Source organism: Mucilaginibacter sp. Mucisp86 (genome assembly GCF_047324315.1).
Taxonomy (GTDB): Bacteria; Bacteroidota; Bacteroidia; order Sphingobacteriales; family Sphingobacteriaceae; genus Mucilaginibacter.
On record NZ_CP168503.1, the window covers coordinates 2303512 to 2418854 of the forward strand.

93 protein-coding genes and 1 tRNA gene (1 of these 94 running past the window's edge) are annotated in these 115343 nt (G+C 44.0%); 48 read left to right on the top strand and 46 right to left on the bottom strand.

The annotated features are described in order from the left end of the window. The 3 genes from ACEN9X_RS09675 to dnaK all read right to left on the bottom strand — a co-directional run. Positions 1 to 62 carry the beginning of a DUF7009 family protein gene (locus tag ACEN9X_RS09675; RefSeq protein ID WP_413670176.1) on the bottom strand. Its footprint begins 289 nt before the window's first position, so 62 of the gene's 351 nt are visible here — the first part of the coding sequence; its start codon is at positions 60 to 62; its stop codon lies off the left edge, out of view. Continuing rightward, entirely contained in the window at positions 52 to 927 is an 876-nt protein-coding gene (gene fdhD / locus ACEN9X_RS09680) for a formate dehydrogenase accessory sulfurtransferase FdhD (protein ID WP_413670177.1), read from the bottom strand. The genes ACEN9X_RS09675 and fdhD overlap by 11 nt, the downstream gene beginning before the upstream one ends. Before the next feature lie 274 nt (positions 928 to 1201). After that, positions 1202 to 3091 (bottom strand): molecular chaperone DnaK, encoded by a 1890-nt coding sequence (dnaK, locus tag ACEN9X_RS09685; protein ID WP_413670178.1) that lies wholly within the window; start codon positions 3089 to 3091, stop codon positions 1202 to 1204. A 616-nt stretch (positions 3092 to 3707) separates the two neighbouring features. On the opposite strand from dnaK, the gene ACEN9X_RS09690 reads away from it, so the two are divergent. The 8 genes from ACEN9X_RS09690 to ACEN9X_RS09725 all read left to right on the top strand — a co-directional run bounded on the left by ACEN9X_RS09690 (position 3708) and on the right by ACEN9X_RS09725 (position 9937). Then, positions 3708 to 4634, top strand: coding sequence for a DnaJ C-terminal domain-containing protein (locus tag ACEN9X_RS09690; RefSeq protein WP_413670179.1), 927 nt, complete (start codon positions 3708 to 3710; stop codon positions 4632 to 4634). A gap of 2 nt (positions 4635 to 4636) precedes the next feature. After that, a complete protein-coding gene (locus tag ACEN9X_RS09695; RefSeq protein WP_413670180.1) occupies positions 4637 to 4924 on the top strand; it encodes a chaperone modulator CbpM in 288 nt (95 codons plus the stop codon). Positions 4925 to 5129: 205 nt separating this feature from the next. Then, complete coding sequence (locus tag ACEN9X_RS09700) at positions 5130 to 5978, top strand: helix-turn-helix domain-containing protein (protein WP_413670181.1); 849 nt, start codon at positions 5130 to 5132, stop codon at positions 5976 to 5978. Between the two features lie 452 nt (positions 5979 to 6430). Further along, a complete protein-coding gene (locus tag ACEN9X_RS09705; RefSeq protein ID WP_413670182.1) occupies positions 6431 to 7504 on the top strand; it encodes a ring-cleaving dioxygenase in 1074 nt (357 codons plus the stop codon). 51 nt (positions 7505 to 7555) lie between these two features. Further along, entirely contained in the window at positions 7556 to 7957 is a 402-nt protein-coding gene (gene mscL / locus ACEN9X_RS09710) for a large-conductance mechanosensitive channel protein MscL (RefSeq protein WP_413670183.1), read from the top strand. A 276-nt stretch (positions 7958 to 8233) separates the two neighbouring features. After that, complete coding sequence (locus tag ACEN9X_RS09715; protein ID WP_413670184.1) at positions 8234 to 8431, top strand: histone H1; 198 nt, start codon at positions 8234 to 8236, stop codon at positions 8429 to 8431. A gap of 98 nt (positions 8432 to 8529) precedes the next feature. Further along, on the top strand, positions 8530 to 9138 hold the full coding sequence (locus ACEN9X_RS09720; protein WP_413670185.1) for a hypothetical protein: 609 nt from the start codon (positions 8530 to 8532) through the stop codon (positions 9136 to 9138). A 262-nt stretch (positions 9139 to 9400) separates the two neighbouring features. Continuing rightward, positions 9401 to 9937 carry a lantibiotic dehydratase gene (locus ACEN9X_RS09725; protein ID WP_413670186.1) on the top strand — a complete coding sequence of 179 codons (537 nt, stop codon included), beginning with the start codon at positions 9401 to 9403 and terminating at the stop codon, positions 9935 to 9937. Between the two features lie 200 nt (positions 9938 to 10137). Here ACEN9X_RS09725 and ACEN9X_RS09730 read toward each other — a convergent pair whose 3' ends face one another. Beyond that, entirely contained in the window at positions 10138 to 10686 is a 549-nt protein-coding gene (locus tag ACEN9X_RS09730; RefSeq protein WP_413670187.1) for a DUF1565 domain-containing protein, read from the bottom strand. Between the two features lie 215 nt (positions 10687 to 10901). Beyond that, entirely contained in the window at positions 10902 to 11546 is a 645-nt protein-coding gene (locus ACEN9X_RS09735) for a CPBP family intramembrane glutamic endopeptidase (RefSeq protein WP_413670188.1), read from the bottom strand. A gap of 192 nt (positions 11547 to 11738) precedes the next feature. Between ACEN9X_RS09735 and ACEN9X_RS09740 the strand changes: the two genes are divergently transcribed. Next, positions 11739 to 12707, top strand: a complete 969-nt coding sequence (locus ACEN9X_RS09740; protein WP_413670189.1) for an ABC transporter permease — start codon at positions 11739 to 11741, stop codon at positions 12705 to 12707. A gap of 124 nt (positions 12708 to 12831) precedes the next feature. On the opposite strand, the gene ACEN9X_RS09745 is transcribed toward ACEN9X_RS09740, so the two are convergent. Together ACEN9X_RS09745 and ACEN9X_RS09750 are read right to left on the bottom strand one after the other, a co-directional pair. After that, on the bottom strand, positions 12832 to 12960 hold the full coding sequence (locus ACEN9X_RS09745; protein ID WP_413670190.1) for a hypothetical protein: 129 nt from the start codon (positions 12958 to 12960) through the stop codon (positions 12832 to 12834). 675 nt (positions 12961 to 13635) lie between these two features. After that, positions 13636 to 13709 (bottom strand) — tRNA-Ala (locus ACEN9X_RS09750). A 269-nt stretch (positions 13710 to 13978) separates the two neighbouring features. Here ACEN9X_RS09750 and ACEN9X_RS09755 point away from each other — a divergent pair. The 8 genes from ACEN9X_RS09755 (at position 13979) to ACEN9X_RS09790 (ending at position 20605) form a co-directional block, all read left to right on the top strand. Then, positions 13979 to 15154, top strand: coding sequence for a PQQ-dependent sugar dehydrogenase (locus ACEN9X_RS09755; protein ID WP_413670191.1), 1176 nt, complete (start codon positions 13979 to 13981; stop codon positions 15152 to 15154). Positions 15155 to 15956: 802 nt separating this feature from the next. Continuing rightward, positions 15957 to 17168, top strand: a complete 1212-nt coding sequence (locus tag ACEN9X_RS09760; RefSeq protein WP_413670192.1) for an MFS transporter — start codon at positions 15957 to 15959, stop codon at positions 17166 to 17168. A gap of 200 nt (positions 17169 to 17368) precedes the next feature. Further along, a complete protein-coding gene (locus ACEN9X_RS09765) occupies positions 17369 to 17545 on the top strand; it encodes a hypothetical protein (RefSeq protein ID WP_413670193.1) in 177 nt (58 codons plus the stop codon). Between the two features lie 43 nt (positions 17546 to 17588). After that, on the top strand, positions 17589 to 17717 hold the full coding sequence (locus tag ACEN9X_RS09770) for a hypothetical protein (protein ID WP_413670194.1): 129 nt from the start codon (positions 17589 to 17591) through the stop codon (positions 17715 to 17717). Positions 17718 to 17759: 42 nt separating this feature from the next. Then, on the top strand, positions 17760 to 17924 hold the full coding sequence (locus ACEN9X_RS09775; RefSeq protein ID WP_158604167.1) for a hypothetical protein: 165 nt from the start codon (positions 17760 to 17762) through the stop codon (positions 17922 to 17924). Between the two features lie 238 nt (positions 17925 to 18162). Continuing rightward, positions 18163 to 19587: an inorganic phosphate transporter gene (locus ACEN9X_RS09780; RefSeq protein ID WP_413670195.1), complete on the top strand. Its 1425-nt coding sequence runs from the start codon at positions 18163 to 18165 to the stop codon at positions 19585 to 19587. A 9-nt stretch (positions 19588 to 19596) separates the two neighbouring features. Then, complete coding sequence (locus tag ACEN9X_RS09785; RefSeq protein ID WP_091209655.1) at positions 19597 to 20418, top strand: universal stress protein; 822 nt, start codon at positions 19597 to 19599, stop codon at positions 20416 to 20418. 19 nt (positions 20419 to 20437) lie between these two features. Then, entirely contained in the window at positions 20438 to 20605 is a 168-nt protein-coding gene (locus ACEN9X_RS09790; RefSeq protein ID WP_413670196.1) for a hypothetical protein, read from the top strand. Positions 20606 to 20699: 94 nt separating this feature from the next. On the opposite strand, the gene ACEN9X_RS09795 is transcribed toward ACEN9X_RS09790, so the two are convergent. Further along, complete coding sequence (locus ACEN9X_RS09795; RefSeq protein WP_413670197.1) at positions 20700 to 21584, bottom strand: UbiA family prenyltransferase; 885 nt, start codon at positions 21582 to 21584, stop codon at positions 20700 to 20702. Between the two features lie 134 nt (positions 21585 to 21718). Between ACEN9X_RS09795 and ACEN9X_RS09800 the strand changes: the two genes are divergently transcribed. The 8 genes from ACEN9X_RS09800 to ACEN9X_RS09835 all read left to right on the top strand — a co-directional run bounded on the left by ACEN9X_RS09800 (position 21719) and on the right by ACEN9X_RS09835 (position 28904). Further along, positions 21719 to 22246, top strand: a complete 528-nt coding sequence (locus tag ACEN9X_RS09800) for a YceI family protein (RefSeq protein WP_413670198.1) — start codon at positions 21719 to 21721, stop codon at positions 22244 to 22246. Between the two features lie 19 nt (positions 22247 to 22265). Next, positions 22266 to 23375: a type III polyketide synthase gene (locus ACEN9X_RS09805; protein ID WP_413670199.1), complete on the top strand. Its 1110-nt coding sequence runs from the start codon at positions 22266 to 22268 to the stop codon at positions 23373 to 23375. Between the two features lie 6 nt (positions 23376 to 23381). Beyond that, positions 23382 to 24506 carry an NAD(P)/FAD-dependent oxidoreductase gene (locus ACEN9X_RS09810; protein ID WP_413670200.1) on the top strand — a complete coding sequence of 375 codons (1125 nt, stop codon included), beginning with the start codon at positions 23382 to 23384 and terminating at the stop codon, positions 24504 to 24506. A 119-nt stretch (positions 24507 to 24625) separates the two neighbouring features. After that, positions 24626 to 25324, top strand: coding sequence for a methyltransferase domain-containing protein (locus tag ACEN9X_RS09815; protein ID WP_413670201.1), 699 nt, complete (start codon positions 24626 to 24628; stop codon positions 25322 to 25324). Positions 25325 to 25333: 9 nt separating this feature from the next. After that, positions 25334 to 26398 (top strand): sensor histidine kinase, encoded by a 1065-nt coding sequence (locus ACEN9X_RS09820; protein ID WP_091209668.1) that lies wholly within the window; start codon positions 25334 to 25336, stop codon positions 26396 to 26398. A 48-nt stretch (positions 26399 to 26446) separates the two neighbouring features. Next, a complete protein-coding gene (locus ACEN9X_RS09825; protein ID WP_091209670.1) occupies positions 26447 to 27097 on the top strand; it encodes a DUF47 domain-containing protein in 651 nt (216 codons plus the stop codon). Positions 27098 to 27119: 22 nt separating this feature from the next. Then, on the top strand, positions 27120 to 28130 hold the full coding sequence (locus ACEN9X_RS09830; RefSeq protein WP_121232671.1) for an inorganic phosphate transporter: 1011 nt from the start codon (positions 27120 to 27122) through the stop codon (positions 28128 to 28130). A 36-nt stretch (positions 28131 to 28166) separates the two neighbouring features. Beyond that, positions 28167 to 28904: a DUF4197 domain-containing protein gene (locus ACEN9X_RS09835; protein WP_413670202.1), complete on the top strand. Its 738-nt coding sequence runs from the start codon at positions 28167 to 28169 to the stop codon at positions 28902 to 28904. A 72-nt stretch (positions 28905 to 28976) separates the two neighbouring features. On the opposite strand, the gene ACEN9X_RS09840 is transcribed toward ACEN9X_RS09835, so the two are convergent. The 3 genes from ACEN9X_RS09840 to ACEN9X_RS09850 all read right to left on the bottom strand — a co-directional run bounded on the left by ACEN9X_RS09840 (position 28977) and on the right by ACEN9X_RS09850 (position 32726). After that, positions 28977 to 30353: a carboxypeptidase-like regulatory domain-containing protein gene (locus tag ACEN9X_RS09840; protein WP_413670203.1), complete on the bottom strand. Its 1377-nt coding sequence runs from the start codon at positions 30351 to 30353 to the stop codon at positions 28977 to 28979. A 16-nt stretch (positions 30354 to 30369) separates the two neighbouring features. Then, a complete protein-coding gene (locus ACEN9X_RS09845; protein ID WP_413670204.1) occupies positions 30370 to 30939 on the bottom strand; it encodes an RNA polymerase sigma factor in 570 nt (189 codons plus the stop codon). A gap of 227 nt (positions 30940 to 31166) precedes the next feature. Beyond that, positions 31167 to 32726 carry a M28 family metallopeptidase gene (locus ACEN9X_RS09850; protein ID WP_413670205.1) on the bottom strand — a complete coding sequence of 520 codons (1560 nt, stop codon included), beginning with the start codon at positions 32724 to 32726 and terminating at the stop codon, positions 31167 to 31169. Positions 32727 to 33432: 706 nt separating this feature from the next. On the opposite strand from ACEN9X_RS09850, the gene ACEN9X_RS09855 reads away from it, so the two are divergent. Then, on the top strand, positions 33433 to 34830 hold the full coding sequence (locus tag ACEN9X_RS09855; RefSeq protein WP_413670206.1) for a hypothetical protein: 1398 nt from the start codon (positions 33433 to 33435) through the stop codon (positions 34828 to 34830). A gap of 61 nt (positions 34831 to 34891) precedes the next feature. Then, on the top strand, positions 34892 to 35452 hold the full coding sequence (locus tag ACEN9X_RS09860; RefSeq protein WP_413670207.1) for a hypothetical protein: 561 nt from the start codon (positions 34892 to 34894) through the stop codon (positions 35450 to 35452). Between the two features lie 222 nt (positions 35453 to 35674). Here ACEN9X_RS09860 and infB read toward each other — a convergent pair whose 3' ends face one another. The 4 genes from infB to ACEN9X_RS09880 form a co-directional block, all read right to left on the bottom strand. Further along, positions 35675 to 38812, bottom strand: coding sequence for a translation initiation factor IF-2 (infB, locus tag ACEN9X_RS09865; protein WP_413670208.1), 3138 nt, complete (start codon positions 38810 to 38812; stop codon positions 35675 to 35677). A gap of 62 nt (positions 38813 to 38874) precedes the next feature. Further along, the gene (nusA, locus tag ACEN9X_RS09870; protein ID WP_090532515.1) at positions 38875 to 40110 is read right to left on the bottom strand and encodes a transcription termination factor NusA; all 1236 of its coding nucleotides are present in this window, start codon (positions 40108 to 40110) and stop codon (positions 38875 to 38877) included. Positions 40111 to 40113: 3 nt separating this feature from the next. Next, entirely contained in the window at positions 40114 to 40578 is a 465-nt protein-coding gene (gene rimP, locus ACEN9X_RS09875) for a ribosome assembly cofactor RimP (protein WP_413670209.1), read from the bottom strand. Positions 40579 to 40704: 126 nt separating this feature from the next. Further along, entirely contained in the window at positions 40705 to 41130 is a 426-nt protein-coding gene (locus tag ACEN9X_RS09880; protein WP_413670210.1) for a hypothetical protein, read from the bottom strand. A gap of 66 nt (positions 41131 to 41196) precedes the next feature. Between ACEN9X_RS09880 and ACEN9X_RS09885 the strand changes: the two genes are divergently transcribed. Together ACEN9X_RS09885 and ACEN9X_RS09890 are read left to right on the top strand one after the other, a co-directional pair. Beyond that, positions 41197 to 41802, top strand: a complete 606-nt coding sequence (locus ACEN9X_RS09885; RefSeq protein WP_413670211.1) for a murein L,D-transpeptidase catalytic domain-containing protein — start codon at positions 41197 to 41199, stop codon at positions 41800 to 41802. Positions 41803 to 41881: 79 nt separating this feature from the next. Continuing rightward, a complete protein-coding gene (locus ACEN9X_RS09890) occupies positions 41882 to 42787 on the top strand; it encodes a prohibitin family protein (RefSeq protein WP_121232572.1) in 906 nt (301 codons plus the stop codon). A gap of 13 nt (positions 42788 to 42800) precedes the next feature. On the opposite strand, the gene ACEN9X_RS09895 is transcribed toward ACEN9X_RS09890, so the two are convergent. From ACEN9X_RS09895 to ACEN9X_RS09925, 7 genes are all read right to left on the bottom strand, one after another. Beyond that, the gene (locus ACEN9X_RS09895) at positions 42801 to 43358 is read right to left on the bottom strand and encodes a hypothetical protein (RefSeq protein ID WP_413670212.1); all 558 of its coding nucleotides are present in this window, start codon (positions 43356 to 43358) and stop codon (positions 42801 to 42803) included. A gap of 176 nt (positions 43359 to 43534) precedes the next feature. Continuing rightward, positions 43535 to 45811, bottom strand: coding sequence for a GH92 family glycosyl hydrolase (locus tag ACEN9X_RS09900; RefSeq protein WP_413670213.1), 2277 nt, complete (start codon positions 45809 to 45811; stop codon positions 43535 to 43537). A 338-nt stretch (positions 45812 to 46149) separates the two neighbouring features. After that, positions 46150 to 48336: a hypothetical protein gene (locus ACEN9X_RS09905; RefSeq protein ID WP_413670214.1), complete on the bottom strand. Its 2187-nt coding sequence runs from the start codon at positions 48334 to 48336 to the stop codon at positions 46150 to 46152. A 75-nt stretch (positions 48337 to 48411) separates the two neighbouring features. Further along, positions 48412 to 49161 carry a DUF3823 domain-containing protein gene (locus ACEN9X_RS09910; protein WP_413670215.1) on the bottom strand — a complete coding sequence of 250 codons (750 nt, stop codon included), beginning with the start codon at positions 49159 to 49161 and terminating at the stop codon, positions 48412 to 48414. A 13-nt stretch (positions 49162 to 49174) separates the two neighbouring features. Next, on the bottom strand, positions 49175 to 51085 hold the full coding sequence (locus ACEN9X_RS09915; protein ID WP_413670216.1) for a RagB/SusD family nutrient uptake outer membrane protein: 1911 nt from the start codon (positions 51083 to 51085) through the stop codon (positions 49175 to 49177). Positions 51086 to 51098: 13 nt separating this feature from the next. Then, entirely contained in the window at positions 51099 to 54272 is a 3174-nt protein-coding gene (locus ACEN9X_RS09920) for a SusC/RagA family TonB-linked outer membrane protein (protein ID WP_413670217.1), read from the bottom strand. A 609-nt stretch (positions 54273 to 54881) separates the two neighbouring features. Continuing rightward, the gene (locus ACEN9X_RS09925; protein ID WP_413671128.1) at positions 54882 to 56069 is read right to left on the bottom strand and encodes a class I SAM-dependent rRNA methyltransferase; all 1188 of its coding nucleotides are present in this window, start codon (positions 56067 to 56069) and stop codon (positions 54882 to 54884) included. Between the two features lie 165 nt (positions 56070 to 56234). On the opposite strand from ACEN9X_RS09925, the gene ACEN9X_RS09930 reads away from it, so the two are divergent. Continuing rightward, positions 56235 to 57089 carry a DUF2911 domain-containing protein gene (locus tag ACEN9X_RS09930; protein ID WP_413670218.1) on the top strand — a complete coding sequence of 285 codons (855 nt, stop codon included), beginning with the start codon at positions 56235 to 56237 and terminating at the stop codon, positions 57087 to 57089. A gap of 87 nt (positions 57090 to 57176) precedes the next feature. Here ACEN9X_RS09930 and ACEN9X_RS09935 read toward each other — a convergent pair whose 3' ends face one another. The 5 genes from ACEN9X_RS09935 to ACEN9X_RS09955 all read right to left on the bottom strand — a co-directional run bounded on the left by ACEN9X_RS09935 (position 57177) and on the right by ACEN9X_RS09955 (position 64370). After that, on the bottom strand, positions 57177 to 58883 hold the full coding sequence (locus tag ACEN9X_RS09935) for a sodium:solute symporter (RefSeq protein WP_413670219.1): 1707 nt from the start codon (positions 58881 to 58883) through the stop codon (positions 57177 to 57179). A 108-nt stretch (positions 58884 to 58991) separates the two neighbouring features. Next, entirely contained in the window at positions 58992 to 59183 is a 192-nt protein-coding gene (locus ACEN9X_RS09940) for a hypothetical protein (protein ID WP_413670220.1), read from the bottom strand. 576 nt (positions 59184 to 59759) lie between these two features. Beyond that, positions 59760 to 61814 (bottom strand): M13 family metallopeptidase, encoded by a 2055-nt coding sequence (locus ACEN9X_RS09945; protein WP_413670221.1) that lies wholly within the window; start codon positions 61812 to 61814, stop codon positions 59760 to 59762. A gap of 173 nt (positions 61815 to 61987) precedes the next feature. Continuing rightward, positions 61988 to 64042, bottom strand: coding sequence for a M13 family metallopeptidase (locus tag ACEN9X_RS09950; protein ID WP_413670222.1), 2055 nt, complete (start codon positions 64040 to 64042; stop codon positions 61988 to 61990). Positions 64043 to 64127: 85 nt separating this feature from the next. Next, positions 64128 to 64370 (bottom strand): helix-turn-helix domain-containing protein, encoded by a 243-nt coding sequence (locus ACEN9X_RS09955; protein WP_413670223.1) that lies wholly within the window; start codon positions 64368 to 64370, stop codon positions 64128 to 64130. A gap of 406 nt (positions 64371 to 64776) precedes the next feature. Between ACEN9X_RS09955 and ACEN9X_RS09960 the strand changes: the two genes are divergently transcribed. Continuing rightward, positions 64777 to 65916, top strand: a complete 1140-nt coding sequence (locus tag ACEN9X_RS09960) for an acyl-CoA dehydrogenase (RefSeq protein WP_413670224.1) — start codon at positions 64777 to 64779, stop codon at positions 65914 to 65916. A 58-nt stretch (positions 65917 to 65974) separates the two neighbouring features. After that, the gene (locus ACEN9X_RS09965; protein ID WP_413670225.1) at positions 65975 to 67216 is read left to right on the top strand and encodes a peroxiredoxin family protein; all 1242 of its coding nucleotides are present in this window, start codon (positions 65975 to 65977) and stop codon (positions 67214 to 67216) included. 117 nt (positions 67217 to 67333) lie between these two features. Here ACEN9X_RS09965 and ACEN9X_RS09970 read toward each other — a convergent pair whose 3' ends face one another. The 5 genes from ACEN9X_RS09970 to ACEN9X_RS09990 form a co-directional block, all read right to left on the bottom strand. Next, entirely contained in the window at positions 67334 to 68050 is a 717-nt protein-coding gene (locus tag ACEN9X_RS09970) for an ABC transporter ATP-binding protein (protein WP_413670226.1), read from the bottom strand. Between the two features lie 3 nt (positions 68051 to 68053). Continuing rightward, the gene (locus tag ACEN9X_RS09975; protein WP_413670227.1) at positions 68054 to 69529 is read right to left on the bottom strand and encodes a DUF5687 family protein; all 1476 of its coding nucleotides are present in this window, start codon (positions 69527 to 69529) and stop codon (positions 68054 to 68056) included. A gap of 67 nt (positions 69530 to 69596) precedes the next feature. Continuing rightward, positions 69597 to 70847: a replication-associated recombination protein A gene (locus ACEN9X_RS09980; protein WP_413670228.1), complete on the bottom strand. Its 1251-nt coding sequence runs from the start codon at positions 70845 to 70847 to the stop codon at positions 69597 to 69599. Positions 70848 to 71646: 799 nt separating this feature from the next. After that, positions 71647 to 72633, bottom strand: coding sequence for a DUF6515 family protein (locus ACEN9X_RS09985; RefSeq protein WP_413670229.1), 987 nt, complete (start codon positions 72631 to 72633; stop codon positions 71647 to 71649). Between the two features lie 148 nt (positions 72634 to 72781). Then, on the bottom strand, positions 72782 to 73357 hold the full coding sequence (locus ACEN9X_RS09990; protein WP_413670230.1) for a thiamine diphosphokinase: 576 nt from the start codon (positions 73355 to 73357) through the stop codon (positions 72782 to 72784). A gap of 369 nt (positions 73358 to 73726) precedes the next feature. On the opposite strand from ACEN9X_RS09990, the gene ACEN9X_RS09995 reads away from it, so the two are divergent. Beyond that, positions 73727 to 74140: a hypothetical protein gene (locus tag ACEN9X_RS09995; protein ID WP_413670231.1), complete on the top strand. Its 414-nt coding sequence runs from the start codon at positions 73727 to 73729 to the stop codon at positions 74138 to 74140. Between the two features lie 9 nt (positions 74141 to 74149). Here ACEN9X_RS09995 and ACEN9X_RS10000 read toward each other — a convergent pair whose 3' ends face one another. Next, positions 74150 to 74776 carry a thiamine phosphate synthase gene (locus ACEN9X_RS10000; RefSeq protein ID WP_413670232.1) on the bottom strand — a complete coding sequence of 209 codons (627 nt, stop codon included), beginning with the start codon at positions 74774 to 74776 and terminating at the stop codon, positions 74150 to 74152. A 106-nt stretch (positions 74777 to 74882) separates the two neighbouring features. Then, on the bottom strand, positions 74883 to 76562 hold the full coding sequence (pafA, locus tag ACEN9X_RS10005; RefSeq protein WP_413670233.1) for an alkaline phosphatase PafA: 1680 nt from the start codon (positions 76560 to 76562) through the stop codon (positions 74883 to 74885). A 168-nt stretch (positions 76563 to 76730) separates the two neighbouring features. On the opposite strand from pafA, the gene ACEN9X_RS10010 reads away from it, so the two are divergent. Next, positions 76731 to 78266, top strand: coding sequence for a carboxylesterase/lipase family protein (locus tag ACEN9X_RS10010; protein ID WP_413670234.1), 1536 nt, complete (start codon positions 76731 to 76733; stop codon positions 78264 to 78266). 296 nt (positions 78267 to 78562) lie between these two features. Further along, positions 78563 to 79636, top strand: a complete 1074-nt coding sequence (locus ACEN9X_RS10015; protein ID WP_413670235.1) for a serine hydrolase domain-containing protein — start codon at positions 78563 to 78565, stop codon at positions 79634 to 79636. 3 nt (positions 79637 to 79639) lie between these two features. On the opposite strand, the gene ACEN9X_RS10020 is transcribed toward ACEN9X_RS10015, so the two are convergent. From ACEN9X_RS10020 to cphA, 7 genes are all read right to left on the bottom strand, one after another. Then, positions 79640 to 81109, bottom strand: a complete 1470-nt coding sequence (locus tag ACEN9X_RS10020) for an ArnT family glycosyltransferase (protein ID WP_413670236.1) — start codon at positions 81107 to 81109, stop codon at positions 79640 to 79642. 169 nt (positions 81110 to 81278) lie between these two features. Continuing rightward, positions 81279 to 82556, bottom strand: a complete 1278-nt coding sequence (locus tag ACEN9X_RS10025) for a hypothetical protein (RefSeq protein WP_413670237.1) — start codon at positions 82554 to 82556, stop codon at positions 81279 to 81281. A gap of 108 nt (positions 82557 to 82664) precedes the next feature. Further along, positions 82665 to 83276 (bottom strand): peptide chain release factor H, encoded by a 612-nt coding sequence (prfH, locus tag ACEN9X_RS10030; protein ID WP_413670238.1) that lies wholly within the window; start codon positions 83274 to 83276, stop codon positions 82665 to 82667. Next, positions 83276 to 84676 (bottom strand): RtcB family protein, encoded by a 1401-nt coding sequence (locus ACEN9X_RS10035; protein ID WP_413670239.1) that lies wholly within the window; start codon positions 84674 to 84676, stop codon positions 83276 to 83278. The genes prfH and ACEN9X_RS10035 overlap by 1 nt, the downstream gene beginning before the upstream one ends. Positions 84677 to 84689: 13 nt before the next feature. After that, positions 84690 to 85415 (bottom strand): hypothetical protein, encoded by a 726-nt coding sequence (locus ACEN9X_RS10040; RefSeq protein ID WP_413670240.1) that lies wholly within the window; start codon positions 85413 to 85415, stop codon positions 84690 to 84692. A gap of 469 nt (positions 85416 to 85884) precedes the next feature. Further along, positions 85885 to 87510 carry an NADP-dependent glyceraldehyde-3-phosphate dehydrogenase gene (locus ACEN9X_RS10045; RefSeq protein ID WP_413670241.1) on the bottom strand — a complete coding sequence of 542 codons (1626 nt, stop codon included), beginning with the start codon at positions 87508 to 87510 and terminating at the stop codon, positions 85885 to 85887. A gap of 138 nt (positions 87511 to 87648) precedes the next feature. Continuing rightward, positions 87649 to 90276: a cyanophycin synthetase gene (gene cphA / locus ACEN9X_RS10050; RefSeq protein WP_413670242.1), complete on the bottom strand. Its 2628-nt coding sequence runs from the start codon at positions 90274 to 90276 to the stop codon at positions 87649 to 87651. Positions 90277 to 90448: 172 nt separating this feature from the next. Between cphA and ACEN9X_RS10055 the strand changes: the two genes are divergently transcribed. The 6 genes from ACEN9X_RS10055 to ACEN9X_RS10080 all read left to right on the top strand — a co-directional run bounded on the left by ACEN9X_RS10055 (position 90449) and on the right by ACEN9X_RS10080 (position 99589). Beyond that, positions 90449 to 91369: a cyanophycinase gene (locus ACEN9X_RS10055; RefSeq protein ID WP_413670243.1), complete on the top strand. Its 921-nt coding sequence runs from the start codon at positions 90449 to 90451 to the stop codon at positions 91367 to 91369. A gap of 71 nt (positions 91370 to 91440) precedes the next feature. Beyond that, entirely contained in the window at positions 91441 to 92283 is an 843-nt protein-coding gene (locus tag ACEN9X_RS10060; protein ID WP_413670244.1) for an isoaspartyl peptidase/L-asparaginase, read from the top strand. A gap of 181 nt (positions 92284 to 92464) precedes the next feature. Next, positions 92465 to 93094 (top strand): hypothetical protein, encoded by a 630-nt coding sequence (locus ACEN9X_RS10065; RefSeq protein WP_413670245.1) that lies wholly within the window; start codon positions 92465 to 92467, stop codon positions 93092 to 93094. 189 nt (positions 93095 to 93283) lie between these two features. After that, the gene (locus ACEN9X_RS10070; RefSeq protein WP_413670246.1) at positions 93284 to 95428 is read left to right on the top strand and encodes a carboxy terminal-processing peptidase; all 2145 of its coding nucleotides are present in this window, start codon (positions 93284 to 93286) and stop codon (positions 95426 to 95428) included. 729 nt (positions 95429 to 96157) lie between these two features. Next, a complete protein-coding gene (locus ACEN9X_RS10075; protein WP_413670247.1) occupies positions 96158 to 97087 on the top strand; it encodes an NAD(P)-dependent oxidoreductase in 930 nt (309 codons plus the stop codon). A 231-nt stretch (positions 97088 to 97318) separates the two neighbouring features. Next, a complete protein-coding gene (locus tag ACEN9X_RS10080) occupies positions 97319 to 99589 on the top strand; it encodes a Tex family protein (RefSeq protein WP_413670248.1) in 2271 nt (756 codons plus the stop codon). Positions 99590 to 99730: 141 nt separating this feature from the next. Here the strand turns inward: ACEN9X_RS10080 and prfA are convergent, their stop codons facing one another. After that, positions 99731 to 100804, bottom strand: coding sequence for a peptide chain release factor 1 (gene prfA, locus ACEN9X_RS10085; RefSeq protein ID WP_413670249.1), 1074 nt, complete (start codon positions 100802 to 100804; stop codon positions 99731 to 99733). Positions 100805 to 100816: 12 nt separating this feature from the next. Here prfA and ACEN9X_RS10090 point away from each other — a divergent pair, with 12 nt between their 5' ends. Then, positions 100817 to 101008 carry a hypothetical protein gene (locus ACEN9X_RS10090; protein WP_413670250.1) on the top strand — a complete coding sequence of 64 codons (192 nt, stop codon included), beginning with the start codon at positions 100817 to 100819 and terminating at the stop codon, positions 101006 to 101008. Between the two features lie 90 nt (positions 101009 to 101098). Here the strand turns inward: ACEN9X_RS10090 and ACEN9X_RS10095 are convergent, their stop codons facing one another. Continuing rightward, positions 101099 to 101845, bottom strand: coding sequence for a UDP-2,3-diacylglucosamine diphosphatase (locus ACEN9X_RS10095; RefSeq protein ID WP_413670251.1), 747 nt, complete (start codon positions 101843 to 101845; stop codon positions 101099 to 101101). Positions 101846 to 101961: 116 nt separating this feature from the next. Here ACEN9X_RS10095 and ACEN9X_RS10100 point away from each other — a divergent pair, with 116 nt between their 5' ends. Both ACEN9X_RS10100 and ACEN9X_RS10105 read left to right on the top strand, forming a co-directional pair. Then, on the top strand, positions 101962 to 102204 hold the full coding sequence (locus ACEN9X_RS10100; protein ID WP_413670252.1) for a hypothetical protein: 243 nt from the start codon (positions 101962 to 101964) through the stop codon (positions 102202 to 102204). Between the two features lie 11 nt (positions 102205 to 102215). Continuing rightward, positions 102216 to 102563 carry a hypothetical protein gene (locus ACEN9X_RS10105; RefSeq protein ID WP_413670253.1) on the top strand — a complete coding sequence of 116 codons (348 nt, stop codon included), beginning with the start codon at positions 102216 to 102218 and terminating at the stop codon, positions 102561 to 102563. An 89-nt stretch (positions 102564 to 102652) separates the two neighbouring features. Here ACEN9X_RS10105 and ACEN9X_RS10110 read toward each other — a convergent pair whose 3' ends face one another. After that, positions 102653 to 103408, bottom strand: coding sequence for an outer membrane beta-barrel protein (locus ACEN9X_RS10110; protein WP_413670254.1), 756 nt, complete (start codon positions 103406 to 103408; stop codon positions 102653 to 102655). A gap of 341 nt (positions 103409 to 103749) precedes the next feature. On the opposite strand from ACEN9X_RS10110, the gene ACEN9X_RS10115 reads away from it, so the two are divergent. The 4 genes from ACEN9X_RS10115 to ACEN9X_RS10130 all read left to right on the top strand — a co-directional run bounded on the left by ACEN9X_RS10115 (position 103750) and on the right by ACEN9X_RS10130 (position 108510). Continuing rightward, positions 103750 to 105870 (top strand): prolyl oligopeptidase family serine peptidase, encoded by a 2121-nt coding sequence (locus tag ACEN9X_RS10115; RefSeq protein WP_413670255.1) that lies wholly within the window; start codon positions 103750 to 103752, stop codon positions 105868 to 105870. A gap of 91 nt (positions 105871 to 105961) precedes the next feature. After that, positions 105962 to 107146: a P1 family peptidase gene (locus ACEN9X_RS10120; protein ID WP_413670256.1), complete on the top strand. Its 1185-nt coding sequence runs from the start codon at positions 105962 to 105964 to the stop codon at positions 107144 to 107146. A 13-nt stretch (positions 107147 to 107159) separates the two neighbouring features. Beyond that, the gene (locus ACEN9X_RS10125) at positions 107160 to 107933 is read left to right on the top strand and encodes a GDSL-type esterase/lipase family protein (RefSeq protein ID WP_413670257.1); all 774 of its coding nucleotides are present in this window, start codon (positions 107160 to 107162) and stop codon (positions 107931 to 107933) included. A 385-nt stretch (positions 107934 to 108318) separates the two neighbouring features. After that, complete coding sequence (locus tag ACEN9X_RS10130) at positions 108319 to 108510, top strand: hypothetical protein (protein ID WP_413670258.1); 192 nt, start codon at positions 108319 to 108321, stop codon at positions 108508 to 108510. A 6-nt stretch (positions 108511 to 108516) separates the two neighbouring features. Here ACEN9X_RS10130 and ACEN9X_RS10135 read toward each other — a convergent pair whose 3' ends face one another. Both ACEN9X_RS10135 and trpC read right to left on the bottom strand, forming a co-directional pair. Beyond that, positions 108517 to 113883, bottom strand: coding sequence for a PKD-like domain-containing protein (locus tag ACEN9X_RS10135; RefSeq protein ID WP_413670259.1), 5367 nt, complete (start codon positions 113881 to 113883; stop codon positions 108517 to 108519). Between the two features lie 354 nt (positions 113884 to 114237). Then, complete coding sequence (gene trpC / locus ACEN9X_RS10140; RefSeq protein WP_413670260.1) at positions 114238 to 115020, bottom strand: indole-3-glycerol phosphate synthase TrpC; 783 nt, start codon at positions 115018 to 115020, stop codon at positions 114238 to 114240. Positions 115021 to 115343 lie beyond the last annotated feature (323 nt).

Consider the following 115343-nt stretch of genomic DNA (forward strand, 5'->3'; position numbering starts at 1 on the left):
CGGGTTACGTCCGATTGTGTCAGCCGGTAGCGGAGTGAGTTGCCTTTTATTCTAATTTTCATAAGATGTCGGTATTAAGATCCGTTCGCTTGAGCTATAAATATTGAACCTGTCTTCTCTTAAAAAGCCTAAAAGCGTCATATCGAATTCCGTGGCCAGTTCGACCGCAAGGGACGATGGAGCACCAATGGCGGCCACAATGGAGATCCCGGCCATTGCTGCCTTTTGGATCAATTCAAAACTCTCCCTGCCGCTTAGCAATAAAATATGCTGGTCCAAAGGCAGCATGTCGCAAGCCAGCGCATTGCCGATCAATTTATCGAGCGCGTTGTGCCGCCCGACATCTTCCCGCAGCAAGAGCAGTTCGCCGGCCAGTGAAAACAAACCGGAGGCATGAATGCCGCCAGTAGCAGCGAACCCGCTCTGTGCAGCTTTTAATTTCCGGGGTAACTCGTAGAGTACCGGTGTAGGCAGTCTCAGTTCAGGTTTGGCCCAGCCACTGAACGGGCTAACCGTCCTTATCGATTGGATAGACCCTTTTCCGCAGACACCGCAGCTGGACGTGGTATAAAAATTCCTTTCCGATTGCATCAGCTGAGGGCTGAAGGCCTCCGTCAGTTCTACGTGAACAATGTTCTCTTTTTGGGAGGAACAGGCCATATCAACATGATAAACATTAGCTACATCGTGATAAGAGGAAATGATGCCTTCCGTAAACAGGAACCCCAGTGCCAATTCCAGATCGTTGCCGGGAGTACGCATGGTTACCGAGATATTTTTTTGCATTCTATCTGCTCCTGGTCCATAGCCTATCCCTATTTCGAGCGGTTCCTCTATCGAAAGGGTATCCAGCGAGGGTGACCCGATAAAGCCATTCACTTTCCGGATAGGCTTGTGTTTTGTTCCAACTAATGGCAGATCGGTCATAATTAATTTTGATTATTAGAATGATAATAAAATAAATCAATCGGCAATTGCTTATCCTAATCAGGCGAAAATGATAATTAATATAAAAATAGTCGTTTTAGTTCAAATGCACGCCTTTATTGATCTGGACATTAATTTAAAAATTATAAGTATTCTTCCGGTTATATCTGTTATATGACGAGGCGCTCTTACGCCCCGTCATATATAAATCAATAAAAAGATGTACAAACCGGTATCAAATGCAGACCTGTGACGATCCGTATGTTCCCTTCGATCAATTGACCTCTTCGAACTGTACATCCGTTGCGTCGTCATCCCCGCCGGCCGGTTGTCCGCCTGTTTCCGGGCCAGCGCCTGTATTATCAGCGGTTTTGTACATCTCTTCGCTGGCGGCGCTCCAGGCCGCGTTCAGATCTGCCACAGCGCGGTCGATGCCGGCGATATCCTGTTGCTCATGCGCCTGTCTTAAAGCGGACAATGCGCCATTAATCGCCTCCTTATTGGTGCCGGAGATTTTATCACCGAACTCTTTCAATTGTTTCTCGGTCTGGAATACGAGACTGTCGGCATGATTAAGTTTTTCTATCTTCTCCTTGGCCGCTTTATCAGCCGCCTCATTTGCTTTGGCGCTTTCCCGCATTTTTTCAACCTCCTCCTTGCTCAGTCCGCTGCCTGCCTCAATACGTATTTTTTGTTCTTTATTCGTGCCTTTGTCTTTAGCGCTGACATTTAATATACCATTCGCATCAATATCAAAGGTCACCTCGACCTGAGGTACGCCCCTTGGTGCCGGGGGTATCCCGTCCAGGTTAAAGATACCCAGGCTTTTATTGTCTTTTGCCAGGGCGCGGTCCCCCTGTAAAACATGCACCTGAACACCCGGCTGGTTATCACTCGCGGTGGAGAATATTTCTGATTTCTTTGCCGGAATGGTCGTGTTTGCCGGGATAAGCGCAGTCATCACGCCGCCCATGGTTTCGATCCCCAAGGAAAGCGGGGTAACGTCGAGTAAAACAACATCCTTCACATCCCCGGTCAGGACAGCGCCCTGAATAGCCGCTCCCAGAGCAACAACTTCATCCGGGTTAACACTCTTATTGGGCTTCCTGCCAAAGAACTTTTCAACGATCTCCTGTACTTTCGGGATTCGCGTACTGCCTCCGACAAGGATCACCTCCTCTATATCCGCAGGTTTCAATTTGGCATCTTTCAGGGCTGCCTCACAGGGTTTCAAACAACGGGTAAAAAGTTTATCAGACAGTTTCTCGAACGTCGCACGGGTTAGTTTTTTAACCAGGTGCTTCGGAACCCCGTCAACAGAGGTGACATAGGGCAGGTTGATCTCCGTTTCCGTGGCCGATGACAGTTCCACTTTTGCTTTTTCAGCGGCTTCCTTTAAGCGTTGTAAAGCCATCGGGTCTTTACGCAGGTCTATGTTCTCTTCCTTTTTAAATTCATCAGCCAGCCAGTCCATGATCACTTTATCAAAATCGTCACCACCTAAATGGGTATCGCCATTCGTGGATTTTACTTCGAAAACGCCATCGCCTAACTCCAGAACCGAAATATCGAAGGTTCCGCCTCCAAGGTCAAATACGGCAACCCTATGGCTCCGGTCTCCTTTATCAAGCCCATAAGCCAACGCTGCTGCGGTCGGCTCATTGACGATACGCCGAACGGTTAAACCGGCAATTTCCCCGGCCTCCTTTGTCGCCTGGCGCTGTGCATCATTAAAATAGGCCGGTACGGTGATTACCGCTTCTGTTACTTCCTGCCCAAGATAATCTTCCGCGTTCTTTTTCATTTTCTGCAGGATAATAGCAGAGATTTCCTGCGGCGTATATAAGCGGCCGTCAATATCGACGCGTATCGTATCATTATCACCACGCACAACCTTATAGCTGCAGTGCTTGATCTCTTCGGTCACTTCATCAAAACGCCGCCCCATAAAGCGTTTGATGGACATGATCGTGTTCTGCGGATTGGTGATCGCCTGCCTTTTGGCGGGATCACCCACCTTACGTTCCCCATTCTTTAAAAATGCGACAACGGAAGGGGTCGTGCGGCGTCCTTCGTCATTGGCGATCACCACCGGTTCGCTGCCTTCCATTACTGCTACGCAACTATTGGTGGTTCCCAGGTCAATTCCAATAATTTTTCCCATAATATTTAAGTGATTAGTTGAACAATTAATTAAAATTCTTTTACTGCTTTGATTTTTAGGCAATTACCGTGCAAACGGAATGAAATGTACAAATTGCAGACCCAATGACCCCGGTGTTGTTTGACGAACCTTTCTAAGCCTTTTTAATTAGCCCTGAAATGCCCGCCGGCAAACGGTGAAACCCATACAGGTAATTCACCCAACTCGGATATTGCAATAATAATTAATAAAAAAAAGCCGCCTTTTGATAATGGTGTCGAAAAGAGTGAATTTGATATCGCAAATCATTCATTAGGCGACGGGCCCGGTTACTTTACATTCGTCATTTGCTACCTTCGGCATGCCGTTGGGCAAGCAAAAGCACATTTGGAACAGCTGAGCGCTATGGTTGTCAGATGATATCCATTATTAATGCAAAAGCATCGTTGATTATATGTCAGGCTTAAAGAAAAATACAGGTCAGGTTAACACTATTGCTGTTAAATCAGGCTATTAAGTCTACTTTTCCATTAGATGATCGTTTGCTGAAATTGCGGGAGAAAGACAGGTGTCAAAGGATAAGGCATTGCCAACTATAAATAAACCACACTAATAAATAAGGCTATTTTTTTGAAGCATGGAATATGTCGATTACTATAAGATCTTAGGACTGGATAAAACGGCGTCAGCTGACGATATCAAAAAGGCCTATCGAAAGCAGGCACGCAAGCACCATCCGGATCTGAATCCGAATGATCCGGAAGCCGTGAAGCTCTTCCAGCAGATCAATGAGGCGAATGAGGTCCTGGGTGATCCTGAAAAAAGGAAGAAATATGACCAGTACGGGGCTGACTGGAAACATGGGGAGCAATTTGAAGAAGCACGCCGCCAGCAACAGTCGCAGGGGCGTTCCAGGGGAAATCCTTTCGGGCAGGGACAGGGTAGTGAGTATTATTCTTTCGACGGCGATGATCATGATTATTCCGATTTTTTTGCCTCCATGTTCGGTAACCGTGGCGGCGGGGGCGGAGGTCGCCAGACCCGCTTTAAGGGGCAGGACTACCGCGCATCGGTTCAGCTGAACTTGTCAGATATTTTCAAAACCCATAAACAAACCTTTACTATTAACGACAAGAATATCCGTGTGACCGTCCCTGCGGGCATTGAGGATGGACAGGAAATAAAGATCGCCGGTTACGGCGCACCGGGTCAGCATGGCGGTCCGAACGGCGACCTGTATATCACTTTCAGCATTCACAACAATACCGGGTTTACCCGGAAAGGCAATGATCTGTATGCCGACCAGCCGCTGGATCTTTTTACGGCAGTATTAGGCGGCGAGGAAATGATCGATACCGTGAGTGGAAAAGTCAAACTAAAAGTGGCACCAGAAACCCAAAATGGCACCAAGGTCCGTTTGAAAGGTAAGGGTGTTCCCGTTTATAAAAAGGAAGGTGTTTATGGTGACCTTTATGTTACGTATCAGGTACAAGTCCCTAAAAACCTTTCTGAAAAGGAAAAAGAATTGTTTCATAAACTGGCCGAGGAGCGTCAAAAGAAGTAATTATGGCTACGCATAAAAAAATATCAGTTGACCAATTTTGTGTTTATTATCAGGTTGAGACAACATTTGTGTATTCGTTGAGAGAGCACGGTTTAATAGAGCTGATGCGTTCAGATCAGGGTGATATGATCGGCTTTGAGCAGCTTGCCGATCTTGAAAAATATATCCGTCTCCATTACGAGCTGGAGATCAATATGGAGGGTCTGGAGGCGATAACGCACTTGTTGAAAAGGGTTCAGCAGCTGCAGTACGAGCTGCGACGGCTGCAACAGGGCAATGCCCAGCAGTAAGCGAAAGGTATAGGAATATTTGTAATTTGCCGGTTTGTTATTCCTGTTCCGGGCAGTCAGGCCGTCATGAATGGTATGCGGAGCGACAGCGGCAGGTTTTAAAATAATTATTGTTTAATTTAGCTACAGTTCTAATTCAAAACTGGTGTTCGGGCAACCATGATGCCGTATGGTATCCGTTACCCCTGGTGATTATCTTATTTTAATGAGGAAAAAAATCAAAAGCTATCTTCCGGCGATCAAAGATGCGGGGTTTGAAAGGAAAGATTATGTTATTTACCACGAATTTGAAAGCGGGACAAACGTTGAATTCCCCAAAGATGATTCATTCGTATTGCTTTTGTTTGAGAGTGGCAGCGGTATTCACCGTATTGACAATACGGATCACGAGATAAAACCCAGGCAGGTCCAAATGGTTTCGCCCGGGCAGGTTCATCATTGGGAGTTCGGCCCGGAAATTAAAGGAAAAGAGCTCATTATCAACAGGGCGCTAACGGAAACTTTTTCCTCAAAACTGCAATTTTCCTTTACTCAATTTATTCAGCATGCCGTATTAAACCTTGATCCAAAAACATTCAAGCAATTAAACAACGAGTTCTTATCCATTAAGACAGAATTAGGCTCAACTTCCGTATTTACGGAGCTGATCAATGCCAGATGCAGGTTAATTACGCTGATGATCACCTTATGGGCAAAAGATAAATTTGGGGATGTGGTCACTTACCAGTCCAATCCTTTATCTTTTAAGTTCCACTCTTTGGTGGAACACCATTACAGGACACAGAAATCCGTTTCCTTTTATGCCAATCACCTTTGTATTACGCCCAATTATCTGGGAATTATCTGCAGAAAGCAATTCCACATGTCGGCACTGGAAATGATCCAGGAGAGAGTTTTGCTGGAGGCGAAAAGATTATTACACAGTTCGGCAATGTCTATCAAAGAGATTGCATTTCATCTGGGGTTCAAAAACCTGGTCTATTTCTCCTATTTCTTTAAAACTAAAACGACGCTGACACCAAGTGAATACCGGGCGCTGATGCAAAATTGCTAAGCCTGAATCCTGTTGTACTGCCATTTTTTCATTTCTCCGAGCCTAAGGTTTAGCATTTCACGGCATTGTGCTCAACCGGGGCTTGTCCATCTTTCCGGGGTTTATATTATTGATTAAATCAATTATGGTTTTACGACGGACGGTGCAGTAAACTTTGTAATCGTTCATCAGTAAGAATGATTTATGGCAGAGTTTTCACCATTTTCGATAGTTTTTGACTGAATCTGCTCATTGATATTAGCTAATATTGTGTTGCACTGTATATCTATTGGAGCTTTTGCCGGAACACTATTGGATCTATTGCGGTTTGCTAACAAATTTCAACGAAGAACTATTTTTTTATTGCTGATTACTATCATCTTGTTATCTACTGCTTCAACGGATATATACGGCCTTCCTATTGTCTCCAGGGTGGGTAAAGTTCAATTCGGACTTTCTCACCGGGGCAATGGATGTCATTTTTCCTCCTCATTTTCCAACATTGTTTTGGCGTTTGCTGCCACAACACCACCCTGCCCTGCACGGTTAAAGAATCGCTGAAAGAAATGATCCAGGGACTGCATCATATAACAACCGTCGCGGGAAGTGCGCAAGGCAACCTGGACTTTTATACCGGGGTATTGGGCCTGGACCTGGTTAAACGGACCGTTCATTTTAATAACCCCAATGTTTATCATCTTTATTATGGTAATCAAACAGGTTCGCCCGGTTCATTGCTGAGTTTCTTCCTGCTGCCGGCAGTACTTCGCGGGCGGCGCGGCGCGCGGCAGGTCAATGAAGTAGGTCTTGCTGTTCCACAGGATAGTCTGGGCAACTGGTTAGACCGCCTGGAAACCTATCGGATATCCCATCACCCGGTAGCGGAAAAGTTTGGCGAACCTTATCTTACGCTATATGATCCGGATGGGTTAAAACTGGAACTGACCGCTGTCAGCACTTCGGCTGTGCCGGATAACGAAACCCGGCCTGAAATCAATGGCCTGCACCAGGTTACCATTGCAACGAACCACCTTCAGGCGACAGCAGATACGTTGACGGATATCTTAGGCTACCAGCTGCTTGGACAAGAGGGCGACCGTTACCGGTTTATTACGCCCGGTTCGTCTGGCGCCAATATCATCGACCTCCTGGATGCACAGGACGAAGCAGCCGGCCAAAAAGGGCGCGGCGTAGTTCATCACATTGTCTTTCAGGTGGGGAACAACGAAGCACTATTGGCTTACCACCAGACAATCTCAGCTTTGGGATGGGAGGTCGGCGCAAAATTTGACCGTCCTTATTTCAATTCGTTCTATTTCCGGGAACCTGGTGGTATGTTGTTTGGCATCGCTACGGATCAGCCCGGCTTTACGGTCGATGAACCACTGGAAAGGTTAGGTAAGAAATTGCTGCTGCCGCCGGAGTTTGAGGACCGGCGGTTTGCTATACAGCAGCATTTGCCACAGTTAAATGTTCATCGCGGTGGCAGCTCATGGTTTTTCAGCAAGGATTTTCCCGCTGACTGCCTAAAGCAAGATAACTGGTAGTTTAATAATAACAATAATTAACAGATACATTAAACACTAACAAACAAAAAAATGGCTATTGTTAAAGAATTCAAGGAATTTGCCATGCGTGGCAACGTTGTCGATCTGGCGGTCGGTGTCATTATCGGCGCGGCTTTTGGTAAGATCGTGACCTCATTGGTCAATGATATCCTGATGCCGCCCATTGGTTACTTTACCGGCGGCATCGATTTCAAGGACCTGAAATATGTGCTCAAACCGGCAGCGGGAAAGACACCGGAAACGGCCATCAATTACGGCATGTTCATCAATAATGTCATCGATTTTTTAATTGTTGCCTTCTGTATTTTTATTATTGTTAAAGGCATCATGGCGCTTAAGAAGAAAGAAGTGGCTGCTCCTGCCCCGGCGCCGGTTCCAAGCAAAGAAGAAACTTTGCTTACCGAGATCAGGGATATATTGTCAAAGAGATAAGACGCTGTGGCCAACAGCAGTGTGTTCAGCAAAGTGAAGCAAGATGGATCGGGCGGGAAAAGAAACTGATTTTGGGCTGGTAGACCACGCAGCTTTATCAAGCTGATTTTCAGAAGTGTATTAAGTAATTATCGATATTGTTGTCACGGATTTCAATACACTTAGCTTAAACGCCTGCACCGATTATTAGCTACTATTGTATAGTCACTGACAATGCCGGCGTTAACAAGCCTCGACCATTGCATAATTTAATATGATCCGCTAATTTTTAATAACATGAAAAATTTTAATGATTATAATACGGAAAAGATGAAAGAGCTTAAGGAACAGATGGCCATCGCTGAAGCTGAAGCAGACCAATATTTTAGCGGGAATGATGCCGCGGGCATACGGTTGAGCAAGGCGCTGGAACAAATGGAAACCACTGCGCAGCTACTGCGTAATGAAATAAGCAACAAAAAGAACGCCCGGTAATGCACTTGCTTTTTTCACCTGCTTTGTTATTTTTATGAAATAAAGAGGAGGCAATTTATTGTTTCAGGGGAGATGGACATTTCAAAAGGGATAGCATCATGAGCATTATACGGCAAACCAGCGGCATCATCCGCAACACATTTATCAACGGGATCATTTTTTTAATTCCGCTTGTTGCGCTTAGCTGGGTTTTCAGCGGGGCAATAAGCGGAATTTTGACGTTTGTCGGTAATGCGCAAAATAATCCATGGGTAAAAGCGCATGGGGGCTTGCTCCTGTTGCTTCCGGTCGTCCTCCTCGTCCTGATCGCCTTTGTTTTTGCATTAGGTATCCTTGTTCATATTACCTTATTAAGCCGCGCAAAAAACTGGCTTGAACATCAGGTACTGGATATGATGCCTGGCTACGATTTCCTCAAATCAATGATGGAGGAAAAACTGCATGTTAAGCAAAATGACGGTGTGCCTGTCCTGGTCCAATGGCAGGACTCGCAGCAATTGGGCATCCTGGTCGATGAAAAGGGAGGCCGGAATGTTGTTTTTTTTCCCAACAGCAGCATACTTGGGGGTGGGGCGATCCATATTGTAGACACAACGCAAGTCACCCGGACAACCTTATCGCTTACTGACCTGGATAATGTTCTGATCCGGTCCGGGGGTGGGTTATTGGGGCAACTTGATATTAAAGATGCGGGGAATGCGGTTTGATGAATGATCCGGTAAAACCACCCGCTGCATACTGCCGGAAATACCGGGAGAGGTTCCGCTACGAACTACCCGCTGGCTGGTTGTTGCAGAAGATCTTCTTTTTTCTACCCGTCAGGCGTTATTTCTGCGTGAGCTGCCTCAAGACCCGGTACCGGATAGTCAGGTAGCGCTTATTAAATGCGGGCTCCTTGCTTTTTGAAAGATTCGCTGCCCCGTACATTATCTACGTCGGACTGATGCCGAAGAAGAATTTGACCGTTCCATGTCTTACCATCTTTCTAAATTTCTGCTCCTCCGGCTGCCGGTCTTTTCCACTGCATTTTACCGGCAGGGCATCAGATCGGTCCTGTCAAACCCGCTTTTTCAGGCCGGGCTTTTTTTGGCAAGCCCGACCTTTTACAACCGGCTGCGCGGGGTTAAATTCAACACAGAAAAACTAAGCGATAAGGAGCTGAACACCTTAAAAAAGTATGTCAACCGCAGTTGCTTCAGGCCGACTCCTTTTGGGCTGTTCTCCTCTTTCTCTTTATGTGACCGGGAAGAAAACGGGCAGATAATAATGGCCGAAGAGGATCCGTTCGGCGCCTATATCGCACCTGACCAGTTATTTTCGCAACAAGCTGGCGAATATCTGCTGCGTGTTTCAAAGAACCGGTTACGATTCGAAGGAAACGCCACCATTTACCGGGTTCACAAAGATTACCGTTTTATCAGGAACATGGATGCGGCGGGACGAAGGACTTATCATCTTCAGTCGACCGACTATTCGCTGATCCTAAAAAACCTGCTTCATTTTTGACCGGAAATAACCGAATTGCTGAACAGGTAATTTTTATGGATGCCTTTATCCCCTACCCAGAAATAATTGCCATTGGCAACGATGTTATCGTGAAAGGTAAAAGGCAGGTCTGCATCAGCTCCATATCCCAGCCATATGGCTGCTTCGTAAGCGCCGTAAATAATAGAGTGCGTAATGAAAAAATCCTTTACATTGAGGAATTATAAGACGGCATTCTTGCAGTTGTAAAATATACAGTGATCAATATGGATACCTTCGCCCTGGGCAAAGATGCCTCCTTGGATGGGCGCCGAATTTTTTTCTCCGATAAAATAGCACTGTGAGATTTCCAGATCTTTTAAAGCATTATTCCTTCGCTCAATAGCATAAAAGTATACCGATACCGGGTTGGGGTTCCCTAAGAACTTTAATCCTTTCAGCGCCACATGATTTCGTTCCACCTGAAAGGCGACGCTTGCATGCGAAAGCTTCCCAAACCTGTTGGAATCTACTATTACCTGGATGACTGGCATTTTAGTAGGTGTCCAATCCGGATCATCCGGCATCACCAACGCCCCGATGGTGAATTTACCTGAAACAGCCTGCGTATTGGATTCAATTTTCAATGACTGCGTGACTACGTATAAACCGGGAGCAAGCTTAATATCAATGTTGCTATTTCCGGTAAAATCTTTTGCGAGGCTTACCGCTTTATTCAGGCTCGCCAGCGGCTCAGTTGATGTGCCTTTTGCCTGGTCATTTCCTTTCAAAGGGTCTACGTAAAGGGATTGTGCCTTCGCGGAACAGACTAAAAAAAGGAATAGTATCGCGAAGAAATAGTTGTACACTATTTTTTTTGCAATGGGTCTGAAATAAGCTACATACATTGGATGACTTTTTTAGGGAAATATCGGGTTAATTTTTGTGCATTTTTTTCTTGAATGTATTTGAATATACTTGAATACCTGCAATCCGCGTGTTAGTCTTATACTTTTTCGGCTTTTAATGATGTTCTTAAAGGATAAAGGTAAAAGGCTGTTATTGCCAGCCCCATGACGACCAGGTAGCAAATTAAAATGATTTGTTCGTTACTTTCTTCAAATCCCTTACTGACTGAAACCTGCCAAATCCCCGGTATGTTTTTAAGTCCGAAACACCATTGCCCAAAATTCCAGGCGGCATGAAGTCCAATAGGCAGCGCTATGCCTTTGGTGCGCAAGGCTGCCAGGCCAAATAGTACGGAGCCTGCACCGGAACCAAAAAAGGCCTGCTGCCAGGTAAAGCCTCCAGCCGAGTGTTCCAGCGCAAAAATGAAGGCAATAATGATCTGCGCTTTCCAGGGGCCGATCTTATAGGACAGGCTGCGAAGGGCATAACCGCGAAATGCAATTTCTTCCCTTGTCGCCAATACCAAATAGAGCAGGAAAGATAAAGCGACCGCGTAAAATGACGGGGTTGCACGTATCAAACTGATATGCCCAAAAATCAGTACTAAAGCCAAATGCAGCCCGGCAATAAGCAGACCGATTAAAAAGCCGGTAACCAGTTTGCCTAAAGTTGCCTTTCCCGGAATCAAGCCAAGTTGCCTGAGAGATACAACCCTGGCAGCAGGAGCCGGAACTCCAGGCATGGGAAGCCATTACCCGGATTCGCATCCACGAAAATGAACTGGAATTTACCAGCAGCCGCGATGTAACTGCCACTCTTGTTCGCTTTCTGGTTGGAAAAGGCTAAGATGTGATCGGTGTCAATCAAAAAAATTATGGACTCGACGATATTTACCAGAAATATTTTGAATCAAATAGTACTAAAAATACAAGCTATGAAAAGTCAATCTCTTGATCCGGGGCCTTTTGGTGTTATGATTCATAAGGAAATAGCGGATCATATACGCAGCTGGCGCTTCAGCATATTGATTGCGCTTATTGTGCTTACTTTTATCGCCGCGATGTACGTATCGCTGGCGAATATCAAATCAGCAATAGGAAATACAAAAGATCCTGATCACCTTTTTTTATACCTGAAATTGTTAACGACAACGGACAATTCCATCCCGCCATTTCATGTGTTCCTGAGTTTTCTGGCACCGTTGCTGGGCATCAGTTTAGGGTTTGACGCGGTTAATTCCGAGCAGAACAGCGGTACCTTAACCCGCCTGATGGCGCAGCCCATCTACCGGGATAATTTGCTGCTGGCCAAATTTGTGAGCGCATTGGTTATTGTTAGCGGTTTATTTTTTGCATTGGCTTTGCTGATGATAGGAGGAGGGTTAGTACTGACTGGCGTGCGTATGGAGCCGCAGGAATTGCTTCGCATACTGGGGTTTATTGTGATCACTATTGCTTATGTGGCTTTCTGGTTGAGCTTATCTATCATGCTTTCCATCTTATTTAAGCAAGCCGCAACTTCCGCGCTTACGGCAATCGGCGTTTGGTTATTCTTCACGATATTTTACCAGATCGTTATTAACCTTATTGTCAAGTCCTTTTTACCTGATCCGGCTTATCTTACCCAAGCCGAGATCATTAGTTATAACGATCTTATCTTGAATCTGCAACGTATCGCTCCGAACCAGCTTTACTCAGATGCAGTTACCACTTTACTGATGCCTTCCGTTCGCAGCCTTGGTCCGGTAACCATGGAGCAAATGGCGGGCGCTATACCGGCTCCGCTGCCGTTTAAGGAAAGTGTCATGATCGTATGGCCGCAAGTAAGCGGTTTAATGGCATCAACGGTAGGCTGTTTTGCATTTGCTTATTACTTTTTTATGCGGCGTGAGATACGCAGCTGATGAGAGATCAAATGGTGTAAGAAGTATGGGCAAGTAAACCCTGTTTGATTTGACCCTGACTAGCCTGTTTGGAATGAGTATTTTGAATCCAGTGTTGGCTTTCGCCGAACAGTCCTGTCTGTTTTTATTGATACTTAGCAGGAACGGAACAGGTAACGCCACGGAACGGGCCGCACATAAAGAAAAAAATGATCGCCAGCCGCAGCCTGATGAGCGATTTAAGCAAAGGCCGGTCAGTGTTTGATTTTTGCAATACCTGCGCGAACTCAATACCGAGGTCAGTAACGGTGCCTGTCAGGTGGGTAGCGGACTAAAGAACCGAAAACCATGGAAACCAATGCGTTTTGAAGGCCCATCGCAAAAAGCAGGCTGCCTGCAAACATTTTCTTAGCCAACAGACTGCCATGATAACGGTAACCAGGCAAGGCCAGCAGTAGCAAAACAATTATAAATAAACCGACAATGCTTTTTCAAAATTAATTCTTTAAGTTTGACTTATTAGAAAATGTTCTTTCCAAAAATCGCTAAAATAGAATCAGTGTTATAGGGTAACATTGAGGGTAACAAAGGCGATAATAGATTTTATAATTACTTCACAATAAGGAATATAGTAGCGCATGGGTAAGCCAAAACCGGTCCCGTCCATTCCGCTAAAGCCTTACTGAAAAGTAAGGCTTTTTTGCGTTCAAAGCTTTTTTTAGCCCCCTCCCGGATCAAGCAGAAATTTTATGAGGAATAAAATAAATTTGCTTTGTAAAGAGAGGCAATCAACGGACCTGCCCGGAAAACTGAGGACAATTAGAAAAGGGCGCAAAAAATTGTTTTGCAGATACAAAACAAATACCCATCAACAGCCTATAACGCAAGCTTTAAAACGAGGGAATAACGCATAAAAAAAGCACTTACAAAGTGCAAGCGCTTTTTTAAGTGGAGAATATCGGAGTCGAACCGATGACCTCTTGCATGCCATGCAAGCGCTCTAGCCAGCTGAGCTAATCCCCCATTGGTGGGCTGCAAATATAGTATAAGTTGTACACATCTAAAATATAATTTATTTTTTTTAATCGCCTATATTTAACACATGCTTAATCATTTGTTTTTACAGAAAAAATTCGCTCAACAAGCCAGTAAACAACAATGCTTATTATTTCCCATGTAACAAAAGGCAGACATAAAAACTGCCGTCTATCTTATTTTGCTGCCTATATTTGATTCCATACTTGTACAGTTAACAGTTAATCATCATGCCAATAAACAATAAATCTATTTTAATGGTCGCCTTATGCATCGGCATTTTCACGGGACAGGTTAAAGCACAATCGCTGCCTCCTGTTGAAACCCAACAGCCCAATAGCGATTACAAATCTGCTTTTAAAGGACAAACGCGTATAAGCGGCACGCAAACAAAAACCAGGTTAAACGTTACTGTGATTAATCACCAATTAAAATCACCGTGGGCATTGCGTTGCCTGCCGGATGGTCGTTTTCTGATCACTGAAAAAGGCGGTGCCATGAAGATATTAAAAGCCGATGGCAATTTGGATAAAGATATTACTGGCCTGCCTGCAGTTGCCGTTGGTGGCCAGGGCGGTTTGCTGGATGTTAATTTCGATTCGTCGTTTACTAAAAATCGCACCTTGTTCTGGACTTATTCTGAGCAGGCTGATGGCGGTTTCCAGCTTGCAGTAGCCAAGGGGAAATTATCTGCCGATGATAGCAAGCTTGAAAACGTACAGGTAATTTATCGTGCTAAGCCAGCATATAACGGACATTTACAGTTTGGGTCGCGTGTGGTGTTTGACAAACAAGACAACCTATTTGTAAGTACAGGTGAACATGGCGCCGAAGATATCCGCATGAAAGCACAGGACCTTGGGGCCGCAGTAGGCAAGGTTATTCATATTACCCGCGATGGCAAACCTGTTCCCGGCGGACCATTTGCCGGCAAAAGTGGCGTACTCCCCGAAATTTACGCTTATGGCTTACGCAACCCCGAAGGCATGACCACCAATCCCGTAACCGGTGAGTTATGGGAAGCCGAATTTGGTCCGCGGGGTGGCGATGAGATCAATATCATCCGTGCGGGTAAAAATTATGGCTGGCCGGTAGTTACCTATGGTATTGAATATAGTGGCCAGAAAGTTGGTGATGGCATCCAGCAAAAAGATGGCGTTACCCAGCCGGTTTATTATTGGGATCCGAGCATTTCGCCATGCGGCATTACTTTTTATACAGGCAACCTGATCTCCGAATGGAAAAACAATTTGTTTGTTGGCGCGCTCGGCGGCTCACACATCGCCCGCCTGGTGATCAAAAACAATAAAGTAATAGCCGAAGAGCGCTTGCTTAAAGATAAAAACGAACGCTGGCGCTCGCTTGTTACCGGAAAAGATGGTGCTTTATATGGCGTTACAGACAATGGCAACTTGTACCGCATAGGCAAATGATTTTTGTGGTCTGTTGTTTTTAACTGAAATAGCAGACCACCATCTTCTCTTCAACAATTGCCCACACACTAAAATCCATAGAATATCATCTTGTTTTGAAAAGCACGCTTAACTGCAAACAACAACTTAACCAAGTAAAATAAAGTTCCTGTTTTTTACCGGATACTTCAGACTCCGAAGGTAAACGAAAAGCTTGTAAAAAAGTAAAGCCCCTGTTGGGCAGGGGCCTTTACTAACCAATTATAAACCTAAATTATGAGAAGACTACTTTATGTGTGTGTGCTATCTTTAACACGGTGTAAAAGTAACACTAAGTTTTGATATTCGAAAAATATTTTTTGTAATTTTTTTGTAAGTTTTATTAATTACTTCGCTTTCCGATATCTTATTGTCAAAAATAAGAATAAATCATTAAAAATCTACTAATTTTTTCAAAATCATTTATTAATATCAACAACGTCTGTTTTTATAAACAAAAATTTACTGTTTTTTATTTTAAAGTTTACAAAAACTTAATTTTATATAATTTTTAAGTTAAAACCAAGGCTTAAAGAGACAATAAAGTCAAAAAACAAGATCAAAATCAATTTATTTCACATTTTTCGGCTTATTTTAAATTAAAAACAGCAAAACCAAGCCAATTTCATCGACCAAAACCATTCTTTTTAATATTTAAAGAACAAAGTTTTGCTAAATCAATTTATGTCCTAAACGCAATCGCGTTATAAAAATTACTTTACGAAAGCTTTTTTTTAAAGATGCTTTAACACTTTTGCAACAAATTTATGCTGCCTTTTAAAATATGACGTCTGCACATACCCAAAAACAACATCCGCACCTTACACCATTAACCTTATGGATCATGACCATAGCTACAGGTTTGGTGGTAGCTAACATATATTATAACCAACCATTGCTGGCCGATATGGCACACACATTTGGAGTAAGCGACAAAAAAGCGCAACAAATATCGCTTTTTACGCAAATAGGCTATGCTACAGGCTTATTATTTATAGTGCCGCTTGCCGATATGCTTAAGCGTAAGCGACTTATTTTAATAGATTTTGTGCTCATGATCATATCTTTAGTTGCCAGCGCAATGGCCCCTTCAGTTACTATACTCATGATAGCGGGCTTTTTGGTGGGCGTATCATCGATAATACCCCAATTACTGATTCCCATGGCAGCGCACCTGGCCAAACCGCATGAGCGCGGCAAAAAAATTGGCTTTGTGATGAGCGGTTTATTAATAGGAATTTTGCTGTCACGCACATTAAGTGGTTTTATAGGCGAACATTTTGGCTGGCGAAGCATGTATTATATAGCTGCCGGGCTAATGTTGCTCATCTGGCTTATGATATTTTTGTTTTTGCCCGAAATTGAGCCCGATTATAAAGGCAACTACGGAAAATTGATGAAATCGCTGATCCACCTTGTAAAAACTCAGCCTAAATTGAGACTTGCGGCTTTCAGAGGGGCTTTATGCTTTGCCGGCTTCAGCGCGTTTTGGACAACGCTGGTATTCCTGTTAAAACAGCCACAATTTAATGAAGGCAGTGCAGCAGCCGGTATGTTTGGCCTGGTTGGCGCTTTTGGTGCTGTGGCTGTTGGTTTTATGGGCAGGTTGAGTGATAAAATGGATGCGTATAAATTATCTATTTATACGCTTTTGCTTATACTGATTTCCTTTATTGTATTCTATTTTTCAAGCCACAGTATAATCGGGCTTATCGTCGGGATCATTCTGCTGGATATGGGTGTCCAGGCTACACATATATCTAACCAGTCTATCATCTTCGCGTTGATCCCCGAAGCCCGTAACCGCATCAATACAGTATACATGGTGTCTTATTTTATAGGCGGGGCTCTGGGCACATTCTTCGCCAGCGTGGTTTGGAAAACTTACGAATGGAATGGGGTATGCGCCATTGGTGCGGCCTTGTCCGTAATAGTAATTGCGGTGCATCTGCTATACTACAAAAAAGCGTCCGCTACTGCTACTGATGTTCGGTAACGCATACCTGTTTATTGTCTTCGAATAGCTGAACTAATCAAATCAGGTAAAAAAAAGCAAAAAGTTTTTATAAAAATCAGCACTGAATGTCAACCATTTACATCTAAATGTAAAATAAATCTGAGGCTGCAACGACTTTTTTTGCCCTGATTTGAAAGTTTGGCATTGATTTGGAGAAGTACTAATCAAACGCAGCTGTTATGGAAGCAAAAAACAAAGCGGTTAAGCCTGAAGAAGAGAAAGAATGGGAAAACCCGGTAGAACCGACCAAAACTTCAGACCCGCGCGATGAGGAACAAATGCTGAGGCAATATAAAGAAGCTAAACGCCGCCACGATAACCTCAGCGAGAACGAAGACGACAAAAAGAAAGACTAAAACGAAGACATTAAAATATTAACAACATTCAAAAACCTACAACATGAAAACGCAAAAACAAACATCAACTACTAAACTGATAGCAAGCTTTGATAATACGCTTAAAAACATCATCATGAGCGATCTGAAAGCCATTAAAACAAAAGCCCCATACTTAACACCGGCTGCTTAAACTAATCACATAAAACTACATCACCTACAACTCCATCTACCTATGAAAGCATACAAACCAACACCAGCAATAACTAAACTACTTGCCCGCTTTGACGCCGAATTACTGGAGCTGTTACGCGAGGATTTGAAAAACTACAGAGCTAAAACCCAATTCATGAGCAACAACAAGCAGGTAGCAGCACAGCAAACGCTGTCTGCCGCTTGATCAACATATATCTATATCTACCTATCGAGTACTAACATCACCTATGAAAACGTGGAGCCCTGCAAAAACAGGGCTCTATTTTTTTATAATAACCCGGACAAATTTAATTACATGTTAAGTTTACATAATATTAAATAACAATATGTTAACATCTTAGTCACTTAAAGGAAATGCCTGAAACGGTTATTTGAAGTAAAGCAGCGGGCGGAACATATTCGCCCGTCATTAACAAAGTTTTATGCATTTTTCAATCCCCGCGGTTATTCTCCCCTTCCTTGGCCAGGTGGATCTGAGTGGTTCCCTGCTCATCGTTTTTCTTCTTTGTATACTGGCAGTAATTGGTTTTGAATTTGTAAATGGCTTTCATGATACAGCCAATGCGGTAGCTACAGTTATTTATACTAAAGCCCTGCGGCCGGTTTATGCTATTCCATGGTCGGGTTTTTTTAATTTTTTAGGTGTTTGCCTTGGCGGGGTTACCGTAGCTATGGGCATTTTAAAGTTGGTACCTTTAGATACGCTGATGACTTTGCCCGTGAGTGTTGGAGCCTGTCTGGTACTTGCTGTGCTATTGGCATCTATCGTATGGAACCTGGGCACCTGGTACCTGGGTATCCCCTGCTCAAGCTCACATACCATGATAGGCGCGATGATAGGCGGTGGACTTGCGTTTACCTTCTACTATAATGGCCCCGGCGTAAACTGGAGTAAGGCAGGTGAAATTGGCTCATCGCTGATACTTTCGCCAATAATTGGTTTCGGCGCAGCGGCATTGCTGATGCTTTTTTTAAAACATGTTACCAAATCACATGCCTTGTTTCATATCCCCAGCGGGGAAAACGACCGGCCTCCGATACACATCCGCCTTTTATTGGTTACCACTTGTACACTGGTAAGTTTTTTTCATGGCAGCAATGACGGGCAAAAAGGTGTAGGTTTATTTATGCTGATATTGATAGCATTTTTGCCCGCGCGTTTTGCGGTGAACCATGCTGTTCCTAATGGCAAAGTTTTATCGGCATTGAACCAAACAGAGCAGGTTATTAATCACGAACTTGCAAACAACACCGAAAAAAAACCTGTTTTAACTGAGCTGGCTGTAGCTATTAATCAAACCAAAGCTTCGCTGGCCGAAAAAAATGAAAAAGAAGTAGCAAAAACTTACCGTTACCGTAAACAGGTTGAAGGGATTATTAAAGATATAAGGGCTGTAATTAAAGATCCCCGTGTAAATCTTGAGACCAAAGACAAGGAAGTGCTTAGTACCGCAGCTAATGAGCTTGAGCATGTGACGGATTTTGCGCCGGTATGGGTTATTGCTATTATATCACTTTCGCTTGGTGTGGGTACCATGGTTGGTTGGAAAAGAATTGTAGTCACTATTGGAGAAAAAATAGGCAATGAGCACTTGAACTATGCACAGGGTGCTACGTCGGAAATAGTGGCAGCATCAACCATTGGTTTGAGTACCGGCTTCGGCCTTCCGGTTAGTACTACACATGTATTATCAAGCGGGATAGCCGGGGCAATGGTCGCATCCGGAGGGAAAGGAAATTTAAATAACGGCACGCTTAAAAATATCGCTTTAGCCTGGATACTTACCTTACCGGTTGCGATAATTTTAGCTTTTTTATTATTCATGCTTTTTCATTTGTTTATATAATAGGGTAAAATGAAACAAATACTGGTAGCCACCGACTTTTCAAAATGCGCTGCAAACGCCATGGCTTATGCCATGGAACTGGCAACTATATTAGGCCGCGAAGTTTGTGCCATACACGCTATACACCCAACCGAAGGGATCAATAATAGTACTTACAACGCCATTTTCATTGAAGATTACTACAATAACAAGCGCGAGGCGTTAAAAGAATGGGTAAGCACTTATACTAATGATGACAAGTATAAAAATGTTAAGGTTACCACGCTTTGCGATGTAGGCTTTTTAAAAGCAGTAATAACCCGCTATGTTGATAAGCACGAGGTTGAGTTACTGGTGATGGGTATTATGGGCGCTACCGGCATTAGCGGTATTGTTGGTAGCAATGCCAGCATGGTGGTAACCAAAATAAAGATCCCGACACTGATCATACCGCTGGAAAGTAAGTTCGAAAACGTGCCGATGATCACCCTTGCCACCGATTTTGAAACCCGGCTTTCGGCAGTTGATGTGAATGCACTCAACGAAATGATCAAGGCCTTTGGTTCGGCCAAAATGCAGGTGCTTTATGTAGCCGAAAAAACCGATGCAGAACAGGTGCAGATTTGGGAAGCCCGTTTACGCGACCTGATTAAACATACCGATCTGGAATTTAATTATATCCAGGGCAGCAGCGCATTAAACGGCATCATGAACTTTATCCAATCGCACGAAACAGATATGCTTTGCCTTGTGAAACATCATCACAATATCGTGTACCGTTTGTTTACCCGTAGTACAGTGAACCAGGTGATGAACAAATCGGTAAAAGCAATATTGATCTTACACGAGTAATCACTAAATACCAACCATTATGGACCAGGTAAATTATCCCATAGTAATCATCGTAGTTATTGCGGTTATTATATTATTGATATGGATTATCAGGCGCAACCGGAAAGATGAAAAGCAACTGGAAAAAGATATTATCCAATCCGAACTAAAACCGGAACAAAACGACGATAAAGAAATAAAACCCTGAATTTACTCAGCAGACAATAAGTACTATCAACTCGCTGAAATATTGCGGGTATTGCAGCATCACGATTTCGTTCGTATAGGGGACTGCATTTATCTTAACTGAATACCGCCAGCACCCCAAAATAGATCAGCATACAACCCGAGCTTATAAAATTCATGCGCATGGCATTTTTAAAGTTGGCATTGGCTGTTGACTGCCCCACTTTATAAAACCAATAATTAAAAAAGAAAAATATAGGCGCTGCACATACCAAAAAGAAATAAAAGTTTAGCATCATGCCCGCCAGGTGCCAGTACCAGTAGGAAAGTGCTATCCCCGAAGCAAACAATACACTTGAAAATATAAAGGAGCCTTTGTAGCCTAAAATAATGCTGAGTGTTTTATCTCCGCGCCTGCTATCTTCTTCATGCTGATATACCTGGGTTAATGGATATGAAGCACCGATAAGGCACGAACTGATAGCGCCCGGAATAATTAGGCCCAAATCCCAATGGCCAAACAGGCTTGTGCCGGTAAGGGCTGTATAGGTGGTGTAATAAATGAAACATCCCTGGAAAATAAACACCGTTAAAAAGCTGATGATGGGATATTTTTTTAAGCGGGTAGCAGGATGGCTGTACAGCTTTGACATAATGCCATAAATAAGCACCGCAACAGCAAATTCCCAGCTAATGATAAAGCCGAGTAAAAACGCTATCACCTCCAGCAAAATAGAAAAATAGTACAGACTGATATCTACTTCCGGAGGTTTAGCTAACAGCGCAATACTGCCTTCGTCCTTATCAAAATAACTATTGTATCCGTTACTGGCCGGGAAAGCAAGAAAATGCCAGATGAAAAACACAAGTACCGCTGTTGAAGTTTTCACACCATCGGCCTGGCTAAAGGCAAACAGGTATACCGGCAGCAAAAAAACAGAAAACACAAACCGCAAATGCGCCAATGCCGACCGGGTAGGAATAAGTTGCTTAAATTTCATTGCTTGTTTTTAATACTACATTAATTACTGCCAAAGGCACCGCCAGGTTGCCCGGTTATCGTTATAAACATACAACCTTAAGTACAAAATTCCTTCAGTATAAATTATTATGTTTGAAACAACGTTAATGTAACATGAACAAGAGAATTTTTATAACTGCACTTTTAATTTTAGCAGCCATTGCGGGCTTCGCGCAAACAGTAACCAAATCAGATGTTAGCTTTAAGATCAAAAATCTGGGCTTTAATGTAGGCGGCACCTTTGGCGGTTTGCAGGCCGATATTAAGTTTAAACCCAATGATTTGGCAGGTAGCTCTATTGAAGCATCGGTTGCTTCAAATACCGTAAACAGCGATAATGAAAGCCGCGATAACCACCTTAAAAGTGAGGATTATTTTGATGTAGCCAAATATCCGAAGATCACCATGAAGTCAGTTTCATTTAAACGTAAAAGCGGGAGCAACTATACCGGCAATTTTAACGTAACTATTAGAGATAAAACAAAGTTGATCGAAATACCTTTTACCTACGTAGAAACAGGTAACACGGCGCAGCTGAAAGGAAGCTTCATGATATTGCGGACAGATTTTGGCATAGGCGGCAAAAACCTGATTCTTTCAAATGAAGCCAACGTTTCGGTTGAGGCAGAGATCAGCAAGTAAAACGGCTTAACTATTTTTAATGGAGAGTTGCATCAGTGCTATCGGGATAGCAAATCCCGTCAATCGTATTGCCCAGCAGGATATTTACCATTTCATGGCTAACGCCTTTGGCCTGGATGCAACTAATGCAGCGAGGTTAAAGGGAATTTATGACCATTCGGGAATTGACTACCGTTATTCGGTGATCCCCGATTTTGGTTACCGTGACCCTGCCGATTTTACCTTCTTTGAGCAATCTGGTGGGCTTGAACCTTTTCCTGATACCCAAAAACGTTTAAAACTTTACGAAAAAGAGGCCATCGCCATCGCCGTAAACGCTGCAAAAAACTGCCTTCAAAATTTCGAAAGTGATATTACCGGTAACATAACCCACCTCGTAACTATAAGCTGCACGGGCATGCACGCACCGGGTATTGATATTGAGCTGGTGGACAGGCTGCAACTAAACCGCGATACCGAACGCACCTGCATTAATTTCATGGGCTGTTATGGTGCTATAAACGGGCTCAAAGCTGCCGACTATATCTGCCGTGCGGATGCCAGTGCCAAAGTGCTTGTGGTAAGCGTGGAACTTTGCACTTTGCATTTCCAAAAAGTAAATACACTGGATAACTGGGTTGCCAACTCGTTGTTTTCGGATGGAGCAGCAGCTGTACTGGTCGAAAATGCTGCTAATCGTTTAGGCAGCGGCAATTACCTTTCGCTCAAAAATTTCTATTCAGAATTTGTTGCTGAAGCCCGCAATGAGATGGGTTGGTATGTGGGCAATACCGGTTTTGAAATGAAGCTTACCTCCAAAGTATCCAAACAAATCAAAAAACATATCAAAGCACTTACCGAACGTTTTTTGCAAAAGGCCAAAACCCATATGGATGCTATTACTGCTTATGCCGTTCATCCCGGCGGGCGTACCATTTTAGAGGCGGTTGAAGACGCTTTGGAACTACCCGAAGAAAGCAATGCCTTTGCCTACCAGGTTTTGCAGGAGTATGGCAACATGTCGTCTGCCACTATTTTGTTTGTGCTGGATAAAATGCTGAAGGCAGGCAATTTGGTTGATCAAAAGATCCTGAGCTTTGCTTTCGGTCCGGGATTAACGGTTGAGGGAATGATACTTGAAATGCATTAAGCCGTTATGAACGATGTAATTGTAATTGGCGGAGGCCTGGCCGGATTGTTTAACGCCATTTTGCTAAACCGCGCCGGGTTGAAGGTTACAGTCATCGAAAAAAAGACCTATCCCATGCACCGCGTTTGCGGCGAATATATTTCTAACGAGGTAATCCCTTTTTTATCTTCATTGGATATCGATCTTGATGAGCTCAACGTTGCCCGCATTAACCGGCTCGAGGTAACAGCAGCATCCGGAACTAAACTTTCGCAAAAGCTTGATCTGGGAGGTTTTGGCCTGAGCAGATTTACCTTTGATAATTTTCTTTATCAGAAAGCCCTTGCCGAAGGGGTAAATGTTTTAGTCGGCACCCGGGTAGAGGATATCCGTTTTACTGATAATCAGTTTGAAGTACTAACTCCCGGCGAAACATTGACCGCTCCGCTTGCTATTGGCTCATTCGGCAAACGCTCCAATCTCGATCAGAAACTTAAGCGGCCATTTTTTTATAAACGAAGCCCTTACCTGGCGGTAAAATTTCATTTGCAAATGGATTTCCCGGAGGACCTGATCCAGCTTAACAACTATAAAGACGGCTATTGCGGCGTAAGCAAAACCGATGGCGACAGGTATTGCATGTGCTATATGGCTCACCGCGATGATCTGCGCAAATATGGTTCACTGCAAGCTTTAGAAGAAAACGTGATCCGCAGAAATCCATACCTGGATGAGATTTTTCGTAGCGCCAAATTTTTACTGGATAAGCCTGAAGTGATCAACGAAATCTCCTTTGAGAAAAAAGCCCCGGTTGATAACCATATCTTCATGAGCGGCGACACTGCCGGGATGATAGCTCCTCTTTGTGGCAACGGAATGACTATGGCTATCCATTCGGCCAAAATTCTTTCAGAAAAAATTATCTCTCATTACAACCCGGGCAGCTTTAATCCTGATAAGCGCGCCGACCTCGAGCAAGACTATACCCAAAGCTGGAACAAACAGTTTGCTCAAAGGCTTTGGATTGGCCGGCAATTACAGCGTTTATTTGGCAACGATAATATGACGGCCTTTACTTTAAATACGCTAAGCCATCTGCCTTCGGTAGCCCAATACCTGATAAGTAAAACTCACGGCCAACCATTTGCGTAGCTTAAGCGTATTGTATTATAGCGTCTGTTAATAAATTTCACCCAAAGTTGATAAATGGCTTTAACAATCAATTCGCCAGCTTTCGGCTTTGTGCATTCTGCTTTTAGCTTCGATATTATATGCCCGATTTAAGTTACCGTACCGATACCCTGGAGATCATGGATGATTTTGATCTTCCATCTGCCGATATAAATCCGGTGCTTGAAGGACTGGGGAAGATGAACGCGTTGTTTGGTGGCCATAAAAGCATCATCAAACTATTAAATCAACTCCCGGTAAGCAACGGCTATACCGTAAGCGATTGGGGTTGCGGCGGAGGCGATACTTTGATTGCCATTGCCCAATGGGCTAAAAGCAGGCAAATTGATCTTAACTTAAATGGAGTGGATGCCGCTCCGGCAGCAGTTAAGTACGCCCGGCAACAAGCCACAAATTATGCCGATATAAGCTTTACGCAGGCAGACGTTATTGACCAGGCACACCTTATCAAACCAGCCGATATCATCATCTGCAGCTTATTCACCCATCATTTTGATGATGAGCGTTGGGTAGCACTTATTCAAAATATGCACGCATCGGCACAAAAAGGAATTATCATTACCGACCTGCACCGGCACTGGCTTTTATACCATGCCATAGTGTTAATAACCCATGTTTTTACCCGCAATGATATGGCCCGTAACGATGGCCCCCTTTCGGTTAAGCGAGGCTTTAAAAGGCACGAATTGTTAGTTTTATTAAAAAAAGCACAAATTGATAACTTTAAATTAACATGGCGCTGGCCATTCAGATGGGAGTTAATCATCTATAAATCGTAGCTTTACGCTATGAATTTGCGTGTATTGGTTTTAACAACCTCGCTTGGCGTGGCTATTACGCTATCAGCCGTTAACTTTTATTTTCAGCATAAATGGTACGATGTAATGGTTACCTTCACGGTAGCCCTTGGTGTAAGTTACTTCGTTTTTTACTACCTCATCGAAAAGTACATTTACTCCCGTATCAAGTTAATTTATAAACTCATTCACAACCTGAAATTAGGCCGCGACCTTAGGGATGCCCTTGGCGAGCACGTAAGCGCTAATCCCATTGCCGATGTGGAGCAGGAGGTAAAAGAATGGGCCAAACAAAAAAAAACCGAAATAGACGAGCTTCGCAAACAGGAAAAATTCCGCCGCGATTTCTTATCCAATATTTCGCACGAGTTTAAAACCCCGCTTTTTGCTATACAGGGTTACATAGAGGCCTTGCAGGATGATGATTTTGACGACAAGGAAATGGCCCGCCAGTTTCTGGAAAAAGCTTCAAAAAATGTCGACCGCCTGAGTTACCTGATCAAAGATCTTGATGAAATTTCCAAACTTGAATCGGGCGAGATGCCTATCAATTACACCAAATTCAAAATCAACGACCTCGTAAAAGAGGTTTTTGAATCACTGGAGATCAAAGGCAAGCAATACCACATTAAACTTATATTTAAACAAAAATACGATGAACCTATTGTAGTAAATGCCGACAGGGAAAAGATCAGACAGGTGCTGGTAAACCTGATAGATAACTCGTTTAAATACGGCAAAGAAGAAGGCAGTACTTCGGTAAGCCTTTTTGTGCTGCATGATCAGGTTTTGGTTGAAGTTACGGACGATGGCATCGGTATTGAGGAGAAATTTCTGCCACGCTTATTTGAACGCTTTTTCCGTACAGACAGCAGCCGTTCAAGGCAGATTGGAGGCTCGGGTTTGGGGCTTGCTATTGTTAAGCATATTATTGAGGCTCATCAGCAAACTATTAATGTGCGCAGTACTGAAGGACTTGGGTCAACTTTCGGTTTTACGCTTGCAAGAGCTAAACAAACCATTCCATTCCCGAATTTACCTACACTAAAAAGTTAACATTAATTTAACATACTAACCGTACCTTTACAGCAATTTTAAATCATTATGTCGCTTAACAGTATATTTCAGTATTTTGTACCAAAGGATAAAAAAATATTTTTCCCGCTGTTTGAACAAGCCGCAGCCAACGTTGTAGCCATGGCAACAATATTGGTTGAAGCAGTTAACTCCAACAACGCCCAAACCCGTGAGGATTTATACAAGCAGATTGACAAACTGGAAAACAAAGGCGACGAATATACTCACCAGATTTACCTGGAACTTGGTAAAAACTTTATCACTCCGTTCGATAGGGAAGACATCCACGCCCTGGCCACAGCTATTGATGACGTAGCCGACTATATTCAGGGCGCTGCCAACCGCATGAGCCTGTACAGGATAGATGATTTAAATGAGCACATCCGTAAACTATCAGACCTGATATTACAAGCCAGCATCGATCTGGAAAAAGCCGTAAAGGAGCTGAAAGACCTTAGAAACGTACGTAATATAGCCGATTCATGCATCAGGATAAACAGTGTTGAAAACCAGGCCGACTATGTTTTTGACCGCGCTGTAGCTGATTTGTTCCTTTATGAAAAAGATGCCATCCGCCTTATCAAATACAAAGAAATATTAGCTGCCCTTGAAACCGCCACAGATATGTGCGAAGATGCAGCTAACGTTATGGAGTCAATCTTAGTTAAAAACGCTTAAGTAAAATCTTATCCCCAGCTAAATGGTTACTTCCCTACTTGTAGTTATTGTTGTACTCGCCCTGTTGTTTGACTACACCAATGGCTTTCATGATGCCGCAAACTCCATAGCTACCATCGTATCTACCAAAGTATTAACACCGTTTCAGGCTGTGTTAATGGCTGCGGTATTTAACTTTGCCGCTTACTTTTTTATTAAAGACCATAAAGTAGCCAATACTGTATCAAAAATTGTATTGGAGCACTATGTTACCCTGCACGTGATTTTGGCCGGTTTAGTAGCCGCCATTACCTGGAACCTGTTCACATGGTGGTTCGGGATCCCGTCCAGCTCATCACATACCCTCATAGGTGGTTTTGCCGGTGCGGGTATGACCAATGCGCTTTATATGGGCGCCAATGCCCTGCAAGCTGTCGAAATGCAATATGTACTTAAGATCATTGCGTATATCGTATTAGCACCTTTTATCGGTTTGATCATTGCATATATCGTAACCATATTAATATTACACCTGTGTAAAGCTGCAAGACCAGCCACTGCCGAGCGTTGGTTTAAGCGTATGCAGTTAGTATCATCTGCAGCACTGAGTTTTGCCCACGGTGGTAACGATGCACAGAAAGTAATGGGGATTCTATATGTAAGCCTTATCGCTTCAAAGGTGATCAAGCCGGGTTCAGTAATGCCTGAGTGGATTCCGCTGGCTTGCTACTCGGCTATTGCAGCAGGTACGATGTCTGGTGGTTGGAAAATTGTTAAAACCATGGGCTCAAAAATAACCAAGGTAACCCCGCTTGAAGGTGTAAGTGCCGAAACAGCCGGAGCCATCACCCTGTTTATTACCGAGCGCTTCGGGATCCCGGTTTCAACAACACATACCATTACCGGTTCAATTATTGGTGTAGGTTTAACTAAGCGTGTATCGGCAGTACGTTGGGGTGTTACCATTAACCTGGTTTGGGCCTGGATCATCACCATACCTATTTCGGCCCTGATAGCCGCCGGTGTATTTGCATTGTTACATTTCTTTGCATAAACAAACAGGCAGTAATTTTGTTAGCTTTACTTAAATATGAAAACAAGACTACTTATTATTCCCGCTTTAATAGCTTTCATTACATTAAGCAGCTGTGATACATTGAACCAGGTAGCTAACGCCACCGTTCAAAACCAGGGAACACCATCATCACTTGAAATTGGCAACGGTTTAAAGCAAGCCCTTGAAATAGGAACAGGAAAAAGCTCTGATCAACTATCGGCAGTTAACGGTTTTTTTGGCAATGCGGCCATCAAAATCCTTTTCCCGCCCGAAGCTCAAAAAGCTGAAAAAACTTTACGCAGCCTTGGCTTAAACAGCCTTTGCGATAATGTGATCCTTTCGCTTAACCGTGCGGCCGAAGATGCTGCAAAGCAGGCAAAACCTATTTTTGTTGATGCTATAAAGCAAATGACCCTGCAAGACGTTACCAACATTTTATTTGGTAATCAGGATGCAGCGACACAATATTTTAAACGTACAACTACTGCAAAATTAAGCCTGCAATTCAAACCCGTTATCCAGGGAAGCCTAAACAAGGTAAATGCTACCAAGTATTATACCGACGCTGCGCAGGCTTACAATAAGGTTCCGTTTGTATCAAAGCTTAACCCCGATATCAGCGATTATGTAACTCAAAAAGCCATCGACGGTTTATTTGTAGAGATAGCGAAAGAAGAGCTTAACATCCGTCAAAACCTTGGCGCACGTACAACACCATTATTGCAAAAAGTATTTGCTTTTGCTGATAAGAAGAAAACTACCGGACAATAAAACCAGAAATCAAGACATAAAAAATGGCAGTGTTAATTTAACTAACACTGCCATTTTTATTTATAGCGATTTTTATTTCTGCTTTTGGAACTTAACCTTTACAGTAACAACTTCGGGTTTGTTGTTGGAACTGCCAACCCATGAAGGGCCATTTTTAATCAATTCAATAGCCTTTTGATCAGCTGTTTCATTCAGCCCTTTTTTGATATTGAACTCGTCGGTTATACCACTCGGAAATACGGTAAATGTTACGGTAACTGTACCCGTTGTATTATCAGGCAATACGGCATTGGTTTGCAGGTATTTTTTCAGACTGCCCCAGCCCAACTGCGGGTGTGCCGCCGTGACGCTTACCTCACCATTGTCATCATCTCTTTTAGATGTAGTTACTACCACTTCACTCAGCGCCCTTGAATCAGGCTTAAGCGCTACTTTAACACTATCACCCCGTGTGGCATTAACCTGCCTTGGTTCATAGCCTATATAAACCACATCAAGCGTGGCTTTATCAGCCGGCGAGCTGAGCGCAAATTTGCCGTTTACATCAGTTACCGTGCTGCGATTAGTGCCTTTTATCCTGATAGCTGCACCAATTAAAGGAGAACCATCATCCCTTGAAATAATGGTACCGGCGATATACAAAGATTCAGCCGCGGCTTTACTGCTAAGCCCGGGTGCTGGTGAAGATGTAACACCATCAACCTTTCCCGGTAATTTATATTGCATCGGAGCTTTTGCTTTTGCCACGGTTGTATTAGCCCTTAGCAATATTGACTCCGAACCCGTAGTATCTTTTTTGGTGGGCGATGCTGTATAGCCAAACACAATCCGTTCACTTAGCCCCACTGCCGGAGCTTCTTTTAATATATCTTTATCTTTAGCAGCAGGTTCCGCAGGGGCTATCTGCATAGTGTTGCCGACAGACGGAACAACATTGTTTGATGCTGTCTTATTATCGGCAGCCGAGATATCCTGCTGATAAAGCGCGTTAGCCGAAGGCTTTCCCTTTCTTGTTTTTTTATTTACAGCGATTAAAGGCGCTTGTACTGTTCCAACGGGATTTGCATTAGCTTTTTTAACGGTATCCCCGGTTTTTATTGTATCTGTAGCAGCTATTAACGGCGGAGTAGAATTTCTGTTTTCTGTGATGTTATTGCTTTGCAATTCGGTTTTGGCCGATCTGTTAAGATAAAGCCCTCCCAAGCTTAATGCAATTAAAACCGAAGCAGCAATGGGCCAAACGGTCCATGGAATAACCCGGTCTTTCTTTTCTTCGGTACGCTGTTGCAGCCTGGCTGTCAAATCAGCAAGGTTTAACTGTTGACTTGTCCCCATGTTTTCATATCCTTCCAATGCATCCATCAAAAAAGGGTCGTTTAGTGCCTCCATCTCCAGTTTGTGCATAGCACGGGCATCAAGCTCTCCGCTGAGATACTTCTGTATTTGCAATATATTTGCCTTGTTACTATGCACTGTTCCGTTCGAGGCAAATTTTCAAATTCCTTTTACCGTTCTGGATATAACTCTTCACCTCATTTAAAGTATACCCGGTTATATCGGCAATTTCTTTATAACACTTCTCTTTTAAATAAAACAGGTCGATGCTCTGCTTTTGTCCGCTTGTAAGCCCCGCTATACAGCTTTCTAAAGCTTTCAATGCCTCTTCCCTGTTATTATCATCAGGATGCAAAAACGGGGTAAATTCCATAACCTCATCTAAATTAACCAACTCCATCTTTTTACCGCTCCGCAACTGCATCAAACAATAATTGCGCCCAAGTACATAAACCCAATTCCTGAACTGGTTAATTTCATGCTTTTTAACCTTATCAACCAGTTCCTCAAAAATGCCCATTACCGCATCTTTAGCCAGTTCCTCATCTTTCAGATATTTAAGGCAAACGCCATAAACAAGGGGCATATACCGTTCATATAAGTTGCCCAAAACAGTTAGGTTACCGCTTGCGCGATAATCACTAAGTAGTTCCTCGTCTGTTGATTTCCCTGGTTTTTGGGGCTTTATAAATAGGTTCATTAAACATACAAAATTAATTTATTAAAACGGTTTATGGAAATTAACTGACTGCAGATAGCTCTATTTAAGCGAAATAGACTGATAACAAAGTATTTTTCACATAGATTATGCCAAAATAACGCGATCAAACTATACAACGAACAGGAATAAACATCGGAAAAAAGGGCTAAAAAATAAAAGAGCGATACCATAAAGCATCGCTCTTTTACAAATACAGTTACCGGTGATTATCTTACCGGTTGTGGCTTTGGCAGTTCTTTGCGCGGGATCATTTCGGCACGTTGTGAAGTATGATAAACGAACGAAGCTACAATCGTCGCGGCTTGTTTTAGGTCGTCCTCTATAAGGCGATCGTAAGTATCCTGGTTACTATGGTGGGTACGCGTGCCATAGTCTATTGCATCCTGGATAAACTGAAAGCCAGGAATACCCACAGCATCAAACGACAGATGGTCGGTACCGCCTGTGTTACGGATGGTAAGTGTAGTAGCGCCAAGATCTTTAAATGGCTCAAGCCATGCTTTGAAAATAGGGGCTGCCGCCGAATCACCCTGTAAATAAACCCCACGGATTTTGCCTGTACCATTATCTAAGTTGTAATAAGCCGAAAGCTTGGCCTGTTCAGGTTTCAACTCCATGGTCTTGGGATCACCAAAGTGGTTGGCAACATAACCGCGCGAACCAAATAAGCCCTGTTCTTCCGAACTCCATAAAGCAATGCGGATAGTACGTTTGGGCTTGAAGTTGATGGCTTTTAAAATACGCATGGCTTCCAGCATTACCGCGCTCCCTGCCGCGTTATCGGTAGCGCCGGTAGCGGCGTGCCATGAGTCAAGATGACCACCAATCATTACTACCTGGTCTTTCAGTTTTTTATCTGTACCAGGGATTTCGGCAACTACGTCATAACCCTGCAGGTCATCTGTAATAAATTGTGTTTTAATATCAGCTTCCAACTGTACCGGCTGACCACCTTTAATCAGGCGTACAATACGCTGATAATCTTCGCTGCTGGTCTCCAGTTCGGGAGCTACTGCTTTGGCAGTATCAGCATATGATGCACCGTTGGTGGTAAACACCGTACCGTCGGTACCACGGGCCTGGCTTAAAACTAAGCCTGCTTTTTCATCAACCAGGAACTGGCTAAGTGCTGCCCTGAAAGCACGCAATTTGCGAAAAGTGGCCATCTGGGCGGCATCTGCAGCATTCCGGCGCGGGCCCTCTGGGGTAGCCTTTGCATTGGCCATTTCGGCAAGCTCTTCATCCGTATATCGGGCAGCATCAACTTTCCAGGTACGCTCTGTCGGGGCTTTGGTATCAAATATCACAATTTTGCCGGCCAGTTTGCCTTTGTACTGCTCAAGCTCGGCCGCCGAATCAGCTTTGAGCAGCATTACCTCCCCTTTGATTAGACCGTTTGTACCCGGCGTCCAGGCTTTGGGGATGGCGATAATAGCATGATAGTAGGGAACGGTGATGGCAGCATAGTTTTTTTGAACTTCCCAGCCTTTGCCAAATTTACCCCAGGCTTCCAGTTTTGCATTGGCCATTCCCCAGGTTTTGAGCTGATTAACCGCCCAATTCTGAGCGCGTTTTAAGCCGGGGGAATTTGCAAGTCTCGGCCCCGAAACATCAGTAAGGTAAAAGGCCGTTTCCATTACTTTTGAATGGTTAAGTCCTTCTTCCCTTATTTTTTGAACCATTGCTGCATCAACAGGTTCCTGTGCAAATGCGGGTACTGCAATACCCGCCGTGATTAAATACGAAAAGAGTAGTTTTAATTTCATATACAATAAATTATAAGATCAGTTAAAACAAACCTATTTATTATAAATTAAAATTGAGAATATATTGTGTTAACAAAGTTGTTACACGAGGTTGAATTACTAAGGCCTCCAGCGGGAGTTACATAGCATATGGTAATGCCGGATATTGTCTTTGCAATTGTACACCCCGGTCAATGTTATTCGCCTGTTGATGTTCAACTTTTAAAGTGTGAACACTTGATATTTTTTCTTAAAAATTTGACATTGATAATCAAGCTGTTACAATTTGCCAAAATCTCAAACAAACCACCATGAACAACTTGTTACTGATAATCAATTGGTTGCAAAATTTTAATTTAAAAAGTTGAACACACTGTTCTTAAAAGTTGAACACTGACAAAATATTGACAGTAACTTGTTGATGTTACGTCATTGTTAAACTTAGATCAGTTCGTGCGTTTAGTCGCTGTAAATGCAAACACTTTTCACGCATACAAGACTGGAATACAAACAACTAATCATAAAAAAACAGTTTGACGTTATCAACGCCTGATCTCACTACAGATCACAAATTGAATACTGTGACAAACTACAACCACGAGGCATGTCCATTGTGAAGAACGTGGCCTTTTTTGGTTAACCGAAAGTCCGGATTTGTTGCATAAAATAATCTGACTTTAATCTAAAGTTAAAAGACAGTAAGGATTTTTGAGGAAACAGAAACCTTATGAAAAAAATCCTATCAATACTCCTGGTGGTACTCATCATGGCAGCATCTTGTAAGAAAGATAACAAATCGGGAAGTGCAAAAAACACTGCACTGACAGACCCCGAACTTATTGCGAAATCAAAAGCATGGTACGAAGCGACTGCTTCGACAAACTCCTTGACAAATACCCTAGCCACTCAAAGTATTTCCCCAACGACTGCTAACGGCGCCCCTGGTAATCCAGACTGGTCTAATGCTTTGGTAAAGAGGAACAAAAACGGTATTGATCTCGTGAGTGTACCATTCACGACCGGCTCAGGAACGTCGCTTCACTTAAATGCGATCCATGGCAGGCGACAAATGCTGTTGTATGGAGTTAATGGCGCGGTCAAAGAAGGATATTGGATAGAACGTGACAGTGACTACAATGCAGACAAAAAATCATTTACGGGCAACGTACTTACGTATGACCTCAATAATAAATTCATTTCGGGCGAAAAATACGTTTCCGGCGTGCTGACGTCAATCATACAATTAGATCCGCAAAACGGCGAATCTACAAATGCTTTATTAGTATCAGGAAAAAGGATAGCTCAAAATACAACACAGTCACCTTCAACGACCGGTAGCCCCAACCGATTTTACAAAACCATGGGAGGCGGAATGATCTGCATTGATTGGTATGTACGAGGCTGTGTGCCTGCAACGAACACTTGTAGTGAATGGCGTTGGGACGGCCAGACCTGTACCGAAATCCCTTCGCCTGGTGCCGGCCCTGGAACACTACCTTCGAGCGGAGGTTCAGGTGGAACAGGTGGTGGCGGCGGAGGTGGTGGTGGTGGTCACACGACCCCTCCTGGCACTGGCGGCGGTGGCGGTGCGATTAGCGCTGATCCATACACAGAGGGCGGAAGCGTTGGATATGCCCCAGAGACTTATAACGAAACGATACCCGATGTCGCGCCCGTACCTTCTGACTTTTACACGTGTCCTACTAACTTTGCTTTTGTATCCGTCACGACACATGATTTATGGCAGGAATCTGTAGTAACGGATGTTTATTGTCATATAGTATATGACGCAGAGCTTCCTGAATTGAGCAGGGCGATAACAGTTGAAATTCCCGAACTTCACTTTGGTTTGCCCTATATTAATGTCGAAGGAATGCTCGTCTATTCAGCCGCTGATGCAGCAAACATCTCTGCTGATGCACTTAACGAAGGGGAGTATGAAATGCGCCGCGCTTTTTATGCCAATCGTAATTTAACCAAAGAAAAATTGTCTCAAATATGGGTCAACCAAGCGAAACAGGCAATGCTGGAATTATCCAAAGGAAGAGGACGAGTAGGCAAAACCGGCTCACTTAACGCAATCAAAGCGACCCCTGCTCGGATCCCGTATAAGCCTTGTGTGTAATTGTGTTAAAAAAACATTAGTCAAACTAACGCAGATCTCAATTTTAGTTACCTTTAGTTTGATGAAAGTTAAAGCACAAGATTTACGAGAATATTTTAATGACCCGGAAAACAATAATCTCACCTCTTACCTTAATCATTGTAAGAAAATGGGGTACACGGTGTATCAAAAGGAGGGGCTGGTTATATATGGTTTTGGCTTTATTGACGAAGGTGTCCCCGCGGATGTGTATTTTTTGCCGGGTAAACCGAAAGAGGGACAGCCATTCTCCGAATTTATTAATGAGGTGCTTTCCAATAGTGAAAGCACCCTTTATGACATGATTTTTGCACCATTGCGGATGAGAAACCCCAATCTGGGTACTGTTATACAATCCATGAAGTACGACAATGTCAGCTTTGGCCCCCAGTATAAATATAAATCGGCACGCATAAGTTTTTGCAAAATCACCTTTAACTTGTTCTACGGCAATACGACCCGAGCATATCCCGCTAAGCCTGACATATCTGAATTGCCGATTGTATACAATGGACAAATTTTTCCTGTTAGGTTTCGACAACTGCCGGATGAGTGGGGAAGGCCGGTATACTTTGAAGAGCAACAATTTCCTGATAAGCATTAGCGCTCGAATCAATATTTGTGCGTTAATTTAATTGGCCGTATGATAAACCAAACCATCGCTAGTATTAAAAAGATCAAGTTAGAACAGGCTAAGCTGAAAGCTTAACCCATTTTAGGACGAAGCTAAGCTGTCGCTAAACTTCAACCCGCTAACTTCTCTCCCCAACAAAAAAGGGCTTATCTGTAACAGATAAGCCCTTTGATATTTTAAAGCCGGTATGGATTACAGCTTGCGTTTAACTTCTACGTTTTCGTAAGCTTCAACAATATCGCCTACTTCAATGTTGTTAAAGTTGTTGATGTTCAAACCGCACTCGTAACCTGCGCTTACTTCTTTCACGTCGTCTTTAAAGCGTTTCAGTGAAGCCAGTTCGCCGGTGTAGATCACCACGCCATCGCGGATGATGCGGATTTTGCTGTTACGGTTAATTTTACCATCCAGCACCATACAACCTGCAATAGTACCCACTTTGCTGATCTTGAAGGTTTCGCGGATCTCAACGTTAGCCACAATCTTCTCTTCAAAGGTTGGTGCAAGCATACCTTCCATCGCCGCTTTGATCTCGTTGATCGCGTCGTAGATGATCGAGTACAGCCTGATATCTATCTGCTCAGCTTCGGCCAGTTTACGGGCACCACCTGAAGGGCGCACCTGGAAACCGATGATGATCGCATCAGATGCCGATGCCAGCAATACGTCTGATTCGGAGATCTGACCTACTGCTTTCGATATAATGTTCACCTGGATCTGCTCGGTTGACAGTTTCAGTAATGAATCTGACAAGGCCTCGATAGAACCATCCACGTCGCCTTTAACGATGATGTTAAGCTCCTTGAAGTTACCAACTGCCAAACGACGGCCGATCTCATCAAGGGTGATATGTTTCTGTGTACGTAAACCCTGCTCACGCTGTAATTGCAAGCGTTTGTTGGCAATTTCACGTGCTTCAACTTCGCTTTCAAGCGCGTTGAACTTATCACCCGCTGTTGGCGCGCCCTGCATACCCAATACCTGTACCGGTGTTGATGGTCCCGCTGAGTCAACACGCTGACCACGCTCATTGGTTAACGCTTTTACACGACCGCTATAGCAACCTGCCAATATCGGATCGCCCACTTTTAAGCGACCTGCCTGTACCAGGATGGTGGTAACAATACCACGGCCTTTATCTAAAGCAGCCTCAATAACAGTACCTACGGCACGTTTTTTAGGATTAGCTTTCAGTTCGAGCAATTCGGCTTCAAGCAATACTTTTTCCAATAACAGGTCAACATTTAAGCCAGTTTTGGCCGAAATTTCCTGCGACTGGTATTTACCGCCCCACTCTTCAACCAAAATATTCATAGCCGAAAGTTGCTCCCTTACCTTATCAGCATTGGCACCCGGTTTATCAATTTTGTTGAAAGCGAAGATGATTGGTGCGCCTGCAGCCTGCGCGTGGTTTATGGCCTCGCGGGTTTGCGGCATCACGCTGTCATCGGCAGCTATCACTATAATTACAATATCTGTAACCTGTGCCCCCCTTGCACGCATCGCGGTAAACGCTTCGTGACCCGGTGTATCCAGGAAGGTGATCTTACCTTTATTATCAGGTAATGTTACTTCGTAAGCACCAATGTGCTGGGTTATACCACCCGCTTCACCACCAATCACGTTGGTTTTACGTATAAAGTCGAGCAATGAAGTTTTACCGTGGTCAACGTGGCCCATGATGGTTACGATTGGTGCTCGTGGTACCAGATCGGCCGGATCATCAGGCTGGTCAAGGTTGGCTTCCTCATCCTGCGGTTTCACAAATTCAACCTGGTAGCCAAACTCATCGGCCACAATTGAAAGTGTTTCGGCATCAAGCCTTTGGTTGATGGAAACGAACATGCCAAGGCTCATACATGTTGAAATGATCTGGGTTACAGATACATCCATCATGCTTGCCAGCTCGTTTGCTGTTACGAACTCGGTAACCTTCAATACTTTTGACTGAAGTTCCTGTTCCATTGCCAGTTCTTCGGCACTTGCAGCAACGTCATCACGTTTTTGACGACGGAATTTAGCACGCTGTGCAAACTTGCCCGACTTACCTGCGCCGCTTAAGCGTGCAAGTGTAGCCTTGATCTGGTCTTGTATATCCTTTTCTGAAGGTTCTTCCTTCGGTGTGGTATGCTGTGGAGGATTGTTACGATTGTTCCTGAAATCAGGACGATTACCGCCACCTCCGTGGTGACCTCCGCCCCCCTGGTTAGGGCCGCTGTTTCCTGGTGCACCGTGTGTACGGTTCCTGAAATCAGGGCGATTAGGGTTAATGGTGCCACCACCACTAGGCTGCTGGCCTTGCGGATGGTTACCACCACCGCCTTGCTGCTGACCATGCGGATGGTTACCGCCGCCACCTTGCTGCGGGTTGCCCTGGTTATCTTTACGCTTACGTTTGCGTTTATGATCGGCCGCGTTATTATTTGAATTTGATGATGAAGCCACCGGGTTACGCTTTGGCGCATTAACCGGCAACTGGATCTTACCAATAATGTTTGGCCCTGTTAAACGCTCGGCTTTAGCACGGATCACATCCGGTTCCTGGCTTTCATCAGCCGCTGGTGCTGCCGGTGTTTCAGGAGCTGCCGGAGGTGTTGCAACCGGTGCTTTTTCAGCAACAGGAGCTACAGGTGCTTTCGGCTCTTCTACCTTAGGTGCCTCTACAACCGGCGGAGCAACAGGTGCTGCAGGTTTCGGCGCTTCAGCCTTCGGAGGTTCCGGAGCAACAGGTGTTACCGGTTTTGGCGCTTCAACTTTTGGCTCGGCAGGTGCCGGGGCCGGTGTTGGCGCAGGGGCCTGTGCAACAGGCTCTGGCTGCTTAACAACTTCCACTGGTTTTTCCACAGGCTTCTCTGCCTGAGGTTGTGGCTTAGCATTCAGGTTATTAAGGTCAATTTTTCCAACTACCTTAACCCCAGGTAATACGTCATTGCGCTCATCAGAACGTGCAGGGGCTTGTGCTGCCGGAGCAGGCTCGGCCGGTTTGGGTTTCTCAACCTGCGGCTGTGCAAAATGCCCTGTATTCTTGATCAGTATCTCTTCGTTCTCAAAATCGCGCGAACGGCGGTTCTCAACCGGCTTTTCAGGAAACTGTGCAGCAGGCTCTTCTTTCCTTATCTTTCCGATACTGATCTGCTTAGCTTCCTCCTTAATACTTTTGTCAACAGCAAACTCCTTTAACAGGGCATTGTACATGTCGTTATCCAGCTTGGCCATAGGATGCTTGTCAACCTTGTATCCTTTGGTAGCTAAAAAATCGACAAGGGTACCCATGCCAATGTTCAGTTCTTTTACTGCTTTAATTAATTTTATGGATTTGTCTTCTGACATTTAATATTACTTTCTCTGCTTATTTAAGTGCAAAAATACGATTTTAATTTTGCTTATTACGCTTATTCAAACTCCGCATTCAATATTGATAACACTTCTTTTACTGTTTCTTCCTCTAAATCGGTACGTTTTACCAATTCTCCAACGGTTAAGGCCAGTACTGATTTTGCTGTATCTAAACCAATACGTTTAAATTCATCAATGATCCAGCCTTCAATCTCGTCAGAAAATTCTTCAATATCCACATCCTCGTCATGCTCATCAGCCTCACGGTAAACATCAATTTCGTAGCCTGTTAATTTTCCTGCCAGCTTAATATTGTGCCCGCCACGACCGATAGCTAATGATACCTGGTCGGGTTTCAAATACACGGCAGCTGTTTTTTTCTCATCATCTAACTTAATAGAGGTGATTTTTGCAGGCGATAATGCACGCTGGATATATAACTGAACGTTGTTGGTAAAGTTAATAACGTCGATATTTTCATTTTTTAACTCACGTACAATACCGTGGATACGTGAACCCTTCATACCTACGCAGGCACCTACCGGATCGATACGATCGTCGTATGATTCAACCGCAACTTTAGCGCGTTCGCCTGGTTCACGTACAATTTTCTTGATGGTAATTAAGCCATCAAAAATCTCAGGAACCTCAAGTTCAAACAAACGCTGTAAAAACTCAGGCGCTGTACGCGAAATGATGATCTTAGGGTTGCTGTTCAGCATATCTACCTTTGATACAACAGCTTTAACACTGTCGCCTTTCTTAAAGTAGTCGGCCGGAATCTGCTCTGTTTTTGGCAGCAACAGCTCATTGCCTTCGTCATCAAGTACCAAAGTTTCTTTTTTCCAAACCTGGTAAACCTCGCCTGTAACAATTTCACCTACGCGGTCTTTATATTTTTTGAAGATCTCGTCTTTCTCTAATTCCAGGATCTTTGAAACCAGCGTTTGGCGGGCGGCTAAGATAGCACGGCGACCAAAGCTTTCTAAAGTGATCTGTTCAATATAGTCATCACCAACCTCAAGGTCGGCGTCATACAAATGAGCTTCGGCAAGTTCAATTTCCAGGTCGTCGTCTTCGCTAAAGCCATCTTCCATAACTTTACGGGTACGCCAGATCTCTAAGTCACCGTTGTCGGTGTTCACAATTACGTCGCAATTTTCGTCCGTACCATACTTTTTCCTGATCATGCTTCTGAAAACGTCTTCCAGTACGCTCATCATGGTAGGGCGGTCAATGTTCTTGAAATCTTTAAATTCCTGAAAAGAATCAATTAAATTAATATTGCTCATTTTTTACTTAAATGATATTAAAACCTTTGTTTCTGTTATTTGATCAATCGGGATAACGCTTTCAATAACCTGCGCCTTTTTCCCTTTTTCTTTTACTTTTTCTTCGATGGTGATAGCATCTTCGGTAAGGCCCGTCAATGTACCTTCGCGCTTGGCGCCATCTTTCATTTTAATGCCCAGGTTACGCCCAACATTTTTGGCATATTGCCTCGGCGACGACAGCGGAAAATCAATACCCGGCGATGAAACCTCCAGGTTGTAAGCGGTTTCGATCACGTTTTCCTCTTCCAGATGGAAGCCTACATGTCTGCTTACCTGCACACATTCATCAATACCGATACCATTATCGCCATCAAGCAGTATAATAAGCTTCCCGTTCGAGTGCATTTTGATATCCACTATAAACAGGTTTGGCTTATCCGCTATTTTCTCTTCTACCAGTTCTTTTACCCTTTTTTCAATATTCATTACCCACCGGTGTTTTTGACAGAATAATTTTGATTGATAAAATAAAAGAGGGGACTAATTGCCCCCTCTTTTATTAACGGTTGCAAATATAATCAAAAATATTAAATTTTCAAGCATCCGGATAGTTTATTGCTTAAAAATCAAATCTGTATAGTGTAGCGTTCCGGGTTTGCTATGGCTTTTTATCAAATTGGTAAGCGTACCACCTGCACCAAAATCATAATAACGAAAAAAATAGGTTTGCTGTGTGCTGAAAGCCGTATCAGGTGTAAAAATAACTACATTATCTTTAGCTACATAGCGTCCCGGCTGTACAGGCTGCAGGTTTTTCAAAGTGGTATCGGCAGGCATACGGTAAACAGCCATGAGGGATTGCCATGCCGTTGCCGATGAGTCGCGGCTGATTTCATTAATAATAGCCGGATCAAAGCCTGTTATCTGCAATGCTTTTCCGTTATTAACAGGACTAATAGTTACTACTGCTTTGGTTGATGTTTCGGTACAACCGAAAAAAAATAATAGCAGAAGCAATAGAGGAAAAAGTTTTTTCATTTGGCAAGATAGGTTTATTGTAATAAAAAGCGGATATTTCTGTTCACAATACAAAACCTGTCACAATTGAAACTGAGACCTTTATTCCTGATCATATCGATATTTTTTTGCTGTTTTAAAGTTAATGCCGGGGCACCCCGGATAGACCTTAACCGCGTTAAAGCCAAGGCCCAACAAAGCCTTACATTTTGCCGGCAACGGGGGTACAACACCCGGTATTGCATTTTAATTGACATGTCGTTGCCTTCGGGGATTAGGCGTTTTATGGTATGGGATTTTAAGAAGAACGATACACTGATGAGTGGACTGGTAAGCCATGGCTGTGGCCGTAACCCATGGAATGGCGTATGGTCAAAAGATAAACCATCATTTAGTAATATGGATGGCAGTCATTGTACCGCCCTGGGCAAATACGAAATAGATGGCCGGGCCTGGAGCGCCTGGGGAATTCATGTAAAATATTACTTAAACGGATTGGAGGGCAGCAATAATAATGCACTGGCAAGGCAAATTGTTTTCCACTCCTGGGAACGGGTTGCCGAAAATGAAGTTTTCCCCAATGGCACGCCCGAAGGCTGGGGTTGCCCTGCTATCTCCAATAACACCATGAAGGCCGTGGATGCTTTGTTGAAGAAGCAGAAGAAACATGTATTATTATGGATCTATCAATAAGCATCGCCTGCTTAATCTCCCTAAAAAACATTCTTTCATAACAAGCTTGCAACATTCAAAAAAAGCTTAACTTCATTGCATGTTTATAGCAGTATTAGGAGTTATTGTACTCATTGTGGGTATAGTGCTCAAACGTTCGCCCGAACCGGCCGGCCGCTTTAATGGCGTAGTAACCGCTGTGGGTATTGCCATGGTGGTACTTGGCTTGCTCCTCAACATATTTAAAGTTATTGAACCGGGCAAAGTAGGGGTTCAAACCCTGTTTGGCAAGGTACAGGACCAGGTACTTGAAAGCGGTTTACATATCATAAACCCGGTTGTGGAGATCACTACCTTTGATGTTCAAACCCAAACCTATACCATGAGCGCGGTTAACAACGAAGGCCAAAAGGAAGGTGATGATGCTATCCGCGTGCTTTCATCAGATGGATTGGAGGTTACCATCGATCTTTCCGTACTATACAAAGTAAAGCCCGACAAAGCCCCTTACATTATGCAGAACATTGGCGAAAACTATGTAGATAAGATCGTTCGCCCGGTTTCGCGCACCGCAATTAGGGATAATGCTGTTGCCTATGCTGCTGTCGACCTGTATTCAACCAAGCGGCAGGAGTTCCAGGATAAAATAAACCGTTATATTACAGCCAGCTTTGAAAAACGCGGGCTGGAACTGCAGCAGATCCTGGTGCGCAACATCACCCTGCCGGCCTCAGTACGGGCCAGTATCGAATCAAAGATCAATGCCGAGCAGGACGCCCAGAAAATGGAGTTCGTATTGCAAAAGGAACGCCAGGAAGCTGAACGTAAACGAGTGGAAGCACAAGGTATTGCCGATTACCAGCGAATCCTTTCAACCGGGTTATCAGACAAGCAACTGCAATATGAGGCTATAAAAGCACAAAAAGAAATAGCGCTTTCGCCCAATGCCAAGGTTATAATTATTGGCGGCAAAGGAGGCAACCCTATCATGATAAATGACAAATAGAGCGTAATTAGTATTAATCCGCTTTGTATGCTTTCAAAACTGTCCTTTCCTTACCTTCTGCGGGCCAAAGGGTAATTTTGTAATGATCGGTGCCTTCGTCCTCATCGGGGTTCACGTTCTTTACAGCATACGAATAAATGCGTACCCGATATCTTGCCGGGGTAACGATGGCTTTCAGGATAATTTTGGTATCCGGAAAATTCAGGATCTCCATAATGCCGGAGCTTAGTTTTACACTACCCTCAACAACGTGGTCGTATTTGCTGAAATCATTTTCAGCATCGGCAGTGTTAAGCACATTAAGTTCGGCCCGTACGTGACCATAACTGGCAATCTTAATACCAATGATATCTTCAGTAGTACCTAAGCGCGCATTTTGGGCATCGCTGTTCCAAAAGGTAGTATCGCCGGTGGTACCGGTAAATGCCGAATCGCACAGGTAAAATTGATTATGGGTAGTAAAAAAATCAAGATTGTATTTACCCGAGGGGCGCATGGAGAAAGCAAAGACCGCAGGCAATACCAAAAGAAATACAAGTAAGACTGAGCGTTGTTTTTTTTGCCTTTTCATTGATAAGGCAAGTTACAAAAAAGATAAAAGCAATGCCTTTCAAGCAATATAATTCTCCCAGAAACCAAAAACGCATCACCTGCATCTCCCATCATACATATTTAACCTGCATAGCGGGAGACGCATGTGATGCGTCTCTACAAAAAGCCCTCCCCAATGGGGAGGGTTGGGTGGGGTTATTTCTCGTTACTCATTGAATAAGGCACATCGGCATCTTTGGTGCCGCGGTCTTTATTCGGGGTAGCCTGCATATCAAAATCAAGCACTGCTCCATTTAATAAACCTTTGTGGCTTAACCAGTTGTTGGTATATGGCTTACCGTCAACAGTAAGTGTATTTACATACCTGTTTTCGTTGCTGTTTTTTGGCGCGTTTATAGTGATGGTTTTGCCATTCTCTAAGTTAACAATCACCTTTTTGAATAACGGGGCACCTAATACATACTGATCGCTGGCCGGGGTAACCGGGTAAAAGCCCATAGCCGAGAAGATATACCACGCAGAAGTTTGGCCGTTATCCTCGTCGCCGCAATAACCATCAGGTGTTGCCCTGTAAAGCCTGTTCATAGCTTCGCGAACCCAGTATTGGGTTTTCCATGGCTGGTTTGCATGATTGTATAAGTAAATCATGTGCTGGATAGGCTGGTTACCATGCGCGTACTGGCCCATACCTGCAATCTGCATTTCGCGGATCTCGTGGATCACGCCACCATAATAACTGTCATCAAATACTGGCGGCATTTCAAACACCGAATCCAATTTAGCTGCAAATTGCTGCTTGCCGCCCATCAGGTTTATTAAGCCCTGGATATCATGGAAAACGCCCCAGCTGTAATGCCAGCTGTTCCCTTCTGTAAAGGCATCGCCCCATTTAAACGGATTGAAAGGAGTTTCAAAAGTACCATCCTGGTTTTTACCGCGCATCAGTTTAGTTTGCGGATCAAAAATATTACGGTAGTTCTGGCTGCGTTTTTTGTAGATCTCGATTTCCTTTTTAGGCTTGCCAAGAGCTTTACCTAACTGGTAAATGGCAAAATCGTCATAAGCATACTCGAGCGTACGGGCAGCGTTTTCGTTGATCTTAACATTATAAGGTACATAACCCAAAGTGTTATAATACTGCACACCACGGCGACCGGTTGCATTAGGGCCTTCGTTGTTAGCGCCGTGTTTAAGGGCCTGGTATAATGTTTCGATATCGTAACCACGCATACCTTTCAGATAAGTTTCGGCTACTACCGATGCAGAGTTATTACCGATCATACAATCAGCATAACCCGGGCTCGACCATTCGGGCAGCCAGCCGCCTTCTCTGTAATCATTGATGAGGCCTTCCTGCATTTCCTTGTTGATAGATGGATAAACCAAATTCAGGAAAGGGTACAGCGCCCTGAAGGTATCCCAGAAGCCGGTACCGGCAAACAGGTAGCCTGGTGCAACTTTGCCGTTGAAAGGACTGTAGTGCACATTTTGCCCGCTGGCATCAACCTCATACATTTTGTTGGGGAAGAAAAGCATGCGGTAAAGGCTGCTGTAAAAGGTGCGGGTTTGGTCGATAGTACCACCTTCAACATCTAAACGGCTCAGGGTTTTGTTCCAGGTATCTTTTGCTTTTTGACAAGTTGCTGCAAAATCGTCATTACCGAGCTCCCGTTTCAGGTTAAGTTCGGCCTGCTCAATGCTGATGAATGAAGAAGCTACTTTAAGATGGACCTTTTCGCCTTTGGCGGTTTTCAGGGTGATCACTGCACCGGCATGGTTGCCGGTATATTCCAGTTGGCCATCATCTTTTTTCCAATCATGCCATGCCGAAGCCAGCGCGAATGGTTTATCTACATAAATAACAAAATAGTTTTTGAAGTTGGCAGGTACCGCGCCGCTGTTTTTGGTGCTATAACCAACTATCTTTTGCTCGCCGGGGATGATCTTCACATATGAACCTTTATCAAAAGCATCAATTATGATGTGCGAACTGTCGCTTTTAGGGAAAGTGAACTGGAAGCTTGCAGCGCGTTCGGTTGGTGTAATTTCGGTTGTTACATCATAATCGGCCAGGTAAACGCTGTAATAGTACGGCTTAGATACTTCCGCTTTGTGCGAGAACCAGCTGGCGCGATCTTTTTCGTCCAGTTTTAACGCGCCGGTTTCCGGAAAAACGGAGAACATCCCATAATCATTCATCCATGGCGATGGCTGGTGGGTTTGTTTAAAACCGAGGATCTTATCGGCATCATAGGTATATTGCCAACCATCGCCCATTTTACCGGTTTGCGGTGTCCAGAAGTTCATACCCCATGGCAATGCTACAGCCGGATAGGTATTACCATTGGAGAGCGATGGCTTTGATTGCGTACCCATGAGCGGGTTGATCAGATCGACAGGTGACGACACCTTTTCTTGTGCCGAAAGTGCTGCCGGTAAAAAGGCAAACGCCAGGAGGAGTAACTTTTTCATTTATTATTTGGGTGCTTTATTTTCAAATCGATACAACACAGGTGTTCGGAGGAAATAAAAAGTACGGGACTGTGCGATTCCCTCCTCTGGGAGGGTGTAGGGAGGGGTTCAACGCCATGCATATTTGCTTAGCGAGACGTACAAACCCCTCCCTGCCACTTCACATCCTAACGCACCCCTCCCGAGGGAGGGAATTATTTTTTTTCTTCAGAACAACTATTTATCAAAACGAGGACAATTTTTTTGAGCGAATTACGCAATCTCTTTTCAAAAAAACTTCCGCACATGAAATTTCATGTACGGAAGCATAAACCAACTTTCTCTCAAAAAAGTATCTTTTACCATTTAATACTCACCTTGATACCATCGGGGCTGTTGGCAAAGCCCAGGTATAAGGTTTTTGATGCTTTATCCCATGAGGATTTTACATCAGTAATGGTTTTTCCTTCGCTATCGGTAACTACTGTTTCCTTGGGTTGTGCGGGTAACAGGATCCGGGCGCTGTTTAATGTTTTTATAGGACTTTTGGCCACAAATGTGTAACTGTTTTCCGTTACTGCTTCGTCATAAACCCTTGAGGCAGAAGCCAGCACTTTTGGCTGTTTTTTATCCGCAACACGCTTTACAACGTATAACAAAGCCTGCTCATTAGGATTGATCGTTTTTTCGGCGAGTACAGGTAATTGCGGATCGAACAGATCGATAACCGGGCCTTTAACTGTATATGGCTTGCTATCGGCATTTTCATCCATTACCGAAACAATATCATACGGACCGCGCTCCAGGTACATACTATTTTTAAATTTCAACTTACCGCCATCAGCATCTTTTTCATAAGCTTGTTTTACAGTTTTGATGAAGTTTTCATCATTATCAGGTTGCATCACATACTCTTTAGGATTTTGCCTTAAAACGTAAACCGCACCTTTACCAACAGCAAAACGCTGATCACCTCCGGTTGGGTTTATACTCAGCAGTTTAAACAAGTGCTCAGATGGCGCTTTAAAGTTATTGCCTTTGGTATCCCACCATTCCATTACTGATTGATACGGATCATCATCACGACCTGCATAGATCAGCACGCCACCGTTTTTAACCCACTCGGCTAAATGCTCATGAACCTCGGCCGATACCGGTTTCATGTTAGAGTAACTCATCACCAAAACTTTGATATCCTTAAGCGAAGCAGGGTAGCCCAGGTTTTCCATGTGCACGGTTTGTACCGGCACGCCGCGTTTTACCAAAGGCAGGGTTTGTCCGTAAAAATTGGAAAACTGCGGATCTTCAAAGCCGTTATGCGTAGGGAAACGCTGGAACATCAGTGTATTGCTCATCAACACACCAATGCCGTTTACGCCCGATACTTTGTTTGATGAAACAGGCATATCATTAAGCGCATTCACCATGATCTGCATCTGGGTAGAGTAAAATTGCGGGATCAGTATTTTTTCATTGGTACCTAATACCGGGTAAGGATGGGTGTAGATCCTTTCGGGCCATGGCATTACCTCGTAGTCGGCAACCATTGGGTATAATAACTTGGCAGTGAAAGTAGCCTGGTAATTGCGTTTGTAATCGCTCCAATCATGCACACGGTCTTCAATCGGGTCGGTCAGGAAAAATACTTTGCGACCGGTTGGGGCCGTCATAGATACTACCGAACCATATTCAAGGAAGGCGTTTTCAAACACACGCTCTTTTTCTTTACCATTAAAGTAAGTCGGCTCGCGTGAGGTACCTGTCCATACCTGGGCAATGTAGCCGTCGATACCCGGCAATGAAGCCAGGCTTGCCTCCGGACTAACAATTTGCCATGACGAATAGTTTACCAGCGAGTGCGTAGCGATGAACACCTTAATGTTCATGCCCTTGCTTTTACCGTATTCTTTGGCGTATGATGATACCTGTTTTATGGTTTCGTAATACAGGTTGTATTTTAACTTGTTGGATAGGTAAGTATTTTCAGGGGATGCATCCTGCGGTTTCCAGGGGAAGCCGTAATATTTTTGCCATTGGTTTTTAAAGCCGGCGCTGTAACCCGCGCGGGCCCAAAACTCTGGTTCTTCTAAAAAAATGTTGGTGATACCTACATCTATCACCCGTTTAACCACAGCGGTTTTCATGTATTCGATAAACGAATCATCAGGCACCACGTAAGGCATATCCTTGCCATGGAAAATTGTATCGCCCCTTTGTGTTACCTGCCCTACACCAAGGTGGTTTTTACCATCCCATTTGCCCAAAAAGTAATCCTTGTAATCGCCCCAGGCAATACCGGTCATGAAATTCACATCATAACCACGGTCGCGCCATGATTTAACGCGTTGTTCAAAGGTCATGTTTGGATGGTCATTGGTGCCATAAACAATGGCAATGTCTGATCGTACATCAATTTCGGGCCTCCAGGGACTGCTGGTTTGAAAAGCAGTTTTCTCTTTCAGGGATACCGGTTTCGGGTTAGGGTCCTGCGCATAAGCGCCGGCAGCAAAGACAAGTCCGCAACAAAAAAGTAGCGTATTCTTCATAGTTATATTTTATTAAAACTGTGTTTGGGAAGAACCACTCCCAGGCCCCTCCCTCACACAGGTATTCATATTGTTTTACGGAACCTTTACCTCTTTAACGTCGGTATAGTTGTAATAATTAAGGCCATAAGAAACCCTTGCACCTACACGTACAAAATAGCTCCTTTTTCCGGGCAGCTTGCCGCCAAGTGTAGTAAGGCTAACCGTTTGACCGATTGTCGCGTTGGCCGCATCGCCGCTAAGTTTAGGCGTATAACGGTTATCGTAATTATTATTGCCTACGTAGTTGTTTGAATTGATAAATACCGCAACGTCGCTCACGTTTTGCTGAAAATTAGGATCGGCAGTTCCGCGGGTAACTTTAAAGCTGGTGGTAATGGTGCCATCTGCATTTAAAACAGGATCGCCTGCCCATTCTATCCTTAAAAATGGTTCAACCGAAAAGTTTACGGTGGTTACATCCTTAACATCAACAGTCTGGCTTTTATCAACAATGGTTTTGCCGTTATTATCAACCTGCACCAATGGCACAAAAGCCCCCTCGGCCGAAATTACATTTTTGCCTGCAAACAGTTTGGTATTTTGATAGGTACCATCCTGAAATGAGGATATATAAAAGGGCGTTGGGTTATCGCTCCAGCTTATTTCCAATAATTTGATCCGGGTGCCCGAGCCCTGTTCTGTTTGCAGGCTTTTACCTGTACCGGCATCTGTTACTGTACCTTTTAAAGTAACATTGGGAGCGGCATAATTATCAACCTTTTTGCATGAGCTGCCTGCGGCAACCAATGCACTTAATGCTATGCTATAAAATAGTTTTTTCATCTCTCTCTTTAAATTAATAACCCGGATTTTGAATTAAATTCTGGCTTTTCTGGATCTCGCCCTGTGGTATTTGTTCATAGTACCAGCGTACATCAAAAGTGTATCTTGAGTTACGCTCATCTAAACGGGCATCAAAGAAATACTTGTTGTCATTAGCCGAATAGAAAGGCATCAGCGTACGGTAAATGGTACTGTTCTGTTCCTTATCGGCAACCCTCCAGCGGCGCATATCCCAATACTGTTTGTTTTCGAAGCCAAGCTCCTTTTTACGCTCTTTACGTACTACGTCGATAGTTAAATTGGCCGTACCGGTCAGCAAGTCGGCACCGGCACGCTCGCGGATCTGGTTGATCTGGGTAAAGGCATCCTGCAGATAGCTTTTATCTGACTGGCCAAGCGCGTTTAACTCAACAGCAGCTTCGGCACGGTTAAGCAAAACTTCGGCATAGCGCAGCTCTATCCAGGTTTGATCGGCACGGTTTTCCAATACTTCGGATGTTGGTTTGTCCGGTACAATGTATTTACGGATAGAGAAACCAGAAACCGAGCATGTACCATCACCGGTAAAATAACCACTTAAACCGGCAGGGTTCATGGTTGTACCGTTTGGCAATTTATACGGGGTTTGGCTCGCGTTAGCCGATTGTACAATGTTATCTGTTGGATAATGGGCAGTTGAGCCTGCAGGCAACAGCGGACTAATACCACCTGCCGAAGGGCCGGTATAAATACCTCTGCGGATTTCGATGCTTACACCTTTCATCACATCGCCAGGCAAAACTACAGTTGCCCTTAACCTTGGCTCTGCATTGGTAAACAAGTCCATAGTGTTGGTATACAGGTCATACTTGCCGCCTGTCGTGGTTTTGATAGTACCATCAGCATTTTTAGGGATACCATCAAACAGCTCCACAAAATCTAACGTAGGGTTAACTTCTGAGGAGTAACCATTAGCACCCATTAACTGGCGTGGCACATTATAAGCATCATAACCATGTACTGATTCGGGGTAGTGATACTGGCGAACAAATATGTTTTCGGGGCTCGATGCATCAAAAAACATGTTCACGTAGTTTAGGTATTGCGCGTTTTTATCGCCTGCGGCCCATGCCTTTTTGTATAAGCTATATTTACCATCAAGTAATGCCGCTGCATCATAAGCCGCTTTAAAGTAAGTAACCGCTTTTGCCGCGGGGATACCGCAAAGCCTGTTTCCACTGCCATCAACCAACGAGATCTGGTTATATTTAGCTACTGTACCCGCATAAAGCATCGCCCTTGATTTGAAACCGGCAGCCGCATATTTACTGGCCCTGCCTGCCTGGTTTGTTTCAGGCAAATTGGTGTAAGCATAATCCAGGTCGGTGCCTATAAAATCATAGATCTTTTCTTCAGACGAACGGGGGATCTTTAGCTCCTCGATACTTTGCTCCGGATAGTTAAGCACTTTATCAACAAGTGGCACACCACCGTAACGTTTAACCAGCGCAAAATAAGTAGCAGCACGCACAAACCTCGCCTCACCCAACCAGTTATTTACCTGATCGTTGGTAAAGTTACTTGCGTATTTTGGCAGGGTTTCGGCAAAATAGTTGGCATCCCTGATAACCCTGTAGCAATCGCCCCAGGTTGAAAGGCCTGTGTTTTCCTGCATTGATCCATTCTGGTCGCGGCTCAGGGCCTCGCCGGTTGTGGCGCTTGTAGGGCTGATGATCCAGAACATATTTAAACCTCTTTCGGGCGAGTACCTGAAATCTTCAATAGGTAATTCGCTGTACAACCGGGACATGTAGGCCTGGATTCCCGCGGCTGTCGCAAAAACGTCATCGTCTTTAACGATGCTTGGGGGCAGGGTGTCCAGCTTTTTACATGCCGTTGTCCAGCAAAGTAAAAAAGCCAATATCGTATATGTGTATTTTTTCATGATCTGTAATGGATTATAGTTTAACATTTACACCGATTGAATAAATTTTATCTAAGGGGTATAAATAGCCGTAGTTGGCTGATGGGTGCTCAGGGTCAAGATATTTCAAACCGGTAATGGTTAAAATGTTGTACCCGTTCACAAAGATCCTCGCACCTTTAATACCTACCTTTTTAGCTGCTGCGGCAGGGATACTGTAACCAATCTCGGCAGATTTTAACCTCACATAAGCTGCGCTGTGGATATTTGACAACGAGTTAGTGTTGGCTGTTGTACCCGTAAGGGCAAATGTACCCGGGGTCCATACGGTGTTAGGATCATAAGGATCGGCCTTAGGATCAGTTGGGTGATACCTGTCCATGAACATTGACAGGGCACTGCCACCACCCCATAGCGGGATGTTCAATTGTTCGATGTAGGATACGTTGATACCAGCAGCTCCCTGCCATACCGTATTGATATCAAAACCTTTGTATGAACCGCCCAGTGTTAAACCAAATGTAGTTGAAGGGGTGCTGTAGTTATTGTTGCTTACGTTTTGTGCTATCGGGTGCACGTCCTGATCATTGATCACACCGTCGCCGTTCCAGTCCTGTAAAATATAATCACCAACTACCGCGTTGCGCGATACAAACTGCGGGCTGTTCAGGATCTGCTGATAGTTTTGGAACTGGCCGTTGGCACCGTAACCCCAGAAGATGTTGTTATAACGGTTATCGTTATTATTATGCCAGTTAAGCTGTGAGTTACCATAAGCTGAGTGTACTTTGCTGATCCATTGCGTGCGGGTATAACCGAATGTACCTTTAACAAAGTAGTTAAAGCTGCCGATGTGATAACGGTGGTTTATTTCAATATCAAAACCCTGAGCACGGTCGCTGTTAAGATTTTCCTGTGGTAAACCTGCACCTACTACACCCGGAAGGTTATCGGCACGGGTATCAAGTAAGCCGCTCCTGTCGCGCCTGAAAGCATCAACAGTTAAGCCTAACAAACCATTCCATGCCTGCAAATCGATACCGGCATTGTAGGTTTTTGCAACATACCAGAAAATGTAAGGATTAGCTATACCACGGCTTTGTGCGCCATTAACAAAAGTACCGTCAAATACCGAGCCCGGAGGCAACCTGTTGTTGTCGCCATCAGCAGGATAATTATAACCGGTAAGATATTGATAAGCGTCAAGACCGGCATCATCACCCAGTTTGGCGTATGATAAACGGATCTTCAGGTCATCAATAAACGAAAGGGCTTTAGCATTTTTCCAGAACCCTTCCTGTGATACCCTCCAGCCTGCAGATGCACCCGGGAAAAAGCCCCAACGCTTGAGCGGTGAGTTTCTTGAACTGGCATCATCCCTGAAGCTAAATTCAACCAGGTATTTCGATTTATAATCATAGTTAACACGACCAACAAATGATTTGGTTACAAAATCATAAGGCCATCCGCCATCAACCGTAGCAGTTTGATTTAACGCGTTACCCGCCGATAGCTGATCAACAGGCAATGATAGTTGACGCTGCGCGTTAAAGTTATCCCCTTTTTGTTCACTCTCTTCATAAAGTGCCAACGCCGTAACGTTGTGCCCACCTTTAAATTGTTTTGCGTAGTTTAATGAAAGCTGCATTAAGCTGGTTGGTTTTTCATAAAACTGACGGGTAACTGAGCCCGGGGTTTGGTTGGCTATAGGCGCGTAGGTATTGCTGTTAGCATCATAGTTATATTGGTTGTACGACCGCTGATATATCTTGTTACTTGAAAAATAGTAATCATAGTTATACAAGCCTTTAGCACTTAAGCCCGGTACAAAAGGGACATTGTACGTTGCAGATACCGAAGACTGTAACCATTTATTGGCAATTTGTTTATAACCATCAACATTGGCATCGGCCATTGCAACAGGATTTGAACCATCAACCTCGCCGTTGTTCAAATAAGCAGGGTTGTTGTTGGCATAGATACTTTGCGTAGGAACCTGCCTCCAAAATGAGCGGATGATCCACCAGGCATCCTGGTAAGGTTGATTTTTTTGCTCAAGGGTACCGCTCAGGTTAACATCAATAGTAAGGTTTTTATTGATCTTGGTGGTAAGGTTTGAGCGCAGGTTATATTTCTTGTAGTTCAGGTCGCCGCTTTTGAAAAAACCATCCTGATCGGTGATACCCATACTCACAAAATAGCTGCTATTATCGGTACCGCCTGTAGCATTCAGGTTATGCTGTTGCTGAGGGGCACTGTTAGCAAAAACAGGGCTATACCAGTCGGTACTGGTTTTTGTACCGTTTTTATAAGCGGCAAAATCGGCATCGGTATATTTAACCTGTCCGCCGTTAACGTTGTGCAGCAGTTGCTCATTAACAAGGGTCATGAAATCAACAGCACCAACAGGTTTTGGCATGTACGATGGGATTTGCCAGCCATAGGTACCTGAATAATTAAGGTCGACTGTACCTTTTTTGCCTTTCTTAGTAGTTACGATAACTACACCATTTGCTGCACGCACACCATAAATAGCGGCCGATGCATCTTTCAGTACCGAAACACTTTCGATATCGTTAGGATCAAGGCGGGAAATGTTATCACGCGGAATCCCGTCAATAACAACCAGTGGGTTACCAAAACCACGGATATCAAAAGCATTGCTGAATGAACCCGGCTCAGATGTGTTTTGGGTGATCCGGACACCGGCTACTTTACCGGCAAGCATGTTCAGCACGTTCTCGTTTTTGGTAGTCACGATCTCGCTGTTAGTAACTGATGCCACAGATCCGGTTACCGTGGCTTTACGCTGGGTACCGTAACCAACCACAACCACCTCGTTCATGTTAGTGGCATTGGGTTGCATTTTAATGTTAATGTTTTTTTGGCTACCTACGCTTACTTCCTGTGCAACGTAGCCCAGGAAACTAAATACCAGTGTTTGGCTTGGCTCGGCATTAATATTGAACTGGCCGTTAACATTAGTAGTTGTACCATTGGGCGTACCTTTCAGCTTAACGCTTACGCCAGGCAGGGGCTGCCCATGCTCGTCATTTACTACACCGGTTATTTTGCTTCCCTGAGCAAAAGCCGAAGTACACATGGCTAAAAATAAAAGGGCGGTTATGCAGCATTGAAGCATCCCTTTAATTTTAGCACGATAACGGATGCGATGGCATCCATCATAATTGGTAAAATTTTCGTACATAAATAATTGGTTAATGGGTTTATAACATCTTGCCGTGGGGAAAGCAAAACCATTAAACGAGGATGGTTAGGCCCGCTTAATGCATATCATGTTTTCCATTTGGCGGGACAATGATATAGCGGGTGGTATTAAAACGAGGGTTAAAAAAGGGGTTAATTGGGCTAAAATTTTATTAACCGTACAAAAATTAACCGCTTTTTTAAGCGGAGGAGGGCAAACTAATGAAATACTACCGCAGGTTTAGCGATAGGGGAAGCAATGGGCGCTATGAATAAAACTATGTCATTGCGAGCGTAGCGTGGTAATCGCACGGAAGCGCAGCCGCCCTGTATAGCATGCGATTCCCACGTCGCGCCCGCGCTCATCCCAGTCTCGCTCCTTGCAATGACATGATTTTTTTCTTCTCTGCTGCCGCGGGTTTAGCGATAGCGTAACCCGTGGTTGATATGCGGTAAGCTTTCAGCTTATATCATTAAATGCGGTTCAGCTGAAAGCTGAAATCATGGTTACCACGGGTTGAAAACCAGCGGTAGCATTAAATGCCAAAGGCCTGTCTTGCGATGCAAAACAGGCCTTCGGCTATAGTTCCCCCTTCAGGGGGTTAGGGGGCTAAAACACCCTGCAAAGCAAACCTTTCAAATACTCACCTTCGGGGAAGGAAGCACGTACCGGATGGTCTTCGGGCTGGTGGAACTGGTAGATAAATTGCACTTGTTTACCGGCATCAAGCGCAGCCCAGGCAATTACCTGTTTAAAGGTTTCCATATCCATAGCACCCGAGCAGGAGTAAGTAGCCAGTAAACCGCCTTCATTAAGTAACAGCATCCCTAAACGGTTCAAATCTTTATAAGCACGCGAGGCACGGGTTAATGCCGAACGCGACGGGGCATATTTAGGAGGATCGAGCACAATAACATCAAACTTTTCGCCCTCATCTCTGAATTTACGCAACTGCACATTCACGTCCGACTTAATGGCTGTATGCTTTGTTGCATCCAGTTTATTCAGCCTGATGTTTTCGGCCAGCGTTTCAATAGCCAATGCAGAGCTATCCACACTGGTTACCGATGCAGCACCTTCTTTAAGGCTATTGAGGGTAAAACCGCCGGTATAACAAAAGCAATCCAGTACTTTCTTATTTTTCGTATGCACGGCCAAAACGTGGCGATTATCCCGCTGATCGCAATAGAAGCCCGATTTTTGGCCTTCGGTGATATTGATCCCGTATACAACGTTGTTCTCCAAAACTTCAACCAGTTCAGGCGGCGGGCTGCCAGCAAGCACTTTGTTCTCTGCTTCGGCCAAGCCCTCGTGAGCGCGGGAGGCATTATCGCTTTTATCTGAAATACTTTCGGGGTTAAGCAGCTTTTTGAGCTCATCAATAATAACAGGCATTACATTTTGAATCCCCGAGGTAAGTACCTGTACCGCTAAATGGCCTGCGTACTTATCAACAATAAGTCCCGGCAAATAATCAGATTCGCTGAAGATAAGGCGGCAGGTGTTTGTTCCGTTAGCCAATATGCTATCCCTGCTTTTAACTGCTGTTGATACTTTTTCGCGAAACCAGGCTTCGTTTACCTGAACATCCTTGTTCCACTCCAGTAAACGCAAAGTAACCCTCGATTGATCGTTATAAAATCCATAGGCCATAAATTCGCCCTGCGTATTCACTAAGCGAACCACATCGCCATTGGCAGGTTTGCCTTTTACTTTTTCAATCGCCCCTGAAAATACCCAGGGATGCCTTTGCAGTACGGCTTTTTCTTTACCCTTCTTTAATATAACGTCAATCATGGGTGCAAAGGTAATAAAGCGCTGGTAATTTTGGCCTTGTGGAAACGTTCCATCCATTTGTCGCGTATTTATGATGAGGCTTCTAAACCTTGAAAATATTTTTACGTCATACACAATAATATCCGCATTAAAACATTTGGTATCTTAGATTCGAAAACTATAATCATGAAAAAAACTTACGTACTCCTGTTCAGTATGCTGATAGCGTGCTGTTGTTTCAGCTCAAAATCATACGCCCAGATCCCCCGCATACCTGAGGCCAGCTCAACACAAACCATTATCCAGGACTTCGGATTAGGAAAAGTAACCATCACTTATTCCCGCCCAAACGTGAAAGACCGCAAAATATTCGGCGGCATCATCCCTTACGGCGAAGTTTGGCGCACCGGTGCTAACGCTGCAACCACCATCACCTTTACCGAAAAAGTTATTATTGAAGGTAACCCTGTGCCCGCAGGTACTTACTCCCTGTTTAGCATACCAACCAAAAACGAGTGGACCATCATTCTTAACAAAGTTGTAAAACAATGGGGAGCTTACAGCTATAAGCAAGACCAGGATTTTTTGCGTTTTAATATAAAGCCAATCCGCGTAAGCGAAAAACGCGAAACGTTTACGATGGCCTTTGTCAACTCAACTACCAAATCAACCGACCTTGTTTTGGTTTGGGACAAAACCGCGGCCTATATCCACATGGAAACCGACGATGACGCCAAGATCACAGCCAATATTGATGAACTGATGAAAGGCGACCGCAAGCCATACTACTTCAATGCTATACAGTATTATTACGAAAACCATAAGGATGTTGATAAAGCATTAGGCTGGGTTTACGAAGCCGAAAAAATTGAGCCTAAAGGCCCATGGTACAAGCTCTGGGAATCGCGCCTGTTGTTACGTAAAGGCGATAAAGCCGGAGCTATAGCTGCTGCCGAGGCCGGTATAGCCTTAGCCAACGCTGATAAAGATGAAGAATACGCACGATTGAACCAGGAAGCACTGGATCAGGCTAAGCAATAACCCCTCCCAACCCTCCCCTTTGGGGAGGGCTCTAAATAAAAAGGCCCGTTTCCTGATGAGAAACGGGCCTTTTTATTTGGATCTGTTTTAATTAACCTCAGCAGGGAAAGACTTAGCAGGTGCCATTACGCTGATAATCCAGGCTATAACGATAAGCAAAAGAGCACCAATAGCATTAAGCCACAAGTAGGCTATTACATTATAATATCCCATAAGACAGATCAATGCTTCAGTTATAATAGCGGCTATAAACACAGCAGTACCCTTGATTTTTTTCAGGTAAAAAGCTACTATAAATACCCCAAGGATGGTTCCGTAAATATAAGAACCCAGTTGATTTACCGCTTCCAGCAGGTTACCAATGCGCCCTGCGTATAATGCCATCCCGATACAAACCACTCCCCAAAATACCGTTGCCAGGCGCGATGCGTTTAAATAATTTTTATCTGTGGCGTTGGGATTAACAATTCGTTTATAAATATCAACCACACTTGTTGAGGCCAGCGAGTTCAAAGCACTTGCTGTTGAACCCATGGATGCCAGGAAAATAATGGCCATCAGCAAGCCGATCAATCCTTTGGGCAGATACTGAGTTACGAAAGTAAGGAACACATAATTAGTATCGTTATCATCGGCCTTGGGATTATTCATTTTCATCAGCTCAATGGCGTTTTGCCTGATGGTGTGAGCCTGGTTATCAACAACCTTTAACTGACCCTGCGCGTGATTAATACGGTCTTGGTTTTTACTGTCGATGGCTTTTATCAGTTCATTTGCTTTGATCTTTTTTTGCTCAAAAGCCCGGGTATACTGCTGGTCGAGAGCATTAAATTGTGCTGCGTAATTACTGTTTTTGATCTGCTTTACCTCGTACTGGTTAAAAAACATTGGAGGCCGGTTAAACTGGTAAAATGCAAATACAAGTATACCGATCAATAGGATCAGGAACTGCATCGGGATCTTGATCAAGCCATTCATGATCAATCCCAAACGACTTTGCCCTACCGAGCTGCCTGTTAAATACCGCCCAACCTGACTTTGATCGGTACCAAAATAAGAGAGTTGCAGGAAGAAGCCTCCTATTAATCCGCTCCAAACGGTATAACGGTTGTTGGGGTCAAACTTCCAGTCTATTACATTCATGCGCCCCATTTTACCGGCCATTTTAAGCGAGCTCATGAAACTCACATTATCTGGCAGCAGGTAAACCACCAGCACTCCGGCCAAAAACATTCCCATAAAAATAATGCTCATTTGCATTAACTGGGTGTATGATACAGCCTTGCTTCCGCCATAAACCGTGTAAATAATTACCAGGCCGCCTATAAAAAGTGTAGTATAAACGGTGTTGATATTCAATATAGTTGAAAGGATGATAGAAGGCGCGTAAATAGTGATGCCGGTAGATAAGCCCCGCTGTACCAAAAAGAGGAATGATGTAAGCGCGCGGGTTTTCAGATCAAAGCGCTGTTCCAGGAATTCGTAAGCAGTATAAACTTTAAGGCGGTGAAAAATAGGAACAAACGTAATGCAAAGCACAATCATGGCCAGGGGCAGCCCGAAGTAAAACTGCACAAAACGCATCCCATCTGAATAGGCCTGGCCTGGTGCCGAAAGGAAAGTAATAGCACTTGCCTGGGTGGCCATCACCGATAAGCCCACGTGGTACCACGGCAATGAACGGCTGCCCATCAAAAACTGGTCGATATTTTTATTGCTACCGCTTTTCCATATGCCATACAGCACTATAGAAAATATGGTAAGGCCTAAAACAATCCAGTCGGTTAAACTCATTCAAAGAATTTGGTAATGAGCCAGAATACTAAAACTAAAAAAACCAGCCATGCGGCAACAATGCCGTAAAACTGGTTCCAATTTTTTATAAATGAAGGGAGGTCAGGATCAGGCCTCTTCATTACGGCCACGAACTAACACGGCGATAAATGCAGCAGCAGTTAATAAACCCAAAACACCACCTACAAAAATCCAGGTAAAGCCTTTTTCAATAATACCGCCTATAAACAGGCCTGTAACTAATCCTACCAGGTAGTATATGTAATCAAAGTTCTCTTTTTCTTCTTTGTGGTGTCCCATGATGTTATGTATATGATTGCGACAAAAATAGGTGATTAATTGAATTTTACCAAAGTTTGTTTTGTAAAAGGATTGTATGATTTTAAAGCGCATGAAACCTCGGGGTCCTCTGCGAGAGCTCCTGAGAGAACAGAGACTTTCACAGATTTAAGTTAGCCCATAAAAATAACCCTATGTCATTGCTGTAAGCACAGCGTGGCAATCGCATGCTATACAGGGCTAATATGCTACCGGGCAATTGCTTCATTGTTACTCCTTACAATAACAAAACGTAAGTCATTGATTATTAATTGTTTTTCCCAAAAGGCATTATAAATATGGGCGTTGCCTGCGGCCCGTGCTATCCGCTCATACTGCACAGGCATTAGCCACAAGGCCGGTATCCGCTACTATCACTAACGCGGCCCCCGCGCACCATCGCTAAAATATATTTTATACCTCATCACGCTCTTTTTAGGATTTTCCGGATGGTTACCCGCAATAGAATCCAGACTTACGAAGTTTTAAAAACTTCGTAAGTCTTCTGCTTTTACCATTTATCTAACAAGAAACTCCCCTTTTATGGAGCCGGGGCTCTTACCAAATCTTCACCCTTTTATCCGGGTCGATCCACATTCTATCTCCTTTTTTAATATGGAAAGCTTTGTAAAACTCGGGCACATCGCTAAACGGGCCATTCACCCTTAAAAAGCCGGGGGCGTGTACATCCGTCAGGATCTGGTTGGCTAATGACTCGTCCCGTTGCTGGCCGAGCCAGCCAAGGGCATAACCTAAAAAGAAGCGTTGCATTGGTGTAAGTCCATCAATCAGCTTGCCTTCTTTATATTGTTTGGTCTTTTTAAAAGCATCAATGCCCAGTACAATTCCGCCCAAATCGGCTATGTTTTCGCCCAGAGATGCTTTGCCGTTTACGTGCAGGCTATCTAATACTACGTAGCTGCTAAACTGATCGGCCAGCATATTGGCCCGTTTAGTGAACTTTGCCGAATCGGTTGGTGTCCACCATGCCCTGAGATTGCCTTTGGCATCAAACTGGCGGCCTTCATCATCAAAGCCATGGGTAATTTCATGACCAATGGTTGATGCTGCTACATAGCCATAAGCTACGGCATCATCTACCTCGCTATCTTTTACACCCGGAATACTGAACTGTGCTGCCGGCAACGTGATCTCATTATTTGAAGGGCTGTAGCTGGCATTATAAGTTTGCGGTGTCATACCCCATTCAGTATGGTCAACCGGCTTTCCCAGTTTATTGATATTAAATAGGTAAGCCCAGTGCCTGGCTTGCATTACGTTGCCTGCGTATGATTCGCGGCTGATCTTCATGCTCGAAAAATCCTTCCATTTATCAGGATAGCCAACTTTGGGATGAATGGCATTCAATTTAGCCAAAGCTTTCTGCTTGGTTTCCGGGCTCATCCAATCCAGTTTGGCAATATGTTCGCGGTATGCCTGGCGTATGGCCTCAACCATATCGGTATACCGTTGCTTGGCTTCGGCAGGGAAATATTCCTTCACAAAAAGCTGTCCCAGTAACTCACCCATTAAGCCATTTTCAGTATCCAATACCCTTTTCCAACGTGGGAGTTGCTCTTTGCGGCCCGATATTACCTTGCCGCTAAACCGGAAACTTTCTGCATCCGCAGCAGCGTTAAGATAAGGCGCGTATGATGAAATCAGTTTCCAGCGCAGGTAAGCTTTCCAGTCATCAACAGAAAATGTGCTAAGCGCGGTATTCACCGCCCTATAATACTCCGGCTGACCAACAATCACCGTATCAATAGCCTGTTTATATTCCAGCTTGCTGAACATTACGGGCCAGTTAATATTAGGTGTAAGCTTGCCCAGCTGGGCCATGGTCATTTTGTTATAGTTGCGATACGGATCACGCAGGTTTTCGAGCTTGCGGCTGCTATCGGCCAAAAACTTTTCAATTTTAAACACACTTGCAGCCCCTTGCGTCGCTTTTTGCTCATCCCATCCTGAGAGCTTCAACATGGCCGGCAGGTGGTTGTTCATGTAATCCGTTCGTACTTTGGTGGTACGGGCATCTGTTTTAAAATAATAATCACGGTTAGGCAGTCCTAAACCCGATTGGCTCAGCTGCACGATGGTTTTAACACTGTTTTTGGCATCCTGCCGTACACCGCTGCCTATGATATTGCGGCTACCGGTGGTAGTCAGTACAGCGGCGGCATTTAAAATCCCTGCTATATCGGTAGCCTGATCAATAGCATCCAGTTGTGATTTTATAGGGTTGATACCTTGTTTTTCGATATTGATACTATCCAGTCCGGTGTAATAAAAATCGCCTATTTTTTGGGTGGATGTGCCTTTTGGGGTATTGGCTTTCAGGGCATCCTCGGTGATCTTTTTCAACCTGTCGCGCAGTTCTTCAGATACTACGTTGCCTATGCCCCAGCTTGAGTATGCTGCCGGTATCGGGTTGCGTTTAAGCCAGCCTCCGTTGGCATATTTGAAAAAATCATCGCCCGGTTTTACAGACTGGTCAAGGTTATCATAAACTGGGTCGGCAGGTTTATTGGTAGTTTTTGTTTGGTAGGCGCTCAGGGCAAATAAAGCCAAAGCAGCTCCGCCAAAGAGGGTTCCTTTGTAAAGCTTGGTCATGTCAACGGGTTTTGAACAAATTTAATAAAAACAAAGGCGTTGTCTGAACCGGAATTTTATGGAATTAGGAGAATTTTTGGAATTTTCCTGGCATTCTGCCAACTCCTTCAATTCCATAAAATTCCGGTTCAGACAATTACTGATATTACTCCCCCTTTAGGGGGCTGGGGGGCTTACCATATCTTCACCCTCTTATCCGGATCAATCCACATTTTATCGCCTTTTTTAATGTGGAATGCCTCATAAAACTCAGGCACATCGGTAAACGGCCCGTTAACCCGCATAAAACCAGGGGCATGTTCATTGGTAAGGATCTGGCTTGAAAGCGATTCCTTCCTGTCCTGTGTAAGCCAGCCTAAGGAGTAGCCTAAAAAGTAGCGCTGTAATGGCGTTAAACCGTTAATCAGTTTACCTTCTTTATATTGTTGGGTTTTCTTGAATGCATCGAGGCCTATTACAATCCCGCCCAGATCGGCTATATTTTCACCCTGGGTGGCTTTGCCGTTTACATGCAAGCCGTAAATACTATAACCATTAAACTGATCGATAAGCATTTTGGCGCGCTGACTAAATTTTACCGAATCCTGCGGTTTCCACCAGGCTTTCAGGTTTCCGGCAGCATCAAACTGGCGGCCCTGGTCGTCAAAACCATGGGTCATTTCATGGCCTATGGTTGATGCAGCAGCATAGCCGTAAATAACGGCATCATCAATATTTTCGTCCTTGTAACCAGGAATAGTGAAAATTCCCGCAGGTAACACAATTTCGTTATTTGATGGGTTATAGTAAGCATTGTAGGTTTGCGGGGTAATATCCCACTCGGTACGGTCGACAGGTTTGCCAAGCTTAGCCGCGCTGAAATTATGCCACCACTCGTTTGCCCGCAATACATTAAGTGCATAAGGGCCACGATTGATCTCTAATGTCGAAAAATCCTTCCATTTATCCGGGTAACCAACTTTAGGATTTACTTTTGATAATTTGTAGTAAGCCTTCTCCTTGGTTTCGGGGCTCATCCAATCCAGCTTTTCAATATGCTCTTTAAAGCTGGTGCGCATTTCTTCAACCAGCTTTACATAGCGCTCCTTTGTTTTTTCGGGGAAATACTCTTTTACAAAGATCTGTCCCAATACCTCGCCCATCAGGCCATTTTCGGTATCGAGCACGCGTTTCCAGCGTGGGAGCTGGGCGGTACTGCCCTCAATCACTTTTTCATAAAAACGGAAGACCTCCTGGTCAAAAGGCTTGCTCAGGTACGAGCCAAAAGCAGTCATCAGGTTATTACGCAGGTAATTTTTCCAATCATCTATCGAATAAATTTTCAGCGCCTTATTCAGCGCCCTGTAATACTCCGGCTGACCAACAATCACGGTATCTGAGTTTTTGTAGTCCATCTTTTCAAAGGTGGGTTTCCAGTCGATATCCGGGGCCAGCTTGCTCAGCGCGACAAGCGTCATTTTGTTATAGTTATGGTACGGGTCGCGCAGATCTTCCAGTTTACGGCTGCTATCGGCCAGGAAAGTTTCGAGCGAATAAGTTTTTTTAGCGGCGGCGGTAGCTTTATCAGCAGTTAAGCCCGCCAGTTTAAACATGGTAGGCAGATATTTATTTTGATAATTGGTACGGATAGCCACACTATGCTCATCCTTATTAAAATAATAATCGCGGTTAGGCATACCTATGCCCGATTGATATAAACCCAAAATCATTTTTGAGCTATTTTTAGCGTCCTGACCAACATAAGCGCCAATAGGTTGCGTTACGCCTATCCTTTGCAGGTGTGCAAATTCTTCAACCAGGCTTTTAATATCAGTTATCCGGTCTATTTTGTCCAGCTCATCTTTCAGTGGTGAAAGGCCTTGCTTTTCGATGTTAACAGTATCCATCCCGCTGAAGTAGAAATCGCCTATTTTTTGGGTGTTGCTTCCTTTCGGAGCATTGGCCTTTAAAGCATCTTCGTTGATCCTCTTCATCCTGTCGCGCAGTTCTTCCTGCACCACATTGCCAATTCCCCAGGAGGCATAGGCCGCCGGGATTGGGTTTTTACGCAGCCAGGTGCCGTTAGCATATTTAAAGAAATCGTCGCCGGGTTTTACGGTAGTGTCCATGTTATGGATCACGGGGTCGCCTGCCTCGTAGGCTTTGGTTTTGTCATCATGGCTGCAGGCGCTAAGCAAAATGCCAAATGTTACGGTGATTAGGGATAAGGAACGGATTTGTTTGTTCATTTTTTAGGTGTGTGTATGAATTAAAATACAACGACTGTATGGTATAATAGAATTTAGGACAGCGTTTTTTTCTAAATATGATAATTTAATATATCTCCTGGAAGAAACCTGATAAAGAAACGTCAAAATAATAACAAATTTTACGAAGTGTTTCCAACCTGATATCAATAATACCTGATTCGAGCCGGGCAATATTTATGCGTGTTTCGTTAAAAAATCGCTCCTGGGTAACCCGGTTTTGCTTACGCAAAGTTTTTATCTGTAAAGCAACTTTTCGTTTAAACGCGTCATTCGCATTGTTAAGACATTCAAAATCAGTTAAAAACATGGGTGATTCAGCTTATTAAATAGTTTATGTTTTTTTGAAAGCTAAAAATAAAATAACATCAATAAATTTTATATGCAGATATTATTCTTTTATAAAAATTGACAACTAACGTTTAAACATGAAATATTAATGCCACAATTTTATAATTATGGCAAAGGATTTGTATAGAAATATTCGCCCTGTATCATCTGTGAAAAAAAAGAAATTTAGTAACATCTACCTGTGAAAAATTAAAATTGAATTCTCAGACGCCCAAGTTGAGATTTTTTGTTCTTTGTTTTGGGTTTAATCAATAGTTTAAATTAATTAGGGGAAAGGGAGCTTCAAAAAAAGCTCTCTTTTTTTGTTTATAAAATTTACTATGCATGCATAGTAAATTTTATATATTTATGCTTTATTTATACCCATGTATTTTGAACTGACCGAAGAACAAAAAATGATTCGCCAGGCTGCGCGCGATTTTGCGCAGGCAGAATTGAAACCTGGTGTTATAGAACGCGACGAGCTGCAAAAATTTCCAGCCGAACAAATCAAGAAACTTGGTGAACTGGGTTTCCTGGGCATGATGGTATCCCCCGTTTACGGTGGCTCAGGCATGGATGCCATTTCATACGTACTGGTAATGGAGGAGCTTTCAAAAATTGATGCTTCTGCCTCGGTAGTTGTATCGGTAAATAATTCGCTGGTATGCTACGGGCTTGAAAAATATGGCAGTGAGGCGCAAAAGCAAAAATATTTGATGCCGTTGGCCAAAGGCGAATGTATAGGCGCTTTCTGCCTTTCTGAACCGGAAGCTGGTTCTGATGCCACGTCACAAAGCACCACAGCTATTGATATGGGCGATCATTACCTGCTCAATGGCACCAAAAACTGGATCACCAACGGCGGTACCGCATCCACCTATATTGTAATTGCCCAAACTGATGCCGCCAAAAAGCACCATGGTATTAACGCCTTTATTGTTGAAAAAGGAATGCCTGGCTTTACTGTAGGCCCCAAAGAAAATAAGATGGGCATACGCGGCTCGGATACCCATTCGCTGATGTTTACTGATGTTAAAGTACCCAAAGAAAACCGCATTGGCGAAGATGGCTTTGGATTTAAGTTTGCCATGAGCGTATTGGATGGTGGCCGCATAGGTATTGCCTCGCAGGCTTTGGGTATAGCATCCGGTGCTTATGAACTGGCTAAACAATACGCTAAAGACCGCAAAACTTTTGGCAAGCCACTGGCCGACCACCAGGCCATACAGTTTAAGCTGGCAGATATGGCTACCGAAATTGAAGCGGCCCGTTTAATGTGCCTTAAAGCAGCCTGGCTTAAAGACCATGGAAAACCCTATGCCCATGCATCATCAATGGCCAAATTATATGCATCTGAAGTGGCCATGCGTACTGCTACCGAGGCAGTACAAATTCATGGCGGGTACGGCTACGTGAAAGAATATCATGTTGAACGCCTGATGCGGGACGCCAAAATAACGCAGATCTATGAGGGAACATCTGAAATTCAAAGAATTGTCATTTCGCGCGGATTGTTGAAATAACGGCGTTGTTTTTATACATTTGAAAGTATATAGATTAAGTAGACTATTATATTTAAGTATGACTTTCAAAAATATCGCAGCCGGTATTTGCGGATTACTATTTCTGCAAACCGGCTTTGCTCAAACTAAACTCAAAACCGGCGAATGGCGTGGTGCGCTTAAAACTAAATCAGGCACCGAAATCCCTTTCAATTTCGAGGTTAACAACACCGGCGGTAAACAACAGCTAGCTATCATTAATGGCGCCGAGCACTTTAAAGTAACAGATATTGCCACCAAAGGCGATTCGGTTTTTATTCATATGCCTTTGTTTAATTCCGAGTTTAAATTGAAACTTAACGGTGACAGTCTTAACGGCAACTGGGTAAGGCACCTCGCGGATAATGATCTTTTAGTTCCGTTTAGTGCTACACCTAATACATCATGGCGCTTTTTCAAAAACCCCGAAAAACCGGCATTTAATATCGGCGGGCGCTGGTCGGCAGTTTTTGGCGAAGGGGAAGGGCGTGATACAACGATTGGCGAATTTAAGCAGGACGGGGACAAGCTTACCGGAACCTTCTTAACTACTACCGGCGATTACCGCTATTTAGAAGGTTCTGTAAGTGGTAATAAACTTTACCTGTCCACTTTTGACGGAGGCCATGCCTATACTTTTACAGCTACTATCAGCGACGATAAAACGATTACCGACGGTAAATTTTTCGCCGGATATTCATCAATGCAATCATGGTCGGCTGTAAGGGATGAAAATGCAAAATTACCTGATGCATATTCACTTACTTCGTTAAAACCGGGTTACAAAAAATTAGCTTTCAGCTTTAAAGATCTTGATGGCAAAACCGTTTCGCTTGATGATGCAAGGTTCAAAGATAAGGTAGTTATTGTGCAGATCCTCGGCTCATGGTGTCCTAACTGCATGGATGAAACCGCATACATGGTAAACTATTATAAAAAATACCATAATAAAGGAGTCGAAGTAATTGGCCTGGCTTATGAGCGTACTACCGATTTCGAAAAATCGAAAAAAGCGCTGCAGCAAGTAAAAGACAGGTTTAAAGTAACCTATCCACTATTGATAACCGGCTACACCAGCGATAAAAAGCAAACAGCACAAAGTCTGCCTATGTTATCAAAAGTGGTTGGTTTCCCTACCACCATCATCATTGATAAAAGTGGTGATGTACAAAAGATCCACACAGGTTTCAGCGGCCCGGGTACCGGCGAGCATTATACCGAGTTTATCAGTGAGTTTGAGAAGTTGACGGATGATTTGCTGGCAGCCCCCCCTGCCCCCTAAAGGGGGAGCTTTTGATTTGCAGGGTTTCTATTCCCTTTATAACAAAAAACGCATTGCCTTCGGCAATGCGTTTTTTGTTTACGCGTAAAAAGAGGGGCTTGAAGGCAAGCTCCCCCTTTAGGGGGCGGGGGGGGCGATTTGTACCCCAAAATACGCTTCCAACTTATTCAAAGTTGATGAGCTTGTGGCAATATCTTTAATGATCACACCTTTTTCCATCAACAATATACGGTCGCACACATCGGTGATGTGGTTAAGGTCATGGCTGGATACTATGGTGGTTACGCCTTTGTTCTTGTTCAGATCTTTAAGCAGGTTTTTAAGCCTGAACTGGGTGCTGGGGTCGATATTGGCAAAAGGCTCGTCCAGCATCAATAATTGAGGCTCCTGTAACAAACACGCTGCTACACCAACTTTGCACTGGTTCCCTTTTGAAAGATCACGGATGTATTTACCTTTTTTGAGGATCTCGCCATTAAAGAAATCCGTCAGGCCGACCAGCACTTCATCCACATGCGCTCGGTTGAGGCTGTGCAATCCTCCTATGAAATAAAAATACTCTTCGGGGGTGAGATAATCTATCAGGAAACCTTCGTCGAGATAAGCTGCGGTATAATCCTTCCATTTTTCATGACCGGCCACCACTTCGCCATTAGATAAGATCTCGCCGCTTTCGGCACGGATCAGGTCGAGCACCATGCGGAACAGCGTGGTTTTGCCCGCACCGTTATTACCTACCAGGCCAACGCTTTCGCCTTTGTTTATTTGCAGTGTGGGTACATCTACAACGGTAATGCCGTTATAAACCTTTTTTAAATTTCTTACTTCAATCATTGTTTATTTATTTCTGAAGCCTTCGGCAACGGTATAACGTTTTTGCATAAAATCTTCCTCCAGTTTTTTAACCCAAAAGTCGCGGGTTAAAACAAATAAGATCCCTGTACAGGCCAGCATAGCCAGGCCAATATTGGCGTGTTTAAACAGGGAAAAGGGAAGATAAATAACATATGGTGTAATCATCAGCGGGAACGAGATCAGCATCTGCGTAGCGCCAACACCTTCCCAGTTAAATGAAGCCCCTTTTGACAGATTGATGCTTTTGGCATTACGATTAGCAAAAAACAGCACTATGGTTGTGTTGACACCGATATTCCACAGGTACATTACAAAATGCACTAATACTATACGCCAGCCAAAATAGGCGTAAGGCGTGGTTAATATAAAAGCCACGGTTGATACCATGGTGAATAGCAGATATTTTGCTTTTAAAAAATCACGAAAATTAATTTTGCTCACCAAAATGCCATCGAAATGGGCTGCCTGCCAGCTGTACATGAACTGGCCGTAATTGATAATGAAGATGCCCGTCATGAACATGCCTACAAAAATATACCAGGTTTCGCCGTAATGATTGTTGGTATAAAATATAAGCCCGTAAAACATGAAGAACAATCCCATAACCAATGCAGAGCGTGGTCGTTTATTGCGAAAGATCAGCTTGAGCTCATTAGCCACCAGATCGCCAACTTTACCAAACCTGCTTAACAGCGGAAACTCCGTACTGCTTTTATACGCTGATGCCTTGCGTGAGCTTAGCTCCTCCAGGTAAAGGTTTTGTTTTAGGTAAGCAAAGTTGACGTAATACATTCCTATGGCAAGCGCAACAGGCAATAGTACCAACACCGGTTTACCGAGCAAATGACCAAAGTATAAATACGAGATATTGCGTACTGAATACAGGTGAAAACGGAAATCGCCAGTGATAATAAGAGCCAGCACAGCTACAAATACCAGGAAAACCCAGCCATTTAAATTAGCCTTGCGTTTAATAAACAGCGCCAGGTAATTATTAAAAAGCATGAAGCCTAAAATAGCCAGTATAAAAGCAATTGCCGGCAAGGCTCCCGAATCGGTCAGGATTACTTTTAAAACAAAGGGCACAAAAAGTATAACAGGCCAAAGATTAAAAACAGAAAGCATGGCGGTAAAGGCCAGATATGATACTACGGTATTGCGCTTGATACGTAAATGAAGATAGGGTTGTACCCTCAATGTGGGCAATTCCTGCAATTGCATGCGCATAATAAGATCAAACAAAAAATACAGCAGGATAATGCCGCAAAAAGAGATCACGACATCATCATGAGAAAAGGCTTCGGCCAGGATCTTATCTAAAAATAATCCCGCAAACAAAATGCATGCAAACAGATAAAGGATGAGCAAAGCCATTACCACGCGGATAGCAATACTTTTACCTGTATTTTTTGATCGCCAAAAAGCTTTGAGTTCGTGCCCGAGGAAGGTAGTGATCATAGATATAGACAGTTAAGGGTTAAGGTATAGGTTAGTATAAGATATACCTTTGAAAGCGAAGCTTAAATTAGTATTTATACCTGTCGCCCCAAAGTTTTCTTAACTTTTCTTTTGATTCATTTTCACGCGCATTGTTACCGGGATCATAAATTTTTGTTCCGCGGATGGCATCGGGTAAAAAATCGAGGTCGGTAAAGTTGCCCTCGTAGCTATGGGCATATTTATAATCTTTACCGTAGCCTATGTTTTTCATGAACTTGGTTGGCGCATTACGCAAATGCAGCGGCACCGGCAAATCGCCGGTTTGGCGCACCAATGCAATGGCCGCTCCGATAGCCGTAGTAGCCGAGTTACTTTTGGGCGATGTTGCCAGGTAAATAGCCGTTTGCGATAATATCAACTGTGATTCGGGCATACCTATTTTGTTAACGGCCTCAAAACAGCTTTGCGCAAGCAGCAATGCGTTAGGATTGGCATTACCGATATCTTCGGATGCGAGGATCAGCATCCGCCGGGCGATAAACAAAGGGTCTTCGCCACCTACAATCATTCTTGCCAGCCAGTAAACCGCGCCGTTGGGATCAGAGCCCCGCATAGATTTGATAAAAGCCGAGATAATGTCATAATGCTGCTCGCCGGTTTTATCATACAGGGCCATGTTTTGCTGTACATGTTCCAGTACAACATCATCCGTCAATACAATTTTTTTTGAGTCGAACGCATTCACCAGTAATTCAAAAATATTAAGCAGCTTACGGGCATCGCCTCCCGAAAGACGTAATAAGGCCTCATAATCTTTTATGGTGATGTTTTTATCCTTTAAAACCACATCCTCTTTCATCGCTTTGTTCAGCAGGTTGATGAGATCAGTTTCGGAAAGCGGCTGTAGAATATAAACCTGGCATCGCGATAGTAAAGCCGAAATCACCTCAAATGATGGGTTTTCGGTAGTAGCGCCTATCAGTGTAACAATGCCCCGCTCCACGGCCCCTAACAATGAATCCTGCTGTGATTTGGAAAAACGGTGGATCTCGTCAATAAACAATATCGGCAGTACTTCGCCCTGTTGTTTTAACAGCGATGCTTTTTCTATCACCTCCCGTACATCCTTTACACCCGAATTGATGGCGCTCAAAGCAAAAAACGGGCGAAATAATGATTGCGAAATAATATAAGCCAAGGTGGTTTTACCTACCCCCGGCGGCCCCCAGAATATCATTGATGGTAGCGAACCTGATTCAATTGCTTTACGCAGTACCGCTCCCGGCCCAACAAGATGTTTTTGCCCAACATAATCATCAAGCGATTTGGGCCGCATACGTTCGGCTAATGGTGGGAGGTGTCCTGAAAGGCAATTGAAGAAACATGGCTCTAAAAATTGGTAAATAATGTCCCTTGGACAGTTTTCATGCATGCCCAACCCTCTTGAGAGGGCATGGAAAGTCAGCAGTGACAGAGACAACAGCAGTGGGACTCAGTGACCTGCCCCTCTTCCTCTGGGGAAAGTCCCCAACTACCCACCGTTCCTCAGTAAGGGCTGTGGTCTATCTCAATCTTCCTTATGAACAGTTATGGTCCCCATAAGGGCCTCTGCCTGACTCAGCTGGCTCTAACAGCCCCAGCAACCAGTCATTCTTGCCCCTGTGACAGGCAGCTAAAAGCAACAGAATTCTCACCCTCGCTCAGCTCTTGAATGGTGACTGTCAAATCTGTGTAATAACAGACAGCACTGATGCAGATATCATTTCAATCACAGTCCGTGGTCTCAGTGACTCCTCATTCTCTTATCTCATGTGTGGCTTTGACCACCCTGGTGCTGTAACTCTAACCCTGATCCAGCTAAACATAGTCTGGCCGCGCAGGCGATCGCGGTGCAGCGCCAGCGGTCAGGCCAGACCTGCCAACCTTCCAGCCGGTCGCGGTTTGCCGTAATCGAGGTATCGTCGGCGCTCGCGCAAAGGACATCACGAGAGAACAGCCCATCGCCGTTTTGTCGTGCACGCCAGACGTTGAGGTGCGCGATCGCTGTCCCCATCGCCGGATCTTCCGGTGAGTTTTCAGTTGCCAGCCTGACCGCGCCATATCAAATTTCTGTCCAGCATGTCCATCAGCCAGACCTAATCAGCCTTCACCAGCAGTTTTTGAATCCTGCATACAATCAGAGAGACGGTCGGTTGATATGCCCAATGCCACGACCATGATCTTTCTGCGATATCAGCAATACCCTGATCGGTATTTAACTGACCATCTTTGCCGGCGATCACATAAACAGTTGAGCCGTCGTCTTTGGTATATGGCTGATAGTAAACACCATTTAACTCGTAGTACTGTTCGCCATTGATCATGATTGACTCTGCACCTGATGGCAAGGTTTTGATTTCGGCACCAATTGGAGGCTCAACAACGGTATACTGATCGTTATATTGGCGGTAGTACAAACCATCGCTATAGTAATACTGATAATCGCCCCACCAGAAAGGATAGTAGCCATAAGGCAAGAAACCAATGCTAAAACCTAAACGAGGGTAATAGAACGAATTATAATAGTTACGATATGGATAATAGTAATGGCTGCCAAAGTAACCACCACGACCACCGTAAGGATAGGTACCAGGATAAACCCTGCGGCCACCGTAAGCGTATGATCCGCCCCTGTAATAAGTACCACGGCCACCGTTATAAGCGCGTCTGTCGACAGTTGTATAACCACCGCGGCTGCCGCTATAAACACGTGCAGTGCTGCCATAGCTACGTTGCGGTGCAATAGCCGAACCATTTGGTCTTATACCACCATAGCTGCGTTGTTGTGGAGTGCCGTAGCTGCTGCGCGAATCGGTACCGTAGCTACGTTGTGGTGCTGCTATTGCGGTACGGGTACTGCCGTTAAACGAAGTTGACGGGCGTGAAAAACTACCACCTGAAGAACGGGAAAAACTACCGCCTCCGCCACCACCGCCTGACGATCTTGAACCGCCTCCGCCGCCACCACCACCGCCGCCGCGGGATCCACCGCCACCACGTTGTGCATCAGCATTAAATGCCAGGGATAAGCTCAACAAGCCCCCTAATGCAATTGTTAATAGATTTTTATATGTCCTTTTCATGATGAAAGATTTTTAACTGATCAGCATGGTATTTTTGCTGATATAAATATATAGACTATTAAATGTTTAAACGGTTTAACACGTTTTAAATTATTTTTACTCAAAAAGCGAACCAATACTATCTAATACGTACCGGTTACTGCTTTCGCTACTCCAAATCCTCGGCAATGAACAAAAAAGATTGCTCAAAATGCAGCGTAAAAAAGCCATCGTGCGTGGTTTTGTACCTGTTATTGCCCATGGCTTCAAGCCCGCTTAATTGTAAGCCTGATGGATGTGAAAGCAATTCAATGAACTCGCCTGCCGGTTTCCATTTGCTGAACCCCGGGTTAACCGGATAGACTTTTTGTTGCGCCTGGAAAATCACCAGGTTTATTTTATCGGCATAGAACAAAAAATCTTTCAGATCCAGCGTATCCGTAATCACATTAACCGATGGGTAATTATGCGTTACCAGGTATTTTAAAGCTGTGCCTGCAGCATTATTATCCTTGTCCAAGGGCATCAGTTTTACATCCGACTGCAAATCACCTGCATCACCATCACCTATTATCCAGTCGACCTTTATACCTGAGGCATCCAGTTTTTCGGCCGTATCCGTTGTACAAATCACTGTTGGGCTCCATTCCAGCAGTTGTCCAAGCATCTCCTCATCAAAAGTATCCATACTTAAAACCAGTAAAGCAGGCTCCTGTTTTTCGCGAACTATATGATGTGATGACATTGCTAATGTAGATGGAACAGATGAATATTAAATGAAAATATAAAGATGGGGTTTTTATGGTTGATATGAAGTGGTAACGGTCTTTTATGACAGGGAAATCGCTTTTAAAATCAACAACCGACACGGGGCTCCCATGGAGCCGATTTGCAATTGATCATTCCTGCTATAAACACGATACTCCTAACGGAGTTATAAAATCAGCAGTTAATACCCCAGAGGGGTGACGTGTTTATAGAAAATATTATATCGATTTTAAGGCTCCATAGGTGCCTCGTATTTAAAAAGCCATTCTCCGTCAGTTATAACGACAGAATAGCATTAACGGTCACCTTTTTATTGATTAAGTATTAACAGTAAGCAAACCTGATCATGAAAAGAAAAATTTTATTACTCGCTCCTGTGATGCTTACCGGCTGCATCGTGGATCATTTCGATAGGCATTTGTCTGTGGTTAACAAGTCGCCTGTTCGTATTGCTGTAGAGGCAGTTAACGACACTACCAAACGGACAGCAAATAACATCGCGTATTATCAATCGCATGCAATAGCGCCAAATGACACCTCTTTTATAACAAGAGCAGGCAAAAATGCATGGCTTGAATATATTAATGAAGGGAAGGCCAAAACTTTATATGTTTATTTTTTTGATCTCGATACCTTAAACAAATATGATAAAGGCGGTGCCGATATGAGTTATTTGCTCGGGAACAAAAAATACCTGAAGCGGTTTGATTATTCGCTTGATGAATTAACGAAGAGCAATTGGGAGATAAACTACAAATAGGCTCCGTTATCAATACATCTTCCTGTAAAACTCCTTAACCTTCGCAGCCGGATCGGCAGCCATATTGATGGCTGATGATACCGCGATGCCATCGATACCCGTTTGAAGCAGGGGCTCTACATCATCTATTTGAATGCCGCCAACAGCTATCACGGGGATCCCGATGATCAGCTTCTTCAGTTGACGGTATCCGCTAAACCCAAGCGGATTGTGCTTAGCAGGCTCCACTATATTAGTGGCTGCAAACGGCCCGTAGGCGTAATAATCAACCACCCCGGCACTTTGCAGCTTTAACAACTCATCCGTATCCGCAGCAGATACGCCGAGAGTTTTATCAGGGCCAATAGCCCTACGGATTGTTGGCAGATCGGCATCTGCATCGTCAATATGCACGCCCTGCGCGTCAACACGGTCAATCAGCTCATAATGATTGGCAATAATGAGTGTTGCACCCCATTCATCACAAATTTCGGCTATCTCGTTTATTTCATCAATCAGCTCATCTTCGGGTTTGGTAAGGCAACGGTATTGCACCCAGTTTGCCCCTGCACCACAAGCCATCTGTACTTGTTGTACGTGGCTAAAACCGGGTAGGTCATGTGTGAGATAATGAAATTTAGAAATGTATTTTTTCATTTTTAAATCCGAAAATTTGGCTGAAATATAAAGTCCGAAAAACTACAAAGAATCTTTCGGACTTTATCAATCTCCGGCCACCCGGCAGGCAATTATTGTTTCAACATTATTTTAAAACTTCACTGATAGTTTTACCTACACAGCCATTAGGTGCCTGGATATGTAATAAGGATGCTATGGTAGCCGAAATATCCGTCATGTGTGTTTGGCGGGTAAGGCTGCCATGTTTGATACCCCAACCCATAAACACCAATGGAATATGCGAATCGTAAGGGTTCCAGGTACCATGAGTGGTACCGGTTGGGCCACGGTCGTTTGTACCATGACCGGTATACCATGCCGGTTTCAGGATGATCTGGATGGCCCCGCTATGCTCTGCATTATAGCCGTTAATGATCATGCTGCGCAAGTCATCAGGAATATTAGCTTCCTGTACTTTTTGCAGATCAATTACATAAGCAATACCCGATTGTTTTTTCAGGTATGCGATACAATCCAGTTTTACAGCATCTTCGCTAACGCCGGCTTTTGCAAGTGCTGCGTTATTGAAGTTAACCTGGTAATTATCCATACTGATGATCAGGTTATCTACCTTGTATTTATCGCTGATCATGGTGTTCATTTCTTTTGCAGCTTTGCCATCGTCCCAAACACCGGCAGGGATATTATGATCTTTCAGGAAATTGGGGTTATGCGCAGCACCATGATCGGCACTCAGGAAAACCGAATAGTTGCCTTTACCCACGGTTGCATCCAAATAATTGAAAAACGCGGCCAGGTCCTGGTCAAGCCTTAAGTAAGTATCTTCAGCCTCAACCGAGTTAGGGCCAAACTGGTGACCAACATAATCTGTTGATGAAAGGCTCACGGCTAAAAAGTCGGTTACGGTATTTTTACCCAGTTTTTCGCCTTCAACAGCAGCTTTTGCCAAATCAAGCGTCATGGTGTTGCCGAAAGGAGTAGAGCGGATCATGCCGATACGGCCTTTGTAAAGTTCAGAAGTTTTAACCGGCAGCGTTGGAGTTGCGGCACCCGCAAATTTGCCTTCATAACGGTCGCTGTTATCAGGAGCGCTTTGTATATAAGTATCAACGGGATATAGTGGGTTCCAGTCCTGTTTCAGGTATTTTTCGGCAATTTTTTGATCGTTAAAAGTTTTAACCCAGGCAGGCAGATTATTCATATAATAAGTACTGGTGATCCAGTTACCGCTGGCATCATCAAACCAGTAAGCAGCATTGGCCGAGTGACCTGCAGGCAGGATACCGCCACGGTCTTTCAGGGCAATCCCAATAACTTTTGAGCGGAAGTTGGTTGCCAGTCTCAACTCGTCAGTAACTGTGCTAACCAGCAAGTTGCGCGGCGACATTTGTCCGGCTTTTGAAGTGCTACCAACAGCTACTACGGTGCTGTCATCTGTGCAATACATGGATTTACCTGTGGCCTGGATAATAAAATCATTACCCACGATGCCATGGATAGCAGGGATGGAACCGGTATAGATACAAGTATGACCTGCTGCCGTTACAGTAGGAATATAGTCGATATTGGTGTTTTCGCAGGTGAAGCCTTCATTAAGCATGCGTTTAAAACCTCCGGCCTGGTAACGGTCATAATAACGGTAAAGGTAATCCCAGCGCATTTGATCAACCACCAAACCCACAACCAGCTTTGGGCGGGGAATTGATGCAGATACCGGGGCAGTTGTTGTAGTTTTCTTTTTTTGTGCCGATACCGAAACGGTAGCGAAAGAGAGGGAAATAAGCAGCAGATGTTTAAACTTCATCGCGAAAAAAGATTTTTGATTTCGCCAAATATCAACAAAGCATTTAAAATGCAATATGATGTTTTTGTTAATTATAGAGGATTGTTACAAAAGCGTTTGTTGTTTAAAGCGAGGCCTGTTCAGGAAATCTTTGTAAGTTTAGCAAACCAATCATTAAACCTAAAGTAAATGAAACGCATTCTTTTATTGTCGCTTTTGCTGCTGGCCTGCTCTGTCATCGCTCAAAATAAAAACCTTGATATTGTTGTTACCGATGCGGGGAAAGTATCAGGATTCACCAACCAGGGTGGCGATGTTCATATTTATAAAGGCATCCCCTTTGCTGCGCCCCCGGTTGGAGATTTGCGCTGGAAAGAACCTCAGCCGGTAAAATCCTGGGAAGGCGTAAAAAAATGCACCGAATTTGCAGCAAGCCCAATGCAGGGCAAGCCGGATGCTTTTGGGGTTTACACGCGCGAATTCCTGATCCCGTATGAGCCCATCAGCGAAGATTGCCTTTACCTGAACGTATGGACCGGCGCTAAAACATCGTCAGAAAAGCGGCCTGTACTGGTTTACATTTATGGTGGTGGTTTTGTAAGCGGTGGCGCTGGCGTGCCTATTTATGACGGAGAGGCCATTGCTAAAAAGGGGATCATATTTGTGGTCATTAACTATCGTGTAGGGATCTTCGGTTTCTTTGCCCACCCGGAGTTAACAAAGGAATCGTCGCATAACGCTTCCGGAAATTATGGTTTGATGGATCAGTTGGCTGCATTGAAATGGGTAAAACAGAATATAGCAGCCTTTGGCGGCGACCCGGATAAGGTTACCATAGCGGGGCAGTCGGCCGGGTCAATGAGTGTAAATTGTTTGGTGGCGTCGCCATTAGGGAAAGGGTTGTTTAACAGCGCGATTGCCGAAAGCGGGGCCAGTTTTATCAGTCCGCGGGGATATGGCGGCTTAAAAGAGGCTGAGGAGAATGGCTTAAAAACAGCAACTGCATTAGGTGCAAATTCCATTGCCGAACTACGGAATAAGCCGGCTGCCGAATTGGTTGGCAAAGGCCAAAGTCGCCCGGTTATTGATGGTTATGTTTTACCCGAAAGCATTGCTGATATTTTTAATGAGCATAAACAAAACGACGTGCCGGTACTTACCGGCTGGAATGAAGATGATGCCTTTGTTGGCCCGCCTAAAACAGCCGAAGATTATAAAAAGATGATCAGCACCCAATACGGTGCCGATGCTGATGAGTTGCTAAAGCTATATCCGGCAGGGGCAGACCAGGAAGCTGCCACATCTCAAACCAGGATGAACCGCGATCAGATCTTTGGGATCCAGAACTATACCTGGGCCAACGTGCAGAGCGAGAAAGGAAAGTCAAAAATTTACGTTTACCGCTTTACCCGCCGTCTGCCGGCAACTGCCGATTTTGTTAAATATGGCGCTTTCCATACCGGCGAAGTTGCTTATGCCTATGATAACCTCAAATTCCTGAACCGCCCATGGGAGCCTGTTGATCAGCAGCTGGCCAATACCATGAGCACTTACTGGGCCAATTTTGTTAAAACCGGGAGTCCGAATGGCAAAGGCTTACCAGCCTGGCCGGCTTATACAACAAGCGATAATAAAATAATGATCCTGGGCGAAAAGCCCGGCGCTAAAACTTTACCGGATAAAGCCGCTTTGGATTTTATGGTGAAGCGGGCCAGTGGGAAGTAATATAAGATTAATTTGTTTGAACTTTAAGAGTAAACGCGTTTAAACCCATTAGTAACAGGAGGCATCTACGGAGCCAATACTATTCGATTTTTGTCTATAAACATGGTACTCCTACGGAGTTTAGTATACTGTAAATACATAGCAGGATTATTTATGATTTTCCAAAATGCAACCTGCATTACAACCTGCCCATGACCTAGTTAAAAAGGGGAATGCGGAGTGTATCCCCCACCTAAAAATTACTGCAATTGTAAGTTAACTTATTAATGCCTAATTTGTTGATTTGCAAATCACAAATGAAAAAACATCTTTTAAACTTATGCCTTTCCTTAATCATAACTACTGCTTACGGTCAGCATAAGGCAGTTGATAAGGTGCTTGATTCCTGTATTAAAAAAAGAAACTTTAACGGTGTCGTTTTAATAGCCAAAAACGGCAAGCCCGATTATTTAAAATATACAGGCTTAGCCAACAGGCATTATAATATTAGCTTCTCCCCCAAAACAAGGTTCCAGATCTTTTCTGTTACAAAAACATTTACGGCGGTGCTCATTATGCAGCTATATGAGCAGGGCAGGATCAACCTTGATTCAACCATATCGGCTTACTATGCCGAGTATCAAGGAGAAGCAGCGCATAAAGTAACCATTCGCAATCTGCTTACTTATAGTAGTGGCAGGTATTTGAAAGAAATGGACCCTAAATTTATTCCTGAAGCCTATGACCAGAATTTATGGCCTGTAGATACCTTCATTAACAGGTATTGCTCCGAAAAACTGATTGATACTCCCGGCACAAAATTTAACTACAGCAATGGCGACTTTATTTTATTGGGCAGGATCATCGAAAAAATTTACAAACAGCCATTTGAAGTTGTTTTGAAAGAAAAGATCCTGGCCCCGCTTAACATGGATAATACCAATTACCTGCACCACGAGGATATTGTTCCTAACCTTGATGAAGGTTATTACAACAAAGCAGGCAGTGTTGATTCTTTAATTATGCCTACCTATCACTATATCGATAATCATTTCTCGGCAGGGGCCATGTATTCAACACCGCAGGACCTGCTCACTTTTGATCAGGCCATATTTAACCATACACTATTGAAAAAGGCTACTGTAGATTTGATGCTGACATCCTATCCCAAACTTGGCGATGTTGCATTTGGCTTTTGGGTATACCCGCGGAAAATAGGGAAGTCGAATACCATTTTTGCCGAGCGACAGGGCGGAGGCTACGGAAACGAATCAAACTGGGTGCATTTAATAGATAAAGGGATAACTCTTATCCTGCTGTCAAATACAGAAACAGCAGATTTGAATAAGATGAGGTTAGATGTTCTGGATGCTTATTTAAATTATAAATAAAGCTTATTTATTGATCCTGAAAATTTGATAGTTGTACATGATCCTTTCCAGGTGATAATTGCTTTTGACCAGATTGCTTACAAAGGCACGCAAATCGGCATCAACCAGGTTTTGATATTCGGGAAACATAGGGATCAGGATCATGGCCGGTTTATTTTTTTGCAGATCCTGGTAAAATCGGGCTTTGGCTATCGGCGTTTGAGTAATATTAAAATAAATGGTAGGTGATAATCTTTCCGAATAAACCTGTACCTGGGTACCAAAGCTGTGCACCAACACCAAATCTGTGCTATTAGTATGGGCTTTGATCCATTTCCCTAATGCTTTACGGTCTCCTTCGGGCGGATTTACATATGGAGCTTTACCATAAATTATTGGAGATTCGGCACTACCTAACAAAACTTTCAGGTTAGCTATCGGCACAGCCATCGACGGAAAAAAAATAATACCAATCCCTAAAGCTACTAAACCAGCGGGCAGCTTGTATTTTTCAATAAGATATGTGGCAGCTATGGCATTGATAAGTGCCAGGGAGGGCAACAGATCTTTTAAATGCACTGCATCATAGATCCCTATCATATTAATGGCAGTAAATGCCAGCACGCACCATAAAATCGGGAGATCTATTTTTCTTTTAATAAAAACATAAAGCAATACTAATGGGTAGAACAGCACAAGCGGCGAGTAAAGAAACCTGTGGCAAAAGTTGTCAAATTTAAAGGCCGCTGTATGGTCAGTCGCACTGCCTTTGCCAAAGTTATCTAACAATCCGTTTATCAATAACTGATGGAGATCAATGCCAGCCAAAGCGCAGCTGATTATCAAAACTAACAAGCCTGATACCACACCAAGGCAAAATATCAGGATATCAGTAAAACGTTTCCGGAACAGTGCATGAATCAAAATCGCGAGTATAACAAAGGCAGCCGAAAGCCTGAAATCGACTGCTATACCGGCCAACAGACCACTGATTAAAAAAGCTTGCTTGTTTGAGGCATTGATGTACAGGTACACCGCAACCGTCATAAACATTACTTCGTAGGTTTCGGTAAATGCCACATATTGGCTTCCGGTGGCATGCCATAGTAACGACAGGCCATAAAACAGCAACACTAACAATCCCGCTGTGTTGCCCGCAAGCTTTTGGGCTATTTTGTAAAGATAATAGATGCCGATAGCCTGGCATAGTGTTGCCAGCACCCTGGGGAACCAATAATTTACGCCAAAAAGGACATCGGACAGGCCAAAAATGGCAAAAATAAAAGGCGATTTATTGTCGGCCCCGCCGGTATAGGGAACAAGTCCATGCCTGAACCAATTACGCCCGATATAATGCCAGATAGATTCATCGAACGATAAAACAAACCCATTACTGAGCAGGGTAACTATCAACTGTAAGGCAGTAAGGAGAACGAGAACGGTAAGCGGCTTGATCTGATACCTGGTTCCTGTGCTTTTTAAAGTGATATACATTTGATTTAAATTTCAGCACGTTGAACCGGGTTACAGCATCATCTTTAATTTTAGCCAAATTATGAATATATCCCCATAATTACATTAACAACTGTGATACAGTTACTTTCCGGCTAAACTTACAAAGTTTTTGAAACTTCGTAAGTTTTACTTGTGATAAACTATTTCATTAAAAGATATAGTTTATTCCGCCTTCAAAGGTGGAGACTTTTACAGATGTTAAGTTTGCTGTGAAATCTATTTTTGTAGGGACATGATACGCAAATGAAATTTCGAATTTATTATTGATCACAAAACCTGTCCTTGCCATGGGCGCAAACCAAACGGTATTGTTTGAAGGGAAATCTGCGGCTGCAGTATTGTTATAGCCGGCAACCGTAGAGCTGGTTTGTGTTTTAGTATATGTGATACCGGTATACCTTGAAAAATTTATTGCAAGACCGGCTCCCGCGTAATATTTAAATTTATCGCTATTATAAAAATTGCAAATAAACTGCGGCCTTAACGAAAGCGTAATTTGGTTAAATGATTCGTTATCAACGGTAGTTGAGCTATAGGTTGTGCCGATATTATCGATACTGGCTTTGGCAAATAATAAAGTTAATTCGGTGCGGAAAATGAGTTTACCTGTATTAGGATTAAACGGAGCATCAATACCAAATGTAAATTCGGGTAAAACATAAGATTTGGCTCCGCCGGTTGTAGCTGGTAGTAATGGGCCGGCACCGTTTATTTTAGTGGCGTTAACACCAGCGCCAACAAACATCCGGTAAGCCGGCTTTTTATCTCCCGATTTTTCGGGTTTATTAGCATCTTCATTGTTTAGCAGGTTGGTAACCTTTAATAATTCACCTTCATTATAGTTAAGTACTACTATTTTGTTAATCAAATCATCGGCGTTGCTGCCTTTGTATTTATGCGCAAGATCAATAAGCTGGGCATAATAAATATTCTTCTTTTTTATTGACTGCGAATCTTTATCAAAATAGGGCTGGTACTTAAGTTCCTGTGGCTGGCCTGCTTTATTGTCCTGAATAAAATATCTTGTTTTGATATCATCGTTATATTGCAATAGCGAAACGTTATCGCCTTTTTGCAATAGCTTTAAAAATACAGTGGCAGTATAGCTTGAGGTATCAATGTTATCAGACATGTTTCGAATATCTGTTTTTACTTTACTGATGGCTACTGTAGCTGTTTGATATGACTCAAATCCGGATACTTCGAAATAACTGATGTCTTGCGGCTTGTATGTTTCTACTTTGTCCGTTAGCGTTTTTTTAAAGCTAACATTGGTTGGATTTGAATTCCATTCCCTGTAATTGATAAAACCGTTTACGGTTTCGCCATTGTTGGTGATAACATAGCCCTGTTTGTAATTGCTTTGGGCAGAGACGAAAGATGGGAGCAGAAAAATTACAAGTACAAGTGTGTAAAATAGCTTCATGAAATAATGTGATCGGTATAAGTTTATCGAGGGCCCTAAAATACATTAATTATTATTGATTTTAAGGCCCAACGTAAACTTCACCGCAGTTAAATAGCGTACTGATGATTACAGGGGTAATTTGATAACCTTAACCGCATTGCCCCGCTCAAGTGATTGGTGCTCCAGCCACTGACTTTGTTGCTGATCTGTTAATCTACCATTTTGCAGCGCGGTTATCCTTTCCTGAAGCCTGATTAAACATAGCTTCTTATTTTGTAATTGTGAGCGACTATCCATTACGGTAACCTGTATGCCGGTAGGCTTGTGTACACCGCGCACTGCTGTTTCAACCTTATTTACATTTTGCCCGCCCGGCCCTGATGACCTGATGGTTTCAAATACCACATCGGCTGGATCAAAACGCGTTTGCTCCGGAACATCAAATACCTCAACACCTACAAACCAGTTTTTACGCTTATGTGCCGGTCGGTAGGGGCTTTGTGCCGTCCACTGTATAGTTCCCTGCCAATCTCTCAACAGGTTTTCCAATTGATCACCGTCTGCCATTAAAGTAGATGACAGGAGTGTGCCGCCTTTGTCGCCCGGCTTATCTTCGGTTACGGAGATCGCTATATTTTGTGCCTTTGCCTGTTTCAGGATCATGTCCCTAACCTTAACAACAACGCGGCAGCACTCGGCAGGACCTTTGCCTGCCGTAATTTGTATGATCTTTTTCATTATTCTTTATCCATTTTTACTATACGCGGGTAAAACTTACCGTGTACTTCAATTAATTGCTGCTGGGCCGCCATCACGGTTTCGATGTTTTTATAGGCGGATGGATTTTCTTCCAAACTTCCGCCAATCAGGGTTACCCCGGCATCGGTCAGCATTTTTTTTACCGCCGAAGCTGTTGTATTCTCCCTGGCGTCCTTACGGCTCATGGCTCTGCCGGCGCCGTGCGATGCAGATTGTAAAGCATCATTATTCCCTTTGCCCATTACCAAATAAGCGGGTGTGGCCATGCTGCCGGGGATAATTCCCAATTCTCCGGAATGTGCCGGCGTAGCACCTTTACGATGGATGACGACTTCGGTTCCATCTGCCAACACTTCTTTCCAGGCAAAATTGTGATGGTTTTCTACTTTAGCCAACGATTTTAAACCCAGTGCCTTTAGCAAATTGGTGTGAATGCGATCATGGCAAGCCTTTGCATAATCGCCTGCGAGGGTCATGCTAAGCCAATACTCTTGCCCGGCCTCGGTATCAAGATCAAGCCAGGCCAATGGTTGAACTTCACGCGGAAGCTTACAGGTACCCATAGCAATTTGTGTGTAATACCGTGCGATATTTGCCCCCAGTCCCCTGCTGCCCGAATGCGACAGCAAAGCAAGATATTGTTGAGGTGGCAGATTAAGCCCATTATCCGCGTAAAGTTCTATCAGCCCAAACTCCACAAAATGATTGCCGCTGCCCGATGAGCCCAGTTGCTTTACGGCTTTGCCATGCAGTTTTTTAAGCAGTTGTGTTTGATTAAACACCGGGCTATCCAATACCTCGTGATATTGTGATTTACTTAACCCGCCATCAGCTCCAAAATGAGTGTGATCATTTATAGCCTGCTTCATCTGGTAGTTGTAACGTTTCAGGAAACGCTCATCAGCATCAATAATGGATAAAGCCATCCTGCAGCCGATATCCATACCAACGCCGTAAGGGATCACCGCATTTTTAACAGCAAGTACCCCGCCAATGGGCAGGCCATAACCACTGTGCGCATCAGGCATCAGTGCACCCTGCAAACTAACCGGGAGTTTTAGGGCAAGCTCCATCTGCTTTATTGCGGATAACTCAATATATTCTTCGCCATAAATATTTAATGGTGCATGTTGATCTTTTAACCCGTAAGATGCAGTTACAGCTTCATTTTTATTGTTAATGAATGTTTCGGCTATTTTGCCGGTTATATCATTGTTTAAATAAGCACCGGGTTGTTGCCTGATCTTACTTAACAGATCAATTACCTCAGCTTTGCTGTAATGCTTAAAGTGCCTGCCTGTTATATTCACTGCCAGGCTGCGCTGTTTATTATCAGCGTAACCTATTTGTGTTAATTCTTTTATTTTTAAATTGCCCATAAGGATATATCGTTTAATAGTCGAGGTAAGCCTCTTTTGAGGTGTACTTCGGTTTGTTTTTAAATTCGTTAATGTATTTAGGGTGTTCATAGAAATCCCAATCCCATCGGTTATTGGTTTTATCCGTTAGCCTGAGAATGCGGGGCAAATGACCGTTCCAGTCTATAAATTCATTGATTTTACCAAGCTGTTGTTCAAGCTCTTCGTCAATTTGCTTTACAGTGTAGATAATGTGTGGCTTGACCACCAATACAAATCGCCATTGTTCGGTAAAAACATATGTAGGCTTCCAGCATTGACACCGTGCATCCCATATTTCTTTTAAATAAAAACAGCGTTTTTCAGCATCAGAAAGGTTAAGTTTTGAACCGTGAAACTCGTTGGGCTCGATCTCCTTTAGCTTCTGCTCTTTCTCTGAATAAGTGTACCTGCATTTGCGGCGCTTTTTCTTTTTAAAGGATTTATCGTGGTGCCACCATTTCACGTTTATTTTATTGAGTAAGTTTTGATAAAATTCGGCTTTATCATTGCGTGCAATGTCGCTGCGTAAAATAAAATAGCGTACGTAACCCCTTTGGTAGGGTTTTTCCAAAGGGATAGGTGGTAACTGGCGAATCTGATTGTTCAGTTCTTGTCGTTGTTTGCTTAAGGTGATCAGCTTTTTATCAAAAGCCTCTTTAACCAATCGCTTTTTTCTCCGTGCCGATTTTAGACGGTACGGCAAATCATGTATGTCCATCGGACTTTACGTGTTTAGTTCATTAAAATCTGTTATGATTTTCAAAAAATTCGCCCCCGGGTTAGGGATCTACCCATTTTGAAAAGCGCAAGCCAAACCTTCAACACATAAAAAATCCGCAGACAAACAAAACCTATCGCCGGTTAAAACAAACCGATCAAATCGTTTAAATAAAACAAAAGAATTGCTGTCTCTACCTGTTAAAGGTGATGCACTAATGGGATATGGATGAGATACTCTGTAGCATAGTCCTTAAAATATTAAAGGGTTAACAATTAAGGAATTGCTGCAAAGATGCAAATATTTTTTGATTAAGGAATAAGCGGATAAATAAAAAGCGTCATTGCGAGTATCCATCAGGGGAAACCTGAAAAAAAACGTAATGACGCCTGGTTACCAGATTTTGAATAACGGAAAATCAGACTTACGAAGTTTTAAAAACTTCGTAAGTCTTGCGGTGGTTTTAACTTTACAATATAAACTTCGTGCTCAGGAAATTGGAATCGTTATCATTCACAATTTCGTTGATGATGTTTTTATTGGTTTCGGTCATTTTGGTGGTAACCAATGAGCGGATAGAGAACGATCTCAAAGCATCATGTACCGAAAGGGTTCCTTCAGCACTGTCCTTACGGCCGGTGAATGGGAATACATCTGGTCCGCGCTGACACTGGCTGTTGATGTTTACGCGGCTCACCAGGTTCACAAAGGGATCTATCAGCGATGAAATTTCTTTGGCATCATTACTGAAAATACTTACCTGCATACCATGCGGCGAGTCAATCTGGTAAGTGATCGGTTCCTCAATATCCTCAAACGGGATTACCGGGATCACCGGGCCAAACTGCTCTTCGCGGTACAGCTTCATGTTTTCATTAACCGGGTAAACGATAGCCGGGAAAAAGAACGAAGCAGATGTCTCGCCGCCGTTTTCGTTAATGATTTTGGCACCATTGGCTAAGGCATCGTTTACAATATCTGTTAAATACGCCGGCTTGTGCGGCTCGGGCAATGGAGTAAGTTTTACATCCTTTTCCCATGGCAGGCCGAATTTAAGTTTGGCAACGGCTTCGCTCAATAGTTTTAAAAACTCATCGGCAACGGCTTTGTGCACAAATATTACTTTAATGGCAGTACAGCGCTGTCCGTTAAATGACAGTGAACCCAAAATACACTCGCTTACCGCCTGCTGCAGATCGGCATGTTTGGTTACGATGGCTGCATTCTTGGCATCCAAACTTAAAACAGCCCTTAAACGGTTAATTTTAGGGTGACGCTTTTTAAGATCGTTTGCCACCTTACTTGAGCCAATGAAGGCCAGCACATTCACCTTACCCGATGCCATCAGCCCCGGGGTCACTACGGCACCGCGACCGTAAATAGTATTCACCACTCCTTTAGGAAACGATTCCTGGAAGGCTTTTAATAGTGGGTAATGCAGCAGTGTACCATGTTTAGGTGGTTTAAATAAAATGGTGTTCCCCATGATCAGCGCTGGGATCAGGGTAGTAAAAGTTTCGTTAAGCGGGTAGTTGAACGGCCCCATGCAAAGTACCACACCCAACGGCGAGCGGCGGATCTGGGCTACCAGTCCTTCGGCCATTTCAAAGCGGGACGACTGGCGGTCAATATCCTTCAGGGCATCAATAGTAGCATTTATGTACTCAATGGTACGGTCAAATTCTTTAGCCGAATCGGCGTATGATTTACCGATCTCCCACATCAGCAGCTTTACCACCAGCGTACGTTGCTCGCTCATTTTATAAATGAAGCGCTCCATACATTTAATGCGGTCGGCAATACTCATGGTTGGCCATTCGCCACGACCGTTATCATAGGCTTCAAGGGCGGCGTCCAAAGCTTCAAAAGCTTCCTTTTCAGTACAAACAGGGTAAGTACCAATCAGCTTGCGGGTAAAAGCGCCATCCTGGCCCCAAAAACCAACCGGCGAGTAAACTTCACTTACTTCGCCGTTCCAGGGTTTCATTTCGCCACCGCTCAGGTATTCGCGCTGGTGTACTTCCTCAATCTGAAAATCGGGGGGAATATTATTTTCATCAACAAAAATTGAACTGAGCTGGGTTTTAAAACTCATATTTTTTCAAGGGTTTGATTTGCCCTAAGATAAAAAAAGCCTGCTTTAACAAGCAAGCTTTTATGCGTTAATAAATTGTTTACTGATTTATTGCGACGTAATGACGCTTATTGAAAACCTATTTGAAAAAAAGTGTCCTTAAACATTAAACAATCCGTTACGTTCCTGTTCCTGGTAATCCTGCACCGTTTCAATGGCATTATCAACCACATCGCTAAGGGCGGTAATGAATGTTCCGGGGCGGGCAAGGCTCATGGCGTGTTTAATAGCATCAACTTCTTTAGGTACAACTTCAACCTGTTTGTCAGGATCAACTGATTCAATTCCCTCTTTGAGTAAACCAATGATATTTTCGGCGGTACGGCCACGCAGGTGTTTCTCCTGGCGTAGGATAATGTAATCAAACATTTCGGCCGATAGTTTTCCTAACTCGCGGATGTCATCATCACGCCTGTCGCCGGTACCGGCTATGATACCAATTTTAAGCGGCGAATCGATATGCCTTAAAAACTCCTTGATGCCGGTATAACCATCAGGGTTATGGGCAAAATCAATCATGAAACGGAAATCTTTAAACTCGAAAATATTCATACGGCCAGGCGTTTGTGATGCCGATGGAATGAATGTTTCAAGCGAGATCTTGATATCTTCCGTTTTAAATCCCCATAAAAAAGTAGCCAGCGTTGCAGCCAGCACGTTCTCGATCATGAACGGCACAGTACCGCCAAACGTAAGCGGGATCAGGATGGTACGCTGAACGCGGATCTTCCAGTCGCCTTTTAAAATGGTGATGAAGCCGTTTTCGCAAATGGCGGCGATGCCACCTTTTTTGCAATGCGATTTAATGATGGGGTTATTTTCATTCCTGCTGAAATAGGCAATATTACATTCGGCCTTTTTGCCGATGCGTACGCAATATTCATTATCGGCATTTAAAACGCCCCAACCATCTTTTTTAACCGAGTTAAGCACCACGCTTTTCACGCGCGAAAGATCCTCAAGTGTGTGGATATCCGATAAGCCAAGGTGGTCTTCCTGGATATTGGTAATCACGCCTATATCACAAAAGCCAAACCCAAGGCCCGAACGCAGGATCCCGCCACGCGCAGTTTCCAGCACCGCGAAATCAACAGTGGGGTCTTTCAATATAAACTCCGAGCTTACCGGGCCTGTGGTATCGCCCTTCAGCATCATATTGTTTTGAACGTAAATCCCATCCGATGTAGTAAAACCCACCCGGTGACCGTTATTTTTAACAATATGCGCAATAAGGCGTGTGGTGGTAGTTTTTCCGTTGGTCCCCGTAATAGCGATGATAGGGATGCGGGCCGATTTACCGGCCGGATAAAGCATATCAATCACATGACCGGCTACGTTGCGTGGCAAGCCTTCGCTCGGTGCTATGTGCATCCTGAAGCCAGGTGCTGCGTTAACTTCCAGTATCACACCACCGGTATCGGTTAGCGGCTCGGTAAGGTTTTGCGCCATAATGTCGATACCGCAAATATCCAGGCCGATGATTTTGGAGATGCGCTCGCAAATAAAGATGTTTTGCGGGTGCACATGGTCGGTAACATCAACAGATGTACCGCCGGTGCTCAGGTTAGCGGTCGATTTTACATAAACCACTTCATCCTTTTCCGGAACAGTTTCAAGCGTGTAGCCCTTTTTTGCCAGCAGATCGAGGGTATCTCGGTCGACAGTTATTTCTGTCAGCACATTTTCGTGCCCATAGCCACGGCGGGGATCGGTATTTTCAAGGTCGATCAATTCCTGTATGTTCAGTTTGCCATCCCCGGTAACATGTGCCGGTTTGCGGAGTGCTGCGGCCACCATTTTATTATCAATCACCAGTACCCTGAAGTCGAAACCGGTAACATAGCGCTCCACAATTACCTTGCGCGAAATTTTGGCGGCGTGCTCATAGGCCTCAATGGCTTCTTCTTCGGTTTTTATGTTGATAGAGATACCGCGGCCATGGTTGCCGTCAAGTGGTTTAAACACCAGCGGGAACCCCACCTTGCGGATAGCATCAGGCACAGCCGATGCAGATGATATGGTTATACCTTTTGCAACCGGGATGGCCTGCTCCTGTAAAAGTCGTTTGGTTTCTTCCTTGTTGCTGGCAATATCAACGGCAATGCTGCTGGTTTTTTCGGTCATGGTGGCGCGGAAACGCACCTGGTTTTTACCATAGCCCAACTGTACCAACGATTGATTGTTGAGCCTAATCCATGGGATATCCCTTGCAATAGCTTCTTCCACAATTGATCCGGTACTTGGCCCCAAGCGGGTATTTTCCCTTATCTCCCGCATTTGCTGAATATCAGCATCCAGGTTGTAATCTTCGCCTTTGATGAGTGCTTCGGCAATGCGCACGGCCGATTCGGCAGCGAAAACGCCAACTTTTTCTTCCAAATAAGCAAATACTACATTGTATACACCTTTGGTTTTGGTTTCGCGGGTACGGCCGAAGCCGGTATCCATACCGGCCAAGGTTTGGATTTCCAGGGCTATGTGCTCAATAACGTGGCCCATCCATGTGCCTGCAATAACCCGCTGAAAAAATCCGCCGGGCACACCGGGCGAGCAACGGTGACTGTATAGCGATGGAAGCAGCTTTTCAAGCCGTTCATAAAAGCCCTCTATTTCGTTAGTTGGGCGATGCTCCATCTCCTGCAGGTCAAGCCGCATTTGTATTAATTTTTTGCGCCTGATGCTCCAAATGTTGGGCCCGCGTAGTACCTGGATATTTTCGATCTTCATGTATGTAGAATGCTATTTTTTGTCAGTCTGATTTTCTCCTTAAAACTATAAAACATAACACGGGAATAAAATTTTTGATGTTAAAAAGCCATTATTTATTATTAGTTCCTGTGTTTCTGCTGGTTTTTATCGTAATTTGTATATAGTTGTATTAAGATAGTGTGAAATAATCATGATTGTCCCGAAAGGTAAGCTAATAATTATAGGCGGTGCGGTTGATATGGGGAGTAATGTTACCCTCCAGGAGCATATTCTGCAGCCCGATTATATCAAGTTTTTTGAACAAGGCATATTAAGGCGCATAATTAACGAATCTGCTAAGCACGAAGGCTCACAAATTGAGGTAATTACTACGGCCTCACAGATCCCTGAGCTTGTAGGTGCAGAATATATCAAGGCTTTCGGCCAGCTTAACGTTACCAATGTTAACGTACTGCACATCAAGAGCCGCGAAGATGCGGGCAATAAAGTTTATCTCGACCGGATCCGTAAGGCCGATGTGGTGATGTTTAGCGGTGGCGACCAGCTTAGGCTAACGGCCATTTTTGGCGGTACCGAATTTTTGCAGGTCCTGAAACAACGCTACCAAAAAGAAAATTTTGTAATAGCCGGAACTTCGGCAGGTGCTGCGGCAGCTTCAACACACATGATCTACCGCGGGCAAAGTAACGAAGCCCTGGTTAAAGGCGAGGTGCAAATAACCGCCGGACTGGGCTTTATTGACTCGGTTATAGTTGATACCCACTTTGTACAGCGCGGCCGTATTGGCAGGTTAATGTATGCAGTGGCAACCAACCCGGGCATTTTGGGGATAGGATTAGGCGAAGATACAGGCCTGCTCATTACCGAGGGCTATATGATGGAAGCGATAGGCTCGGGCCTGATTATTTTGGTTGACGGACGCAACATCGTATCAACTAATATTTATGATGTGGAACTTGGTTCGCCAATCTCTATCGAAAATTTAAGGGTACACGTCATGTCGATATTTGATAAGTACGATTTGGTGCAGCACCGTTTAATCATAAAAAAGAGTATGAAGGTTGAAGAAGGCGTTTTTATAAATGCGCCAGGCAGCAAACTTCTACAATAATTTAAACTGCATATAGTTCTTATAAATACCCTGGCCTTATTTATGCAGGTACATCTACTTAATTTATAATTATGAAAATAATTATTCATGGCGGTTTTTTTAGCGAATCGCTTACCAACCAGGAAGTAAAGCTGGCCAAACAGGAAGCCCTGAATGGCATAGTACAGTTAGGATATAACCACCTGCAACATCATACCGCGGCAGAAACTGTAGTATATACTGTACGGCTGCTTGAAGATTGCGAGCTTTTTAATGCCGGTACCGGATCGCAAATTCAGAGCGATGGTAAAATCCGCCTCAGCGCATCGCTCATGGATGGCAAAACCCAGCGCTTTTCGGGCGTTATCAACATTGAAGATGTTAAAAACCCTATCTGCGTAGCCGAAAAACTTCAGGCCTATGATGATCGTGTTTTAAGCGGCAAGGGAGCGTGCGATTTCGCTATAGAAAACGGCCACAAATACTACAATCCTGAAATTCCGCAGCGCCGTCATGAGTACGAGCAAAAACTAAGCGATTCTATCAGGCTCGGCACCGTAGGCTGCGTTGCGCTTGATGTACATGGCAATCTGGCTGCTGCTACCAGTACCGGGGGCAAGGGCTTTGAAATTCCTGGCCGTGTTAGTGATTCGGCCACTACAGCTGGCAATTACGCTAACAGCTTTGCCGGCGTTTCATGTACCGGCGTAGGCGAAGATATTGTAAGCGGCTCGGTAGCTGTTAAAATTGTTACACGCGTAACCGATGGCATGACCCTCATGGCCGCTACCGAAAAAACCCTTGACGAAATGAAGCCTTACGATGGCTTTGCAGGTGTTATAGGCATTACTACCGACGGGCAGATCTATCACTCAGATACACATCCATACATGGTTTGGGCCCTGCACGATGGCGATATTGAAGTTTTTAACTAAAACCTAAATTTATTTTTTCCGTAGAAAGGTACAAATTCAATATTTGTAAAATAACAGTGGCATTTAAGCGTTTATGTGTTTGCTGCCTTTTATAGGTATTGTTTTCCCGTTAACAAATAATTACATTTGTTAAGCTGATTAATTTAAAATTACACAGTTTAAACCCAGGAAAAAAGATTAGATGAGATATTTCCTACTTATTATTTTATGCTCTGTTGGGTTCAATGCATCAGCGCAATGGTATTACAAACCGTTCAATAAGCGCACCAGGTCTCCGCAAATGGCATATGCGCAAAATCATTCCATTAAAAGGTTGCCGCCCCCTACAGTAGCTAAAGTAAAAATCCCGCCAACTATTATTGAGCATACACCTTATGTAATGGCAATGATCGAGGAATCGGTGATGAGAACCGCTCAGCATAATATGCGTTTCCATGTATACAATGCTGCAAGCTATAACTTTAGCGACCTGGCGCAGATGTACATCAAGCAAAACCGCCTGGCCGAAGCCAAATGGTTCCTGCTACAGAGTATTACCATATCGCGCCAGCAAAATGATGACAGGCACACCATTGCCAACCTGCTTGACCTGGCAGCTGTAAAAGCCGATTACGGCGATTATGCACAGGCAAAACAGGATTTAGCCGAAGCCCGCCAATTAGCTATTTCACGCGGTTTAACATATGACCTGGCTACAGTAGAGAAGAAAACGCGCTATTTACAGGACAACAAATTTAAAACGCCACACAGCGAAACCCGCTTTGCAGAAACTGCAGATGCCGGTACAATTACCAAACCGGTTAATAAATAGTATTTTTTTGTAACAAAAGCGTAAAATGGTGCAGCTCGCATACTATTAGTAAAACATAATCGTATTATTGTTCTTAGTAATTAAGAGACAGCATTTTGACTGTCTCTTTTTTATTTTACATTAGCAAATTAATAATAGGCACAAGTATTGATGTTTTACACCAACCCCGATTTAACTACAGTAAAAGATATGTTTAAGAAAGTATATTTGTTATTGGTGCTGGGCGCAGCCCTCGCCTGTAAAGCATCGCCATCCAAACCTGTTAAAGTAGCAGGTTCAAATGATTTACAGCCCGATGAACAGCAAAGCGTTGTTTGTAAGCAGGTAGCATCATTAATTTCCAACTATAACTATAAAAAAGTCCCGCTGAACGATTCGGTATCAGCTATAATTTTTGATCGTTATATCAAATCACTTGACGAAAACCACAGCTATTTTTTAGCTTCAGATATCAAGGATTTTGAAAAATATAAAACCGTACTTGATGATGATATTAAAGCGGGCAACCTGACCGATGCTTTTTACATCTTCAACGTTTTTCAAAAAAGGTATATCGAGCACGTAAAATATTCAATTGAACAGATCAGCAAAAACTTCGATTTTAACAAAACCGAAACCTTTGTTTATGATCGTGACAAACTGCCATGGATTGCTTCGCAAAGCGATATGGATGCTATGTGGACCAAGCGTGTTAAGTATGACCTGCTAAACCTGAAACTGGCCAATGCAGATATGGCCAAAAACAAGGAGACACTTAAAAAACGTTATGAAAACCTGTTGACCCAAACCAACAAGCTATCGAATCAGGACGTTTTCCAATACTTTATGGATGCCTTTACCGAGGCTATCGATCCGCATACCAACTACTTTAATCCGTCAAACGCTGCCAATTTCAACATTGAAATGTCGCGCCAGGTTGAAGGGATAGGTGCTTCACTCCAGGTAGAAAACGAGTATGTAACTATCAAAACTATCGTAGCAGGCGGCCCGGCCGATAAAAGCCACCAGATAAGTGTTGATGACCGTATTGTTGCCGTGGCACAAGGCAAAACCGGCGAGTTTCAGAACGTGGTAGGCTGGCGCGTGGATAATGCCATCGCCATCATCCGTGGTACTAAAGGCACCACCGTTAGGCTTGAAATATTGCCTGCAGGGGTAAATGCGTCTGCTAAACCAAAAGTGGTTGAAATGGTTCGCGAAAAGATCATCCTGAAAGATCAATCGGCCAAAAAAGAGATCCGCACTTACAACAGCAATGGTAAAACAGTTAGGATAGGTGTGATATCTATCCCGGCATTCTACATTGACTTTAACGATTATAAAGCAGGTAACCCTAACTACAAAAGCACCACCCATGATGTTAAGGCGATTCTTGACTCGTTAAAGAAAGAAAATGTGGATGGCCTGGTGATCGACCTGCGTGAAAACGGCGGCGGTTCACTGATGGAAGCCATTGAGCTTACCGGCCTGTTCATTAAAACCGGACCGGTAGTACAGGTACGCGATACCAAAGACCAGGTTGAGATTGATAAAGACGAAGATCCGGATATCACTTACAGCGGCCCGATGGCTGTATTGGTTGATCGTTTCAGTGCTTCAGCTTCTGAGATTTTCTCAGGTGCAATTCAGGATTATGGTCGCGGGTTGATATTGGGAACCCAAACTTATGGTAAAGGTTCGGTACAAAGCGCCATCGACCTTGACAGGGTAATCGGTTCTTCTCTCCGTGATAAAATTGCTGGCGTAGTTGGCGGTGGTAAAAAAACAACGTCTACCGGTAGTCAAAGCACTTATGGCCAGCTTAACCTTACCATAGCTAAATTCTATCGCATCAGCGGTAATTCAACTCAGCATAAAGGCGTAACACCTGATATTTCATTCCCTTCGGTTATTCCATTGGATAAATATGGTGAAGATACTGAGCCATCAGCAATGCCTTTTGACATCATTGCCAAAACAGATTATACCAAAACAGGCGATTTCACCGGCGTATTGCCGCAGCTTAAAAAGCTGCATGACCAACGTATGGCCGGCAGCGACAGCTATAAATACCTGCTTGAAGATATCGCCGATTTCAAAAAACACGATGCTGATGACAGCGTATCACTGAAAGAGTCTGACTTGAAAAAACAGCGCGACGATGATGAAGCAAAAGCATTTGAACGCAACAACCTGCGCCGCGTAGCATTAGGTTTACCAGCCCTTAAAAAAGGACAAACCAAACCTAAAAACGAAGACCTTGACTTCGTAAAACGCGAAGCCGGCCAAATCATGACCGACTATATCAGTCTTGATAACAAGTTTACAAGTGTTGGCTCACAGCCGGCTAACTAAGTAGGTTTTAGATAACATTCAACGCCCGGTATTGAAAGATGCCGGGCATTTTTATTTATACACGAATATTTTACAGGCTGAGAAGAATTTTATCGAATTTCACGAATGGGTGTTAGAAGTCACTACAATTGTTCGAAAGATAAAAATATCTCTTAAAAACGTATGTCATTGCGAGCGCAGCGTGGCAACCTCGTAGCAAATGCCTGTCGAACAAGCTTGTCGTTTATGCATACCGACGAGATTGCCACGTCGCGCCATGCGTAGCCCCGCACAAGCTCCTTATAATGACGCGACTGTAAGTTATTAATTATTAGGATTGTTTTTTTGATCGGTTTTATAACATGGGCGTTGCCTGCGGCCCGGGCTGTACGCTCATACTACGCGGGCCTTAGCCACAGGCCGGTATCCGCCCCCATCCCTAACGCAACCCAGCGCACTATCTCTAAAACATATTTTTTTACGTCATTACGGTTTTTTCCAGGGCTCCCTGGTGGATAATGCACCATTTTCAACTGGTTTGCATCTTCCGGACACTTATAATAACAACACCGACCATGAGCTGAATTTGCATACTTAGATATCTTACATTGAAAATAAAATTCGTGTAATTCGATTTAATTCGAGGGATTAGTGTCATATTCTTAAAAATCACTTCCTTGTTATAAAACCCTGTCGGCTAATACCCTTGCATTTTGTAAATTTGGCCTCTTACAAAAAATAGATACTACGTTGAAGAATAATATCCTTATTGTTGATGATGTGCATGCCATATTTATGGAGCAGGCCGAAGCTAAAGGTTACACCTGCGATTACCGTCCGCTGATTAAGCTCGACGAAGCTATGCAGATCATAGGCGACTATGCCGGCCTGGTGATCCGCTCAAAATTCAGGGTGGATAAAGCCGTACTTGACGCAGCCACCAACCTGCAGTTTATAGCCCGCGCCGGCGCGGGTATGGATAATATTGATGAAGATTATGCTGCTCAAAAAGGAATAAACCTCATTAATGCTCCCGAAGGTAATTCAGATGCCGTGGGTGAACACGCTATCGGCTTGCTGTTGTCATTAATGAATAATTTAAATCGTGGCGATGCTGAAATACGCGACGGCAAATGGCAGCGTGAGGCTAACCGGGGTTACGAGCTTAAAGGCAAAACAGTAGGTATTATAGGCTATGGTCATATGGGCAGCAGTTTTGCCCGTAAACTATCCGGTTTCCAGGTAAATGTTATTGCTTATGATAAGTATAAAACGGGTTTCAGCGATAAATATGCCCGCGAAGTAAGTATGGAAGAAATTGTAAAACACAGCGATGTTCTTAGTCTCCATATCCCGCTAACTACCGAAACCAACGGACTGGTTGACGATGAGTACCTGTTCCACTTCAAAAAGCCTATATTTTTCCTGAACACATCCCGTGGCAAAACCGCAAAGGTGAGTGCCGTGCTTAACGCAATCCGCGAAGGCAAGATATTGGGTGCTGGTTTAGATGTATTGGAGGTTGAAAAGTTCCCTGCCCTTGCCGAGCAGCCGTGGTTTGAAGAGTTAAGACAAAGCGGTAAAGTGCTCTTAAGCCCACACGTTGCCGGCTGGACATTTGATTCGTATCGGAAGATCAGCGAGGTTATGGCTGAGAAGCTGGTTGATTTGAAAGTTTGAACCTTGATTTATAGGATTTGAGGATTGCCATAAATTATGCACTTGTCTGAACTCGAATTAAACGAATTTTAAGAATTTATCAAATTTACATAGCATTCTGTTAATTCTTTAATTCCAAAAATTCGAGTTCAGACAAATATCAGCCAGACAAAAAATCTTTCAACCCATTGTTAACAATCTTTTTTTGAATTGTAAGCCTATTCCCCCAACTTCGCAGTCCGAATTTTGATTATGAGTATTCATTATAAAATAATAGCTGCAGAGCTTTCTGTAGCCGAAAAACAGGTTACCGCTACGGTAGGCCTGCTTGATGAAGGAGCCACAGTTCCATTCATTTCCCGTTACCGTAAAGAGCTTACCGGCAGTTTGGATGAGGTGCAGGTAGCCGCCATCCGCGATCGTGTACAACAACTACGCGAGTTAGATAAACGCCGGGAGGCTATCCTGAAATCGCTTACAGACCTGGGCAAGTTAACGCCCGAACTGGAAAAGCAGATCAACGAAGCCGAAACCATGGTTACTTTGGAAGATATTTATCTTCCTTATCGTCCTAAGCGCAAAACCCGCGCTACAGCGGCCCGCGAAAAAGGCCTTCAGCCACTGGCCGACGTTTTATTGGAACAAAACAATATCGACCCGGAACTGATCGCAGCCGAATACATCAGCGATGAAAAAGGCGTTGCCAGTGTTGAGGAAGCCCTGGCCGGTGCAAGGGATATCATCGCCGAAACCGTTGCAGAGAATGCCGAAGTGCGCACCAAAATCCGTGAGCTTTTTGTAGAGAAAGGCACTTTCGCATCGCGCGTAGTTGAAGGTAAAGAAGAAGCAGGCATTAAATACAAAGACTACTTTGAATGGACAGAGCCCGTTAAGACGGCCCCATCTCACCGTATACTGGCTATGCGTCGTGGTGAAAAAGAGGAGATCCTGTGGCTTGATCTGAAGCCTGAAGAAGACGATGCATTAGAGATCTTAGAAAATTCGGTTATCAAAGCCAACAACCGGGCTTCAGGGCAGGTTCGTTTGGCGGTAACTGATGGCTACAAACGCTTGCTGAAACCATCGATGGAAACAGAAGTACGCCTGCTTACCAAAAAGAAAGCCGACGAAGAAGCTATCCGTGTGTTTGCTGAAAACGCCCGTCAATTGCTACTTGCTGCTCCGCTTGGTCAGAAAAGAACAATGGCCCTCGATCCCGGCTTCCGTACAGGCTGTAAACTGGTTTGTTTGGATGAACAAGGCAAACTCCTTGAAAACACTACCATTTACCCGCATACAGGGGCAGGACAGGCGCGTGAAGCCGAAAAAACGGTACAGCACCTGTTCCAGAAATATAATATCGAAGCTATCGCTATTGGTAATGGTACCGCAGGCCGCGAAACGGAGGTTTTTGTGCGCAACCTGAATCTATCAGGCGCAACCATTGTAATGGTTAATGAAAGCGGTGCTTCCATCTACTCGGCATCGGAAGTAGCAAGGGAAGAATTTCCTGACTATGATGTTACCGTTAGGGGAGCCGTATCTATCGGCCGCCGGTTGATGGACCCACTGGCCGAATTGGTAAAAATCGACCCAAAATCAATTGGGGTAGGTCAGTACCAGCATGACGTTGATCAGAATAAGCTTCAGACGTCCTTAGATGACACTGTGATCAGCGCAGTGAACGCGGTAGGTGTTGAGCTTAACACAGCCTCAAAACAGATCCTGGCTTATGTATCAGGCCTTGGCCCGCAGCTGGCACAAAACATTGTTGAGTACCGTAACCAAAACGGAGCCTTTAAACGCCGTGAGCAGTTGAAAAAAGTTCCGCGTTTGGGCGATAAGGCATTTGAGCAGGCAGCAGGCTTCCTTCGGATCCACAATGCAGAGAACCCGCTTGATACCAGCGCCGTTCACCCGGAGCGTTATGGTTTACTGGAACAGATGGCGACTGACATGAAATGTACTGTAAAGGATTTGATGGGCAACCCAACCCTGCGCAAAAGCATTCCGCTGCAAAAATATGTTTCGGAAACAGTTGGCTTACCAACTTTGAACGATATCATGGCCGAGCTTGCCAAACCGGGCCGCGACCCGCGTGAGCAATTTGAGGCATTCAGCTTTACCGATGGAATCAATGCCATTGGCGATCTGAAAGTGGGCATGAAACTACCGGGTATCGTCACCAACATCACTGCTTTCGGCGCTTTTGTTGATATCGGTGTTCACCAGGATGGCCTTGTTCACCTGAGCCAGATCACTAACCGTTACATTAAAGATCCTAACGAGGTATTGAAGGTACACCAAAAGGTTGAGGTAACAGTTACGGAGGTAGATGTGAACCGTAAGCGTATTGCCCTATCCATGAAGGAGAACGACAAAAGCGCACCGGATCAACGCAGGAACGACGACCGCCGTCCGCAGGGTAATAACAAACCGAACTTTAATAAAAGAGCCGAAAAAGAGCATGAAACCGATATGGCTTTGAAACTGGCTGCTTTGAAGGAGAAGTTTAAGTTGTAATTAACCCCTCTAAATCTCCCCTAAAGGGGAGACTTAAAAACTTCTAAAGCCCTCTCCTCTGGAGAGGGTTGGGTGAGGTTAAACAAAAAGGGTCCCCAACCTTCCGGCTGGGGACCCTTTTTTATATCATTTAACGGATACTTACGCTACTGTACCCTCTTTCAGCTTCTCAGCATTCTCAGCAAACTGAAGCGACTCAAGAATCTCCTGTAAATCACCATTAAGAACGCCTGGCAGGTTGTAAATGGTCAAGCCAATACGGTGCTCAGTTAAACGTCCTTGCGGATAGTTGTAAGTACGTACCTTGGCCGACCTGTCGCCGGTTGATACCATGGTTTTACGTTTTTTAGAGGTTTCTTCCAGGTGTTTCTGCAACTCCATCTCGTACACCCTCGAACGTAATACCTGTAAAGCCTTATCGTAGTTTTTTAATTGCGATTTCTGATCCTGGCACTGGGCAACAATACCAGTAGGAAGGTGGGTTAACCTTACCGCAGAATACGTAGTATTTACCGACTGACCGCCCGGCCCTGAAGCACAGAACAGATCCTTACGGATATCACTTACGTTTAGCTCGATATCAAACTCATCAACCTCGGGTAATACTACTACAGATGCTGCTGAGGTATGAACACGGCCTTGCGTTTCGGTATCAGGTACACGTTGTACACGGTGTACGCCCGATTCATATTTAAGCGTTCCATAAGCGTCTTCGGCGTTTACGTTAAATACAATCTCTTTATAGCCGCCACTGGTACCTTCGGTATAGTCAACCAGCTCGGTACGCCAGCCGCGTTTTTCGCAGTACCGCATGTACATGCGGTAAAGGTCGCCGGCAAAAAGGGCAGCCTCGTCACCACCTGTACCACCACGAATCTCGACGATCGCATTTTTAGAATCCTCAGGATCTTTAGGGATGAGCATCAAACGGATCTCCTCCTCTTTTACTTCCTGCTGGGCAAGTAGTTCGTCAAGTTCCATTTTAGCCATCTCGCGAAACTCCTCGTCTTTTTCGGTGGCCAGGATTTCTTTATTGGTATCGATATTGCTCATAATGTTGCGGTAGATATAATACTCATCAACAATTTTGGCAAGGTCTTTATATTCTTTGTTTAACTGGGCAAAACGCTTCATGTCCTGCATGGCGTCAGGACTGCTCAGCTCACCTTCAACATTTTTCCAGCGCTCGTATATCAGCTCTAATTTATCTAACATATTTTATAAATAATGATGCAGCTAAAACTGTTTGATATTGAACCGGCTTATGAAAGATTTAACGTTTCGGGAGCGGCTTACAGGCTTACTGCAAAAAAGTGCACAAAAGTACGCAATTTACTGCATATTTTAATTCAGCGGATTGTAAGTTGTTTTTACTGGTTCATAGATGATGGTTCATGGATCGCTGCGGCCTATGGTTAATGGATCATAGCAAGCCCCAAAACAGTTAACTCGGTCAAACCATAGCTTCTAAACTACAGGCACCATGAACCATGATCTATTAACCATGAACTATAAAAAATATTCCACCTTCAACTCCTTACCGTCAAAAACGGCATAAGAAAACTGAGTGATCCATTCGCCAAGGTTAATGTACCTGCTTTGCGGGTTTAGCTGAATGTCAAGCGGAATGTGGCGGTGGCCAAAAACAAGATAATCGTAAAAATTGGTCTCCAATTCTTCGCGGCAAAAATTTACCAGCCATTCCTGCTCGCCCGGTTTGGGGTTCTCTTTTTTTGCATTGGTATCGCGACTGTGGCGGCTCCATTTATTGGCAATCCCCACACCAAGATTGGGATGGATGCGGGCAAACAGCCACTGGCAAAACCTGCTCCTGAAAAACCCCTTTAAAAACTTGTAAAAGTTATCGCCGGGGCCAAGTCCATCACCGTGGTGAATAAAGAATTTCTTGCCGCCGCGCTCAATTTTTAATTCATTGGTAATGATGGTTGCACCAAACTCATTTACAAAGTAATCAAACATCCACATATCGTGGTTACCTTTAAACATGTAAAGCTTTATGCCTGCATCGGCAAGTTCGGCAAGTTTGCCCAAAAAACGGATATAACCTTTAGGCACTACGGTTTTGTATTCGAACCAAAAGTCAAAAACATCGCCTACCAAGAAAAGCTCGGCAGCATCATGTTTAATACTATCGAGCCAGCGCACTATCTTATCTTCGCGTTGGCGGCTTGAGGCGTAAGTCCCTGTACCTAAATGAAAATCAGAAGCAAAATAGAGTTTGTCGCGAACCGGCATATCCGGCAAAAATACGTTTTAACAGCCAAACAGAAAAGATAAAGATTGTTACACAATAAGCACCAAACAACACCGTATCTTAGTGGTTATTCACGAATACATTAAACATTAAAATTATGGCAATCCCCGAAAACCCAAATCTTGATGATGCCCAGGAAGACAAAGATCCCGGCAACGAATTTGAACAGAACGAAGGCCAGGATACCGGCAACGAAATAATTGATAACAGCGAACCGGATGTAGCCGGATTGAATGCAGCCACCCGGGCCTCAGAATCATCATTTACTTTAAATTTTGAAGATGGCTATGCCCCCGCACCGGATAAAAAGGATAACGACCAGCAATCACCCAAACACTGATATATTAAACAATGAAAAAACTATTACTGCCGGCATTGATCCTCGTCATTTTTGCAGGTAAGGCATCGGCACAGTCAAAAGGCTTTATCATGGCCGATTTCAAGGCCAATATAGGCAAAACGGGTACTTTGTGCGATACCGTTTACTCATACAAAGCAGTAAGCGACACACTTACATTGTTAAACATTGGTGCTGCCTATCCAAGGCAAAAATATACCATAGCCGTAAAGGGCAGCGCAATAAAGCTTGACCTATCTACCATAAAAGGAAAACACGTATGCGCAACCGGTACATTTGAACTTTTCAAAGGTCAGCCTGAAATTGTGGCCGACAAGCCGGAACAGATCACGGTTAACTGATCAATCTAAATGACTATAAAACAAAAAGAGAGCAGATCAATGATCTGCTCTCTTTTTGTTTTATTATGATAATAATATCAGCTTTTGGCTTAAAACGCCTTATACAAACCAAATACAATTTGGCCTTCGGTAATTGGCTGCTTGGTAACTAAGCGGCCTACATTAAGCGTACGCCCGGTTGTTGTTACATCATATCCGGGAGATTTAACATAGTTGCCTTTAAGCGATAATCCCCAGCCTGCACCCATATCAAACCTGATTGCTGCACTGCCGCCGTATGCAAAAGCATAGCCTTTAGCGCTTTGTTGAGTAATGCTGCCGGTTTGCGCATCAACACCGGTAACACTAATGGTTAACAATGGTGATGTCTGGCTTTTTAAAGCACCTGCAGATGCCCTTAGGTCAAATGATAAGCTGCGCCATACAAAGGTATATTGTGGGCCTACTAACAGGTTAAAGCTGCGGTAACGTTTATCAGCAGTTACAGTTCCCTGATCGGCTTTAAAATCGGTTGTATATCCTTGAGACAATATCAAGTCATCATCATAGGAGAAATTACTTTGATCCTGGTACGAAAAGGTATAGCCGATGCCAAAATTCCTGTGCAGGTAATACGCTCCGTCCAATTGGAAAGTAACCCCTTTGTTTGCAAAGCCCGATTTGTTGTTACTGTAGTCTGCTTTTGCAAAATCGCCCAGCGCATAGGAAATACCCATACTTAAACCTACATAAGGTTTAAGTTTTACTTTGGTTTCATCATCTTTATCGTTGGTATCCTGAGCTTTTGAGGTAAATGACAGCAACATTAAAAGGCCTGCTGTAAAAAAAGTAAGGGTTTGTTTCATGTTTGTTATTATGTAACTGTATTACCGTAAGTTGCCACTGCATCCTTAGCTGCAAAGCAAACGTGTAAAAAAACGCATTATTATTGATACTTATATGATAACAAGCCTCCTCTTTAGGGCCAAAATCACATCGATTATCATCTGCAAAAATCAAAGGGGTTAGCTTTTAATTACTTGCCCTCATTTTACAGCAGTTTTTTCACGCCGCTAATATAGCCTGCAACGGGCAATTAAACAGCAGCCGGCCGCAAAATTAACAACTTTTAACCTTTTGAACCGTTATTGCCTTGCGGCAATGTACCCTGAATAGTTATCTTTAGTTGCCTGTAATTTAAACTATCATGACAAAAACGTTCTGTTTATTAGCATTAGCTGTTTTATTTTGCAGCTATACACGTGCACAAATGACTATAAAAACACTTCCATATCCCAAAGCAAAAAAAGTTGATGTTATTGACACCTATTTTGGCACCCAGGTGCCCGATCCATACCGCTGGCTTGAGAATGATCATGCCGCGGATACCAAAGCCTGGGTACAGGACGAAAATAAAGTAACGTTCAACTATCTCGACCAAATCCCTTACCGCGCCGAAATCCATAAACGCCTGGAGTTTTTATGGAACTATGAAAAGTACAGCGCTCCCTTTAAAGAAGGCAAATACATCTATTTTTATAAAAATGATGGATTACAAAGTCAGAATGTACTATATCGCCAGCTGGGAGATAACGGTGTACCTGAAGTTTTCCTTGATCCGAATAAATTTTCTGCCGATGGTACTACCTCCTTACAGGGAATCGAGTTCAGCAAAAACGGTGAGCTGGCAGCCTACCAGATTTCCGAAGGTGGCTCGGACTGGCGCAAGGTCATCATCATTAACACCGAAGATAAAACTGTTGTCGGCGATACTTTAAAAGACGTAAAATTCAGCGGGCTGGCTTGGCATGGTACCGACGGCTTTTACTACAGCAGCTATGACAAGCCAACCGAAGGCAGTCAGCTTTCAGGTATGACACAGTTTCATAAGCTGTATTATCACAAACTGGGCACGCCTCAAAGTACCGATAAGCTGATATTTGGCGGCGATAAAACCCCTCGACGATATATCGGCGCTTACCTTACCGAAGACGAACGTTTTCTGATAATCACTGCCGCTACCTCAACAACAGGCAATGAGCTTTATATCCAGGATTTAAGCAAACCCGGCAGCCAGATCATTAACGTTGTAAATAACTTTGACAACCAGCACAGTGTTTTGGATAACGTTGGCAGCAAGCTTTACATCCTAACCAATATTTACTCGCCCAATTTTAAAATTGTTACTGTTGATGCTGCCGAACCGGGCATTACCCATTGGAAAAACCTGATCCCCGAAACCAAAAATGTATTAAGCGCCACTACAGGCGGAGGTAAAATTTTTGCCGAATACCTGCAGGACGCTACATCCCTGATACAGCAATACAATATGGATGGCAAACTCGAACGGACTATTCAACTGCCTTCAATTGGTTCGGCTTCGGGCTTTGGTACAAAGAAGGAGGAAAAGGTAACTTATTACACTTTTACCAATTACATATATCCGCCTACTATTTTTAAGCTGGATATTGCAACCGGCACTTCCACGGTCTATAAAAAGTCGGGGGCAAAGTTTGATCCTGAGCAATATGAATCAAAGCAGGTGTTTTATACCTCAAAGGATAAAACTAAGATCCCGATGATCATCACCTATAAAAAAGGGACGGTACTTAACGGACAAAATCCAACCTTGCTGTATGCCTACGGTGGTTTCGGCGTTAGCCTAACCCCGGCTTTCAGCACATCAAATATTATATTGCTTGAGCATGGCGGCATTTACGCTGTACCTAACCTGCGCGGCGGCGGTGAATATGGTGAAACCTGGCACCGCAAAGGCATCAAACTAAAAAAACAGAATGTATTTGATGATTTTATTGCAGCGGCCGAGTATCTTATCAAAAACAAATATACTTCCAAAGATTACCTTGCCGTTTCGGGCGGTTCAAATGGCGGCCTGCTCATTGGCGCTATGTTAACCCAACGCCCCGACCTTTTTAAAGTAGCCTTCCCTGCCGTGGGGGTAATGGATATGCTGAGGTATAACAAATTTACTGCCGGGGCCGGCTGGAGCTATGATTATGGCACGGCCGAAGACTCGGAACAAATGTTCAAATACCTTTATAATTATTCGCCGTATCATGCCCTTAAACCGGGCATTTACCCAGCAACCATGGTTACCACGGCTGATCATGACGACCGTGTAGTACCTGCCCATTCCTTCAAGTTTGCCGCACGCCTGCAGGAATACCAGCAGGGTGCAGCGCCAACACTTATCCGTATTGAAACCAATGCCGGCCACGGAGCGGGACAAAGCACCGCCCAGCTCATCAATGGCCAGGTTGATAAATGGGCTTTCATGTTCTGGAATATGGGCGTTAAATGGCAGTAATGCGATTTGCCATTTGCACAGGATCATTTATGGCTAAATAGCTTAAAATTGAAACATTGTGGATATATTTAATCAACTAAATCAATCACCCATGACCCGTTTCAAAATTCTTCAGTATTTAAGCATCCATGTATTCCTGCTTTTGGCAATAAGCACATTTGCGCAAAAGCCCCGCGCCCGCGATATCGGTATCCCTTTTGAAGGCACACCCGGCAAGTACAATGCCATTACCGATGTGCAGGGCGTTGAAGTTGGTTATAGTACAATTATATCAGGATCGGGTAAAAATATAATTGGCAAAGGCCCTGTGCGTACCGGCGTTACAGCTATTTTCCCCAATGGCAAGGTTAACCACCATCCTGTTTTTGCAAATTGGTATACCTTGAATGGCAACGGTGAAATGACAGGCACCACCTGGTTAACAGAATCGGGCTTTTTAGAAACCCCTGTCATGATCACCAATACCAATAGTGTAGGCGTAGTACGCGATGCTGTATTAAAATGGTTTGTAAATACAAACTGGTACGGCAACGAAGAATATTGGTATACCTATCCTGTAGTGGCCGAAACTTATGATGGCGGACTTAATGATATCTACGGTTTCCAGGTTAAGGAGAGCAACGCGTTTGATGCGCTGAACAATGCTGCTTCCGGTACTATAAAAGAGGGAAATGTAGGCGGTGGCACCGGGATGATGTGCCTTGGATTTAAAGGAGGTACCGGTACAGCATCAAGAGTTTTAACTATAAATGATAAAACCTATACTTTGGGGGTATTGGTACAATCAAACTTTGGCAGGAAGAAGAACCTTACCATTGCAGGTGCACCGGTTGGCCGGGAATTAAAAGACACGCTGAATTATGAATTTAAAGCCCCACCGCAATCAAAACACCAGGAAGGCGATGGCAGTATCATTGTAATATTGGCTACAGATGCACCTTTACTGCCACATCAGTTGAAGCGGCTCGCCGAGCGGGTTGCTTTAGGCGTAGGGAAAGTAGGCGGCCGGGGAGAAAACGGTTCCGGTGATATTTTCCTTGCATTTTCAACGGCTAATCCGGATGCTTTTAGCCGAACAGGCAGCACCCGGGTTGAAATGCTGGCAAATGATCAGCTTAACCCGCTGTATGAGGCTACAGTACAATCTGTTGAAGAAGCTATCATTAATGCCATGGTTGCTGCCGATACCATGGAAGGCATTAATGGCAACAAAGCTTATGCCCTGCCACACGACGCTGTAATGCGTGTGCTAAAAAAGTACAACATTGTAAAATGATCTTATAAACCACATGAAAAAACAGTTCATACTCATTGTTATTCTATTTTCCATTAACCAGGTCTTTGCACAGCATAAAAAAAGCAATCTAAACGTCGTGTTTATCGGTAATAGTATAACCCAGGGTGTCCAACTGACCGATGCAGCTACCGAAGCCCCGCCCGCAACAGCTGTAGCTTATCTGCAGAAACAAAAAAACCTGGATACGGTAAGTTTCAGCAACCAGGGCCATAGCGGCTATACTACGCTCGATTTTTTGCCCGGCACCGGCACTTTTGCCAAAGTTGAAGATGCCGCCAACGCTTTTACCAATAAGGACGCATTGCTGATATTTTCGATAAAACTTGGCACAAATGACAGTGCCATACATGGGCCGCACGGCGCACCCGTATCGCCCGAAGATTATCAAAAAAATTTGAAGACCATAGTTGATAAATTATTGGCAGATTTCCCGAAAGCGGTTATCATTTTCCAGCATCCGCTATGGTATAGCCCTAATACCTATAATGGTGCAAAATACTTACAGGAAGGCTTAAACAGGTTACAAAGCTATGTACCGATGATAGATGGGCTTGTAAAATCATATGCTACATCAAACCCCAAACAGGTATTTGTGGGCGATACCAAAGCCTTCGCTTATTTTGAGAAAAATCATTTAACTGACCTCATCCCTGAGAATGGTAAACAGGGCACGTTTTACCTTCATCCCAATAAAAAAGGGGCTGAAGCTTTAGGTAAGTTTTGGGGAATGGCTATTAATAAGGTTGTAAGGCGAAATTTTAAATGAGGATTGCCTATCGCTGGGAATGTTGGCTTAAAAACCATGTCATTGCGAGGAGGAACGACGAAGCAATCTCGTGGCTATGCAGATCAGACACGCATTGGCAACGAGATTGCCACGCTACGCTCGCAATGACATAGTTTTTGTTTGTTTTTCTATGCAAATTTCATCTTCTCAACAATTGTCGTTCCCGTTGCGCACGCGCTCAAGAGGGATTTTTTTAAAATCTCTTGTTAAGGAAATCGCTTAAGTTAACGGCTAAGAATTGCTCAATTCATTTCGTTAACCGCCAATAAAAAGTGCTGAAATTGGAATAGGATTGTTTTGTTCATTCCGTTCAGTTTTCTTAATCATTAGCATAAAAATATGTGCTATGCTTAATTTTATGCTAATGAAATACTTGCTGCTCTACATCCCTTTAATCCTGTTTATAATATCATACGGCTATAGCCGCAGATATTACCGCTTCATTGATAATGGTCGTGTGTCTGAAATTATCCAGGCAAACCAAAGGTCAAAACAGTTCATGAATATGGCTGTATTTTCGTTTGTGGCGCTTTTAATAGTTCTAAAACTGCTTTAAGTTTCATTAACGTAAAATCACTACATAGCCCGAAAGCACGATGTTATTCATCTTGGTATTTACTATATAGTAGTAAGTACCGGATGGCAGTGCTTTGCCCTGGTAAGTACCATCCCAGGGCTTAGGATATCCTACAGAGTGAAATAAAGCTTGTCCGTAACGGTTATAAACATCAACAGTACTGTTTTCATACGCTACAAGGCCTTTAATTTCCCAGTTATCATTTATCCCGTCGCCATTAGGAGTAAAAGTGTTACTTACATTTATCACCGGCGAAACCTTGACCGCAACCTGGCTATAGTTAACACAGCCGTTTGATTTATCGGTGATTTTCAGTTGATACGTTATATCCTGATCGCCGGTTACTACAGGGTTTTTCACTGTAGTATTATCCAGTCCCGTAGCCGGGCTCCATTCATATGTTACGTTTTCGCTGCCTACCACCGGGTTTAAAGTGATGGTATGATCTTTTAAAACATACCTTGTATCACCAGCAGCATCTGCCTGCACTGTTGGTGGCGGAACAAAATTGATGGTGATATCATCAGTAGGTGTATGACAATCATCGGCCTGGGTAGCTCTCAGCGTTAATTTAACAGAGCCTTTGGCAATATCAACAGGATCGGGCTGAAAGGTTGGATTGGGCACAATATCCGAAGGAATAAATTTACCTAAGCCCGATGCTGAAGTCCACTTAACGGTGGCGCCTGAAAGCGGCTGACCATTTAGCGGTACCATAGGGTTTTGGTTACAAACATTATCAATGCTTGGCGGCCCGGCATCGGCACCGGGGCTTGGAGCAAAGGTGAATGTAACATCTTTGTGTACCGCTGCGCAACCATCCGGGCTCGTTGATGTAAGAGTTAAAGTAACAGAACCGGCATTCTTATCTGCAGCTGATGGAAAATATTTACCTGTCGGATCATCTTGTTTAGAGAAAGTGCCGCTGCCACTGGTACTCCAGATACCGGTTCTATATACACTCTCCACATCGCCGGCAAGTTGTATAAATGGATCATTAACACATACATTATGCGAAGGGCCGGCAACGACAATTGGAAGCGGATTAACCTTAACGTCTACGTGACTTGGTTCGCCCGGGCAGTTATTAATTATCAAAACTAAATTGTAAGGACCAGCGTTAGCTGCAGTAGCATTAGGAATAACAGGGTTTGGATCTTCCGATCTGAAATTATTAGGCCCTGTCCACAAATATTTTGCATTAGCAACAATCTGGGTTTGCAGTAAAATTTCATTGCCTTCGCAAACAGGGCTGTTGGTCTGCGCATTGGCTGGCGCTGTTTGGGGCTGTACAACTATAGTGTATTTAACAGGGGTGCCGGGACAACCAAATGCAACAGGTGTTATGGTATAAGGAACCTGAATTTGATTTGTTGTGGTGTTAACCAATGCTTCGTTGATAGGGTTTGCCGTTTGATCGGTAACAGCGGCATTGCTTATACCGGGTACAACCGGCCGGCTCCATAAATAAGTGGCTGTAGATATATTGGATTCCAAAATAATCCCCAGCGGTGTGTTATTACATTTCGGATCCGAAGGCGGTGGATTGGTAAGAACCGCTCCCGGATTAACCCTTACCGTAACCGGATATGGTGCCGCCGTACAACTGCTGGTTTTATAGTTAAAAACATATGTAACGTCAATTGGCGCAGTGGTTGTATTGTAAAGCACTTCTTTTATGGTAGGTGCCGCCTGCCCGGTTACAGCAGCGTTACTGATACCATCAACCGCCGCGCGGCTCCAGGTTAAGCTTGCTACCGGACTACTAAATTGAACCTGGTAATTGGTACTTGTACCATTACAAACTGCGGGCGGGGCAGGACTTGTAACAGTTGGTAGTGCATTTACCATCACAGTGTAATTGAATACGGGTCCGGGGCAACCGTTTAAGTACGGTGTTATATTATAAGTTACATTAACAGCAGTGCCGTTGGGATCGTTATTGATCAGTGTTTCAGTAATAGAGCTTGTTGTTTGACCGGCCACCGCAGGGTTACTGATCCCGGGCACAGCCTTGCGGTCCCATGAAAAAGTTGCACCGGGCTGATCGGCAGTTATTGTATAATTTAATGCTGTGCCACTACATACCGGATCGCTTGCGGAGCTGCTTGTTATCTGCGGGGCAGGGGTAACTATTACATCTACTTTAGTGCGTTCGCTGATACAGTTATTAACCTTAGTTTCTACATAATAAGTCCTGTTGATAGTTAGCGGAGTTGTGGAAAAAGTATTATTTTGGCTTACCGGAGTGCCCCCAACAGGAACGTTATACCAGGTATAAGTACCAGTTGAACCACTTGCTGTAAGTATTGCAGACTGCCCTTCACAAACCGTTACCTTGTTATCTGTACCAACCACGGGTGCTGCGGGCGGGGCCACTGCCTGCACCAATACAGGTGTACGTTGGCTGGTAATACCGCCTACAGTTGTTGCAACATAATAGGTAATATCATTCAATATTGGTGGAGTTATAAACACAGGGCCGGTTTTAATGGCTGTACCGCCTGTAGCATCACTATACCAGCGATATGTACCACCTGGTGCTGATGCCTGGAGTGTGGCTGTGTTGCCTGTGCAAACAGCTTTACCGGGAGCAGTTGGCGCCGCCGGGGCCGGGTTTATAGTAATAGTAACAGTACTTGAATTTGCGCTGCAAGGGCCGGCAGGATCATTGGAAGTTAAAGTTAGTGTTACTACTTTCTCTCCTGCTGCAGGAGTGTAAACAGCATTCTTCTTTGTTGGGTCAGAGAATGTACCAGCACCGCCGGTCCATTTTACGGATGTAGCTCCTCCTCCAAACTCTCCGGCTAATTGTACCGGATCACCCTGCTTTACGGGTTGATTTGGCCCGGCATACACTAAAACTTTATCGTAAATAGTTATAGAGCCCGTGGCAATACTTTGTGCACAGCCGCTGCTCGCGGCTATGGTATTGGTTATGGCATAAGTTCCAGGCAAACTATTAACCGGGTCGATCTCGCCCGTACTGCTGTTTTTAAATTTCAGTTTACCTGATGGCTCGGTGAAAATGCCGGCGCTGGCCCCTGCCGGAAATATAGGCAGTGCACTTTTTAAATCATTACAGATCGGGGTATTATATGAAAAACTGGCGTCGGGTGTTGTTACTATGGATATACTTTGACTGGCTGCACCTGCACATGTACCGCCATAAGTAAAAATTACAGTATATTTTCCCAATGCGCTTGCCGCCACATTGATTTCGCCGGTAGTATTGCTTACAAAAACAAGCCCTGAAGGCGACGAAGTAAAAGTGCCGCCTGCCGGATTATAAATAACGGGCGAAACATTGCTTCCTGATGTACATATCGTGCCCGACGGATACCGGAACTGAGGATCAATAATTGGTGTTATCGATACCGTAAAAGCAGTACGCGAACTAATACAAGAACCATTAACCGCCTCGGCGTAAAAAGTGGTTTGAGCAAACAAAGGATCGGTGGTATAAGTGTTGCCTGTGTGCACCGGCGTACCGCCGGTGGCATCGGTATACCATTGAATAGTTCCGCCCGAAGCCGAAACACTTAAAGTCGCTGATTGGCCCGGGCATACCGTTGCTGTACCATTAACAGATGGTGCAGCAGGTAATGGAGTAATTTGCACGGTTACTGCAACACGCGGACTGTTACAACCATTGGCTATGCTTTGCACATAATAGTTTGTATTTGCTGTTAGCTCAGGTGTTACATAGGTGTTGCCGGTTATCAGAAGATTACCGCCTGTAGGTTGGTCATACCATTCATAATCATCGGGTGAGCCGGTTGCTGTGAGGGTGGCCGAAGTGCCGGAACATGTTGTTGTTCCCGGAGCTGTAGGGGCTGGGATAGCGTCAAGTACCGTTACTGTAATTGCCGACCTGTCACTTACACATGAGCCCACTGTAGTTTGAACATAATAAGTAGTAGTAGCTGTTAAAGCCGGTGTTGTAAAAGTATCTCCGGAAAACAGGGCAGTGCCGCCGGTAGCTGTGGTAAACCATTGAAAAGTTCCGCCTTGCGTTGATGTTGCAGTTAACGGCGTTGATGACCCATTACAAACTACCGGACCGTCGGGCACAACCGGTGCATCCGGTGCAGGGGTAACAGCAACTGTTACCGGGGTACGGTCAGTTGTACAGCTGCCGGTAGTATGCTCAACATAATAGGTTGTGTTACTTGTTAAAACCGGGGTCGAAAAAGTATTGCCTGTGGCTACTGCAGTGCCACCGGTTGCTGATGTATACCAATTATAGGTACCAGTGGGCGATGGATCGGCAGTTAAAGTAATACTTGTACCATAACAGGTGGCAGGCGATTGCGAAGGTGGCGCTGCCGGTATTGGCGTTACAGATACGGGTACTGGTATACGGTTGCTTGTACAATCGCCCACTCGTGTTTGCACGTAATAGGTCACCGGCGATGTAAGTACAGGGGTAGTATAATCCGGACTTGAAATTAGCGGAGTACCTCCCGATGGCACGTCATACCATTCAACTACTCCTGAGGCATCGGCATGCAAGTTTATTGACGACCCTGAACAAACGCTGTTATTGGCCGGATTTACTACCGGAACGGCAGGAGGCGCGTTTATCCTGGCAACTACAGGTATGGCTGCACTGGAACAACCGTTAGTTACCGTAAAAAGATAATAAGTTGTATTTGCAAATAAAGCGGGAGTAGTAAACGTAGCGTCAATACTTAAAGGCGTTCCGGTTCCTGAAGCATCGGCATACCATGCATAACTATTTGCGCCGGATGCCTTTAAAGTTGCCGGCGATCCGTAACATACTGGATCTGACTGTACACCCGGCCCTCCGGTTACATAAACAATAACCGAGCTTCTGGTACTGGTACAGCTACCTACAGTTGTTTCTACATAAAAAAGCGTAGCCTGAGTAATGGCAGGTGTTACATACGGATTACCTGTAAACAGGAAATTGCCGTTGGCATCATACCATTGGTAAGTTCCGCCCGGCGCTGTTGCTGTTAATGTTGCCGATGTATTGGGACAAACAGCCTGGTTACCAACAGTAGGCGGATTAGGAGAAGCCACGGCAGTTACCACAAAATTGGTAGCTTTTGGCTGGCAGCCGGGGGTTTTATCACTTACTGTTACAGTATATGTTCCGGCTTTATTTACATCAATGGATGAGGTATTTTCACCGGTACTCCAAACATAGGTAAACGGGCCGGTACCGCCGCTTACATTTGCAGTTAAGGTTACGCTTTTTCCCGAACATATCGTATTAGCGGGCGAGGATATAGTTACATTTAATGTACAAGTTTGACTGTACCCGGCAAAGGAAGTGAGGATCAGCAGAAATAGTACAAGTAACGGCTTATTAATGTTCTTCATAAGTCTCTTTATACTCAATAAATGTGGCTGCAAGCGGCTCATGTTAACGACTCCCCTTATTGAGCACAGTTTTTTAAGATTGGCAGATAGTTGTCCTGTTTTATACCAACCTGGCAATGATGTGTGCCCTTATACGTAAAATACTAAAAAAATGTTCCAAAAAACATGAACAAAATGAACATTGAAACCCTAATGAAAGTATTTATTTTACTGGTTAAAAAAAATGCCCGGCTAAGAAATAACCGGACATCAAAATAAGTCTTAATGGTGTATTTTATACAATTAGCTAAACGGCCAGGCACACCTTCCGCAGCCGGCAGCATTATGCAGTACGCGGAGAGTAATCGTTCCGGCTTATAACAAAGCCACAAAATCGCGCATGGCCTGTCCCGGATCCTGCTGTTTCATAAAGGTTTCGCCAATAAGGAAACCATTGAAACCTTCCAATTTAAGATGGCGGATGGTTTCGGGATCGCTGATGGCGCTTTCCGAGATCTTCATAAACTCGGCGGGGATGTGTTTGGCTAATTTGTATGAGGTTTCTACCGATACAGTAAAATCGGCCAGGTTGCGGTTATTTACGCCAATAGCATCCAGATTAGGGTTGATACTCCGTTCCAGCTCTTCTTGGTTATGTACCTCAAGCAATACATTCAAGCCTATACTTTTGGCAAGTTTGGCCAGGGTATCAATTTCGGCAGGAGTAAGTATGGCGGCTATCAACAGAATAATATCGGCACCTAATGATTTAGCTTCTATCACCTGGTACTCATCAATCATAAAATCCTTGCGCAAAACAGGGATGCTATTCACCGAACGGGCTTTCACCAGGTCGGCTTTGCGGCCCATGAAAAAATTGCGGTCGGTCAAAACAGAAAGTGCCGAGGCTCCGGCTGCAGCATAATCGGTAGTAACGGCACTAACCCTCACTTTGTCATTAATAATACCTTTTGATGGCGATTTACGTTTAAACTCAGCTATAATACCGGTACGTGTCGGGTCAAGTAAAAACTCTTTAAATGAATAAGTATCGCGGTGAAAATGTTCCGACTCTTCAAGTACAGTGTACGATGTACGTTTTTTTGCCGAAGCAACCTCTCTTTTTTTATTGGCAACTATTTTATCAAGTATGGTCATAAGATCGAAGTACTAATATTTTACGTCATTGCGAGGAACGAAGAATCTCGTAGCTGCAACTGTACAATATGCTTTTCATGCTACGAGATTGCCACGCTATCGCCTATAATGACACAACCGTAAGTTGTTGATTATTAAGTATATTTTTAAGTCTGTTTTGTAATATGGGCGTTGCCTGCGGCCCGGGCTATCCGCTGCAAGTCCTCGCCTTTCCTGCTCGCAAACCCAACCCGCGCTGTGGGCGTTACGCTTCTATCCTTAACGCGGCCCCCGCGCAACACCCCTAAAACATAGCATACACATCATAACATTTTTTTTCAGGA

Coding starts and splice junctions, on each gene's coding strand:
- fdhD (WP_413670177.1), bottom strand. CDS start 927: ATGACCGATCTGCCATTAGTTGGAACAAAACACAAGCCTATCCGGAAA.
- dnaK (WP_413670178.1), bottom strand. CDS start 3,091: ATGGGAAAAATTATTGGAATTGACCTGGGAACCACCAATAGTTGCGTA.
- ACEN9X_RS09690 (WP_413670179.1), top strand. CDS start 3,708: ATGGAATATGTCGATTACTATAAGATCTTAGGACTGGATAAAACGGCG.
- ACEN9X_RS09695 (WP_413670180.1), top strand. CDS start 4,637: ATGGCTACGCATAAAAAAATATCAGTTGACCAATTTTGTGTTTATTAT.
- ACEN9X_RS09700 (WP_413670181.1), top strand. CDS start 5,130: ATGAGGAAAAAAATCAAAAGCTATCTTCCGGCGATCAAAGATGCGGGG.
- ACEN9X_RS09705 (WP_413670182.1), top strand. CDS start 6,431: ATGTCATTTTTCCTCCTCATTTTCCAACATTGTTTTGGCGTTTGCTGC.
- mscL (WP_413670183.1), top strand. CDS start 7,556: ATGGCTATTGTTAAAGAATTCAAGGAATTTGCCATGCGTGGCAACGTT.
- ACEN9X_RS09715 (WP_413670184.1), top strand. CDS start 8,234: ATGAAAAATTTTAATGATTATAATACGGAAAAGATGAAAGAGCTTAAG.
- ACEN9X_RS09720 (WP_413670185.1), top strand. CDS start 8,530: ATGAGCATTATACGGCAAACCAGCGGCATCATCCGCAACACATTTATC.
- ACEN9X_RS09725 (WP_413670186.1), top strand. CDS start 9,401: ATGTCTTACCATCTTTCTAAATTTCTGCTCCTCCGGCTGCCGGTCTTT.
- ACEN9X_RS09735 (WP_413670188.1), bottom strand. CDS start 11,546: ATGCCTGGAGTTCCGGCTCCTGCTGCCAGGGTTGTATCTCTCAGGCAA.
- ACEN9X_RS09740 (WP_413670189.1), top strand. CDS start 11,739: ATGAAAAGTCAATCTCTTGATCCGGGGCCTTTTGGTGTTATGATTCAT.
- ACEN9X_RS09755 (WP_413670191.1), top strand. CDS start 13,979: ATGGTCGCCTTATGCATCGGCATTTTCACGGGACAGGTTAAAGCACAA.
- ACEN9X_RS09760 (WP_413670192.1), top strand. CDS start 15,957: ATGACGTCTGCACATACCCAAAAACAACATCCGCACCTTACACCATTA.
- ACEN9X_RS09765 (WP_413670193.1), top strand. CDS start 17,369: ATGGAAGCAAAAAACAAAGCGGTTAAGCCTGAAGAAGAGAAAGAATGG.
- ACEN9X_RS09770 (WP_413670194.1), top strand. CDS start 17,589: ATGAAAACGCAAAAACAAACATCAACTACTAAACTGATAGCAAGCTTT.
- ACEN9X_RS09775 (WP_158604167.1), top strand. CDS start 17,760: ATGAAAGCATACAAACCAACACCAGCAATAACTAAACTACTTGCCCGC.
- ACEN9X_RS09780 (WP_413670195.1), top strand. CDS start 18,163: ATGCATTTTTCAATCCCCGCGGTTATTCTCCCCTTCCTTGGCCAGGTG.
- ACEN9X_RS09785 (WP_091209655.1), top strand. CDS start 19,597: ATGAAACAAATACTGGTAGCCACCGACTTTTCAAAATGCGCTGCAAAC.
- ACEN9X_RS09790 (WP_413670196.1), top strand. CDS start 20,438: ATGGACCAGGTAAATTATCCCATAGTAATCATCGTAGTTATTGCGGTT.
- ACEN9X_RS09795 (WP_413670197.1), bottom strand. CDS start 21,584: ATGAAATTTAAGCAACTTATTCCTACCCGGTCGGCATTGGCGCATTTG.
- ACEN9X_RS09800 (WP_413670198.1), top strand. CDS start 21,719: ATGAACAAGAGAATTTTTATAACTGCACTTTTAATTTTAGCAGCCATT.
- ACEN9X_RS09805 (WP_413670199.1), top strand. CDS start 22,266: ATGGAGAGTTGCATCAGTGCTATCGGGATAGCAAATCCCGTCAATCGT.
- ACEN9X_RS09810 (WP_413670200.1), top strand. CDS start 23,382: ATGAACGATGTAATTGTAATTGGCGGAGGCCTGGCCGGATTGTTTAAC.
- ACEN9X_RS09815 (WP_413670201.1), top strand. CDS start 24,626: ATGCCCGATTTAAGTTACCGTACCGATACCCTGGAGATCATGGATGAT.
- ACEN9X_RS09820 (WP_091209668.1), top strand. CDS start 25,334: ATGAATTTGCGTGTATTGGTTTTAACAACCTCGCTTGGCGTGGCTATT.
- ACEN9X_RS09825 (WP_091209670.1), top strand. CDS start 26,447: ATGTCGCTTAACAGTATATTTCAGTATTTTGTACCAAAGGATAAAAAA.
- ACEN9X_RS09830 (WP_121232671.1), top strand. CDS start 27,120: ATGGTTACTTCCCTACTTGTAGTTATTGTTGTACTCGCCCTGTTGTTT.
- ACEN9X_RS09835 (WP_413670202.1), top strand. CDS start 28,167: ATGAAAACAAGACTACTTATTATTCCCGCTTTAATAGCTTTCATTACA.
- ACEN9X_RS09845 (WP_413670204.1), bottom strand. CDS start 30,939: ATGAACCTATTTATAAAGCCCCAAAAACCAGGGAAATCAACAGACGAG.
- ACEN9X_RS09850 (WP_413670205.1), bottom strand. CDS start 32,726: ATGAAATTAAAACTACTCTTTTCGTATTTAATCACGGCGGGTATTGCA.
- ACEN9X_RS09855 (WP_413670206.1), top strand. CDS start 33,433: ATGAAAAAAATCCTATCAATACTCCTGGTGGTACTCATCATGGCAGCA.
- ACEN9X_RS09860 (WP_413670207.1), top strand. CDS start 34,892: ATGAAAGTTAAAGCACAAGATTTACGAGAATATTTTAATGACCCGGAA.
- infB (WP_413670208.1), bottom strand. CDS start 38,812: ATGTCAGAAGACAAATCCATAAAATTAATTAAAGCAGTAAAAGAACTG.
- nusA (WP_090532515.1), bottom strand. CDS start 40,110: ATGAGCAATATTAATTTAATTGATTCTTTTCAGGAATTTAAAGATTTC.
- rimP (WP_413670209.1), bottom strand. CDS start 40,578: ATGAATATTGAAAAAAGGGTAAAAGAACTGGTAGAAGAGAAAATAGCG.
- ACEN9X_RS09880 (WP_413670210.1), bottom strand. CDS start 41,130: ATGAAAAAACTTTTTCCTCTATTGCTTCTGCTATTATTTTTTTTCGGT.
- ACEN9X_RS09890 (WP_121232572.1), top strand. CDS start 41,882: ATGTTTATAGCAGTATTAGGAGTTATTGTACTCATTGTGGGTATAGTG.
- ACEN9X_RS09895 (WP_413670212.1), bottom strand. CDS start 43,358: ATGAAAAGGCAAAAAAAACAACGCTCAGTCTTACTTGTATTTCTTTTG.
- ACEN9X_RS09900 (WP_413670213.1), bottom strand. CDS start 45,811: ATGAAAAAGTTACTCCTCCTGGCGTTTGCCTTTTTACCGGCAGCACTT.
- ACEN9X_RS09905 (WP_413670214.1), bottom strand. CDS start 48,336: ATGAAGAATACGCTACTTTTTTGTTGCGGACTTGTCTTTGCTGCCGGC.
- ACEN9X_RS09910 (WP_413670215.1), bottom strand. CDS start 49,161: ATGAAAAAACTATTTTATAGCATAGCATTAAGTGCATTGGTTGCCGCA.
- ACEN9X_RS09915 (WP_413670216.1), bottom strand. CDS start 51,085: ATGAAAAAATACACATATACGATATTGGCTTTTTTACTTTGCTGGACA.
- ACEN9X_RS09920 (WP_413670217.1), bottom strand. CDS start 54,272: ATGTACGAAAATTTTACCAATTATGATGGATGCCATCGCATCCGTTAT.
- ACEN9X_RS09925 (WP_413671128.1), bottom strand. CDS start 56,069: ATGATTGACGTTATATTAAAGAAGGGTAAAGAAAAAGCCGTACTGCAA.
- ACEN9X_RS09930 (WP_413670218.1), top strand. CDS start 56,235: ATGAAAAAAACTTACGTACTCCTGTTCAGTATGCTGATAGCGTGCTGT.
- ACEN9X_RS09935 (WP_413670219.1), bottom strand. CDS start 58,883: ATGAGTTTAACCGACTGGATTGTTTTAGGCCTTACCATATTTTCTATA.
- ACEN9X_RS09940 (WP_413670220.1), bottom strand. CDS start 59,183: ATGGGACACCACAAAGAAGAAAAAGAGAACTTTGATTACATATACTAC.
- ACEN9X_RS09945 (WP_413670221.1), bottom strand. CDS start 61,814: ATGACCAAGCTTTACAAAGGAACCCTCTTTGGCGGAGCTGCTTTGGCT.
- ACEN9X_RS09950 (WP_413670222.1), bottom strand. CDS start 64,042: ATGAACAAACAAATCCGTTCCTTATCCCTAATCACCGTAACATTTGGC.
- ACEN9X_RS09955 (WP_413670223.1), bottom strand. CDS start 64,370: ATGTTTTTAACTGATTTTGAATGTCTTAACAATGCGAATGACGCGTTT.
- ACEN9X_RS09960 (WP_413670224.1), top strand. CDS start 64,777: ATGTATTTTGAACTGACCGAAGAACAAAAAATGATTCGCCAGGCTGCG.
- ACEN9X_RS09965 (WP_413670225.1), top strand. CDS start 65,975: ATGACTTTCAAAAATATCGCAGCCGGTATTTGCGGATTACTATTTCTG.
- ACEN9X_RS09970 (WP_413670226.1), bottom strand. CDS start 68,050: ATGATTGAAGTAAGAAATTTAAAAAAGGTTTATAACGGCATTACCGTT.
- ACEN9X_RS09975 (WP_413670227.1), bottom strand. CDS start 69,529: ATGATCACTACCTTCCTCGGGCACGAACTCAAAGCTTTTTGGCGATCA.
- ACEN9X_RS09980 (WP_413670228.1), bottom strand. CDS start 70,847: ATGCGGCCCAAATCGCTTGATGATTATGTTGGGCAAAAACATCTTGTT.
- ACEN9X_RS09985 (WP_413670229.1), bottom strand. CDS start 72,633: ATGAAAAGGACATATAAAAATCTATTAACAATTGCATTAGGGGGCTTG.
- ACEN9X_RS09990 (WP_413670230.1), bottom strand. CDS start 73,357: ATGTCATCACATCATATAGTTCGCGAAAAACAGGAGCCTGCTTTACTG.
- ACEN9X_RS09995 (WP_413670231.1), top strand. CDS start 73,727: ATGAAAAGAAAAATTTTATTACTCGCTCCTGTGATGCTTACCGGCTGC.
- ACEN9X_RS10000 (WP_413670232.1), bottom strand. CDS start 74,776: ATGAAAAAATACATTTCTAAATTTCATTATCTCACACATGACCTACCC.
- pafA (WP_413670233.1), bottom strand. CDS start 76,562: ATGAAGTTTAAACATCTGCTGCTTATTTCCCTCTCTTTCGCTACCGTT.
- ACEN9X_RS10010 (WP_413670234.1), top strand. CDS start 76,731: ATGAAACGCATTCTTTTATTGTCGCTTTTGCTGCTGGCCTGCTCTGTC.
- ACEN9X_RS10015 (WP_413670235.1), top strand. CDS start 78,563: ATGAAAAAACATCTTTTAAACTTATGCCTTTCCTTAATCATAACTACT.
- ACEN9X_RS10020 (WP_413670236.1), bottom strand. CDS start 81,109: ATGTATATCACTTTAAAAAGCACAGGAACCAGGTATCAGATCAAGCCG.
- ACEN9X_RS10025 (WP_413670237.1), bottom strand. CDS start 82,556: ATGAAGCTATTTTACACACTTGTACTTGTAATTTTTCTGCTCCCATCT.
- prfH (WP_413670238.1), bottom strand. CDS start 83,276: ATGAAAAAGATCATACAAATTACGGCAGGCAAAGGTCCTGCCGAGTGC.
- ACEN9X_RS10035 (WP_413670239.1), bottom strand. CDS start 84,676: ATGGGCAATTTAAAAATAAAAGAATTAACACAAATAGGTTACGCTGAT.
- ACEN9X_RS10040 (WP_413670240.1), bottom strand. CDS start 85,415: ATGGACATACATGATTTGCCGTACCGTCTAAAATCGGCACGGAGAAAA.
- ACEN9X_RS10045 (WP_413670241.1), bottom strand. CDS start 87,510: ATGAGTTTTAAAACCCAGCTCAGTTCAATTTTTGTTGATGAAAATAAT.
- cphA (WP_413670242.1), bottom strand. CDS start 90,276: ATGAAGATCGAAAATATCCAGGTACTACGCGGGCCCAACATTTGGAGC.
- ACEN9X_RS10055 (WP_413670243.1), top strand. CDS start 90,449: ATGATTGTCCCGAAAGGTAAGCTAATAATTATAGGCGGTGCGGTTGAT.
- ACEN9X_RS10060 (WP_413670244.1), top strand. CDS start 91,441: ATGAAAATAATTATTCATGGCGGTTTTTTTAGCGAATCGCTTACCAAC.
- ACEN9X_RS10065 (WP_413670245.1), top strand. CDS start 92,465: ATGAGATATTTCCTACTTATTATTTTATGCTCTGTTGGGTTCAATGCA.
- ACEN9X_RS10070 (WP_413670246.1), top strand. CDS start 93,284: ATGTTTAAGAAAGTATATTTGTTATTGGTGCTGGGCGCAGCCCTCGCC.
- ACEN9X_RS10080 (WP_413670248.1), top strand. CDS start 97,319: ATGAGTATTCATTATAAAATAATAGCTGCAGAGCTTTCTGTAGCCGAA.
- prfA (WP_413670249.1), bottom strand. CDS start 100,804: ATGTTAGATAAATTAGAGCTGATATACGAGCGCTGGAAAAATGTTGAA.
- ACEN9X_RS10090 (WP_413670250.1), top strand. CDS start 100,817: ATGATGCAGCTAAAACTGTTTGATATTGAACCGGCTTATGAAAGATTT.
- ACEN9X_RS10095 (WP_413670251.1), bottom strand. CDS start 101,845: ATGCCGGTTCGCGACAAACTCTATTTTGCTTCTGATTTTCATTTAGGT.
- ACEN9X_RS10100 (WP_413670252.1), top strand. CDS start 101,962: ATGGCAATCCCCGAAAACCCAAATCTTGATGATGCCCAGGAAGACAAA.
- ACEN9X_RS10105 (WP_413670253.1), top strand. CDS start 102,216: ATGAAAAAACTATTACTGCCGGCATTGATCCTCGTCATTTTTGCAGGT.
- ACEN9X_RS10110 (WP_413670254.1), bottom strand. CDS start 103,408: ATGAAACAAACCCTTACTTTTTTTACAGCAGGCCTTTTAATGTTGCTG.
- ACEN9X_RS10115 (WP_413670255.1), top strand. CDS start 103,750: ATGACAAAAACGTTCTGTTTATTAGCATTAGCTGTTTTATTTTGCAGC.
- ACEN9X_RS10120 (WP_413670256.1), top strand. CDS start 105,962: ATGACCCGTTTCAAAATTCTTCAGTATTTAAGCATCCATGTATTCCTG.
- ACEN9X_RS10125 (WP_413670257.1), top strand. CDS start 107,160: ATGAAAAAACAGTTCATACTCATTGTTATTCTATTTTCCATTAACCAG.
- ACEN9X_RS10130 (WP_413670258.1), top strand. CDS start 108,319: ATGAAATACTTGCTGCTCTACATCCCTTTAATCCTGTTTATAATATCA.
- ACEN9X_RS10135 (WP_413670259.1), bottom strand. CDS start 113,883: ATGAAGAACATTAATAAGCCGTTACTTGTACTATTTCTGCTGATCCTC.
- trpC (WP_413670260.1), bottom strand. CDS start 115,020: ATGACCATACTTGATAAAATAGTTGCCAATAAAAAAAGAGAGGTTGCT.